This is a genomic window from Taylorella equigenitalis ATCC 35865 (assembly GCF_000276685.1).
In the GTDB taxonomy this organism is placed as follows: domain Bacteria; phylum Pseudomonadota; class Gammaproteobacteria; order Burkholderiales; family Burkholderiaceae_B; genus Taylorella; species Taylorella equigenitalis.
On sequence record NC_018108.1, the window covers coordinates 1,499,458 to 1,614,800 of the forward strand.

Below are 115,343 nucleotides of genomic sequence, written 5' to 3' on the forward strand. Positions count from 1 at the left end.
CTGCCATGCTGTTATATTTAATTTCTCTCTCAGCAGTACAAATTAAGTATTTTAGGTAATCTAGTATTTTAGCTTAAATATTTGAATCTTAATAATTATTTTTTTAAATTGATATAAATATGTGGTTTAATCGCCCGCCACAGACATATTTTCTATAAGAATAGAACCACAAGTTTTTGAACCTTTTGTATAGATATCGGATCCTACAGCGACTATTGATTTAAACATATCCTTGAGATTGCCAGCTATCGTAATTTCAGCTATGGGGTATTGAATAACCCCATTTTCAACCCAGTAACCGAAAGCTCCCCTTGAATACTGACCTGTCACATAGTTGATACCCTGTCCCATCAACTCCGTTACTAAAAGACCGGTACCCATTTTACGTAACATACCCTCAAAATCTGGGGTTTCTAATGAAGAGTGGAGCGACATATTATGCGATCCCCCCGCATTGCCCGTAGTGGTCATACCCAATTTTCTAGCCGTATAAGTAGAAAGAAGGTAGCCCTTTAAAATCCCATCTACAACAAGATCACGTTTTTGAGTGCGAACACCCTCATCATCAAATGAACCGCTACCAAAAGCCCCTTTAATGAAAGGGTCATCCACAATTGTGAGATGGTCAGACATAACTTTTTCGTTTAAGGCACCTTTTAAGAAACTCATCTCTCTATATAGAGATCCGCCACTTATAGCCTGAGAAAAAGACCCAAGCAATGTTATTGCAATTGGTGCTTCAAATAATACTGGATAATCTCCTGACTTAATTCGACGAGCACCTAATCTAGAAAGCGTGCGTTTAGCTGCATACTCACCAATATCTACAGGGCTTGATAATCGTTGAGGATTACGGTGACTAGAGTACCAGTATCCTCTTTGCATTTTTTTTCCTTTACCCGCAATGACAGACAATCCCAGAGAATGGCTAGTATGATCAAACCCAGCTAAAAACCCATTAGACGTGCCTAGCAGAAATGATGCCGTACCAGTTTGTACAGAGGCCCCGTCAGAGTTTGTAATCTCCGAACTATAATCAAGAGCAGCTTTTTCTAACTCTATGGCAATATCAGCCGCATCTTCAGCCTTTAAATTCCAATCGTGATACAAATCTAAATCTAGAATTTCAGTGGCATAAAGCTCAGGCTCTGGTAGCCCTGCAAAAGGATCTTCTGCTGTATATTTTGCAATGTCCCAAGCATGACTTACCGTACTTTTTATAGATTCTTCAGTGAATAATGAGGTTGCAGCAGATGCTCTAGCCTTACCCTTAAAAACGGTAATTGATAAACCTCTATCGTGCATCTCCTCAACAGTTTCAATACTTTTATTTCTTGCAGAAACAGTTAACCCATGAGATTCAGAAACTTCTGCAATAGCCTCAGTAGCTCCTTTTTCTTTGGCAATGTCTAAGGCATATTTCACAAAGTATTCAAATTCTGATTTGTTATTCATAACTAGAGAGTAGCGAATTAATATAATAGATAGGAATTTTAAACAATTTAAGATATGAATGAAAATAATCAGGACTTAGAGGATGCCTTATATGATGGTCCAAGTAAGTCTCAAATCAAAAGAGAACTTCTAGCTATACAAGAGTTGGGACGCAAAATCATTGCCCTCCCTTTAGAGAAGATAAAAAAACTTAATCTCGATGAAAAAATTTTAGAAGAAATTAAGATTGCCCAAAAAATCAAAGCTAATGGTGAGGGAAAGCGCAGACAGACTGCATATGTAGGCAAACTTCTGCGTACGGCAGATATTGAGTCCATTAAAACGAAGTTATACGAATGGGAAAATGGCAGTAAATCCATAACTGCACAGATGCATATGTATGAGAATCTTAGAGATAGATTAATTGAAAGCGACGATAGTCTTACTAAGCTTTTGGAAACTGTACCAGGCGTAGACATTCAGCAAATTCGCAACTTGATTCGTGTGGCCAGAAAAGAACAAACTCAAAACTCTAAACTTAATGAAGGTCAAGAGCCACAAAAAAAGGCTTACAGAGCTCTTTTTCAATTTATTAAAACATTGCCACTAAATGGTGAAAACGATGAATGACATAATTGAGATTAATCCTAAGGGATTAGTGGAATATAGTGTGATTTGGATGCACGGTCTAGGTGCAGATGCAACTGATTTCGTTCCAATAATCCCTCAGTTAAATATTCCTGAAGAGCATGGTGTGAAATTTATATTTCCAAATGCACCGATTATGCCAGTAACCATTAATGGTGGATATGAGATGCCAGCTTGGTATGATATAACTAGCATGGATCGGATGGGGGCGGGAGCCGATCGCGAAGGAATTGAAAAATCACAAGGCATCATAAATTCATTGATAGAAAAAGAAATCGAAGCTGGTGTACCTTCAGAAAACATATTTTTGGCAGGCTTTTCTCAAGGTTGTGTTATAGCAATTCATACTGCATTGCGTTATCCAACTAAATTAGCTGGCGTGATTGGTCTATCAGGATATATTGCACTGAGCGACTCACTAAAAGTTGAAGCTAATAAAGCTAACAAAAATATACCTATATTTTTAGCCCATGGATCAATAGATCAGGTAGTCAATATTGAATTCGCAAAAGATAGCCTAGAGCTTTTGAAGTCTTTAGGTTATTCGGTGGATTGGAACGTTTATCCAATGGGACACGAAGTTTGCCTCGAAGAAATACAGGATATAAGAGAATTTTTACTAAATAATATAAATTAGTTTGGAATTGAAATGTCAGATATACATAAAGTTAAGACTAGATTTGCCCCCTCACCTACAGGATTTCTTCACTTAGGTGGAGCAAGAACCGCAATATTCAGCTGGGCATTTGCTAAGCACAACAATGGTACTTTTGTTTTACGTATCGAGGATACGGATTTAGAAAGATCAACTCCAGAAGCTGTTCAAGCTATTTTAGACGGCATGGAATGGTTAGGAATTGATTATGATGAAGGACCTTATTACCAGACAAAAAGATTTGATCGATATAAAGAAGTTATAGAGGAACTTATAAAAAAAGGTCTGGCATATTATTGCTATAGCACACCAGAAGAAGTTGAAAAAATGCGAGAGGAAGCTAGGGCTAAGGGTCTCAAACCTAAATATGATGGGACATGGAGACCAGAGGAAGGAAAAGCATTGCCACCTGTACCCGAAGGAATCGAGCCCGTCGTAAGATTTAAAAACCCTCTTACTGGAAGCGTTTCTTGGAGTGACATGTTCAAAGGCGAGATTTCAATATCTAATGATGAATTAGATGATTTAATCATTGCCCGAAAGGACGGCACACCTACTTATAACTTCTGTGTAGTTGTAGACGACTATGATATGGGCATTACGCATGTTATAAGAGGCGATGATCATGTGAATAATACTCCGCGACAAATTAACATTTTGAAAGCCATGGGTGCACAGGTTCCTGAATATGGTCATGTCCCTATGATTTTGGATCAGGATGGCAAAAAACTTTCCAAACGATATAACGCAGTGAGTGTTATGGAATATAAAAAACTAGGATATTTGCCTGAAGCACTCTTTAATTATTTAGTAAGGCTAGGATGGAGTCATGGAGATGATGAAATTTTCAGCAAGCAAAATGTGATAGATTGGTTTGATATAAATCATTTAAGTAAGTCCGCCTCTCAGTGGGACGTAGCTAAACTTAATTGGGTTAATGGTCAATACATCAAAAACACCCCAACTTCTGAATTAGTAGATTTAGTGAAGCCATTCATTGAAGAAATGGGTGGCAATATAAATCAGTCTAATATAGACGCTGTGATTGAATTAAACAAAGATAGGGCTCAGACTTTAGTTGAACTCGCACAAGCTTGTCTTTTGTTTTGCAAATCTGAATATTCAATTCCTGATGACTTGAGACAAAAACATCTTGATGAAAAATCGATTTCAAATGTTAGGTCATTTTTAAATTCTGCCTCTGAGTTATCCGATGAGGAATGGACAGCAGAATTTTTAGGTCAACTAATTAAATCAAAACTTGAAGAGCTACAAATTAAAATGCCAGCTCTCGGCATACCAATTCGGGTTATGCTTTTTGGACAAAAACAAACTCCAGCACTTGAACAAGTGCTGGCTATTTTAGGAAAAAATGAAGTCTTAAAAAGACTTAATAACTATCTATAGCCTAATTTTTGTTGGATTTATACAAAATTTTTAAAATTTTTTTTCTTTTAAATTCAGTGGGTTTTTTTGATTTTTCAAGATCTTAAAAGCCCATTTTTTTTAGGTAAAAATTAAAATTACTTTAAGCTTAAACTATATTCAAAATAAGTAAATTTATTTAAAAACCTTACAATAAAGATATATGCATTCAATTTAACATTTAAAAATTAGGGTTTCCCATTTGTTTTATTAGTAAATTTTATTAACAAAGAAAAACAAAAAATTAACAATAGTTTAAGCTTAAACTAAATCATGTACATTTATCTACCCTCTGAATAACGCCTTATTTCATTAACTTAGAGAAAATTATTGATAATTTACTAATAAAAATTTAGTGTGTTTTTTTATTATTTGCTTTAATCTATTACACGTAACAGAAGCGACTGTTATGAATATTTGAGATACTTCTCATTCGATTTGGGGGTTATTTCAAATATTCAATCATTTTGCATGAAGTAATTAACCCAAAAGGAGTTGGATATGGCATCAGAAATTAAAGAACCTGTTGCAAAGAAACCCGCGGCAAAACGTGCGACTACAGCTAAAAAAGCTGTTAAACCAATCGCTACTGTTACCGCAAAAAAAACTGTAACTAAAAAAGTTGCAACCAAAACAACAGCTAAAACTGCAGCACCTAAAAAACCTGCAACTAAAGTAGCAACTAAAACTGCTTCTAAAACTGCAGTTAAAAAACCTGTAGCTAAAAAAACTGTAGCTAGTAAAGCTACATCTACTAAGTCCACAGCTACAAAATCTGCAACTACAAAAAAACCAGTAGTTAAGAAAACTACTGCAAAAACTACAATAGCTAAAAAACCTGTTGCATCTAAAGCTACAGCTTCAGTATCTAAAAAACCAACTACAAAAACTGCTACTAAATCAACAGCATCAAAAACTGCGGTAAAAAAACCTGTAGCTTCTAAAACAGCAACTAAAACTGTTGCAAAATCGGCTACCTCTAAAAAACCTGCAACTAAAAAAGTTGCAACCAAAACAACAGCTAAAACTGCAGTTAAAAAACCAGAATCTAAAAAAACTGTTGTCTCTAAGGCTTCAGCTTCAGTAGCTAAAAAACCAGCTACAAAAACTGCGGTTAAAAAAACTACAGCTAAGAAAACTGTAGCTACTAAAGCTCCAGCTAAAGTTGCTAAAGCTCCTGCGAAAAAACCTGCTTCTAAAAAGGCTACTTCAATAGCTGAAGTTCAGAAGGATTTAGAGAAGAAAGTTGAAGAATATAAAGCTAGTGTAGCTAACTCTAATTCTTCTGAAAAAGATGAAAAAAAAACTGATTCTAAAAAAGACTCAGGTAAAAAAAAACAGCAAAAGAAGCAAAAAAAGTAACTAATACTCTTAAATCACCAGATGTGTGGCCATTCCCTACTGGATCAAGCCGTCCATAAAGTGAGTTAAAAAAGTCCAGGCTGAATTTCGATTCAGCCTTTTTTTATACTAAAATTTTTTTATTTAACTATACGAAATGACAAACGCTCTCATATTTTTAATAAAAGTAGCAACAAGTGTTTTTTGTGCCCTTCTCTTTATAAGAGCTTGGTTGCACTATTTAAGAGTACCTAGCTTTAACACATACTCTAAATTTATTTTTAATATGACTGACTTTATTGTGAAGCCTACTCAAAAAATATTGCCACCAGGGGATAAGGTGGATTGGGCTAGCATGATACTGGCTTTGATATTGTGCGTACTCATGGCATTTATAGTCACATCATTATACTTATCTGGACTGGATGAGCATTTTAGAGGTCAGTTTAGTGCTATGTATATCGACCCAGGTCATACTATTTTATATGGCTTGAGTTATTGCATACAGAATTTTTTGTCTGTTATTTTGTGGGTAGGAGTAATCTATGCCATCTTAACTTGGATTAAGCCAGAACCCCCAATTCTTCCTTTTATACGAACTATGATGGAACCTCTACTCGATCCAATTAGAAGAAATCTACCCGAATCTTTGAAATCAAGTCCTATAGATCTCTCTATGTTTGTTCTTTTAGTTGGTGTTTTGCTTATTCAAATACTAATAGGACAATTTATTTAAACTCTTTAGCGATACCAAATTCAGACTCAAGGAGACCGCATATGGTCTCTTTTTTATGCCAATAATTCTGCGGTCCCTCAACTGAAATCTTAAGAGCTCCCATCAAATTTGCAAGGCTTGCACTATCAGACCAACTCCAACCTTCTGAAAGACCATAAAGCAGACCCCCACGATGGGCATCACCACAACCTGTTGGATCCTTGATATCCTTAGCTTGAATAGTTGGTATATCTACAATATCACCTTGGTGATAGAGTTTACTGCCACGCCCACCAAGAGTTACTATTACAGCCTCAAGTCGGGTGGCAATGTTCTCCATATCTAATCCAAGCCTTTGCTCTACAACTGAGGCCTCATATTCATTTAGAGTTAAAGCATCTGCAAGCTCAATCATGGTTTCTAATTCAACCGCATTAAACAGTGGCATAGCCTGACCGAGATCAAATATAAATTTAACTCCCAGTTTATGAAGCGTACGTGCATGTTCAAACATACCCTCTTTTGAATCAGGTGCAACTATTGCCCAATCACAAAATGCTTCATCGATACTATTGGTATGAGAAAACTGCATAGCTCCGGGATGGAATGCACTTATTTGATTTCCATCTAGATCGGTTGTTATATGACACTGAGCTGTAAATGCTTCGTGAATTTGTTTTACATATTTGGTGGAGATTCCCAGCTGTTCCATTCTGTTGATGTAGTCATCTGAATCCTTTCCGACAGTGGCTACGGGAGCAGCATTGCCACCTAGCATATTTAAAGCGTAAGCAATATTTCCTGCACATCCTCCATACTCCTTACGCATGGTAGGCACGAAAAAGGACACGCTTAGAGATTTGATGTTTTCAGGTAATAGGTGATCTTTAAAATGACCTTCGAATTTTGTAATCGTATCGAACGCAACCGATCCGCAAATAAGAACTGGTTTGTGTTTTCCCATATTAATTAGCAATGGATAATTTAAATTTTGATATTACTGGTAGAGGAGCTCTAAAATGAAACGAGATATGTTTTTCAGATTTTGATGCAAAAGCCTTTGCCTCATCAGGCTTCAAATAATCCGACGGAGCTAAAACCTTACTATACGAAACCACATCTGGTTTATGCTCAATTTCCAAAAAAAGATACGGCCAGCTTTGCTCATAATCGCTCTCATTAACTAAAATGGCCTGCAGTTCGTATGTACCAAGATTATTTGCAGTATCCTCAGAAACTAACTGCATAAATTTATTGTTTATGCTTAATTTTGAAGCATCATGAAAGAGGTCGATTTTGCACCCTATTACATCACACATTTTCTGAACAACTGGTCTACTTGCTGGCAATGCAGTAACTATCGCATTTCTAAGAAAGAAAAGGATTTGAAATATCAACAACAAAAATAATGCAAGACCTATCAGAGTTTTTACTAAAGATCTGCCAGATTTAGATTCGAAGTAATCGTTTGAATAATTCTCTTTGTCCTCGTCGTACACTTCCTCTATATCTTCATCGAGTTCAAGTACGATTGGTCTTTCAATAGCAGGTCTATCAGCTCTGGTTTCACGGATAAAGTGATCATCAGCATAACGGTGCGAATCCTCTGGCACCACTCTATGCGGTCTAATAATAAAGTCATCTAGACCCCTAGTTTCATGATCCTCATGCACACGTGGCTGTGATTGCGGGTGGAGCTGTGGTTGCGGTTGCGGTTGCGGTTGAGGATGTGGATGTGGTTGTGGTTGTGGTTGTGGTTGTGGTTGTGGGTGGAGCTGAGATTGAGGCTGTGCATAAGTTGCACCCCCCTGTTTTTGGCTTTCGACAATTGATGCATGTTGCAAAATCTGAAGAACATTTTGAGGCACACTAGTTGCATTAGAAACAGGCACAGTAGATATATCTTTATCAGAAGTTGGCGTATTAACGTCAGATGTACCACTTTCCTCTGTTAGCACTGGAATATCATCTTCGATCAAATTATCAATCGCATTAAAAACTTCCCTACAATTTCCACAACGCACTCGACCCTGTTTTTGGTCAATCTGCTCTTGTGTGACTTTTAATATCGAATGACAATTAGTGCATTGAGTTAGCATCTTTAACTCCACTTAAACAAACCCATCCATCCTTAGACTTCCATACTTTCATAGGTAAAAATTCTGAATAAATATCGATTAATTCCTCGGATTGTCTTTCTAAAATACCTGAAAGCACAAGATTACCCCCGTCTTTCACTCTAGCTGAAAGCATAGGAGCTAGTAATTTCAATGGATTGGATAAAATATTAGCGATAACAATATCATACTGCCCATCTGGAAATTCATTTGGTTCATAAAATTCAATTTCAGTTTGATTTTGTTTCGAATTTAATTTTGCTGTTTCAACTGCTTGCTCATCGATGTCCACGCCCACTACAGGATTAGCCTTGTATTTTTTGGCAATAATAGCGAGGATTCCACTTCCGCATCCATAATCTAAAAGAGATTTGTCCTCTACATTATTTGAGTAGATCCATTCAGCACAAAGACTAGTAGTTGCGTGGCTACCCGTTCCAAAAGCCAGCCCTGGATCAAGATTTATAACCACAGAATCATGTGCCTGATTTATATTATCTACGTGCCAACTAGGTACTATCCATAGCTTTTCTGCTAATTGAATAGGAGGAAATTGCGACTGCGTTAGAGGCACCCAATCAAGGTCGGGAACTGATTGAACTTTGTAATTAAAATCCACATCATATTTTTCTTTAAGTTTTTTAATTAAGCCATCAACATCGGCTCCATCTTCCAGTAATGCCACTAAATTATTTTTATTCCAAGTTTTGATACTTATATCAGTCTCATCATCTGAAAATGAACCTGGCTCACCGAATACTGGCACTTCTGCTGGAGTGTCAACATCCGCATCTAAAAGGGACACTGATAATGCTCCCAACTCTAGAAGTAAATCTGAGATTTCGTCAGCAAAATGTTCAGGAGCAACAATAACAACTTCAATCATACTTACACCAAAAAAAGTAAAAATATTATAAAAAACCCCGAATCAAATTCGGGGCATTTACTACTTAAGATCTGACAAACGTTTCTCTAAGTAATGGATTGTTGTTCCACCCTCTTTGAATTTCGGGTCTTTTACTAACTGTCTATGCAGTGGAATGTTTGTTTTAATACCTTCAACAACCATCTCTGACAAAGCAATATCCATACGTTTAAGTGCTTGGTCGCGCGTAGCTCCAAAAGTAATTAATTTACCAATCATTGAATCGTAATTAGGAGGAACTTTATATCCTGCAAATGCGTGTGAATCAAGACGAACCCCAGGACCTCCAGGAACATGCCATGTACTAATTAAACCAGGTGAAGGTATGAAGTTGTAAGGATCTTCAGCGTTAATGCGACATTCAATAGCATGACCGATTAATCTTATATCTTTTTGTTTATATGGAAAAGACTCTCCTGCTGCAATTAGAATCTGTGCTTGTACAAGATCAATTCCTGTAATGCATTCGGTTACCGTATGCTCTACTTGAATACGAGTATTCATCTCAATAAAGTAAAACTGACCATTTTCATATAAGAATTCGAACGTACCAGCTCCGCGATACTTCATGTTTTTGCAAGCCTTAACGCATCGCTCACCAATTTTTTCTATCAAATCCCTATCAATGCCTGGAGCTGGAGCTTCTTCGATAACTTTTTGATGTCTACGCTGCATAGAGCAATCACGCTCCCATAGCCAAACAGCCTGCCCTAACCCATCACCCAGTACTTGAATCTCGATATGACGAGGGTTTTCTAGAAACTTCTCCATATAAACTTCGGGATTACCGAAAGCTGCAAGAGCCTCTGTTTTAGTAGTTTGAACAGCATTAAGCAATGCCGCTTCAGTGTGAACAACACGCATACCGCGTCCACCACCGCCACCAGCAGCCTTAATAATTACAGGATAGCCTACACGATTTGCTAAATTAACTATCTCTTGTGGATCATTTGGCAATGCCCCCTCAGACCCAGGTACTACAGGCACACCAGCTTTAATCATAGCTTGCTTAGCTGAAACTTTATCGCCCATAGTTCTAATAGAATCTGGGGTTGGACCAATGAACACAAAACCACTATGTTCTACTCGTTCAGCAAAATCTGGGTTTTCGGATAAGAATCCATATCCTGGATGGATCGCTTCAGCATCGGTAACTTCAGCTGCAGCAATAATAGAAGGCATCTGTAGATAACTTTGTTGCGGTGCTGCTGGACCAATGCAAACCGATTCGTCAGCAAGTTTTACATACATAGCTTCACGATCAGCTTCAGAGTGCACAACAACAGTTTTAATACCTAACTCGCGACAAGCTCTTTGTATTCTAAGTGCAATTTCTCCGCGGTTGGCAATAAGGATTTTTTGAAACATATATGCCCTAAAAAAAGAGAAAAAGAACTAACCAATTACAAATAATGGTTGACCGTACTCGATAGGTTCTGCATTTTGGACTAGAATTTCCTTAATAACACCTGATTTATCAGCCTCTATTTCATTAAGAAGTTTCATAGCTTCAATAATGCATAAAGTATCGCCTTCTTTAACTGACATACCAACTTCAACAAATGGAGGAGCACTAGGATTTGGTGCTCTATAAAAAGTACCAACCATAGGTGCCTTAACGACATGTCCAGACAAATCTGGCTTAACTTCAGATTGTGCTACTGGCTCTGGACTAGTAGGTGAAGAAACAGGAGCTTGAGCAACCATAGGATTAACTTGGGCATAAGTCTGAATTGGAGGTAAAGATGTATAGGCAACAGGGGTCTGTTTAACTATACGCACTTTACTATCTGTACCCTCCGTAACTTCAAGTTCAGATATGTCTGACTCTGCTACCAAGTCAATTAATGTTTTTAACTTTCTTAAGTCCATAATATCGCCTTAAAAAAACTGTAATAAATTATTTAAAATTAGGGTAATTTTAAAGACAATTTACAATAAATGTCTACATTTTTAAAACATTATGTCAGAAGTTTTAATTTTAAGTGCATGATCTCTTTATATATAAGATAATAGAGGGTTAAATTTTTCCCTCAAATATAAAAATAATGCATATACATATTCTTGGTATAGGCGGCACCTTCATGGGTGGATTAGCTTTAATAGCTAGAGCCGCAGGTCATAAAGTAACTGGCTGTGATATGGGAGTATATCCTCCTATGAGCGATCAGCTAAAAGAACAAAATATAGAATTTATTGAGGGATTTTCTGAAAATCAAATAAATTTAAATCCAGATCTCTACATAATTGGAAATGTAGTTACACGTGGAAACCCACTTATGGAAGTTATATTAGAAAAAGGGCTTCCATATACTTCTGGACCTCAATGGCTAGGTGAGCATGTTCTAAGAAGCCAGCACGTAATTGCAGTGTTGGGCACTCACGGTAAAACCACATGCACATCCATGCTTACGCATATACTGCAATCTGCTGGATTAAATCCAAATTTTTTAATAGGTGGCATTGCTAAAGATTTCAATATATCAGCTAGATTTAATTCACAGTCTAAATTTTTTGTAATTGAAGCTGATGAATATGACACAGCATTTTTTGATAAAAGATCAAAATTTGTTCACTACCATGCAAATACGGCGATTATTAATAATATTGAATATGATCATGCCGATATTTTTCCAGATTTAAAAGCGATTGAAAATCAATTTCATAATTTTGTGCGCATATTACCGCGAAATGGAACACTAATTGTTCCTAAAAACGATAAAACTATCGATAGAATATTGAGCAGGGGTTTGTATTGCCAAAGAATTGAAATTGGGGATGGGGGTACATGGTCATATGTAAATATTTCTGACTCAACGCAAAACTTTGATATTTTGAAAGATGGGCAAAATGTTGGTCACATAAATTGGGAAATGACTGGCCTTCACAATATAAAAAACGCACTTTCATGTATTGCAGCCGCTGATGTAATTGGAGTTAAGCCTGCTTTAGCTATTGAAGCTTTAAATAATTTTTCTGGCATAAAACGCAGAATGGAAGTTGTTGGTAATCCCAATAACATCACTATATACGATGATTTCGCTCACCATCCAAGTGCAATTGCGACTACTATTGATGGATTAAGAAAAAAAGTTGGAGACCCTAGAATAATCGCCGTGTTCGAGCCTAGATCAAATACCATGAAACTAGGCACTATGGCTAAATTTTTACCTGAAGCTCTTAAAAATGCTGACCAGATATATATTTATGGAGAACTTCACGGTAAGCATGCATTAGGATGGACTCCTGAAGAAATCTTTGGATCTCAAACCAATGTTCATATCTACCATGAAGTTGATAAATTGAAAGATGCAATTCTTGAGGAAGTAAAATCAGGAGACCATGTGGTCATTATGAGTAATGGTAGTTTTCAAGGGCTTCATAAAAAATTAATTAAGGATTTATCTACTAACTAATTATGCATATACTTTACGAAGAAGCAGGAAAAATAAAAGCTGGTACCGTTGCAAAGGATGCTCCTGCAACATTTCAAGTCACTACTTCTTCTGGCAAAGTAGTTAAAGTAAAAAAACAAAACGTATTATTAGAGTTTACAGATATCGATCCAACCGAACTTATGAATGGAGCTATTCCCGAGATACCATTAAAAGCAAATGATTTATGGGAGCTTATTCCTGCCGAGGGTATGGAATTTGAAAGCATAATCGAACTTTGTTCGGACCTACCAAATCCTCCAACTTCGTATAAGCTAGGGGTATTAGAGTTTTTGCGATCCAACCCAATCTACTTTCAGAAGAAAAATAAAACTCATTTTATCCCAGCCCCTAAGGAGCAAATTGAGGCAGCTTTACTTGCAAATGAAAAAAAGAAACAGCAAGAAGCTTTACAAAAGTCATATCTTGATTCCCTAAGGAAAAAAGAGGTGCCCGAGGGCATTGCCAAAGACCCACAGGTATTTTTGAATAAAAATAAATCCCCTTTTTTTTATAAGGCTCTAGAGGATTATTTAACAGAGAGCGGGAAAAGTTTGAATAATATCCTAATGGAGTTAGGATTATTTCAAAACGAGCTTGAACTTCATAAGTACTTGTTGTCGTATAGTTACCCAGAATTAATGCGTCCACATACTTTCGGGCTAGATATAAAAATGCCTGACACTAATACATTATCTCAATCTAAATTAGATAAAGCTACAGTAGAAGCGTATTCTGTCGATGATGATCAAACTACGGAAATTGATGATGCATTTAGTGTAATGCAAGTAGATGGAGACATTTACAAAATAAGTATCCATATAGCAGCACCAGCACTAGTTTACGAAAGGGATAATTGGTTGCACAAAATTTCCACCAAAAGGATGTCTACTTTTTATGCACCCACTGAAAAATACACAATGCTTCCAGATGATATTGTTCAGAGCTTTTCATTGAATCAGGGAGAAGAAAAACCAACTGTATCTCTGTATTTAAAAGCAAATGTAAAGACTGGAGAAATACTGGAACACGAAAACAAGATTGAATTAATTGAAGTAAAGGAAAATCTAGCACTTAACAAACTCGATAACATCATTACAAAAGAATATCTGGAATCCTCTGAGGAAGGTAAATATAAAGATTTATTTAATCCTCTACTTAAATTTGCAAAAGCTAGAAGAAAAATTCGTGAGGATTACCGAGGCTACCCTGAGACCCAAAGAGATGAGTACACATTTAAGATAAATGATGAATTAAACAAAATTGAAATAGAGCCTAGATGTAGGACATCACCATTAAATTTCATTGTGGCTGAGTTGATGATTTTATGTAATCACATATGGGCGGATGATATAAGCAAGTCTAAAATACCAGCAATTTTTAGAGGTTATAACTTTGGGCGGACATCTCAAGGTACTAAACCTACGGCACATGCATTAATTGGTGTGGATAAATACGCTTGGTTCTCATCGCCTCTTAGAAGATTTGTAGATCTAGTTAATCAAGCTCAATTGATAGCATTAATAAAAGGTGGGATGGCAGCTCAACTTATATCTCCGTTTAAGCCAAAAGATGCTGAATTACAAAAGTTGATAGCTAAATTTGATGATGTATATAGTGACTTCAGCTTGCATCAGAATAATTTAGAAAAATATTGGTGCCTAAGATATATTCTTCAAGAAAATATAACAGAAGTTAAAGCTACGGCTATAAGAAATAATATCGTAAGATTTAATGATTTACCTTTTGTAGCTGAATTATCTAAAACATATACCTTCGAAAAAGGTCAAGAATTAAATTTGAAAATTAATTCTGTAGACTTAGCTTCCCTTTCATTGGATGCGAATTTAATATGAAAACCGCAAGAAAACTCTTGTCGCATGAGATTTATAGAACCTGCTCTTTAGTGTTAGTGGTATTACTCGGGCTATTTACATTTTTTGAAACCATTGAAGAATTCGATAAGATAAATGAAATCTATACAGTATGGGTGATGCTGGCACTTCAGGCATTTCAACTGCCGACACGCCTATACGACATTCTACCTATAGGGTTATTGATTGGATCTGTGGTTGCCCTTGCAAATCTAGCTCAAAGAAACGAACTTGTTATTCTTAGAGTTTCAGGGTTAAGTAGCAGAAAATTATTATTTATGTTGTGGTGGATTGCACTTCCTATCATAGTATTAGCTACTTTGCTTTCCGAAGTTATTACTCCATGGGCAGATCAAAAAGTCAGTGCTATTAATATGGCAGTACTTGGAAAAAAAAGTAATCAGCTAAATTCTGGATATTGGTTTCGCGAACCAGTCTCATCAAATACTTATCGCGTAATTAATCTAACAAACCTTAAAAATGACGGGGAAATCGAAAACATAAAAGTTTTTGAGTATTCGAGTATAGATAATCAATTTAAACGTTTGCTTTCCGCCGAAACAGGGACTTTAGAAAATAATGAGTTGGAACTAACAAACGTAGTTCAAACTGTAAGTTTAGTAGATATCAACAAAATCCTAAACGATGAACATGATCCAGTTTTAAAAGTTTCAAATTCAAATAAACTTGAAAAAATTAAACTTAAAACTTCATTAACACAAGATCGATTATTAGCGACTGAATTAAAGCCAGACAGAATGTCAACTTTAAAACTTTTGGATTACATTGACTACCTAAAGGAAAATCAATTAGAGCACAATAAGCACGTAGTAGCATTGTGGAGAAAGCTCAGTTATCCTTTTGCTTTGATTGTTATGATCACCCTAGCTACACCATTAGGATTTATACAAACTCGCAAGGGAGGCGTAGGGGCTAAAATATTTATAGGCATACTTTTAGGTATAGTATTTTTTATGGTAAATCAATTGTCACTTAATATGGGTATGCTCAGTAAGTTACCTGCTTGGATTACAGCTACATTGCCAAACATAATTGCAATGATACTAGCTATCTATGCTCTATATATGATTGAAAGAAAACCTAAACCTAAACCTCCTCAAATTACGACATGACAGATACTAAAAAAAGTAAAACCGTTTGGGCTATCGGGGATGTACAAGGATGCTTTGACCCCCTAAAGGAATTGCTTAATTCCAAAGAAATTAGGCACGATTCTGATGCTGAAATTTGGTTTGCGGGGGACATAATAAATAGAGGTCCAAAATCGCTCAAAACGATTCGTCATATCATGTCTATGGAGGATAAGGCAGTTACTGTCCTAGGAAATCACGACTTGCATTTGCTTGCTTGTTATGCGGGGTTTAGAAGGGAAAACAAAACCGATACCATTAATGAAATTCTATGTGCTCCAGACGTTAAGGATATTATTAATTGGCTACGCCATCGTCCACTTGCACATTATGCTCATGGGCACCTGATGGTGCATGCTGGAGTATTGCCAAAGTGGGATCTAGATAAAACTTTATCTTTAGCTCGAGAGGTAGAGGAAGCATTACAATCTAAAGACTGGAAAAAGTATTTAGAGAAAATGTACGGAAATGAACCTAACAGATGGACGGATTCCCTTAAGGGTTCACGCAGACGCAGGGTTATCATTAATTCCTTTACTAGGATGCGTATGTGCTATCCAGATGGCTCTATGGAATTTGGATCTAAAGATGCTCCTTCAAACTCAAAACAGGTTAACTTAGTACCTTGGTTTGAAGTGGCTGACAGAAAATGTAAGGACTTAACCATAATTTTTGGTCACTGGTCTACATTGGGGCTTATGGTCAAGAAGCACTTAATAGCACTTGATACAGGCTGTGTCTGGGGCGGAAAGCTTACGGCTATCAGGCTTTCCGATCGCATGCTAGTTCAAGTGGATGGGGAAAACCGTAAGCCTAAAAGAAGAATATGATTACCGTGAGGATATTTGGGGGGTGGCCACTTCATTTAGAAGCTGTTTATAGACAAAGTCCGTCAACTCCTGCCTTGAAAGTTCACCCTTGTCGGGCATCTGCATCATAGGAAGATATTTAACAGTAACACCAACTTTTCTGCTACTTAAAAGTATCCATAAATTTTTCATCAAACTTTGGTCGCCTACAAATGCAACCCTACCACTTCTCTCTCCTTTATAAGTGAAAAGCAAAGCCACTGGTTGCACAGGTATCTCCATTTTGATGGCAACGTCAAATAGACCACTAAAAAGTGGTAGTACGGTGAACCCCTCAGTCGTAGTTCCTTCAGGAAATAAGCCAACACTATCTCCTTTGGAAAAAGATTCGGCCATCTTTTCATTGATTTCTTTCAAACCCTGGCGAGAACTGCGATCAATATATATCGTTCCAACGGCTGACACCATCCAGCCCACAATTGGCCAACTTTTAATTTCAACTTTTGCAATAAAACGATTTATTCTTTTGCAATTTAAAAGAAAAATATCAAGCCAAGAGACGTGATTAGCAACTATCAGCACGGGTCCCTCTAAAACTGGTGTTCCTTTGTACTGAATTTTTATACCAGTGGATCTAACTAAAGCTTTAGATAATCTTCTTATTACCTCATCTCTACGTTTTTGATTAAAAACCTTGTAACACAACACCAAAAACATCATCCCCGTAAGGATGATGAGAACTAGAAATAAAAATCTATAAAAAAATCTAAGAAGTGGCAAAAATCTACTCCCTATTAAAAACTAACTTTCCTCCAACAAAAGTCATGTTAACTTTTGCAGGAAGAGGATAATTTAGAAAGGGTGTATGATAATTTAAGCTACTCAATGTGTCACTACTTGGGACCCACTCTGTCTCTAAATCCACGCAAATTAAATCTGCTGGCATACCTTCATGAATTGAACCAAGGTTTAACTGCTTAGAAAGAATTTGACCTGGCTTATTACTAATAAAGGATATGGCATCTAATAAGGCAACATTATTTTGTAGGGACCATTTAATAACTGAGCTCAATAGCAATTCAAACCCCACAGCCCCAGCTTGAGCCTCTGCAAAGGGCACCTGCTTATGATCACTGCTAACTGACATATGGTTAGAACTAATCGCATCAATAGTACCGTCTAATAAGCCCTCAGTTATGGCACTTCTATCTTTTTGCGAACGAAGTGGTGGACTTAATCTAAAGTGAGAGTCGAAAAAACCAACATCTTGATCAATAAAAGTCAGATTATTTATAGAAACATCACATGTGACTGGCAAACCTTGTTTCTTAGCCTCCCTGACGATACTAATACCCTCGGCACTAGTTAGATTTGAAATATGCAGAGTGGTCATGGTGCTTTTTTGCAATGCAAACAAGGTATTTAAGGCAATAGTTTCAGCCTGAACGGGTATTCCTTTTAAACCTAATCTAGAGGCATATGCTCCACTAGCCATAACTCCATCAGCCGTTAAATTCGGTTCAGATGCCTGAAGCCACAAAGCAAGATGATGTGTACGTGCATAACGCATAGCTCTATTGAGTGTTGAGAGATTTATAAGCGGATTATTCGATTGAGAAAAACCAATGCATCCCGCATTTTTTAAAGTAGCCATGGGTGCAAGAACTTCCCCTTCTAAACCCATGGTTAAAGCACCCAATGGGTAAACATTAGATAAGCCCATATCCTGAGCGTTTCGAAGAATGGTGTCAACCAAACCAGGTTCATCTAGAATTGGCTGAGTATCTGGAGACAACACAAGACTTGTAATACCTCCAGCCACAGCAGCGTTAAGTTCTCGATTTAGATTGTGATAGGGATCATTGCCCCCCTTAAGGTGAGAGCAAAGGTCCACAAGACCTGGCATAATCACTTTGCCAGAAAGGTCAAATTTCTGGGCCTCTGCATAGTTATCTATGCTTTTATCTTTAATAATTTTAGATACCTTACCCTCTTCAATTATTAGGGTGGCAATACCATCGTTTCCACTTGCAGGGTCTAACAAACGAGCATTATCTAAAACGTATTTCATTTAGTACCCCCAAGAATTTTCATAACAGCCATCCGAACAGCAATCCCAAACGTAACTTGATCCAGAATTACCGCCTGCGGTCCATCTGCAATGCGAGAATCAATTTCAACACCACGATTCATAGGGCCTGGATGCATCACAATTGCATCATCCTTAGCGAGTTTAAGTTTTTTCTCCGTTAAGCCATATGTCTGATAATACTCATGTGCTGAAGGCAATAAAGCTCCACTCATGCGCTCGTTTTGAAGACGAAGCATAATAATAACGTCAACATCCCGTAGCCCCTCTTCCATGCTTGTGAACACTTTTACGCCCATTTTATCGATGGCAGTAGGCAATAATGTAAGGGGTCCAATCACACGAATTTCAGCAGCACCCAACGTAGTAAGTGCATGTATATCAGAGCGAGCTACTCGAGAATGCATAATATCACCCACAATAGCCACGGTTAGATTAGAAAAATCCTTTTTATAGTGGCGAATAGTGTACATATCAAGCAAGCCCTGTGTCGGATGGGCATGCCAGCCGTCACCTGCATTAACAACATGTACATGATCTTTTGTATGGTTGGCAATGAGATATGGAGCCCCACTAGCATTATGTCTAACTACAAATATATCGGCTTGCATGGCTGATAAGTTATCAATCGTATCAAGTAAGGATTCGCCTTTAGAAGTCGATGATGATGAAATATTAAGATTAAAAACATCAGCAGAGAGCCTTTTGGCTGCTATTTCAAATGTAGTACGAGTGCGGGTTGAGTTTTCGAAAAAAAGATTAAAAACGTTTTTGCCATGGAGATAGGGATATTTTTTGCTCTCTTCAGATGAAGCTTCTGCAAATTCCTTCGCCGTATCAAGAATTTGATAAATAATATCTTTCGGTAAACCCTCGGTAGACAAAAGATGAACCAGTTCACCGTTTTTATTTAATTGTGGGTTATACATGGATTAATCCTCTTTTTTAGTATCGGTTACTAGTTTAGAGTTGTATTCAGGTTTAAAAAATCTCTCAAGAATTACTGCAGCTGCGTAATGGTCCTCGTCAGGACCGCAATGACATATCTCTTGAGCTTCTACGCTACTATACCTTTCATCTATAAGTTCAACAGGCAGATTAAATCTTCCGTGAAGCTGATTTGCGAATTTTCTAGATAAACGGCTTGCTTCTTGTTCCTGACCACCTAACGTAATAGGAAGACCTACTACCAATAAATCTGGATTCCACTCGTTTATATAGTTAGCCACTCCTTCAAAACGAGCATCAACAGTATCATTGTGAATAATACCTAATGGACGTGCACTTTTAGTGATGCTATTTCCCAGTGCAACTCCTATTTTCTTTTTTCCGTAGTCAAAAGCTAGTATGGTTAAGGGTTTAGATGAATTGTTTGAATTATTATGCATTACCACTACCACCATGTAAATCGTGAGGTTCAATACCAATAAACTCAAAAGCTTTACGATATCTATCTTCAATAGGAACCTCAAAGATTAGGGACAAATCACCCTTTAGAGTTATCCAATAATTAGACACAATCTCTTCCTCAAGTTGATTTGGGGCCCAACTGCTATACCCATTAAATACAACTAATCTTTTGGATCCTGTTCCCTTTGCATAGTCTTGTAATATCTCAGTGCTATCAAGCATCTCAGGCATGGTATCCCCTTCTGTGACCACCAAAATATGATCTAACCCAAGGGGACCGCCCGTAAGAATCTTTGATTCGGGAAACTTCTCCTGAATTTTACCCCAGCTATCTTTAGGTATTTCGTGTATGTTTGCATCATCTAAGTCGGGATTCATAGGTTCCACGAAATCAGTTAAATCATGGGGACTAGGTTTATTAATAACAACACCTAAAGCACCGTCTTCATCGTGTTTTAAAATATAAACAACAGAATTATCGAAGATAGATTCTCCAGAAGACGGCATAGCTACTAAGAAGTAGCCTGAGAGAGCAAGTTTATTAAGAGCCATTACAAATTACATAGGGATTTCTTGGAAATCGTCCTTTGTGCCACCGCAGTCAGGACAGGTCCAGTCAGCAGGAACATCCTCCCACTTAGTACCAGGCGGAATTCCAGATTCTGGATCGCCGAGTTCTTCGTCATAAATATGACCGCAAATGATACACATATATGTCTTCATGAACTATCCTTGAGTGTAAAATCTAATTTTACAAAATTTTTTAATCAATCTGATACGTTATGTTTATACCAAGAGGACTTTACGGAATCACCCCAGATTGGATTGAATTTAGTAAAGTATTACAGGCAGTTGAGATTGCTTGCGATGCTGGTTTGCCCATGTTGCAGTTTCGCAGAAAAATTAAGGAACCAAGCTTTGAGCGCCTTAAGCAGTGCCAGGCTATAAAAAATATTTGTGATAAAAATAACTGTGTCTTAATTGTTAACGATAATTTAGAACTGGCTAGAAGTTGTGAGGCAAATGGTGTGCATTTAGGCCGTGAGGACATGGACTTACTGGATGCAAAACTGGGTGAAGCTTTAAATAGTAATAATTTTATTGTTGGCATGAGCTGTTATAACGAATTGGAATTAGCTTCAAAAGCTGTTGAATTAGGTGCATCTTATATAGCTTTTGGGTCCATGTTCCCCTCTCCAACTAAACCTAATGCCGTAAAAGCAAACTTAGATTTAATTCGTAGGGCTAGAAAATTGTTTCCCGTTACACCTATTGTGTGTATCGGGGGCATTACATTAGACAATGCACCTTATGTAATTGAGGCTGGAGCAGATATGTTGGCGGTTATATCTGGTTTATTTGAAAAAGAGGACATTGCCACCACTATAAAGGAATTTAATAAATTATTTTGAATGGAAAGATTATGACTACTAACCAAGCTATATTTGAGCGAGCTCTTAAAACTATACCTGGAGGCGTAAATTCTCCAGTTCGTGCTTTTCAGTCTGTAGGCGGTGTTCCGAAATTTATAAAAAAAGCTGAAGGTGGCTATATGTGGGACATTGAAGGTAAGAAGTATGTTGACTACATTGGATCATGGGGACCAGCTATCGCAGGACACGCTAATCCAGAGGTTATCGAGGCTGTGCAGAAAGCTGCCGTCGACGGGTTATCATTTGGAGCTCCCACAGAAGCTGAGGTTCTGATAGCTGAAAAAATCTGCGAACTTCTGCCTAGTATAGAGCAGGTACGCCTTGTAAGCTCAGGCACTGAAGCTACTATGAGTGCAATAAGACTTGCTCGAGGCTTTACTGGTCGCAATAAAATCTTGAAATTTGAAGGTTGTTATCATGGGCATTCTGACAGTTTGCTTGTGAAGTCGGGTTCTGGACTTTTGACTTTTGGAAATCCTTCTTCTGCAGGAGTTCCAGAGGAATTTGTTTCCCACACAATCGTAATTGAGTACAACAATATAGAGGCTGTTCATGAATGCTTCTCGCAATATGGCAATGATATTGCATGCGTTATCGTTGAACCTGTTGCGGGAAATATGAACCTTGTTAAACCTACAAAAGAATTTTTGCAATCCTTGCGTGAAAGTTGCGATAAACATGGTTCAGTTCTAATTTTTGATGAAGTTATGACTGGATTTCGTGTGGGTTTAAATTGTGCTCAAGGACACTTTGGAATAAAACCTGATATGACTACTTTAGCGAAAGTGATTGGTGGTGGTATGCCTATCGGAGCTTTTGGTGGGCGTCGTGACATTATGAGCAAGATTTCTCCCCTTGGACCTGTATACCAAGCTGGCACACTATCAGGAAATCCAGTAGCAGTAGCTGCGGGGCTTAAAACTCTTGAAATTATCTCTAGACCTGGTTTTTACGATGGTATAACTTCATATAATGAAAAATTTACTAGTGGATTGAAAGATATTGCCAACAAAAAAGGTGTTAAGTTTACTACTGACTTTATTGGTGGCATGTTTGGGTTATACTTCTTGAACTCTGTACCACAAAGTTTTGCAGATGTACAGAAATCAGACATTGAAGCTTTTAAAGTATTCTTCCACACACTACTTGAAAATGGTGTCCATTTAGCACCGTCAGCATTTGAAGCTGGCTTTATTTCTGCCTCACACGATGAGGAAAGTTTACAAATAACATTTAAAGCGGCTGAGTCGGCGTTTGATGCTGTGGCTGCACATAAAGGGTCTTAATGAACGACAGTAAATTTGCCGATCTTGGCATTGAGCAGACATTATTAAAATCGCTGGAAAGGATTGATTTTAGAAATCCTACAGAGGTTCAAGTTAAGTCTATTCCACTTGCACTAAAGGGTAAAGATTTAATTGTTTCTGCACAAACAGGAAGCGGCAAAACTGCAGCCTTTATGCTTCCATCTATTCAACAACTTTTACATGAATTGGAAACTAGACCTGCTCCGGAGCAGATTGCAAGTAAATCTTCTAAGCAACGTAAAAGAAGGTCAGAAGCAAATCCTCCTAAGTATGGCGTGCAGATTTTAGTACTCACACCTACTCGAGAACTTGCAATGCAGGTGTCGGATGCTACTAAAGAATTTATTTATGGCTTTAAGGGCGTACACATTGCCACCCTGGTAGGTGGGATGGCTTATGGACCGCAAATTAACTCACTCTCCAGAGAGGTTGAAATTGTTGTAGCTACTCCTGGGCGTTTGCTTGATCATATTAAAGCTGGTCGTGTGAATCTGCGTAATTTGAAAATTTTAATTTTGGATGAAGCCGATCGCATGCTTGATATGGGGTTTATACACGATATTAATAATGTGGTCGCAGAGACTCCAGATGATCGACAAACACTTTTATTTTCAGCTACTTTTGAGGGCAATGTAGTTAAGCTTGCGAGAGATATGCTTACTGACCCTGAACGCATTATTGTATCTGACCATACTGATAAGCATCAAAACATCGAGCAATACTTGTTTTATGCGGATACGGTTGGTCATAAGTTCAAATTACTCGAGGCTTTACTGAAAGATCCAGAAGCCGAGCAAGTTATCGTGTTTACTAAAACTAAACGTGGAGCGACTGATTTAGCAGGACGATTGAAAGATATCGATATTAAAGCGAGTGAGCTTCACGGTGATATGAATCAAGGTCAGAGAAACCGCACAATTCAAGGTTTACACAAGGGTAAGATTAAAGTTCTTGTTGCTACTGACGTGGCTGCTCGTGGAATTGATATACAAGGCATAAGCCATGTAATTAATTATGATTTACCGATGCAAGCTGAAGACTATGTTCATCGTATTGGACGTACTGGTCGTGCAGGACGTGATGGTCGTGCATACACGTTAGCATTGTTGTCTGAACGGCGTGGAGTAAGGTTTATTGAGAACTACATAAAGCGAGAATTTGATATTGCGGTGATTCCAGGGCTTGAGCCTGTAGGTCGTGGGGCGACGAAGAAAAAAGCTTCAGTTGGTTCTGGGTCACGTGTTTCTGGGTTGCGTGGTTCGGGGACAAGAGTGGGCAGTTCACGAGGTGCGGGCGGTCTGCGTGCTGGTGCGGGGACACGTTTAAGTTCGAGTTCGGGTTCACGCAGTGCGGACAAGACAGCTCACAAAGATGTCGATGCTCGCAAAGGTAAGAGACTTAAAAAAGGTAACGATAACAAAGATATTCTTGCTCGCTATGAGAGGACTGAGGACAAAAAAAGGGATTTAAATTCACGTGAGCGTACTCGCAAATCATCCAAAGCGAAATCTGAAGTAGCTTCAAAATCCGAATCCACAAAATCTTACAAAAAATCAAAAACTGATAAACGTTCTAGCAGTAAAAGCTTCACAGAAAGCCGTTCTAAATCAACTGCTCGTGCAGGTCGCAAAATCTCATCAGACGCTCCTAAATTTTCAGAATGGGAACGTGGAGCACGTAGCAACAAACCTAAGCACGTTAAGAGAAGACAAACTAAAAAGTAGATGAAAAATTTGCCATCTCCTTCCAAAGAAGCCATAGAAATAAGCCAAAAACTTGACAAATATATTCGTCAAAAATTTGCTAATCGCAATGTAATTGAATTCGACAAGTGGCTAAATGAAGTTTTATACGCACCCTCGCTTGGTTACTATAACAATGCATTGCCAATTTTTGGGTCTAAAGGAGATTTTGTTACAGCTCCCGAAATAAGCCATTTTTTTGGAAAATGCCTAGGGAATCAGATTCGTCAAATTCTAGAACAATGTGATTCCAAACATATTTTGGAGTTTGGGGCTGGCTCTGGTGCGATGGCTAAGCAAATACTCAAGGCTTCCACGGATGCTCATATTAAATACTTCATCTTAGAATTATCAGCTGATTTAAGGGCATTACAACAAAATACACTTTCAGAATACGCAGACCGCATTGTTTGGCTCGATTCATTACCTGAAAAATTTCAAGGGTGTATTCTTGCAAATGAAGTCCTGGACTCAATTCCTCCTAAAATTTTTGAATTTTCTGATTCAGAAGGCCACATAGAGATAGGAGTACGTGCTGCTGAAGTTGGGTATGAGTTTGCAAAAGTAGGCATTGCCACACACAAGGAAGTTTTAGAGCGGATACCAAATATCAACGGCTATAGAAGTGAAATAAATTTCCGGGCAGAGGCTTGGATACGCTCATTGGCTGGTCTTCTTACAAATGGTGGCATTTTACTCATCGACTATGGTTTTGCTAGGAGCGAGTATTATCATCCGCAACGAAATGAGGGCACGATTATGTGTCATTTCAAACATCATACCCACTCCAATCCATTGATAAATATTGGCATTCAGGACATTACATCGCATGTGGATTTTACCGCTGTGGCTGATTCAGCAATTGATGCTGGGCTTGAGCTTTGGGGGTATACAACTCAGGCTAGTTTCTTGATTTCATGCGGTTTGGAGCATGAGCTTCTTAAAACTAATGATTTAAGTTTGTCTCAGAAAACGGGCATTAACACACTTATTTCTGAAGCTGAAATGGGGGAACTTTTTAAGGTTATGCTTTTCTCTAAAAATTTGGATTGGCCTGAAGACCCGCTAGGATTCAGGGTTTCTGACCGTCGATATAGTCTTTGATTATTTCTATGCGAATAGATTCTGCTTTGGATTTTATTTCTATAGGTGATAACCCGCTCAAGTCACCTAAATCAATTTTTTTGACTTGCTCTGCTAATTCATTCCAATGTTCTAAAAAAGCCACTCTCGGGTAATCGTAGTAACTATATTTATTTAAGTGATGTGCAACCTCTAAAATTACTAATAACTTTTCTGGCTTACGAATCCCATCACTTGCGGTGATTATATTTAAAATTGAAACGGCATCTATTTTAAAGTAACGTAGTTTTTCTATTATCTTTGGCAATGTATTTGCGTATTCTCTAAATTCCCTTGGAACAGCAAAATTTTGCGATTGAAAATCATTAAAATAACTAGAAAAAACTAAGTACTGATGAATTAAATCAAAACCTAATCGGGCTCCAATATCTAATTCATCTCCCTTTTGTACAAGCCTCATATTTGGAAATAATTTTTCAAATGCTCCGACTTCATGCAAAAGCGTAAAAAATCGACTTGGTGCTTTTTCTACCAATGACCTTGATAGTTCCTTCCACACACGTTCTGAAACTAATGAATCAACCTCTCCATCTTTGACCATTGCTCGACATAGCTCTAATGTATCGAAGTGAACAGAAAAATCAGGAAATCTTGATAAAAATCTACCAAGCCTTAATATTCGAACTGGGTCTTCTGAAAAGGATTCGCTAATATGACGAAATGTTCTGTCCCTAATGTCAGTCAACCCCCCGTATGGGTCGTATACTAAGCCTCTAGAATCAACGGCCATGGCATTTATAGTAAAGTCTCGTCGTTTTAAATCTTCTGTTAGAGTCACGTCCCCGGTAAAGAAATCAAATCCGTGATAGCCTTTTGATGTTTTGCGTTCCGTCCTTGCAAGTGCGTATTCCTCTCCTGTATTCGGATGTATAAAAACTGGGAAATCGGCTCCAACTGGCTTAAACCCTCGACTAAACATATCTTCAGGAGTTGAACCTACAACAACCCAATCTTTATCCTTAATAGGCAATTCAAGAAGACAATCTCTAACTGCACCGCCTACACAATACAAGTCTAGACCTCGAGTAAGATCATCAGGTTCAAATCTTAAATCTTTTAATTGCATAAGTCGTTGAAATATTTCTGTAGCTATTAATATAATAATAGTGTAATAAATTATATAGGCGCTACATTTGAAGGATATTACCCGTAAGGATTTACTGTTTATCAGAGATTCAAAAAGCCTCGAAGAATTAGCTTCATCTAGTGAAAGTGTATGCGAGACACTTTATCATTTTATTAAATCAAAATCTCCAACACCATGCATTATTGCTGCATATTGGGCAATCAACTCTGAATTAAATTTAAAGTGCCTAATTAAAAAGTTGCACTCAGAAAATTATCAAATTATGCTACCAGTAGTTATCAAATCACAACAACCACTAGCGTTTGCAGTTTGGACACCTGATACTTTTTTTGAAATAAATAAATTTGGTATAAGCGAACCGATTAGCCCACTTGTTGAGCTTATCCCAGACATTGTTTTGGTTCCTATGGTGGGTTACACAAACGATAAACATAGAATCGGTTATGGCGGTGGATTTTACGATCGTACACTTGGCAGATGGAATAGTAAAAATATAAATCCCATAAAAATTGGAATTTCCTGGGCAGATTGCGTTGTACCAAAAGATATTGATTTACAAGTAGAACCCCACGATGTTCCTATGGATTTTATAGCCACCGAAAAAGAAATTTTCTAAATAGCACCGCTGTTATATTGATTATTTCAAGAATTATCAGCAGTAGGGAATTGCTTTAACTCTATTTTTTTTCAAATTCAGGCAAAATTTTGTATAGTTTGATAGCCATAAAGCTATTGTTTAGATAAATTATGTTCAATGTTACTTTATCAGTGAGAATATTTATAAACTCTATGGAAGAACCATAAAGATTACTAAATACAAAAGAATAAAAACGTAGCATATCTTCATGTTTCTTTTTCCAGTCTTCGTCGTTGGGACACCCTAAAAATATTTAGAACAAATTTCGAATAATTCCTTTTGTTCTTTATCCATTTCTAATAATACTTTTTGCTCTAGTTTTTGGTCAGGTAGCATTATTGTGATCTGATACATATTCTGAGCGAGTTCAGAAGCACGAGTTGTGGAAATCTTTGATTTTTCTTTGTCTAAGGCATATTCTAAGGTTTTTAAAATTGAATATGCAGCAAATACTATGCTTATATGAGCTCTAATCCTGCTCTCGTTCCTATGATATGTTGGGCGAATTTTTAAATCAGTCTTTGACATTCTGAACGCACGCTTAATTTGCCAAAGTTGACCATAATGCTCCAGTAACTCACTGTCGGTAAGTTTAGTGTTGCTTCTATAGCCTTTCATCTGTTTCGTTAAAGCTCTTTACATCACCATCAGCCCATCTTTGGCTCAGTATCTTATTTTGAATCGATTTGATCTCGTTCATAGTCTACGATTCGCTCTTTATCAAGCAACATCCCATGAAGATGACCTGATCCATATATTAAATAATCAACCTCTTTTCCATCTAGCCTTACTGTTTTGATAAGATTAGATAGCCTACCGAGCACATCATATCTATAGCCAACTTCATGATTAAGGGCATCAACACGTGATTCAATTCGACCTGCAGGGTTATATTTATAACGTGTCTCACGATCAAGCCCGTCAATGAACTTAAGTAGACGACCTTCAGCATCGTGATCTAGGTATACAGGATTGGTTTAGGTTTTATTTAGTTTGGCAATGTTAAAGAATAAAGTCCAAAACCCTTAGTTTGAAATTAGAGGGCGTTGAGTTTAAATATTAATGATTACTTAGGCAATGGTTAAGGTAATTTTAGTATCTGATAGAACTTTTCGTTTTTTCAAAAATCCAACGCCTTATCATAAAGAAGTTACACTTCAAAAATTATTTACAATCTCCTTCATTAAAAATTGAAAATTTACTCTAAATTATCTACAGTCTCTAAGCCTCAAATGGTGGGAATATTTTATCGATCAATACTTTATTTCTAGCATCTATCTTCACTCCCTATTCTTTGTTAATCAATAATTTTGGAGTAATTATGTATGCACACTTTTCTATGCATGACAAACATAAATCTAGTGTAAGGTAGTTTTAAAATACTAATTATCGTTAGTTTCATAACCGATTGTCGATAATGGAAATCATAATGAATTGTCAAAACTCCATTAAATAATATCCAACAGAGAATTAAAATAATTCTTCATATAATGCATAGAAGGTAAATCACACTATATAAGTTTTTTTAGTTAAAAAGAGCCACATCAGCTATACCATAATCAATAATAAATAAATCACTATGTCTTATCTTCATACCTCTACCATGCTCCCTGTCTTCTGAAACCCAAAACTGAATTCCAAACACCAAATCTTCTTCATCAAGTTCTGACAAAATATTTATACGCAACAATTGAACTTCAGCACTAGGGAGTTCAACTTTGATTCTTGCTTTAGCAAGGGCTAGCCAATTATCTGATCTCTCTATAAAATTCCATATTCTAAGTTGATTTTCCTTACTAATTTCCTGGTAAGCCGATTCTAAATCATCGGAAATACTTAAAAATATTTCATTTTCTTCTTGAGGAATATCAATTGACATTTCAAATTCATTGCTCTCATTCAAAATTATTGGCATCATAACTACCCTTTTAAATAATTAATTTGTACACTTACCTTTATTAAGTTCATCTGCTTTCTGTTTTGCTTCTCTTGTATCGTATTTGACACCATGATGTTTTTCATACTCACTTACTGAACCACTGTGAGGATAAGTAGCCTCATGATCTGCAGTAGTAACTAATTGCATTTTGGCTTCATTTGTTACTGGGTTATAGTCTACATGGTGCCAAGTTACATCACCATATTTTAGTCTGTGAGCATTTCTAGTAGCGTTACCACTCTTTCCAAATAACTCTGCCAATTTATTTGCTTCTGCAAAATCACGGCCCCTACTCCCTTGTAACTTAATAACTACTTCCTTAATCACTTTATTTGGCGGAAAGGTTACTGGCTGATATGATAACCCCCATGGATCCACCCATTCCACAGGGTTAGGAGCATATTGATATAGGTTTATGCCACCCAACAATCCTATCGGGTCTAAGGATATATATCTACCAATCTCTGAGTCATAGTACCGGAAGGTATTGTAGTGAAGCTCACTTTCTGCATCAAAGTACTGACCTTGGAATCTATGATTGTTTATTACACCATCATCAGACACAGGAGCTGAGATTATCGTATCTCCCCATGCCTTAGATTGTGCCTCCCACACCACCTCTTGATCTGCGTTCATCAGGATCTGTGGAGTGCCTATTTGATCATTCACATAGTGATATACGGCTGGACTACTACTGCCTGCCCCTCCAGAACCACCGCCTAAGCTGCCATAGCCAAGACCTACAGCAGCAGAATTCGTATACTGCACAAGTGGTACAAACTCTCCATCCTCATACAAGTACTGAACTTCTGATCTTAGCTTTCTTATCTCTGAGTGTGCATCCTTTCTTATCTGAGCCTGAACTGCTAACTGCTCCCCAATCCTATCCTCAGAGGCAATGGTCAGACCATACCAGTCATAAAGCGTCTGCTCTAATACCTCTTTAGTCCTTACATCTACTACTCTCTTGCCTATCCTTCTGCCAAACACATCATAGCGGTACTGGGTATCAAGCCTACTTCCTGCTCTAGCTCCTCTAAATGTAGAAGACTTCATCTGATTGAATCCATCCCAATCAAATGTCTGTATTCCCTTAGCACTCTCTTTTTTGATTAAATTGCCTCTTTGGTCATAATCAAAGTGTGAGCCTGCAATGTGCCTTAGCAAATTGCCCATCACTTTAGATATGCCACTAGGAAGTGTATTCTCTACTTGATGATGATATGTGCTTAAAGCACTATGCTCTTTACTTAAGATATTGTGTGCTGGGTCAAAGCTAAAGGTCTCCTCTCCCAATGGTCCCTTAGCATTGATTAGTCTTCCTATCGGGTCATAACGATAGCTAAGCTCTCCTTTGCGACTATCTTTAATGTTGATTAACTGATTGGCTCCATCGTACTGATAGTCTCGATTTAGTATGCATTTCTTAACGTATTTGCCACTTTGTGTGTGTTGATTAGCTAGACGACCTGCTGCATCATATGCTGTGGTCTGAAGCATATCCTGAGCCCAATGGCGTTTTACTTCACGGTGATTGTCATCTCGTTCATAGTCAACGATTCGCTCTTTATCAAGCAACATCCCATGAAGATGACCTGATCCATATCTTAAATAATCAACCTCTTTTCCATCTGGCCTTACTGTTTTGATTAGGTTAGATAGCTCATCGTATTCAAATCTCCATAGCTTGGTGACATGATGATCAAAGATGTCGTATGAGTGAATCTCTCTTAACACATTACCTAATGCATCAAGCTCAAACTGATTCTCTGATGTTGGGTTTTTCGCTAACGTGAGTCGCCCATTTAAGTCATAGTCATATTCACGGACCTCATCTGCACTAGTGGTCTTAGTCATACGACCCATAATGTCGTACTGGAAGCTTAGGGTCTGATCTACAAACGTAACACTATCTAAACGCCCTGTTAACTTGTTGACCTGATAACGCTTCTCTTTACCGTCAAACCCTCTTTCATAAACAAGCCTACTAAGCGGATCATACTCAAAGAGGTATTTGTCATTGTTTTCATTGATAAGCTTAGATAACCTACCAAGCACATCGTATCTATAGCCTACTTCATTATTAAGGGCATCGAAGCGTGTTTCAATTCGACCTGCAGGGTTATATTCATATCGTGTCTCACGATCAAGCCCGTCTATGAACTTAAGTAGACGCCCTTCAGCATCATGCTCTAGGTATACAGGGTTGGTTTATGTTTTATTTACTTTGGCAATGTTAAGGAATAAAGTCCAAAACCCTTAGTTTGAAATTAGAGGGGGTTGAGTTTAAATATTAATGATTACTTTGGCAATGGTTAAAAGATTAATGGTTATTGAAAAAAATTCGCTTTTCTCAAAATCAACAACCAATCAAAAGTAATCTTAGCTTTAAATATTATTTACAATATCCATATTTAACATTTGTGCTTTCACACAAAATAATTTACAGTCTGAAATTTAATATTATTCACCATACTCTTTCAAAAATTTAACTAGAACTTTTTCTACAAATTCTTTCATATTTTTAGCTTGTTTTTTAACCTGAGGGGGGTTAAACTCATGAGCAAAAATTGAAACTCTATTGTTGTCACTATCGTACAATATCTTATCTCCATCAGCATATAGCCCAAACTCACCTAGTACAATATACTCTCTATTTTCATATGTGAAAGTATCTAAATTATCAAAGTCAATATTTACACTTTCAAATTCAAGAAGCGAAATATTTTTAAAAAACTCCTTGAGATCTTCGGGAAAATTTGTAGACAATTCCTTTTCTTTGGATAAAATATCACGAAGTGATTTGCCGACTTCAATTCTAGAATCCTCATCAAAAGAACCTGATATTTGGTTAAATAACTTGGGATAGGTTTGATTTAGATAAGAAAAATTATTCGTTATATTTTGAATAAACTTATTACGTTTTGCACTAAGTTTATTTCGAAAACTATCAGATTCCTTTTCATAATTTAATTTGTACCTGTCTGACCAAGAAAATTCAACATTTTTTGACTTTAACCAATTAGAAACAGCAATTTGTCCGTAATAAATATTTCTAGCATCGCAAAAGCTTTTGGATGGTTTTAACTTTAAATAACTTGTTCTTCCACAAATATCCTCAATACATCCCGCATTTTCTGATACCCATATTTTCCATTGTTCTGTTGACAACTTACCTTCAACAAGTTTTGTAAACGTATCAATAACTTCTTGTTCATTCATATTATTCATTTCCTATAATTTTCATATATACATTAATATCTAAGACAACATTAGGGTACATGTAAAAGTTAAAACCCTACTCAATTTTTAAATGATTAAACTTAATTAAGTCACTTTTGATTAATTAAGTTTAATCACCATGATTTCACACTTTTTAAAATTTTTAGTAATTTTGAACCAGTGTGCCTAAAGGAATCCATGGATTCATGAGCCCACGGGTTTGATATAGTTAAGTTCCAACCTTCATGGGCTTTATCTGTTCCCAATCGTTGAGGCAGATAAGTATGGTGTAATTCGAGAGAAACGTCCTTTTCCTTTATTCCATTTTTAGTTTCTATTCGAACCCTACATTTAGGGGCTTTTCCTTTATTCATCCTATTTATATTCCTTTCAGAATACTTATGAGAATTAATTTTAGCTTCATTTTTCCACAACCTTGATCTGGCCGATTTCCAGCGTATCCATCCCCATGGATCCACCCATTCCACAGGGTTAGGTGCATATTGATAGTTATTCAACCCACCCAATAATCCTATCAGATCCAGTGAAATGAACCTACCAATCTCAGGGTCATAGTAGCGGAAGGTATTATAGTGAAGCTCACTTTCTGCATCAAAGTACTGACCTTGGAATCTATGATTGTTTATTACACCATCATCAGACACAGGAGCTGAGATTATCGTATCTCCCCATGCCTTAGCTTGTGCCTCCCACACCACCTCTTGTTCTGCATTCATCAGAATTTGTGGAGTGCCTATTTGATCATTCACATAGTGATATACGGCTGGACTACTACTGCCTGCCCCTCCAGAACCACCACCGAAGCTGCCATAGCCAAGACCCACGGTAGCAGAGTTCGTATACTGCACAAGTGGTACAAACTCTCCATCCTCATACAAGTACTGAACTTCTGAGCTTAACTTTCTTTTCTCTGAGCCTGATTCTTTTCTTATCTGAGCCTGAACTGCTAACTGCTCCCCAATCCTATCCTCAGATGCAATAGTTAAACCATCCCAGTCATAAAGCGTCTGCTCTAATACCTCTTTAGTCCTTACATCTACTACTCGCTTACCTATCCTTCTACCAAACACATCATAGCGGTACTGGGTATCAAGCCTACTTCCTGCTCTAGCTCCTCTAAATGTAGAAGACTTCATCTGATTGAATCCATCCCAATCAAATGTCTGTATTCCCTTAGCACTCTCTTTTTTGATTAAATTGCCTCTTTGGTCATAATCAAAGTGTGAGCCTGCAATGTGCCTTAGCAAATTGCCCATCACTTTAGATATGCCACTAGGAAGTGTATTCTCTACTTGATGATGATATGTGCTTAAAGCACTATGCTCTTTACTTAAGATATTGTGTGCTGGGTCAAAGCTAAAGGTCTCCTCTCCCAATGGTCCCTTAGCATTGATTAGTCTTCCTATCGGGTCATAACGATAGCTAAGCTCTCCTTTGCGACTATCTTTAATGTTGATTAACTGATTGGCTCCATCGTACTGATAGTCTCGATTTAGTATGCTTTTCTTAACGTATTTACCACTTTGAGTGTGTTGATTGGCTAGACGACCTGCTGCATCATATGCTGTGGTCTGAAGCATATCCTGAGCCCAATGGCGTTTTACTTCACGGTGATTGTCATCTCGTTCATAGTCAACGATTCGCTCTTTATCAAGCAACATCCCATGAAGATGACCTGATCCATATCTTAAATAATCAACCTCTTTTCCATCTGGCCTTACTGTTTTGATTAGGTTAGATAGCTCATCGTATTCAAATCTCCATAGCTTGGTGACATGATGATCAAAGATGTCGTATGAGTGAATCTCTCTTAACACATTACCTAATGCATCAAGCTCAAACTGATTCTCTGATGTTGGGTTTTTCGCTAACGTGAGTCGCCCATTTAAGTCATAGTCATATTCACGGACCTCATCTGCACTAGTGGTCTTAGTCATACGACCCATAATGTCGTACTGGAAGCTTAGGGTCTGATCTACAAACGTAACACTATCTAAACGCCCTGTTAACTTGTTGACCTGATAACGCTTCTCTTTACCGTCAAACCCTCTTTCATAAACAAGCCTACTAAGCGGATCATACTCAAAGAGGTATTTGTCATTGTTTTCATTGATAAGCTTAGATAACCTACCAAGCACATCGTATCTATAGCCTACTTCATTATTAAGGGCATCAATGCGTGTTTCAATTCGACCTGCAGGGTTATATTCATATCGTGTCTCACGATCAAGCCCGTCTATGAACTTAAGTAGACGACCTTCAGCATCGTGATCTAGGTATACTGGGTTTGTTTATGTTTTATTTACTTTGGCAATGTTAAGGAATAAAGTTCAACACCCTCGTTGAGGTTAGAGAGTGATGGATATAAATATTAATGATTACTTTGGCTATGGTTAAGTAAATGATAGTACTTATAGCTTTTTTTATCAAATCTAGTAACTAATATAAATGAAATTTCACCTCAAATGTTATTAACCTATCTATATTATTAAAATTTGAACATACACAAAAAAATTTTTAAACTTGAAAATTTGTTTAGGTTTTAAATTACCCTACTATAAGTCTCATTTAAATTTGATTGCAACTCTAATATTCGCTATTCAAACTAATAAAGAGACGATATTAATTGCCAATTTTGTTAAAATGAGCAATTTTAAATTACCTTTAAAAAGACAAACAGATAAAATTTTCAAAAATTTAACAAAAAATTGATAGATGTTACAATTTAATTAGTAATTTCTATTAATTATCAAATAGGAATTTTAAGTGATTTTCAACCTCTAAAATATCTATCTTTTCAATAAGCCTCAGTCTAACATAATTATTGGGCTCTATAAGTAAATCAACACAATTTGGCTCAGACAATAAATAACCACTTAATCCGTATGGATTAAAATCTAAAAATAAGTTAGATTCTAGATAAATATCTCCTTCAGGAATTCCGCCGCTCCTCTCAGTTGTGGATCTAGTAATAATAAAGTATTGCTCAGGGACTTCATATGAATCACTAGCAAAAGACAAAATTGCACAATAGTCTTCAATTGCAAATTTCACTTCTTGTATAACTATATTTGATAACATTTTACTTTTTGTCACAAGGAGTTCCTTCCCATTCTCTTTTTTTCAAGTCTCCATCTTCTGGCCATGTGTAGATAACTTTTGCACCAGATTCTTCAGCTTTAACTCTCATGGCCCCTTTACATCTTGGACAAGGGCGATATTGTCCCTCAATCAACATCGTATCTCCTTGATTAAGATCTATAAGTCTAGTGGCTCTGTTTTCTGTATGTGTAGCCAATGAATTATTAGGAAAACCTAATTTTTTTTCAGCCTCCGTCATATTACCACTTACAAGATTAGATTTATGTTTGACAACACCATTTTTATCAGTCACAGTTACAGTTGCTTTATGTGGGGGTCTACGTTTACCATTACTGAACTTCCACCCTAATGGATCCACCCACTCCACAGGGTTAGGAGCATATTGATAGTTATTCAACCCACCCAACAATCCTATCGGGTCTAAGGATATATATCTACCAATCTCAGGGTCATAGTAGCGGAAGGTATTGTAGTGAAGCTCACTTTCTGCATCAAAGTACTGACCTTGGAATCTATGATTGTTTATTACACCATCATCAGACACAGGAGCTGAGATTATCGTATCTCCCCATGCCTTTGCTTGTGCCTCCCACACCACCTCTTGTTCTGCATTCATCAGGATCTGTGGAGTGCCTATTTGATCATTCACATAGTGATAGATGGCTGGAGCAACACCCTTCGAACCGCCTCCTGCAACACCATAACCAAACCCTACAGCAGCAGTATTCGTATACTGCACAAGTGGTACAAACTCTCCATCCTCATACAAGTACTGAACTTCTGATCTTAGCTTTCTTATCTCTGAGTGTGCTTCTTTTCTTATCTGAGCCTGAACTGCTAACTGCTCCCCAATCCTATCCTCAGAGGCAATTGTTAAACCATCCCAATCATAAAGCGTCTGCTCTAATACCTCTTTAGTCCTTACATCTACTACTCTCTTACCTATCCTCCTGCCAAACACATCATAGCGGTACTGGGTATCAAGCCTACTTCCTGCTGACAGACCAATACCTCTAAATGTAGAAGACTTCATCTGATTGAATCCATCCCAATCAAATGTCTGTATTCCCTTAGCACTCTCTTTTTTGATTAAATTGCCTCTTTGGTCATAATCAAAGTGTGAGCCTGAGATGTGCCTTAGCAAATTGCCCATCACTTTAGATAAACCACTAGGTAGTGTGTTCTCTACTTGATGTTGATATGTGCTTAAAGCACTATGCTCTTTACTTAAGATATTGTGTGCTGGGTCAAAGCTAAAGGTCTCCTCTCCCAATGGTCCCTTAGCATTGATTAGTCTTCCTATCGGGTCATAACGATAGCTAAGCTCACCTTTGCGACTATCTTTAATGTTGATTAACTGATTGGCTCCATCATACTGATAGTCTCGATTGAGTATGCTTTTCTTAACGTATTTGCCACTTTGTGTGTGTTGATTAGCTAGACGACCTGCTGCATCATAGGCTGTGGTCTGAAGCATGTCCTGAGCCCAATGGCGTTTTACTTCACGGTGATTGTCATCTCGTTCATAGTCAACGATTCGCTCTTTATCAAGCAACATCCCATGAAGATGACCTGAACCATATCTTAAGTAGTCAACCTCTTTTCCATCTGGCCTTACTGTTTTGATTAGGTTAGATAGCTCATCGTATTCAAATCTCCATAGCTTGGTGACATGATGATCAAAGATGTCGTATGAGTGAATCTCTCTTAACACATTACCTAATGCATCAAGCTCAAACTGATTCTCTGATGTTGGGTTTTTCGCTAAGGTGAGTCGCCCATTTAAGTCATAGTCATACTCACGAACTTCATCTGCACTAGATGTCTTAGTCATACGACCCATAATGTCGTACTGGAAGCTTAAGGTCTGATCTACAAACGTAACACTATCTAAACGTCCTGTTAACTTGTTGACCTGATAACGCTTCTCTTTACCGTCAAACCCTCTTTCATAAACCAGCCTACTAAGCGGATCATACTCAAAGAGGTATTTGTCATTGTTTTCATTGATAAGCTTAGATAACCTACCAAGCACATCGTATCTATACCCTACTTCATTATTAAGTGCATCGATGCGTGTTTCAATTCGACCTGCAGGGTTATATTCATATCGTGTCTCACGATCAAGCCCGTCTATGAACTTAAGTAGACGCCCTTCAGCATCATGCTCTAGGTATACTGGGTTGGTTCCACTTCTTTCTACTTTGCAAATATTGCTGTAGTAATCATAAGTGTAGACTTCCGTGGTACCGCAAGGTTCCGTCATCTTGACCACACGACCTAATAGGTCATAATCCCATTTAGTCGTTTTACCTGAGCAGTCTCTAAATGATGCTACCTCTCCAGTTGGATGGTATAGGATGTGTTTATTACCTCCTTTAGCATCCTGAATTCTAATCACTTGACCTTTTGTGTTGTACTGATATTTAGTGACATGGACCCAAAGGATCTATCTCAGACTCAACCAATTTCAGATTGTTATATGTCCTATGCCACTCATATCCCATTGGATCAGTAAGTGTTATTAGATTATTATCTAAGTCATAGTCATATCTAATGCTAGTATTATCTGGCTGTAATACTTCCACTAAATTATCAAATGCATCGTATACAAATTTACTAGTAGTCCCATCTTGATATCTAACCTGAGTGATATTGTTATATTTATCACGTTCATTGATTCGCTTAGTTCCATCGCAGTAGTGAATCTGCATTAAATAATTGTCTTCATTAAAGACATATTTTGTAGTTTGACCTAATGCATCCGTCACATAAGTGGATAATTCTTTACGCTCATATCTTATATACAATGCTTCCGAACCATCATCTAAACTTTCATGGACACAACGACCGTGACTACCATCAATCTCCCAAGATAAGTTAACACCACGTGCTGTCTTATCTTCATACCTGGTAATTAAGTGATTAGATTGATATTTGTATTTATTTGAAAGTGCATACCTATCTGTTGCCGTTATTAAGTTACCATCGGCATCATAGGAATATTTAGCAAGTACAACTTCAACCTTGTTGCCTGTCTCTAAATCAGTTTCGTAGTAGTAAACCTCATCAAACCTATTCTGATCGTCATATCTAAAATATAAGTTATATAAATCGTTTTCTAAATTAGATAAACGAGACTCATCATCATAGTCTAGTTTCAGTATGTTGTTCTGTGCATCAGTACATAGGTGCAATCTAAATACTGAGCCTATTTTCTTAAATATTAATTTATTGTCATTTTTATACCTGATCTGCAAAGTATCAGGATCAACTTGAGACCAGAATAATTCTTCATTCCTGTCATAGATTTCTTTATTTATAGGTAATTGTTGTGGACAACGCACCAACCTACCTTCAAAATTAACAAATACAGGAGTCTCTTCATGCAAATATATAAATTGCATGTAAGGTGTCATCCATCTTGGACCTAATGGACTTAATACTGACTGCTGATCAAAAGCATAGTTATTTGATCTATACATCCTAGTCCAAGATATTTTCTTTATCCCTGGTAGTGCAAAGTCTGTATGATAAAAACGCTCTTCACCTAGTGAAAAGTCAATTGAATGCGGTGATGTGGCTTGAGACACTGCACCAGAAGCCAAATCCATACCAATATCAACTATGCCATCTACAGCCATCCCTACAACTGGTGCTAATAGAATCTTACTTGATGATAAACCCTTACATTCCTTACAATCTGCACTTGGTTCATCGGATTTTTTATTCTTATCTTTTCCTCCCTTATCATCTCCACCACCTTCTTTTTTATCGGATTTTCCTTTACCTGAACCTCCCTTGCCAGATCCACCACCACTATCAGGCCCAGAGAACCAAACTTTAAGACCTCGATTAAACCTCAATCCCACTAAATCAGTTGCCAAACTTCCATCTTTATTTTCTTTACCTATGAGTTGACCACTAATACCAGAAGCTCCAACACTAAAATATTGTTTACTATTATTTTGAACAACTCCACTAAGGTATATAACATTAAGACCTAAAGTCTGTGCTCCAACAGAACCTTTTACACCCGTTAAACTAATACTAGTTGAAACATCATTGACATGGGTAATCTTATTTTTAGACGATAAAAGTTCAAATTCAAATTTTAAAGGTGCCTTATTCGTTATGGATGCTTCTGTCTGCATGGTATAACCAAAAATTGCACTAACATCTACATTTGATGCAGAGTCTATTTTCGTAGATGAACTTTTAGATTCAATACCTAATTTAGGTGTCTTCCAAGATAACGAGCCAGTGTTTAACTTTGACTTAGTATTTATATTAAAAATTTCATCTACACCAACACTTTGAACCACATCTCCAGTTACTTCTTCCTCATCAGAGGTCTCAGAATTTAGGTGATAACCAAGCATAGTATGAGTAGCCACACCACTAACTGTACTTGTAAACGTACCCTTAATGGTTTCATCAACTCCATCCAAATAGTCCTCTTTTAAATTACCGCCAATCTTCTCTGTTAATTGAGTTTTAATCAGTCTCTCATGATCGCTCTCATACTTTGCCTCTCTACCACTTTTTAAAGTTACATCTGAAGTACTATGTGTAGTATGAGATCGGAAACTTGAAATTGATGAAGTTACATTGCCATCAATTGTTTGAGTTTGCTTATCCTTAACGTGAGTGTTCATATCACGCTCTGCTACAAACGATAGCAACTCATTGCCTGGACTATCCTCAAACATCATGCGGTTTGCATTGCTAGCATCACCGTTTTTACTACGAGTAAAGAAGCCACTTTGAGTCGCATCATCTGGAAGGTTTACAGGAGGCATGTTTTCATTGTTATATACACGTCCTATCACCACTGGACGATCAGGCTGACCATCTACAAAGTCAACCACAACCTCTTCACCTACACGTGGAATTTGAACACCACCAAATCCAGATCCAGCCCAAGGACTTGATACACGTACCCAGCAAGAACTATTTTCATCTCTCTTACCGTCCCTATCCCAGTGAAACTGTACTTTAATTCGACCATATTTATCTGTCCAAATCTCTTCACCTGCTGGACCTGTAACTACTGCCGTTTGTGGACCACCCATCTTAGGTTCTTTATGAATCCTAGGTGCTCTATACTGAACATCAGCTGGAATAAGGAGAGCTGATGTCTGAAGGTTGTAGTTAACATCATCTCCTGATACATAGGATTGAACCGATATGTCATACTCAGTTTTGACTACAAGATATTCGCCATCATCTGCTGCGTATGGTGCTTGTTTTAGTTCTATCTTATATCCTGATGCTAGGTCTCTTAGACGTGTGCGAGCCTCAGCATAATCCTGAAGAGCTTGCAAGGATTCTAGATGCACTTTTGCATAATGTTCAGACTCATCAGCTGAGATATACCCACCAAACGGCTCGTAAATATCAAGCTCTCTTCCTGCAGAGTATTTACTACCTACGTTGCTCTCTCCAGATAAATCTCCACGAGGATTCTCAAAGTTATAGTCTTGGGTCGAATATGAACTTGATGTAATCTGACCTCCAGATTGCCAATCAAACACATGTTGATCGTGAGCATAAGCCACTTTATCTTCATGATAAAAATATGCTGTTCCGTTTACTGGAAGCTTCGGATGCGTGTCTTTTGAGTCTGTAAGAACCAAATAATGTTTTTTATCATCATGTCGGAACCAGTAGTAAATACCTTCATGCTCTAATAGGCGACTTACAAAAGAAAAATCTGTCTCGTTATACTGAACGCAGTAATTCCACTTTCTATAACTTTCAAATAACTTATTCTCAATATATACATCGTAATCTTCAAGAACCTTTTTGACCACTTCTACAGCAGTCATCTCTTGAAATATACGACTATTGTTAGTCTGTGTGCTATACCATAAGTGCGGAACCACTGTGAACTCATATATAAAATACTTACGAGCATCCTCTATCTTCTCACTAACCTTACGCACTGAGCTGATCATACCGTTTATGTATCTGAGGGATTTCTCGGTATCAATCTCAATGCTTACATCCGTACCTAGAAGTTGAGTTTGATCTATAGGCTTATCTTCAGCAACTGCCTGTACACGGTACTCAAACAAATTTGATAGCTCATCTTTACCCTTAAGAGATAGAAATCTTAGACTATCACCAAAAATGGTTTTAAGATTAACGATACGATTCATGATAGTGGCCCTTTAGTATCGGATACTTGTGTTGTATTTGGAGAATTGGTTCTAAATTGTTCTGACCATAGCTCAGCTTCAAATAAAGCTACATCCTTTTCTATAGCTCCAGGAGCTGTCTTAAGATCAGACTGTTCTGTTAATGCTCGATGAAATCGTGTCTCTCTTAGATTTGATTCATCTTATAGTTAACATGTAATTGAACATGGTCAAACACAAATCCTAAACCTAATCAAATAATGTCATTAAAGTCTTTTATCATTAACAACACTGGATGCGACAATTTGAACAACTCAACAGAATAGAGATCAAACTGAAACACATAAAGAACTACAATAATCTAACTTAAATCTATAAAGGGAATATTACAGAACGCATTTGTAAAATTTGGTAACATAAACTCTTATCAATGCCAATCCAAGAAGTGTGGGTAAAACTCATATAACTATGTCATTGGCTTATAGGGCAATTATGCATAAGATGAAAGTGAGGTTCATAACAGCTTCAGAACTAATGCTACAACTCTCAAATGCATATAGAAAAGGAGAGCTTAAAAAATACATACACAAATCTGTAATGCTTCCTAGATTATTAATCATTAATGAGATAGGCTATTTGCCATTTGGGAAAGGAAGAGGAAAATCTGTTTTTTGAAGTTATATCCAGAAGATATGAGAAGGGAAGCATTATGATGACAAGCAACCTACCATTTAGACAATGGACAAATGTACTAGTCTCAGATCATGTACTAACGTCAGCGGTACTGGTCAGAGTACTGCCAGATGGTACAAATGATGGGTCAAAGTTTTAAGCTTAAGGATAAAAATAAAATTGGTATAGTGCCAAAAGTAGTTAGTTAAATTATGGAAAGTGGGGTCTGCTTTGAATCAATTTATCATCATGTTTGAGGATAGAATTACAAAGTACCTATAAACCATTTACACAAAAAACGTTACAGGCTCACTGATTAAGGAATCACAATTAATTCCTTTACTATTTTTATTATTAAAAAGTTTTAATGACTTTTCATTAATCAAACCAACCAATCTAATGGTATCCTCTTTTATTTTTTTGTATTCATTTTAAAACAATATCCTTCCACTAATTCATTGCAAAAAAAGACCCAACTCTAATACCTAGAGTCGGGACTTAATCAGTGCTTACCGCTAATTCATACTAGCAGCATTTGAAGTTACCATTGCCCCCATAACGAGCATCCTGTCTTTCTCGGAAAAATTCCTTATATGTCATGGGTTGCTTATCTGGATGATTGCGCTCCATATGTTTTAAGTAAGTATCATAGTCAGGCACACCCACCATAAGGCGGGCTGTCTGACCTAAATACTTTGCTGTGTTTTTTATAGAGAACAACATAACTATCTCCTATGGACGGGTAGCTTCAATAGGAAGTGGCTCATAAGGTATCTCAGCTGAATGTGGCTCCTTGCGTTTTAGAGCAGCTAAACTAGATTTAACAGCAAAGACTGCAATAGAAACAACCACAAGCATAAAGAACGCAGTCAAGAATCCGTCTAATCGATTATTGAAAATCACTCGCTCAACTTGCTCAGCAGTTTTGAAAGTACCTGATGCTACAAATGGTACATCAAGGAATTTCTCTTTTAGTGAGTTAGCAAGAGCAAAGAAACCGACCTTAGGATTATCAGAAAATACTTTTATCCATCCTGCATATAACGTAAAGATCATAAGAGCCACACTTGGAAATATAGCAATCCAAGCGTATTTCTCTTTCTTCATCTTGAACAAAACTACAGTACATAATAAAAGTGCAATGGCAGCCAGCATCTGGTTAGCGATACCAAATAGTGGCCATAAAGTATTAATACCTCCTAGAGGATCTACCACACCTTGGTATAAAAAGTATCCCCAAGCAATTACAACTAAAGCTGTAGCAATCAAATTCGCTGGCAATGAGTCCGTACGCTTCATACTTGGGCTAACTAATCCAAGTAAGTCTTGAAGCATGAATCGTGCAGAACGTGTACCAGCATCCACTGCTGTTAGGATAAACAATGCTTCGAATAGAATCGCAAAGTGATACCAGAAAGACATAGAACCTAGGAAGGATAAAGCCTTATGAAGGATAATAGCCATACCCACAGCAAGTGTCGGAGCACCTCCAGCACGAGAGATGATAGAACTCTCACCCACATCAACTGCATATTGATGAATAGTCTCAGGTGTAATTAAAAACCCTATATTTGACACTGTTTGAGCAGCTGCTACAGCTACATCTGCAGCACCGTCAGGATTTAAAAATGCTGTAGGGCTATTCATTACAAAATACACACCTGGATCGATGATCGATGCTGAAATCAAAGCCATTATCGCTACGAAAGATTCCATCAACATACCGCCATATCCAATTAAACGAGCGTGTGACTCATTTTGAAGCATCTTAGGAGTGGTACCTGAAGATATCAAAGCATGGAAACCTGATACAGCACCGCATGCAATAGTAATAAATAAGAACGGGAACAAATCACCCTTCCAAACTGGTCCTGTACCATCAACAAATTGTGTTAATGCTGGCATCTGCATCTCAGGTCGTACAAGTACAATACCTACCGCTAAAGCCATAATGGCCCCAATTTTAAGGAATGTTGATAAGTAATCACGTGGTGCTAAAAGCAACCACACTGGCAATACTGCTGCTACAAACCCATATACCACAAGGATGTAAGTTAAAGTTTTACCGTCAAAATCGAAATACTTAGCTAAATCTGGATTAGCAGCTACATCTCCGCCCCATACAATACCTAAAATTAATAAAACCATACCAATTAAAGATATTTCAAGAACTCTACCTGGGCGTATATAACGCAAATATACCCCCATGAATAAAGCTAGCGGAATCGTGTAGATAACTGTAAACGTACCCCAAGGACTATGAGTTAGTGCTTTGACTACAATCATAGCTAACACAGCTAAAATGATGACCATAATCATAAAGCATGCGACGAGAGCGATAATTCCAGGAATACGACCCATCTCAGCTCTACAAAGCTCACCCAAAGAACGACCATCACGACGAGTCGAAATAAACAGAACCATAAAGTCCTGAACGGCACCTGCAAACACAACACCTGCAAGAATCCAAAGCATACCTGGCAAGTATCCCATTTGAGCAGCAAGCACTGGTCCAACTAATGGTCCTGCACCTGCGATTGCAGCAAAGTGGTGACCAAATAAAACCGCCTTATTTGTAGGTACATAATCTAGACCATCGTTATGTCTCCATGCAGGAGTGTTACGTGTAGGATCCACCCCCAAAGCATTTCTAGCGATGTACAAACTGTAATATCGATATCCAATTAAATAAACGCAAATTGATGCGATCAAAACCCAAATAGCATTAATAGATTCACCTCTTTGAGAAACAGCGATATAACCAAGTAGGAATGCACCTAACACGGCTACGCCAAACCAAAGAATATGATTTATTATGCTGCTAGAACTTGATTTGGTATGCATAAAAAATCCTCTCAAAAAAATAACAACTTAATTATAGGATTTCCGAAATCCTTGTAAACAAAAGAAGATAAAGAAATACCCTAATTATTTACTAAGGTTTAACTCTTCCGTTGCGTTTTTGCTTAACGCAATAAACCTATAAAATCCATGAATAAATTTACTAAAAGGCATAGTTATAAAAAGTGTCAAAATAACACTTAAATGCACTGATAGCAAGGTTGGCAATGCATCTGTCATCCTAAAAAACATTAGAATCAAACCTGTCACGGCCGCTAAAAAAAGTAAAGCTATAAATGCATAATCCATTCCTAGATGCCTAGCATCACGTATTTCAGGGTTAGCCTTAAGCTTAAGAACAAAAAGTCCTGCAGTGCCTATTGTTAAGGATATACCTCCAAAAGTTCCAAGCAATTTTGGAAGACTTATAAAATCATAGGGTGCGTGTAGCCCAAAAAAGTAATGCATAATAGTGCCTGATGCAGTAGCGGCAAAACAAAGTATAAAGCCGTAAAACGTAGCATGATGAAAATATCTCCTCCACGGAGAAATATCATCACCTGGATACGTACAGCCTGTTTTAACATTGCCATGCAAATACTTAAGGCTAAAGGCTTCATGCATCGCTATTTTTAAGGAAGACCATGTAAAAATCCTCTCCCCTTTTTCGCATATATAATTTCTAAAGTTAATACAGCTCATAAATACAGACACCAACATCCATACAAATGCCAAGCCAAATAATAAAACTAGCATGGTATGCGATATATAACTGTAGAAATTATGAGTGTCTGTATATACATCTTCAAAAGTGGTGAACAGCAAAAACATTGCCAATAATAATACGAGCACTAAAGAACTTATCAAGCCGTGCTTTACAAAAAGAGAAGATAGGAAAGTAGGCATTGCAAATTCTTCATAAGACCTAGTACGCACCATGGAAAGTTGCTTAGGTATATTTACCCCGTACTCATGAGGAGGTGCAAACTGACAGGCATACAAACACTCACTACAGTTATGGCATAAATTGGCCAAGTAACTAATATCACTATCAGCAAAACTTAATCTTTTTTCCATAGCGGGAAAAACTGCACAAAAGCCTTCGCAGTATCTGCATGAATTACAGATACCAATCGATTTTTTAGTAAGATCCATAAGTTCGTTATGAGATAAGATTTTTTGCTCTTTAATTATTGACTGCATGCAATGCCGCTCCTTTGCCGGCAATTCTTCCAAACACTGTACCAATAGCCATTCCAAAGCCAGCCACATATCCTTGCGAGAGAATATTGCCAGCCATAATTTCACCAGCTGCAAATAGATTTTTCGCTAGGGTGCCATCCGACATGTGGACTTGAGCTTCCTTATTTACCTTAACGCCCATGTAGGTAAAAGTAATTCCTGTTGCGAGCGGATATGCATAATAGGGACCTGTTTCAATCTTCTGAGCCCAATGGGTTTTATTTATAGCCAATCCCTCTGTGTGACAATTATCTAAAATAGTATTGTCGAAAGTTCCCTGCACTACTGCATCGTTATACGCATTCACTGTATCGATAGATTTTTGTACTGGAAGCCCCAAAGCTTCAAATAATTGTGGCAATGAGTCCGCCTTTATTGACGGAAACACTGATGGCATAAATCGACCTATAATCTTCTGATCGATAATACTGTAGGCAATTTGATCGGGTTGTTTAGCAACTAAGCGACCCCAAATTGCATAACGTTTTGGCCAAAAATCCTCACCTTCATCGTAAAATCGCTCTCCGTTTTTATTTAGAACAATTCCTAATGAAACACAATCGACACGAGTTACGATTCCGCCGTCATATAGAGGGGATCTAGCATCGATGGCAACAGCATGACCTTGTGTTGGGTCACCTATTATTTGAGCTCCATTTCTTTGGAGCTCTTTAATCATCCTTCCATGATTAAATCGTGTGCCTCTGATTAAAAAAATTCTAGCAGCTGGACCCCAAGCTTCCTCAAGCCATTCACGATTGGATTCAAAACCTCCACTTGCTATTACATATGCCTTAGCCTTAAGTTTGCGTTCGCTATCATTGGTTTTTACTGTCACAGATAGACATTCGCCATTTTGTACATCCAGAAGAATGGCTTCTGTCTCATAAAAAATATCTACACCTAATTTTTCAATCTCCTTGAAATATGCATTTACAAGGGCTTTCCCGCCTCCCAAAAAGAAGGCATTTGTCCTACCCAATTGAAGCGTACCACCAAGTGAAGGTTGAAATCTAACACCATGCTCTCTCATCCATTTGGTACAGGTCACTGTAGATTTAATAACGAAACGAGCCATGTCTTCATTTGTTTGACCCTTTGTAACTCTAAAAACATCATCAAAAAATTCGTCTTCTGTATAGCTGTCAGTCAAAACATCCGTTGGGGCATCATGCATACTCCTAATATTTCTAGTGTGACTGCTATTTCCACCTCTCCACTCTTTTGGGGCCGATTCTAAGATGGCAATACTTCTGGCACCATGCTCATAGGCAGATATGGCGGAGCAAAGGGCAGCATTGCCAGCACCGATAACTATCACATCATAGAATTTATTGTTTTGATCCATAATCTAATTTTGAAGATAATTGTTTTGATAAAAGTTTATAAATTGGTCTTGCAAGTAACAGTACAGCAATTAGCCTGACTATCTGAAAGGCGACTACTACAGGTGCTCCAAGATTAAGATCTTTTGCGGTAACCGCCATCTCAGCCAAACCGCCAGGACTCATACCTAGGATTAAAGTTTCTAATGCGTAATGCGATGGAATACTGATGACGTATGCAAGCATTGCCATAATAGAGACATATATAACAATTACGGCAGCCATCACAGCAACAAATTTGGGAGCTTGCTTAAAAAAATGAGGTTTAAAGTTGCTCCCCAATGCCCATCCAAGCAGAACCTGCCCCAGTCTTTGAGCCTCAATGGGTACGTAGCTCAAATGAATATCAAAACTAGTTAAAAGAGCAGAAAAAAACATAGTTCCCACAAACCAACTGTTAGGAAAATTGAACTTTTGCAATATAAAACCAGATACTACAGCACCCGCTATTAAAAGGAAAAATTTATAACTTATATCAGTAATATATGTTTTATGAGGCAGATTTACCCCAAAATCTTGTAAATCGCCATGAATACCAAGATATTGATAAATAAAAGGTATGAGTACAACTACTGTGAGGATTCTAAAACTATGAGCCGATGCAATAAGTGGCAGATTTCCGTCAGTATTTCTTTCAGCAATGACCACCATTTCACTCGCTCCTCCTATAGTCGAAGCATAATATGAAGTAGCATAATTTTGATTGGTAAATTTATAAAGTATCCATGCACCTAAGAGACCTAGTAGTACTGAAAAAAAACTTGCCAATATAATGAAAAATGATTGGTTTAAAAGTACGCTATTTACTTGAGGTGTAAAGTAAAGACCAACTGAAACACCTACCAGAAGCTGGCCTGCTTTTCTGAATGCTGGATGAAAAGCATTGTTTAATCCGTTTATACGACATGCGGCAGTTATAAACAATGCACCTAACATCCAAGGAATTGGCAATCCTAATTCATAAGCTAAAAATGAACCTAATAACGCTATGAAAAAACTTAGGATATATCTAAGAAACATATTAATTTGCAGGAGCGTTTTGACCACCTAGTACTTTTTTGAGAATCGGAGGAACAATAATAACACCAGCAGCCAATACCCAAAGTCCAATTGTAATAGGGCTAGAGAACAAGATTGATATGTCACCTTGTGATATAGACATTGCTCTCCTAAGATTTTGCTCCATTAGAGTTCCTAGCACTACACCAAGCACCATCGGGGCTAATGGCACATCAAGTTTTCGTAATAAATATCCAATCAAACCGATGACTACAACCGCAACCAAATCAAATGTAGTGGAATTAAGTGCATAGACACCAACGAAACTTATTGCCAAAATACTTGGAACTAACAACCAAGATGGTGTTCTAAGCATAGCAGCAAACACTCTCACAAGTGGAATGTTCATTATCAGAAGAATTAAGTTAGCTAAGAACAGGGAGGCGATAAGACCCCACACTAGTTCAGGTGAGGTTTCAAAAAGAACTGGTCCTGGAGTTATGTTATATAAGGTCAATGCTCCCATCATGACTGCAGTTGTGCCTGAGCCAGGAACGCCTAGTGTGAGCATAGGGATAAAGGAACCTGTAGCGGCAGCATTATTAGCTGCTTCTGGAGCACACAACCCTCTGAGATCGCCCTCACCAAAACATGCATTCGGATCTCTTCCTGAAATTAATTTTTTTTCGTTTGCATAGGCTACTGCTGATGCGACACTAGCCCCAGCACCAGGAAGCACACCAATAAAAAATCCAGTAATGGAACTTCTTAATGTGGTCCATGTTGTTCTAGCTAGCTCAGATAAATTAAATATTTTTCTATCTGATTTTGGAACATCTACTGATTTACCTTTAAGCAGATTTTCAAGCATCTGAAGCATTTCGGATACAGCAAATAATCCAATAACAACAACAACGAAATCCATACCATCATCTAGATTTGGAATTTCAAATGTATAGCGATAAACACCAGAAGTTGGATCCACACCAATAGTTGAAATTGACAATCCTATAAGGGCAGAAATCATACCTTTAATAGGTCTATCCCCCAATAAACTAGTGAGAGCAGAAAATGCAAATACCATAAGTACAAAATACTCTGCTGGTCCAAATGCAGCGGCCCAGTTCGCTAATAGCGGAGCTAGTAATACTATTCCGAAGATAGCAACTATAGATCCGACAAACGATGCCCATGCTGAAAGAGATAAAGCCACGCTTGCAAGTCCTTTGCGAGCTAGAGGGTACCCATCAAGTGTAGTCATAACAGCTGCAGCTTCGCCTGGAACATTAATTAAAATAGACGAAATCCTGCCACCATATTCAGCACCAACATAAACTGCGGCTAACAGAATAAGTGATGTTTCAGGAGGAAGGTTCATGGTGTAGGCAATAGGTATAAGCATCGCTACACCATTAATAGGTCCCAATCCAGGCAAAAGTCCAACTACTGTACCTATAAATGCACCAATAGCTGCTACAACAATATTTGTAAATGACAGAGCAACTGCCATGCCCAAGCCAAGATAATGAAGAACATCATTCATAGAAAGCCCTCCAAAACTCCAGCAGGGAGCACAACATCTAATGCTAGGTCAAACAATAAAAATAAGATAATAGATAAACCCACACCACCAAAAAAAGAATATAGCCAACTGCCCCCAAAGAGCCTACCAACTAATGTGACCATAATTAAAGTGGATAATAAAAAACCTAAAGGTTGGAAGACAAAAGCATACAAAAATAGAACTGCAATCATAGAAAATATGCGTGCAGAACTCCCTTTGGGATTAGGAGGAACAGGATTACCTCCTTTGATTATGAGTACAAGACCACAAATCGCTAAAAAACCAGATAATAAAAGTGGAAATACTTTAGGTCCTATGGGTTCATAAGAAAATTCAGAATTCATACCATAGCCATGGTAGGCCATAAATGCTGCTAATGCGATAGCAAAAATACCCAGTATCCTATCGTTTAAAGCCATATCTATCTCTAAAAATAAGAGGCAACCACAACATGTGATTGCCTCAGGTTACATCAAAGTAATTAATTATTTTTTAATAAGTCCGAAAGAGTCTGCTAATTCTTTATAGTAAGCAGATCTTTCTTTTACGAATTTATCTAATTCAGCACCAGTTTTTTCGAATGGGAATAAACCTTGAGATTCTTGAATTTTCTTGAACTCAGGTGTTTTATATAAAGCTTGGAATTTATCCTCCCAATATTTGAACTGTTCATCAGTAACTTTTGGAGGTAAATAGAATCCACGAATAACAGGCCATTGAATATCATAACCTTGCTCTTTTGCGGTAGGGATATTATTTAGGCGACCATCCATGCGTTTATCTGAGAAAACAGCAAGTATACGAAGAGGAGCTCCACCATCGATTAATGTAGATGCCTCTGCAAGACCTGAGAGCAATACGTCAACGTGATTACCTTGGAGGGCTGTAGCAGCTTCACCACCACCTTCAAAAGCAACGAAACGCATATTTTGATAATCTACACCAGCCTGTTTAGCAGTAAGAGCTGCTGTCATCCAATCCTGTCCACCGATAGTGGCACCAGCTGCGAACACTACTGCCTTCGGATCAGCTTTAAGTGCATTAATCAAGTCACCTAAGTTTTGGAATTTAGAATCTTTGTTAACGATAATCGCACCATAATCAGTACCTACTGTAGCCAACCAACGCACATCATCGACTGTATAACGACCAAATTTGCCTTGGGCAATATTTAATAATGAACCACCTGAGAAAGCAACAATCGCATTATTATCGTCTGCTTTTTTAGAAATAATATTGTTATAAGCAACTGCACCTACACCGCCTGGCATATAAACTGTACGAATTTGCTTATCGATAATTTTAGTTTGAGCAAAGCCATTTACCGCAACACGACAAGTTAAATCAAAACCACCGCCTGGTTTAGCTGGTGCAACACACTCAGGACGTTTAGGTTCTGCATTATCTGCTGCTTGCACTGAAACTAAAGAAGTGATAGCTAAAGCACCAACAAACAATGAATTTAGAAGTTTTACAGATAGGTTCATAAAATCTCCAAAAAGATATATATACAAATTTATGTAAATTGTAAGACTATACTCACAACTATCTCTTAGGGAAAACCTTATAAAAATTTATAAAAAAATCTGTAAAAAAAGGCATGATGTACAAAAAAGCGATTAGAAATTTCTAATCGCCCAAATAACTCTATTAGAACATCAATATTTAAAATCAGTATCGGTAGTGATCAGGCTTATAAGGTCCATCCACCTCTACTCCAATATATTTTGCTTGTTTTTCAGATAACTTAGTAAGATTTGCATTTAACTTTTTAAGATGTAATCTAGCAACCTTTTCGTCTAAATGTTTTGGCAATACACTAACTGACCCTTTTTTATAATTTTCACCTTTAGTAAATAACTCGATTTGAGCAATAGTTTGGTTAGTAAAAGAAGCTGACATAACAAATGATGGATGACCAGTAGCACAACCAAGATTAACAAGACGCCCTTTAGCTAAAAGAATAATTCGCTTACCATCAGGGAATATCACATGATCAACCTGAGGCTTGATTTCCTCCCACTGTAGATCTGAAAGAGACTCCACATCGATTTCATTATCAAAGTGACCGATATTACATACAATCGCCTCGTTTTTCATGGACTCCAAATGCTTGCGTTCAATTACGTGATAATTACCGGTGGCAGTAACGAAAATATCCGCTTTCTCCGCAACTTCGTCGATAGTTACGACACGGTACCCTTCCATGGCAGCCTGAAGTGCACATATGGGATCAATTTCGCATACCCAGACCTGAGCCTTTAGTGCAGATAAAGCTTGAGCACAACCTTTTCCAACATCTCCAAAACCAACGACTACTGCGGTTTTGCCAGCTATCATGACATCAGTTGCACGCTTAATGCCATCTACCAATGATTCACGGCAACCATACAAATTATCAAACTTAGATTTAGTAACCGAATCATTCACATTAATAGCTGGAAATTGCAATTCGCCCCTAGCACTCATTTGATATAGTCTATGAACTCCTGTAGTGGTCTCCTCGGTCACGCCCTTAATGTGTTTGATTCTCTTAGAATACCAATTCGGATCCTCTTGAAGTTTAGCTTTAATAGTAGCATATAAGACTCGCTCCTCTTCACTTGTAGGGTTGGCAATGCACTCTGGCTCACCCTCAGCACGAGTTCCTAAATGCAATAAAAGAGTAGCATCTCCCCCATCATCAAGAATCATATTTGCAAATCCCTGATCCTCAGGCCAGTTAAAAATTTCGTGCGTATAACTCCAATACTCTTCTAATGATTCACCTTTTACAGCAAATACAGGTATTCCACTTTCTGCTATAGCAGCCGCAGCATGATCCTGCGTAGAAAATATATTGCAAGATGCCCAACGAACCTCAGCACCTAATTCGACTAAAGTCTCAATCAAGACGGCAGTTTGAATTGTCATGTGTAAACTTCCAGCAATTCGTGCCCCCTTAAGTGGTTTTGAAGAGGAAAATTCTTCTCTTGTAGCCATAAGTCCAGGCATCTCATGCTCGGCAATAGAGATTTCCTTACGACCCCAATCTGCCAATCCGATATCTGCGATTTTGTAATTTGCGTTCATATAAACTCTTTTTTAAATAGCTGATTTAAGTAGTTGCACTTTATCTGTAGCCTCCCATGAAAATTCAGGTTCAGCACGACCGAAATGTCCGTACGCAGCAGATTTGCTATATATCGGACGTAGCAGATTTAACATCTGCACAATGCCACGCGGTCTTAAATCAAAATGTTCACGAACTAACTTAGCAATTTCTGAATCAGGAATAACACCCGTCCCTTCAGTGTATACGGTAATATTAATAGGTTCGGCCACTCCAATTGCATAACTAACCTGAATTTGACACTGACGTGCAAGCCCAGCCGCCACAATATTTTTAGCTACATAGCGAGCAGCGTAAGCAGCGGACCTGTCAACCTTAGAGGGATCCTTTCCTGAAAATGCCCCTCCACCATGTGGGCATGCTCCACCATACGTATCAACTATAATTTTTCGCCCAGTTAGACCACAATCCCCTTGAGGTCCACCTATTACAAATTTTCCTGTAGGATTTACGAAAAATTTTGTTTTTGGCGTAATCAAACCATCGTCAAATGAAGGCTTGATAATCTCTTCAATTACAGCTTCCTTAATGGTGTCTTGGGAAATTTCTGGGTGATGCTGGGTTGATAAAACTACAGCATCAACCTCTACTGGTTTACCATCTACGTATCTAAAAGTAACCTGCGATTTAGCATCGGGTCTAAGCCAGTTAATAACACCACTTTTGCGTAATTCGCTTTGCCGCTGAACAAGCCTGTGAGCATACCAAATCGGAGCTGGCATAAGATCAATGGTTTCATCGCATGCGTAGCCAAACATAAGCCCCTGGTCACCTGCTCCCTGATTTAAAATCTCCTCCTCGGAGCGATCAACTCCTTGAGCGATATCAGGTGATTGCTTATCGTATGCAACTAATACTGAGCAACCCTTATAGTCAAGACCGTAGTCTATATTATCGTAGCCAATTCGTTTAATAGTATCTCTGGCAATATCAATGTAACTCACATTTGCGTTACTTGTAATTTCACCTGCAAGTACGACTAAACCAGTATTGCATAAAGTTTCCGCAGCAACGCGGGCATTTGGGTCCTGCTCCAGAAGAGCATCCAAAATGGCATCAGAGATTTGGTCGGCGATTTTGTCGGGATGACCTTCAGAAACAGATTCAGAAGTAAAAAGAAATTCAGAAGTCATAATGCGTCCTTAAAAATAGACGCCAAGTAGCAATAAAATATGCTGTGACGCTTTAGCGGATTAGAAAGCCCCGCAATTTGTCATTAACTCGGCATTAAAATGGAAATGAAATTATAACCCCATTGTCATAAAAACGAAAACTATCTATGACTAAACAAGTTGAAAATTCTTTTAAATACCGACTATACGAAAAAATATTCAAATTAATTGCTGGACTTAGTGATAGTCAGAGACTTAAATTAGGTGGTTTTTTGACAGGCATTGCCAAACCATTAGCAAAAAAAAGACTACATGTGGCTCGTCGAAATTTAGAGATATCCAATCCAAACTCAACCACTGACCAAATTAACGATCTCACAGACAGGCACTTTAGGCTTGTAGTTCAGTCGTATATTGACAGAGCTGTGCTTTGGTATGGTAGCGAAGTGCAAATTAATGAAATGGTGACTCTTAAAGGCGATAAACATTTAAAGGCGTATTTTAAAGAAGAAAATCCTGTGCTCGTGCTAGGACCACATTTTGTTGGTCTTGATGCAGCGGCTACTATTATGACTTCAAAATTTCCCAAGGGAGCGACGATGTATGGTAAACAGTCAGATCTTGTTATGGATGCAATCGTTAAAAAAGGACGTGCTCGATTTAATGATGTTCAATTACTTAGTCGGCAGGATGGAGTTAAAAAACTAATAAGGCTTATTAAAGGCGGATATCCTCTTTATTACCTACCCGATATGGATTTTGGTCTGAAAGATTCAATATTTGTCCCGTTTTTTGACGTTCCGACAGCGACCTTAACTAGTACAGTTCAACTAGTTCGAAACTTTGATATGAACGTTTTATTCGTTTACTCTTCGTTGGATATTAACTCTGGAAAATATGAAGTGGAGATATTGCCACTTAACAAAAATTTATTTTTAGAAGGGACGATTGAGGAGGCTACTTCAAGATTTAATCTTATGCTTGAAGACTGGATACGCAAAGACCCAGCTCAATATTACTGGGTCCATAAAAGATTTAAAACTAGACCAGAGGGTCATAAGAGCATCTATTAAGAAATACCGTACTGCTTGCGATAAGCTTCTACATCATCTTGATGTGATTTAAACTCAGGTGACTCTTTGATTACATCCATAATATCGTTTAAATTTGCAATGCTCACGACTGGTATGCCGTAAATTTGCTGAACTCTTTGGACTGAAGAACTTGCTGACAGCTCACTATCATATCCTGAACGTTCCATGCGATCGAGGGCAATAAGCACACCTGCGGGCTTAGCATGTGCACTTTGAATAATATTTACGGATTCTCTAACCGACGTGCCTGCAGTAATTACGTCATCGATTATGATTACGTTTCCACTTAGAGGAGCACCTACAAGAGTCCCACCCTCTCCATGGTCCTTAGCTTCTTTACGATTAAAGCAGAAAGGAATAGGTTTTGAAATTTTTTGACTGATGGCAATGGCGGTCGCCGCAGCCAACGGAATACCTTTATATGCAGGTCCAAAAATCATATCGAATTTTATTTCGGAATCGAGCAAAGCTTGGGCATAGAAATTAGCTAATTTAAACAATGATTCACCGTTATTGAACAGGCCAGCATTGAAAAAGTAAGGGCTTAGGCGACCAGATTTAGTCTGAAACTCGCCAAATTTAAGTACACCCTCATTAAGTGCAAACTTCACGAATTCCTTACTTTGCGACATAATAGCTCCATTCAAAAATTTTAGTAAACTAAATTTTAACCATATTTTATTGGATTAATTTGTGCTCAGAATAACTAGCTTAAATGTTAATGGGCTGAGATCAGCTTTTAATAAAGGTATTGTGCAATGGCTTTCAATTTGTAAGCCAGACATAGTGTGTTTGCAAGAAATAAAAATTAGTGCAGAAGATTTAACGGACTCATTGCGTAGTCCTTTAATTTACAAAAGCGAATTCAATCATGCTGAACGCAAAGGATATAGTGGGGTCGGGATTTATCTTAGAGAGGAATTGGATTCTGCTTATTTTAAGCACGGCATTGAAAATAAAGAGTTTGATCCCGAAGGTCGTGTTTTAAGTGTTTACTTTAAAAATTTGACCGTCGTAAGTGCATATCTTCCATCAGGCTCTAGCGGTGATGAGAGGCAACGAGCAAAATTCAGGTTTTTAGATTCCTTTGGTCCTTGGATTGATGCGATGATGCGTGATCATGTTGAGACTGGGCATGAGTACGTTATTTGTGGCGATTGGAATATGGCTCATAAGGAGATAGATTTAAAAAATTGGAAGTCTAATCTAAAAAACTCTGGCTTTACTCCTGAAGAACGCGAATGGATGAATGATTTGTTGGAGAGGCGAGGTTTTGTAGATGTTTTTCGAAGATTGTGTATGGAAGCGGACCAATACACGTGGTGGAGCAATCGTGGTCAAGCGTGGGCTAAAAATGTAGGATGGAGAATTGACTACCAGATTGCAACGCCAGGCATTGCCACCCTAGCTAAGCATGCAGAGATTTATAAGGGGCAACGCTTTTCAGACCATGCCCCTCTTACGATCGATTATGACTTTGAGATTTCTAGATGATTTTTGTGTGACCGCCTAGATAATATCAACTCAAGTTCAAACTACTTCTTCATCGTACCTTTTTTCTCGTAGTTATCGTGCCAGCTCAATGCTTCGGACAAGATATGAGGTGTGTGACGTGGTCTATCCTGTGCCTTCGCACGATTAAAGTAGTCCCAAAGTTGCTCTTTATAGTCAGGGTGTGCACATTTTTCGATAATTAGTGCAGCCCTTTGCGACGGGTTTAATCCTCTAAGATCTGCAAGTCCCTGCTCCGTAACTATAATCTGCGTATCGTGCTCGGTGTGATCGTGGTGTGAGACCATAGGTACGATGGCCGAAATCGCACCGTCTTTGGCGATTGAAGGGCGAACAAAGATTGATACAAAGCTATTACGAGTAAAGTCGCCTGATCCTCCGATACCGTTCATCATACCGCTACCCATAATATGAGTGGAGTTCACATTTCCGTAGATATCCGCTTCAATCATACCGTTTATGGCAATAACTCCGAGACGTCTAATCAATTCAGGGTGATTACTAATCTCTTGAGTACGTAAAATAATACGTTCACGATAAAAGTCGATATTGTCATTGAATTCTTTTAAACCAGAAGGGCTTAAGGATAAAGCAGTAGCAGAAACTGATGTCATTTTTCCAGACTTAATCAACTCCAACATACCATCTTGAATTACTTCAGTATATGAAGTCAGATTTTCGAAATGCCCATGTTGCAAACCCGCAATTACTGCGTTCGATACATCACCTACTCCTGATTGAAGTGGCAATAAATTTTTAGGAAATCTACCTTTAGCTACTTCTTCATCGAAGAATTTCAGGATATGGCCAGCAATAGCTTTCGCAACGTCGTTAGGCTCACTGAAATTATTCACCCTATCAAAATCGTTGGTTTCTACTATACCTATGATTTTTTCTGGAGGACAGATATAGTGTGGCACACCGATACGTTGATCTGGTTTTGTAAGCATAATCGGCTTACGATTTGGAGGAATTGCAGTACCATAGTAGATATCGTGCATACCATCAAGCTTTTCATTCAAAGCGTAATTCACTTCCAAAATCACATGGTCAGCTTGGTCAATCCATGTTTTGTTATTACCTACTGAACCAGCTGGAACTAAAGTACCATCTTCATTAATTGCAGTAACTTCAATTACTGCGATATTAAGTTTGCCTAAGAACCCAAATCATGCTTGCTGTGCCACATGAGAAAGGTGAATATCCATATAAGACATCTCACCCGAATTAATTTTCTTTCTACAAATTGGGTCGGATTGATATGGCAGGCGCATATTAATGCCATCAACTTCAGCCAATACTCCATCTAATTCGGGAGCTGTAGAAGCACCAGTCCAAACATTGATTTTGAATTTTGTGCCTGAATCGTTTAGAGCACGAATTCTTTTTGCCAATGCTGCAGGTATTCTTTTTGGATAACCAGAGCCTGTAAATCCACTCATACCGACTGTCGAGCCTGCTGGTATGAGCTCAGCCGCTTCTTCTGCAGACATTACTTTTGATTGAAGCGACTTATTACGAATACGTGAAAGTGATTCAAATGGTTCATTACTTGATGTCATGATAGTTCCTCAAATTACTGATAGGCTTAATCTAAACTGATAGCCTTGATACGATTTCTTTGAAAATATAATAGCACTAATCCAGGAAGGGCAATTATGGCAGTTATAACGAAAAACTGTGCCCATCCAAAATACTCAACCAATGGTGGCGTTAAGGGTCCTGCAAGAAATACTCGGCCCACCGACGACAAAGCTGTAAGCAGTGCAAACTGTGTTGCTGTAAATTTAATATTACATAGCCCCATAATCAGTACAACAAATGCAGCAGTCCCCATACCGCCTGTGAAATTTTCCAAACCGACAGCCAAAGCCATTATAGGAAGACTTTTTCCAGTAATAGCAACCAAGGCATACATCAAATTTGATACAGATTGTAGGATTCCAAAGCTCATTAAGGATTTGTACAAACCAAGTTTGTTTAACAGGGCTCCACCTAGCAGTGCTCCAAAAATCGAGCTTAGAACAGCAAGGATTTTATTAACCCAGCCCACTGTTTCGGCTGCAAAACCTGCACCTCGAATCAAAAAGGTAGTCGAAAGTGCCCCTGCGAATGAATCACCAAGCTTATATAAAACTATAAGCAATAATATGGCAATAGCTTCTTTTCGTGAAAAGAAATCTACTAATGGATTAATAAATGCCTCAGCCAAAGACCTTGGGGGAGAAATATCTTTAACTTCAGGAGAAACTGCTGTGATAACTGCAAATACAAACATCAAGACACCCATCAATTGATATGTCGCCTGCCAACCCAACCATCTTTCGGCTATTACGATGGCAAAGCCACCTGACACAATCATACCAATTCGGTACCCTAATGTCCTGATAGCAGCTCCATGAGCCTTTTCATCCGATTCGAGGACTTCAGTGCTGTATGCATCAAACGCAATATCCTGAGTTGCGGACAAGAAAGCTATTACAGTTGCAATTATGGCAATATACTTAAGCTCCTGCCCAGGATTAAAAAATCCCATACATATAAGACATATACCCAGCAAAACCTGAGTCAATGCCATCCACCCTCGTCTTCGACCAAAAAGTGGCGGAGCGTATCTGTCAATAAAAGGTGCCCACAAGAATTTAAAAGTATAAGCGGTTCCAACTAATGTAAGAAAACCTATAGATTTAAGGCTTACACCTGAGACAGTAGCCCATGCTTGCAAAGTCCCACCTGTCAAAGCAAGAGGTAAACCGCTCGCAATGCCTAAGAACAAAAGTGGCAATACCCTTGGGTTTAAATAGTTTTTAAAATTTGCTTGTTTGCTACTTGGTTTATCCATAAGTTTAATGTTTTACGTTTCGAAGTAGTATAGAGCTAAACTGCTCCTCCAGCCTGGTAAAAAACTAATTTCAGCGTTATCCCTATATGTGACTCTTTGAAGGATTTTAAGTCCGAGCTTTTCAGAGAGTCTCTCAAAATCATATAGTGTACAAAGGTGTATATTTGGCGTGTTATACCATTCATATGGCATTTGACCAGTAACGGGCATACGTCCATTCATAATTGACCACCAATGAGACCAATGACCAAAGTTTGGAAAAGACACAACTCCCCGCCTAGCTACTCGTGCCATTTCCAAAAGAATGGTCTCGGTGTTTTTCATTGATTGCAATGTCTGCGAGAGAACAACTACATCAAACTGCTTATCATAGAAAAACTCCAATCCACTTTCAAGGTTTTGTTGAACAACTCGAACCCCCTTAGATACAGCAGAAGCAAACTTCTCATCGTCAAATTCAACACCTAAACCATTTACACCTTTTACTTCCTGTAAATACTGCAATAACAAACCGTCACCACATCCTAGGTCAAGAACTTTCTCCATTGGGTTTATCCAACTTGCAATTTGTTTAAGGTCTTGCCTTTCTAATACTGGAATTTTTTTGTGAGGACTTTGCTTTTGAATTATTTCCTCATGGATTTCTTCAAAATAATTTCTTACTACTCTATGATATTTTTCATCTGAAAGTAGAAAAGCATCATGCCCGTGAGGAGCATCAATTTCCGCATATGTGACAGATTTGCCAGCCTTTAGAAGAGCTTTCACTAATTTACGTTTATTTTCAGGGGGAAATCTCCAGTCCGTTGTAAATGATATGGCTAGGAATTTCGCTTTAACTGGCTCTAGTGCACTTTCTAGACTGCCATTGCCATGAGTTTTAGCTGGATCGAAATAGTCAAGGGCCTTTGTGGTCAAGAGGTATGAATTAGCATCGAAATATTTGCTGAATTTTTCTCCCTGATATCGGAGATAAGACTCAACTTGAAATTCCACATCGTAGTCATAGTTATAGTTACTATTTGTACGACGTTCACGCCCAAACTTTTCGGTCATATCATCGTTAGACAGATAAGTTATGTGACCAATCATCCGTGCAACTGATAAACCATTTTTAGGCCTTGATTCATGTTCAATGTAGTGACCGTCATGAAAATCAGGATCCGTGATTATTGATCTCCTAGCAACTTCATTGAAGGCAATGTTTTGTGCGGAAAGCCCTGTAGTACTTGCTATTACGATGCAATGTTCGACTCTTTCTGGCAATTGTATTGCCCAAGTAAGAGCTTGCATGCCCCCAAGTGAACCTCCCATAACAGCAGCAAATTTCTTTATGCCAAGTCTATCTGCAACACGAGATTGTGCATTGACCCAATCCTCTACTGTTAATATTGGAAATGTAGACCCCCACGGTTTCCCAGTTTTGGGATTTATGCTCTTAGGACCTGTAGAACCAAAGCATGAACCGAGATTGTTAACACCTATTACAAAGAATTTATCAGTATCAACAGGTTTACCAGGTCCAACCATATTGTCCCACCAACCGACATCTTTTGGATTGTCTTCATAGACACCTGCAACGTGATGTGATGCATTAAGTGCGTGACATATTAATACAGCATTAGTGGCAGAGGGATTTAACTTGCCATATGTTTCAATGGCAAGTGTAAATGAGTTTAGGGATTGCCCACTCGATAACTCTAATGTATCTTCAAATTGAAGGTATTCTGGCTTAGAAACCAGAATAGAGTTATTAGACATTATTGAGAGATAGTTTCAACCTTTTCGGATGTTGACTCTTTGATAGCATCAATTTTGTCACCAGCAGCATCCTTCATAGCATCGTATTTTTCTTTTGCTGAATCAACCGCTTCTTCAGTCTTTTCAACTGCTTTATCTTTGGCTTCTTCTACTTTTTGTTCAGAAGATTTAGGTTGTTCTGGAGCTGGAGCCGATGCATCTGCTGGGGCTGGAGCCTCTGATGGTTTTTCTTCAGCTGATGGAGACGTACCATCTGCAGGCGCTACACTTTCAGCTGGTGCAGGAGGGGTTGTACCATCTGCAGGTGCCGTTCCTTCTGAAGGAGTTGCACCCTCAGCAGGTTTTTCTTCAGTTGCTGGAGCTGCTGGCTCTTCCCAGCCCGCGCCAGCTTGATTAGCCATATAGACCACACCTCGTTGCACTTCTAAATCTGACAACTTAGCATCACCTCCTTTAGCAGGCATAAGATTAAATCCACCTAAAGCGTGCTGAAATAGCGTATCTTTACCTTTGGCAATGCGAGGCCCCCAAGCACCAGCATCCTTAAATAAGGGTGCACCTGAAAGACCTGCGTCATGACAGGAGAAACAGATTCTTTTATAAACACCTTCACCAGTTAATGGCTCCCTAGGACCATCATCTGCAGGTGCAGATTCTACTAAGTTATATCTTGCGATAGGGGCAATTCTATCTTCAATAGCCTCAGCAGTCATAAGTGCAGGGTCTGTACCTCCACCATTCAATGCACGGATAAGAATAATGATTAAAAGTACTGGTATCGCTAAAACAAATACCAATAATTTAAATGTTTGACTTGATTTGTTGGAGTGACTAGTACTCATACAATATCCTAGTGAACCTAAAAAATAAAATTATAATAGATATTGCTCAAATAATAATTTTTCACACCGTAGTTCAATGGATAGAATTAGAGTTTCCGAAGCTCTCGATGCAGGTTCGATTCCCGCCGGTGTGGCCACTTTGTTAGTAACTCTCTGGAGGAGTTCATTGCCACCTAGTGGTATCAAGTAGTTTTTCACTTTTTGATACTGCTACTACTCCAGACAAATCTCCCACTACATTCATCGAGGTGCGTCCCATATCAAGTAGTGCATCAATACCTAAAATCATACCGTAAGCTACAGAAGCGGGCGTACCTGCATCCACCTTAATTCCAACCGACTCAAGAACCATAAGAAGCATGATAGCTCCAGCCCCTGGAACTCCCGCCGTCCCAACAGAAGCTAAAACTGCAGTCATAACAATAGTGAGCTGTTGTGATAAATCAAGATCAAATCCTATAGAGTTGGCAATGAACATAGCACATACGCCTAAGTAAATCGTAGTACCATCCATATTTATGGTAGCCCCAACTGGTAAACCAAACCCATAAATACTTTTAGGCACACCCATATTTTCTGCAGCTTCAATAGAAACAGGAAGTGTCGCTCCTGAAGAACGTGTCACAAACGCAGTAATCATCGGATTTCGGACTTTGTTCAAAAACTTAACAGGACTAATTCCCATTAGTAAACACACACCAAAATATACGACTAAAACCTGCAAAATCAGACCTATGTAAACGCTTGCTGTCACACTTAATAGAGGCCCAAAACCTGCAGCACCATGTTTAGAAAACACAATAAATATCAAAGCAAATACACCGAATGGTGCGTACTGCATAATCCATGAAACTATGCGGAACATAATGTGACTTACACCATCTATGAACTCATATACGGTTTGAGATGATTTGCTTAAAAGTTCATCTTTACTATCTTTACCGTATGCAAGTGCAATCCCGAAAAGCAAGCAAAAGAAAATAATTGAGAGTACATTTCCTTTTGCAAAAGCTTCCATAGGATTTGTTGGAATGATATTAAGGAAAATAGAGCTTAATGAAGGAGTTTTAGCTTCTATAGTTTTGCCTTCAGCTCCTGCAAAATCAAGACCCACACCAGGCTCAAGAATATGACCAGATAGCAGACCTATAACGATTGCAAATAGTGAAGTTACAAGATAGAAAATAACGATTTTTCCACCGACACGACTAAGGTGCGAGGGTGAAATCGTACTCGCCCCTACAATAAGCGTGCATGCAATGACTGGAACCATAATCATCTTAAGCAAGCGGACAAATATATCCCCGAATGGCTTTAAAAACGCAACCATGTCTGCATTATTTTGAAAGATAATGCCTGCAACAGACCCTAGTAACAAACCGATGAGAATTTTATATAGTAAATTGAACCTAAAATAAGCAGTAAAAACACCCTTGATAGCTGACATAAATTAGACTCCTTACAATTTCAATTTGGCTATTATGACATACAAATCAATCAATTAAACAGTCTACGTAGTAGTGGATTTCCCCATTTGGCAATGTTTCCGTACCCAATCCATGAACCATAGTCTCAAACCCTGGGAATTCCACGTTAAATTCGCAAACGAATTTCAAATACTGAACAATTGTTTTATTAAATTTTTCGCCAGGAATTAAAAGTGGAATACCTGGAGGATATGGTGTTAGCAAAACCGCAGTAACTCGTCCTTCTAGCTCATTGATATCAACTCTCTCAATTTGTCTTCGAGTCATTTTGTTATAAGCATCTTTAGGTCTCATTGCTGATTCAATTTCACTTACATAAACTTCAGTGGTAATACGAGCCAGGTCCCGATGATGATATGCTTCGTGCAGTTTTTGGCATAAATCCCTTAACCCGAAAGATTCATACATTGGATACTGCTTAATAAAATCAGGCATACTCCTCCAGAGAGGCTGATTTTTATCGTAGTCATCTTTGAACTGTTGAAGTGATGTAAGCAATGTATTCCATCGCCCTTTGGTTATGCCTATCGTAAACATAATGAAAAAGCTGTAAAGACCAGTTTTTTCAACCACAATTCCATGTTCAGTTAAATACTTGCTAACAAGTGAAGCAGGTATACCTGACTCTTCAAAAGTACCATCGATTTCCAGTCCTGGAGTTACGATTGTTGTCTTAATCGGGTCTAACATCGTAAACCCTTCAGTTATGTTGGCAAAGCCGTGCCAGTCAGCATCAGGCTCAAGTAGCCAGTCCCCTTGCCAACCGATATCTTCTTGTACTAAACGAGGTGGCCCCCAAACTTTGAACCACCAATCGTCCTTACCGAATTCAGATGCAACCTTACGCATTGCCCTACGGAAATCCATGGATTCACGAATGCTTTCTTCCACAAGTGCTGTTCCACCAGGTGGCTCCATCATCGCAGCAGCCACATCGCATGAGGCAATGATTGCGTATTGAGGCGATGTTGACGTGTGCATAAGGAAAGATTCATTAAAAATATTTCTATCTAATTTACGTGATTCAGAATCCTGAACAATAATTTGAGATGCCTGAGAAATTCCAGCAAGCATTTTATGTGTGGAATGGGTAGCATAAATTATCGCCTCTTTGCTCCTAGGTCTATTTGCCCCAATGGCATGCATGTTAGTGTAAAACTCATGAAAGGCTGCATGAGGAAGCCATGCTTCATCGAAGTGAAGATTTTCCATTGTGTCGCCAAGCTTTTCCTTAATCATCTCGACGTTGTAAAGAATGCCATCATACGTACCTTGAGTGAGAGTTAGGATACGTGGTTTTTTCTTAAGTTCATCAGAAATAAACGGGTTATCTTCTATTTTCTTTTTTATATTTTCAGGCTCAAATTCTGACAAAGGAATTGGACCAATAATACCAAGATGATTTCTAGTTGGTCTAAGAAAAACAGGAATGGCACCAGTCATAGTTATGGCATGGAGTATAGACTTATGACAGTTTCTATCGACCACGACAATGTCGTCCTCGGCTACATTGCCATGCCAAACGATTTTGTTAGAAGTTGAAGTGCCGTTAGTCACGAAATAGCAATGGTCTGCATGAAAAATACGAGCTGCATTTATCTCAGATTTAGCAACTGGTCCAGTGTGATCTAGTAGCTGTCCTAGCTCTTCAACCGCATTGCATACGTCCGCACGGAGCATATTTTCGCCAAAAAATTGATGGAACATCTGACCAACAGGACTTTTAAGAAACGCAACACCACCTGAATGCCCAGGGCAATGCCATGAATAAGAACCATCATGTGCGTATGAAACTAACTCCCTGAAAAATGGAGGAGCGAGCGTGTCCAAATAACTTTTCGCCTCATGAATAATATGTCGGGCAACAAATTCTGGAGTGTCCTCGAACATATGAATAAATCCATGTAGCTCTTTTAGTATATCGTTCGGAATATGCTCTGAAGTACGGGTCTCGCCGTGCAAATAAATTGGTATATCCTCATTTCTAAATCGTAATTCATTTATAAACGAACGAAGGTTACGAATCGCCTCTGCAACATCCTGAGGAGAGTCAGATTCAAATTCCTCATCATCAATCGAAAGAATAAAAGCAGAAGCCCTACTTTGCTGCTGAACGAAGGAGGTCAAATCTCCGTAACTAGTAGCTGGCAATACCTCCCAACCCTCTTCTTCAATCGCATCAGCCAATGCCCGTATACCAAATCCAGAAGCACTATCAGATCTAAAGTCCTCATCGATAATTACAATTGGAAAACGAAATTTCATAGCATCTCCGAAATAAAAAAAAGGACTGACACGAAATCAGTCCCTTAATTTTAAAGAATTTACAGATATTTTAAAGTATCCTTTTTACTTATTATGTAAGCAGGAATTATGCTTACTATAAGCCCTAAAATAACTGTTCCTATGGCAATATAAATAGGTAACTCATAGAAATCAACTGGCATAAATACTGCTGTTTTATCCCTAGTTAGACTACTAACCGTAGCAAATGCAAGCATACCTAATGCATACCCAATTATGCCGCCAAGTATTATGATGAAACCGTTTTGTATTAGGCTAATTCTAAGAAGCTGACCTCTAGATGCACCTAAAGTTTGTAAAACCGCACGTTCTCTCATTCGTGTTAGGCTTGATAAGTACATAGTTAGAAGAACCAATGCCAATGCAGTCAGAATTAAGAACCCACCTACGTAGTACCAAAATTTCTCACCTTGCCCCATTAAAGAGAACAATTGAATGATATTTTGTGCAGGGAATATTAACTGTGCTTCTTTGTTAGATTGAAACTCTTGAGCAAGTTTCATAGCTTCACCATAACCAGCTGGCTGAACAAGAATTGCAGTTACTTCTCCAGTCGTAGCTGCATTATTGCCATCATTAACGTAGATAGGATTCACGTCATTTTTAGCAGCTTTGTCTAAGGTCATTCCGCCATCATGGTCATGATCGTGTTCATGATCGTGCCCTTCATGGTCATGATCGCGGTCGTCATGTGCATCATGGTCATGATCGTGTTCATGATCGTGCCCTTCATGGTCGTGCTCATCGTGGTCGTCGTGTGCATCATGGTCATAATCGTGTTCATGATCGTGCCCTTCATGATCGTGCTCATCGTGGTCGTGAGCTACATCACCTTCATGGTCATGATCGCGGTCGTCATGTGCATCATGGTCATGATCGTGTTCATGATCGTGTTCATGATCGTGCTCATCGTGGTCGTGAGCTACATCACCTTCATGGTTATGATCGTGGTCGTCATGTGCATCATGGTCATGATCGTGTTCATGATCGTGCCCTTCATGGTCGTGAGCTACATCACCTTCATGGTTATGATCGTGGTCGTCATGTGCATCATGGTCATGATCGTGTTCATGATCGTGCCCTTCATGATCGTGCTCATCGTGGTCGTGAGCTACATCACCTTCATGGTCATGATCGTGGTCGTCATGTGCATCATGGTCATGATCGTGTTCATGATCGTGTTCATGATCGTGCCCTTCATGATCGTGCTCATCGTGGTCGTGATGATGATGGTGATGTGCGTGAGCCTCCCAAATAGATCTCATGTCAGTAAGAATAGCTTGGTCATATGGACCATCAACTTTATTCAAAATACCAACTACAGTATATAAATTGTCATGCTGATGTGATGAATGCTCAGAAAATCCGTGAATAGTTTTGAAAGTATCTCCAATTTTAATATCAGTTAATTCAACTACGCCACTTCCAACAACAGCTTCAAATGGTTTATCCCAAATTCTACCTTCTTTTAAGGTCATCCATTTTTCACCACCTTTTTTTGGTGAGTAATTAAAAATATCCGTAGAAGTACCAACTAACCTAAACCCTCGGTAGTTATCCCCATATCCAAGGGGTATAGCCATATTTACTAATTTATTTGCCTTAAGATCAGTTAAAACTTTTTGAGGAATATTACCTATAGGTCGATCTTGCAAAAACACAGTATTCAAAAGTAGCTGATTGATACCACCCTTAGCTCCTACAACTTGTGGGAATGGCTCCGTCGCCTTAACCAATCCGCCATGAATTCCCTGATTTAACGATACAAAGAAAACCGAAGCTGCAATCGATAAAGCAATAAGAATAATAAGAAGTATCGTTTGAAATGGCTTATGAAAAAGCTCTTTAAGACTTATTTTACTCAGCATGTTGCACCCCGTGAGTCAAACTAATTTCTTTGTTAAAGCGTGATCTAATTTCAGGATCGTGTGTAGAAATTAATAAAGTTGCACCGTTTGCATTAGCATAATTAATAAGCATATCCATGATATTGCTTGAAGTTTCCCTATCCAAACTTGCACTCGGTTCATCAGCCAAAATAAGTTTTGGTTTTTTTATTAGAGATCTAGCAATGGCAACCCTTTGCTGCTGACCTTGTGATAATTGTGCAGGTTTTTTGTGACCCATATTTGCAAGGCCCATATTAGAAAGCATATCCTTCACTTCATTTTTGACCTTATCAGTCAGTTTTATACCAGCAAAATATGCACCAGTCAGAATATTATCAAAAGCAGATAACGACGGAAGTAGGCTTAAAGTTTGTAAAACATATCCTATGTTTTTGCCACGCCAATTTGATAAAAACTCTGGTGATTGATCGTTTAACTTAACTCCATCAATACTAACTGATCCAGTTGTAGGTTTAGTTAATCCAGATAAAATGTGAAGAAGAGTTGATTTACCAGATCCGCTTGGGCCAACAAGAGCCCACTGCTCAGCATCTGCGATTTCTAATTTAGGGAGCGTCAATGCTCGCACAATCCCCTGTCCATCGGGGTAGTCTTTGGTAAGGTCACTAATTGAGATCATGATACTTTATATCAAAAAAAAGATGACCTAATATAACAAAAACTTATGAACTTTAAGTTAAATATTTATTCCTTAATATTTTTTGCCCTAATTCGGACTTGACTTACAAAACCAGTTTCAGCGTCGACTTCACTACCAATTTCAAGCGTTCCCTCTACGATAATTGGTCTATCAAATGGCAATGCAACAACAGGTTTTTCAAGTTTTACGACAATAATATTATCTGGCCAATCGGCATCTGTAGAGCAGAATGGACAAATAGCCATAGGCTCTTCAGCTAGAACAAAAAAGTTGATAGTCGGAGTTAGGGGCGGAGCCATAAACCCGACCATCTTAATTTGCTGTCCCTTTAATGATGTCAACCGTTTTGAAAATTGTAATCCCCTACTCGTCACGTTATACATCTCTTTATATGAAAGAGGGATAGCCTCTGCCAAAACCTGAGATGCAAGTAAAGTAAAAAAAGAGAATATCAAAGTGGCAATACGTAATTTCATTAGAGGAAAAAGCTAATCAACATTGATTCATTTTAAACGAGCCGTATTACAAAATATAAATGACCAAGGAACCAAAGCTCCTTGGTCATAAAAATTCAAAAGTAACAGTTAATTACTATGAATTATTGTGCTGGTTTTTGTTCAGGTTTAGCTTCAGTTGCTTTTGATTCTGAAGCTTGAGCTTTTTCAGCAACAGCATCTATACCAAGAGCACGCATAATACCGAAGAATACTTCAACATTTTCAATGTGACCTTTGAAGTAGTCAGAGCCTGGACCGCCAGCCATAACAACGATATCGTCAGCTGAGTGAACTTCTTGAGTTTCTTTATCAGTAGGTAAATTACCTTCGATTAAACGAGCACCTTCTGGAGCACGAGCTGGATTAGCTTTGATAGTTTCTTTACCATCAGCATCTTTTGCAGCTAGAGCTGGAGCAGTAGGTTTAGTTTGGAATCGATAGTTCTCGTAGTGATCAGGGAAGTTAGCATATTGAACTGCTAAAGTGTGTTCTGGATTTGGATCTTCTGGGAAACCGTCACCGTCTTCATCTACAAAGTTAGGGTATTTAGCCTCAGCGTAAGTACGTACTGCATCACGACCTTTTCTACCGTCAGCTTCAGTATAAGTACCTGTGATTGAAATACCATGAGCATGGTCGGCAATAACAACGATTAGAGTATCGTCACCATTTTGTTTAGACCAGTTTTTAGCATATTCAACTGCTTTATCCATTTCAATTGCATCGTATACTGCACGTTGCCAATCCATAGTGTGAATTTGTTTATCGATAGATGCACCTTCAACCATTAGGTAGAAACCGTTTGGATTTTTAGAAACGATATCAAGAGCTTTTTTAGTCATTTCAACTAAGTTAGGTTGATCGTCAAATCCTTTAGTTACTTCTTTATTAGGGATGTGTTCACGATCCATATAAACGTCCATATGGTTTGAAGCGAACAGACCTAAAAGTGGCTTATCGTCAGGAGCTGCATTCATCTCTTTACGGTTACCAACGTATGTGAAGCCTTTTGCTTCGAAGTCTTTGATTACATCAGTTTCATCTTTACGTTTAGAACCAGCTTGAGCTTTAGGAACGAAGTAACGGATACCGCCACCAAGAAGTACGTCAGGACGGTGATATTCAGCTAGGAAGTCTGCAGCGATATAATCTTGGTCACCGCGACGACGAGTGTGAGCAGTTACAGCAGCTGGAGTAGCATCAGTTACTGAGGCTGTAGTTACGATACCAACGGCCATACCACGAGTACGTTTAACAATTTCAGAAATAGTTTCAACTTTAGGATCGTCCAAAGTGTCTTCTGTATGGTTTTCATAAACACCCATAGCATTAACTACTGATTTATGACCAGTGTTGTAAGCTGATGCAGAGTTAGCAGAGTCAGTCACGATAGAATCATAACCAGAAGTAGAAACGATTGCTACGTTTGGAAGAGTTTCCATTGCTAAAAGGTTGTTATAACGTCCTTCATAAATACCTTTTGAAAGGATGCGAGCAAGCTGTTTAGCTTGAAGGCTCATACCATCACCAACAAATAGGATCACGTTTTTAGCTTTTTTATCAGAAGCATCGCTAACAACTGACCACATAACTTTACGAGTTTTTTTGCCAGAATCAGTCTCAGCATTAACTACTAATTCGATATCACCAACGCTAGCGATTGATACGTTTTCTGCACGGAAAGAAACATATTTTTTACCGTCTTTAGTTTGGTTTTCAATGCGTTTTAAATCAGCACCGAAAATATCTTTGAATGATTTACCGTTGAAAGTAACTTCAACAGATTTAGTTGTCTCGTCAGCAACTTCAACTTCGAAGTCAAAACGTTGACCTTTAAGGAATTTCGCTTGATCGATAGGTAGGATAGTAATGCCTGTTTTTTCAGCACTGTTTTCCATACGGTTTTTGATGATATCAAAAGCTTTTTGATCTACTGGTACAAGGTCAGTGATTTTTGCAGAAGCTACTGCACCCATGCATAAACCAGCAAATACACTAGTTGCAAGCACAGATTTGATCCATTTTTTTTGCATGTCTTTACTTCCTCTAGGAAAAAAATATTTAAATCCCATATGGTATGGGAAACTTGATGAAATAATAAATATGGAAAGTTAAAAAACTGTTAAAAATAAAAAAAATAATGTAACAATTTGCAACCGTACAACAGTCAATTTACGGTAAATCAAGGACTTACAAATTTGATGACAAAAATTAAACACGAAATAATTAAAATTTCATATGACAAAACTGTAATAAAGTGACTTTAAATTTTGTATCTATCTTTTAATTGCTCAATTATTCTTACTAATTGAGTTAAGTGTTTACAGGCAAACTTATCTAGTAAATTTGCTCTATAAACTTCAATACTTCTAACAGATAAATGCATGCTACTAGCCGCTTCTTTATTTGAATAGCCACTAACAATAAGATTTAAGATGTTTTTTTCTTTTGAGTTTAGTGAATCGTAGATTTTAAAGTTATTCCAATCTCTAAATGCATTTAAGGAATATTGCCACGCAGTAGATATACTTTCAGCCAAATTCTTTGCTTCCACTGGCTTTTGTAGGAAATCGACTATTCCATTTTTCAATAACTTAACCGCAGTATCCACATCTCCATGTCCAGTTAAAACGATTACACCTAATGTTGATTTAGAATTATTTAGGTGTTGAACAAGATGCTCGCCATCGATATTTGGCATCCTAAGATCCGTGATAACAACTGCCGTGCTATGTAGATCTGTTAAACGCAAAAATTCAAGTGAATCACTCCACGTTTTATACTGATAACCCATAGAATTGAGCAGGAATGCACAGGCTTTCAGTACACTCTCTTCATCATCTATGACATGGACATACAACTCAGGCAACTGCATCCCTCCAAATTAATTGTATTAAAGCACCTGAAATCACACCTTTTTCATTTGTTTTATTGGCAATATTTAAGTACATCCCCATACTTTTAGCCAACCTTTCGCAAATAACAAGACCAATACCCAGCCCTTCCTTACGTGTAGTCCTAAAGGGTACAAATGGAAAATCCAACTGTTCCTTGCTAAAGCCTGGCCCGTTATCCAGAATTTTAAGAGACTCTTGATCACATACTATTGAAATTTCTGTAGCCCCAGCTTGAAAACTGTTTAAAACTGCATTCAGTATGATTTGAGTTAATTTGAGTGGGTCTGCTCTAACTGCAATACTAGTAGGGCATACGATACTTATGTTTATATTTCGCCTTATAAAAATTAGCTTTTTAACTTCATCTAAAAACGTGGATAAATCGACTTCTTGTACTGCATCCTCCAATGGTCTCTTGCCCCACAGCCTTACATTATCAATAATTTTCTTAGAACTCTTAACTTCACAAACAATTGAATCCAAAGCCGACAAAATTTCATCATTTTTTAATTTATCGCTTGAAACACCCAGTTTTAGCCCTTCTGCAAAATATAAAATAGCACTTAGTGGTTGATTGAGCTCATGGCCAATACCTGAAACCATTTCCCCCAACATGCTCACTCTGTCAGCCTGATAAACGAGTCGCTCAGTCTCATTTAAATCCTGATTTATAGCTTTAATTCGCTTATTTCGTCTCTGAGCAAGCCATATAGCAAAAAAATGGTTGGCAATAATCACAAATACAGCCATTAAACCAAGCTCCCAAAGATGCCTATTTTTATTAAAACTACTCTGTATATTTTCCCAAAGAGATAATTGATTTGGGTGTTTTCCTAGTCGATTAAGTAGCATTTCGGCTTCAGTATTAGATTTTGGAGGAATCCAAATTGGCTCTGTCAAATCCTTCCTATCTGACAGTGCTATCACAGCTAATTGCTTTGATAAACTTTCTGGAACATGTGCAAGAGAAGCCAGCACCCAATTTGACTTTAATGAGATATTGCCCTGACATGAGTTATACATATGTTTGGGACTTAAAAGTCTTACTGAATCAGATTGTATTAAGCCATCATCAACTAATTTTTCATACAAGCATAACGGTGTAATTGCTGCCTCAGCCTTGTTTTTTAGAAGATGCTCAAAGGTTTTATTAACAGGGTAATCCGTAAAATTTATTTTTAAATCAGACTCGCGTATACCGTAATTAACTAGAACTGCCAAGCCCCCTATATATCCGCCAAATGCACTTTCTGCAACGGCCGCAACTTTCTTACCTTTTAATTCGGATAGTGCGTGAATAGGACTATCAGCACGAACCCATATGGCTGAACCTACATTATCACCAATGGAAGGCACAACCGAAGATAGGCTTTGTAGACTGGCAATCCACGATACGTTAGCCCCTTCTGTAGTAAGTAAGATTTGAATAGGTTGTGCAATGATAAAGTCTATAGACTTATTCCTAAATTCAAGTGGGAAATCAGAAACACTAATTCTTTTTATTATTAAGCGATCATTAGACAGTCTAGAGTTTACTGAATCAACCCATTTTTGCCATATATCTTCAGCCCTTTCTGATCCAAATGGAGATTGAATTCCAATAGTCCAATCTTTAGCTTGGACTGCCGAGCTTAAAAAAAGAAAAATAAGCAAAGCTCTAAGAAGCAATAACATTAATCTAGATCAAAAATCTAAGCATTTTGTGGAAAGTCACATATGAAAAAAATTGTATCACGCACATAATAAATTAAATAAACTCCCTAGAGAGGTATATATGAAGAAATTCGTGGGTTTCTTATTTACATTAGTAGTTATTGGCTTATTGTTATATGCATCTTCTTTTCTAATTACATACTTAAGAGAAGATTCTGTACCTGAGCAGGTGCAAATTAATGATGAACTCATAAAAAAAGGTGAATATATAGCAAAAGCTGCCGACTGTTACGCCTGTCATACCGTCCCAGGGAGTAAGGATTTCTCTGGTGGTTTAGCAATGCAGACTCCCGTTGGAGCAATCTATTCTACAAACATCACTCCAGATAAAGAAACTGGTATTGGACACTACACTTACAGTGACTTTTATAACGCTGTAAAAAATGGTGTAAGTAAAAAAGGACACGCTTTATATCCTGCAATGCCATACACTTCGTATACCATACTTAAAAATGAAGATGTTGAAGCTCTATATGCCTATTTCATGAAAGGTGTTCAGCCTGTATCTAAGCATAATCAAAGTAACACACTCCCATTTTGGATGTCTATGCGATGGCCCGTAGCTTACTGGCAAATGTTATTTGCTCCTAAAAGAGAGTTTACGCCTCCATCTAATGCAGATGAGGCTATAAGCCGTGGTGAATACTTAGTTGAAGGTACTGGGCATTGTGGTGCCTGTCACACACCTAGAGGTTTTGCCTACCAAGAAAAATCCTACTCTTTGTCAGATGGTGATGATTATTTGACGGGTGCTATTGTTGATGGATGGAGGGCGAAAAGTCTGAGAGGCGAAGGAAATGGGCTTGGCGATTGGACTGTAGAGCAAATTCAATCATTTTTCAAAACTGGCCGAACTGATAACAATTTCGCATTTGGTGCTATGAGCGATGTTGTACAACACAGCTTGCAATATTTGACTGATAAAGACTTAAATGCCATGGCGACGTACTTAAAATCATTGCCACCTACTAAAGGTAGAACTACAGAAAGGCCTAAAAAAATAGACAAGACTACAGAAAATTTGCTCGCAGGAACTGACAGATCTCGTGGTGGCTTGCTGTATATGGAGTTCTGTATGACATGCCATAGACCTGATGGCAACGGGGTCAAACGGATCTTCCCTGCATTAAACAATAATACTGCGGTAGTAGCCCATAATCCAGAATCAGTTGTTCAGCTTATGCTTGAGGGAAGCCACAGTGCTCATACACCGCATGACATTATGAGTTTTGCTATGCCTAAGTTTGACTATCTGAGCGATGCGGACATTGCCATACTTGTAAATTACATACGTAATTCTTGGACCAATTCTGCACCTCAAACTTCTAGAGAAAAAGTATCTGAAATGAGGGCTTTTTTGAAAAATAAAGCATCTCATTACGTGGGAGAATAATATGAAGTTCAATAGTTTAACTAAACTTTCAATAGCTACAGTTATGGCTTTAGGTCTATATGCTTGTGATAGTAAAAATGTAGTCGATACGCCTGCAAAACGCGACATGATAGTAGTTAAAAAAGGTGATGAAATCGTAAAAGAGGATTATCAGATTCCACGACTTGCTGATGTTGTAAATCACCCAGATGCAGATCTTATTATTTACGGGTCTAAGCTACTGAATGAGACGAAAAGGCTATTGCCTGATAATGTTGGGGCGAATATGAATTGCAATAGCTGTCACATCGGAAGCGGTAAAGAACCTCTAGGCGCTCACTATTTTAATAGCTTTTATAAGTACCCAAAAATTATGCCCAGAGCTGGCAAAGAGGTAGATATTAAAGCTCGCATCAACGGATGCTTCCAAAGATCCATGAATGGCAAACCAATTGATCCAGAATCTAAAGAGATGAAAGCAATAATTGCTTACTACAAATGGCTTGCTGAAAGCATTCCTGAGAAAGCTGTTATACAGGTAGATATTGGTGGCAAAATAAATAATAAACTTATACCGAACGTCGAAAACGGCAAGAAAATCTATGCAGCTCAGTGTGCAACCTGTCACGGTTCTGATGGTGCTGGTTTAAATGATGATCGAGGTAATTTAGTATTCCCTCCTTTGTGGGGGGGGAGGGATCATTTAATATCGGTGCAGGTATGGCTAGAACTTACAAGGCAGCAGCATTCATACGCGATAATATGCCTATGTCTGTCCAAAAAACAGGCATGTGGGGACAAGGACACGTTCTTAACGATCAAGAAGCTGTAGACGTGGCCGAGTATTTCACTCACATGCCAAGACCAGATTTCGAGAAAAAAGTAAATGACTGGCCTAACGGTAAAAAGCCTAAGGATGCACGTTACTAGCAGTTTGGGGTTCACTATTTGTGGACCCTTTGTTTTCTTTGCCGTCTTTGTTTTCTTTTTTCGTTTTATCTTCTAGAAGATATTCATATTTCTCGTCAGTGAGTGTCTTCATAAAGGCAACAAGTGCATCTACTTTTCTGTCGGTTAAGGCATTAGCCTTCAAGTCCTCATGATTCACAGTTTCCTCAAAATCTGTAGGACCCCACTCTTTTCCCGTTTCTGGGTTAATTTTTCTGTCGGGATTATTAAATTTATCGTAAAAAAGGACAACAGTCCGCAGATCTTTGAACACTCCGTTATGCATATACGGACCTGTAACCGCAACGTTCCTAAGAGTAGGTGTTTTAAATTTGCCTGCCTGTTTTGGATCACCTTTTACTAACGGATTTTTTTGTAAACCAGCATCTTTGTAGTCATCCTTAAACTTCAAGAATTTGATTAATTCTGGATTTGAAGGCACTCCGATATTGTGATACTCAAATGATGTGAAGGGCTCTACTGGACTATCTTCACGTTCTATAGAATGACAGGTTTTACAGTTCACATTATTGTTAGAAAAAAACAAGGTACGGCCTAAATCCTCAAGAGGAGTTAGCTCATATTCACCCCTAAGATACTTATCATATTTTGAATTAAACGGTTGAAACTCATCCGTATGTTCGTATGCTTCGATAGCATTACCCATAGCTGCATATGCTTTTTCAACATCCTCCCAGACATCTGACCCGTAAATCTTAACGAAATTTTCCTTATAAAATGGATTTTCTTTTAAGCGATCTACTATGGTTTTACGATCGGGCATCTGCATCTCGACTGGATTTAAAGGAGGATCGCCCGCTTGCTTTGCCATGTCTTTAGCACGACCATCCCAAAATACGCCACCTTTAAAAGTTTTACGCTCTTTATCATAGCTAAATGGCAGATGAAAACGCCCATACATCGCTGTGGGTGCATTCCTATCTCCAAAATGAGAGCCGTCTGCACCTGTAGATACCATCATTGAAATAGGGCTATCTCGCCCATCCGTAAAAGCTCTACCAGGTTCGTGGCAGGATGCACAGTTCATCGTTTTGTTCAGAGAAAGTGACGTATCGAAAAACAGTGCTTGACCCGTCTGCTCCTTAAGAGCCTGTAAATCTGAATTTTGTTTCTCTTGTGCGTTGGCAATACCTCCGCAAACAAGCACACATAGAAAATTTAAAAGAAATTTATGTTTTTCGACTAATTTTGACATGATAGTTCCCGAGCTTTAATGCATCTAAAAATGGGGTCAGCAACATATTCTTCACTGAATAGTTGTAAAGAGTTTTTTGAAAAGGAAATCCAAATTTTTTTGGTCTAATTGCATCTTTGGAAGCCACAAATGAGCCGAACATCCAATCCCATAATGCAATGTAACTACCATAATTTTTTTCTGCATACTTGCTGTAGTGATGCACTTGATGCATTGCTGGTGAAATAAAAAAACGCTCAAGCCATTTTGGGTAGGATAGATAAATATGAGAGTGTCTTAGATGTGTGCCTAGAATTGAAAAGATGAACACAAAGGCATTGCCACCCAAAATAGACCACATGTTAAGACGTGGTCCGTAAAAAGCCAAAAAAACTCCCGTCACTAATCCAGCCACAATGGAATATCTCAAACCAAAAAGCAAATTTTCTATCGGGTGTACCCTGTAAAAGGTAAGTGGATTCATTATCTCGGCACTATGATGCACTTTATGAAAATGCCATAAGAATTTATTTTTGTGCATAAGGCGATGCAACCAGTAGCGAGAAAAATCACTGACCAGAAAAAGTACTGCTGCGTATATTATGCTTAAGGTAGCATATGAAATAGAACTAGAAGGTCTACCCACATACGGGAAAAGAAGCTCGAAGACAAAAAGAGCAACCTCTTTTGCAGAGAGAATAAGCGGAGCGATCAGCAATATTTTAATAAAGCTAATCACAAAAAAATACTTGATATCCAGCACTGTGCTTGGATGTTTAATATAAGATTTTGACTGAGCCAAAATCAGTTTTAAACTCCAACCGTTTTTGTAGGCATTTATGGCTGTAATTACGGCAGCTATAATCGCTGAACTAGCAAGATATAGCCAAAATAACCGCTGAGTGGAATCAAGTAGAAAGTTAGTCTCCATCAGCATCCATAACCTTAGCCACAACTGGCAATTCCGAGATTAAACTCACGTAATAAAGCTTATAAAGTTTATTTGAAAGTTCGTATATAGGTTTAATGGTTTCAGGTTTAAATAAATCGAAGTCAGAGCTAATCGGGTCAAGCTTAGCTATCACTTGATTTAGTGTTTCGTTTATTTCTTCTCCTACTTTTTTTACTTTAAATTTATCTAAGATATGAAATAAATTTTTGTGTTCTGAATTCGGATCTAATAGCTCTTTTTGAGCCTTGTAAACCGCCTTCAAAGATCGAAAATTAATGCTACTATATGGCATCTCAGAACGATTGTGATCTGGTTTGTCTAAGTATTTTCTCGTTAACCCTGCAGGATCTCCAATCCTCCACTCCTTAGTAGTAAAAATACTTGTGGACAATGCATTAACTAATGAGGCTAAAGATTTATTCGGGTTTTCTAAGTACGTGCTTTTGGCTTCCTTATAACCTTGCTCAATATCATCTACTCGCTTACAAATCGAAGCCACCATAACTTGAGCAAATTCAAGATCCCTTGTTGATATAACAGAATCACCATATAACACGTACTCCAGGCTATTTAAACTTTTTGTAGAGTTTTTAAACAATGCCTTATCCGCAGCCGTATCTCCTTCAAGCGCTCTTTTTAAAACTGCTACGAAATCTTCCTTACCGTTATGAAAAGTATCAATAAGATTTGGATGGTCTAAATAATCCTCAGAAAGATCCCCCAAAATATAATCGGTCTGTACTGCCCTCCAACTATCCACAAACGCCAAAAACTTATCTGCATAATCTGTGTTTGTTGGATCTTGAACCTTTAATTTAATTTTCTCTTCAAGCTGCCTGCAATTTTGGCTGGCAATGCTTGCATTTTTCAAAATAATATTATCGTAAATACTCTCTAACTCAGGCTTAAATTCGGGGTTATCCTGAGCTGATGCAATTCCAGAAAGAAGCAGAGAACTTACAAAAACAGATACAAACTTATTAAGAACTTTCATAATCAACCTACAAAGAATTCAAAAAGATCAGCAAGGCCTCGCGATCTTCCTTAGACAATTTCAAAAACGCATCTCTAGATGCCGATGCCTGACCACCATGCCACCCAATAGCCTCCTCAAGAGTCTGTGCCCTACCATCGTGAAGATATCCTAAACCCAATTCGGCTTTAAGATAGTTTCTCCATAAAGGTGCAGTTCTCCATTCGGAAATCGTAGCCTCAAATTCTGGTCTCCTATCGTTTAGTCCATCACCCATATCATGAAGCAGATAATCAGAGAATGGCTTAAACACTTCACCCTGAGCCGTCTTAAGCTCAGGTTTATGGCAAAAAGAACATTGCAACCCATCAAAAATTTCTCGACCTCTGATAGGCTCTTCTTTTAAATCCTTCTTAGGTGGCAATGGTAATTTTTTTACATAAAATGCAATGGATTCTAGTCGGTGCGTAGGCAAATCATAGTCAGGCAAATGCATCTCATACTTAAGTCTCCTACCACGGGGTGCATTTAAACACTCAACTTGAAACTTAGTACAGGATTCTTGATTACTCACAGCATTTGTCAGCCCCATATCGTTTAGAGCCGCATCTCCAGTTTGGGTTACGACTGAAGCTTGCGATGCCTTCCAACCGAATTTTCCAACTTCCATATTTTTAGTTAAAGGATTGAAAACACGGTTTACCCTACCCGCCATGGAAGGGTTATTAGCTTTTTGCTCCTTAGCTATTTGTTCTATATATTCACCATCTAAAGATTCTACATAACCTATACCTATAAGCGTTGGTGTTATTCTTATTGATACACCAGTATCTTCAGAAATGGGGCCATAACCTAGATGATGTGTGACTATTTCCCAGTTGTATAAAGATATTGAGCTTGAACCACTTTCTAGAGTTTTATAAATTCTTTTTGCAAGTGAAACCCTACCTTCTAATGGTACTGAGGAAATACTTTTTGATGAAAGTTGATGTCCATATACAGGATCAGGAATAGTAATTTGTTCAGCTCTTCTTTTTAAATGCTCTTTAAATTGAGACAATTTCACTGCATACAAGCTGTTAACAAATTTATCTGTAATCAATGGATCGTTAGGCTTTGAAGAAATATGACATGAAGCACAGGTATTGGAACTGAATAACGGTCCTAAGCCATCACGTGCAGTAGTTGAACTAGGAGCCGCCACCCATGGAATATGAAAAAACGAGCGTCCCTCAGTGAATGAGTCAATCTGCTCGTCATTTAAACCTTCAGTGCCTGCCGCCATCGAAGACGGCAAGGCTTTAAAAAATACAACTAAGCCAAAAAGAAACTTAGTTAACTTTTGTTTCTTCAGCATCTGTTACATCGTCTTCTGTCAAATCAATATGAAGAGACTTAGCCACAACGATCATTTGATCGCCAAGACGACGCATTTGATTTTTCATACTAACAATGTTTTTGTTATAAGCTTCATTGCTAGGAAGAATTTGATAATCAAAATGCATTTCTTTTTGAGCTACTGCATTCATATCGGCAATGCGTTTTTCAACGTCAGCAATTAATTTATCGATATTAGCTTTGTTTTCTTTTCCTAAAGAATCATAGAAAGATACACCAGTAGATTTACCGTTAGTTTGACCTTTAAGAAAATCTAACCATCCTTTGAAGTTTTGATCGATATCTCTGTGAGTGTTATCTGAGAAGCAAGAGTGCTCGTCTTCTTCTGAAGGAGTTAGAACCGCAACTGCAATCCTTTCGTTTGCTAATTCAGACTTTATAAATACACCCAGACCAGAAAGAATTTGCTTGATAGCTACGTCTGTTTCAATATTTTTAGAAGCTTCTTCACCTTTAAGCTCGCCTAAAAGTGCTTGACGATAAAGCCCTTTAGCTCCATCTCTTTCAGTAGACCATGCATTAACTAAAACTTGAAGGTCATTAACTAATTTATCAGTTACTGCGTTCAAGTAATCTTTACGACGGTCTTTGAATTTATCCTCTGTGTAATCAGTTAGTGGTCTTTGTCCAGCAGTCATTGGTCCAGACGCAATTTTGTCTTCTACGATGCTGTTGTAGTCTTGATCCTGACCCCATAACAAAAATTCAATAGCGTGATATCCAGTAGCAACATTCGCTTCACCGCCATTTTCGTTAAGCTCTGTAAGAACTTCTGGAGTGATGGTAGTAATGTCAACTTCTTTAGAGTCATCGCCAGTTGGCTTGAATTTACCTGTAGAATCGATAATATTTCCGCTTGTGCGATTGCCTTTTGCATCGATTGTGTAGTCAATCATAAATTCATCTAAAGGCCAAGCATTGATTTGAGATTCAAGATTGCCATAAGTTTCTGCTACCCAACCTTCCTCGGCATCGATAGGACCATTAGACAAACGTAAAGCCTCAGTTAAACCATATGTTTCACGTGACATAAGCCAAGCATCTTTTGCAGCTTTTAGAGTCTCTTCTGTTGGATTAGCTGTGAAATCTTTGATTGCTTTTTGAAGCGTTTGTGCATCTTTTAGAGCATCTGAGTAATATTTGATGGCAATGTTTGCGTAGTTTTCTAATGCAGCATGTTCATCAATATGAACGTGATCAAATTTCATATGACCATCTTTGTGTTTATGGTCATGATCATGTTTATGCTCATGTTTGTGTTCGTGTTCATGTTTATGTTCTTGTGCAGAAACAAGACTAGATGCTGCGGTCATACTGAGCCCAACAACAAGACCGACAAAAATTTTATTGAATTTAAAGGACATATTAACCCCAACCTAAGAATGAAAATGTAAATAAGAATCATTATTATATAACATTTACAAAATATTGCCGACATGGGGTTTTATTGCCACAAGCTAAAGCAAAATATTACTTTTAGTAGCAGTATGAGAAAAATATAAAGATTTAGGCTAGTATTAAAGTGTGCGTTTTTACATGGATTAAATATGAAAAAGTTCCTCTACTGCCCTTTGATAGCGTTAGTTCTGGCTGGATGTGAAACTACATCTACTAATAATGTGCTTAGTCCTGACGGTGTTCCTTATGAAGTGATAAACGTGGAGAAAAAACCAGATGTCCATATTGTGCATCAATCAGATATAGACAAAATTCCAAAAGGATACACTGAACGTCAGATTCGCATCTCTATTGGTAATCCTGGAGAGAAGTATATAAAACGAGACGGGAAAACTGTAGTACTAGGGTACAAAATATACGAAATTGAGGGGCTACCTCATACAATTAATCAATGTCTGATTCTTAAGGACGGATACTATAGAGAAAGTACTATCACTAGATTTAACTGTTCTGGAATTCGTTGATTTTATTTTTGGTTAGAAGTTTCAGGTCTTATTTCTAGCCTTTTGTATCACTTGTAATTTTTAACACTTGTGAAACTTTAACTATCTAAACTGTGTTATTTGTTTGGAGGTATTTATGAAGTTTCACAAGTTTACATTTTCAATTACTGCATTACTTTTGTCGGCTAGCCTAAATTTTTCTTATGCAGGCGATGCTGATATTAATTCTCTTAAATTAATCGGCTCTTACGAAATTGAGACTGGTACTCAAGCCTTTAATACTGAATTTGGAGGCATATCTGGTTTAGATATGGCTGAAGATGGCTTATTTTGGGCTATTTCAGACGAAAGAGGCGGAGAAAAAGGTACACCCCGGTTTTATAAAATCAAACTTGAATACGATGAAAATGGCATTCAAAACTTTGCCGTAGATTCAGTTCATAATATGCAGACACCACAAGGCGAAAATTTTTCTTCAGATTCAAGAACTGTAGATCCAGAAGCTATAAGACATACTTCTAACGGAACACTATACTGGTCTTCAGAAGGTAATTGGAATGATGATTCAACTAAAAGATACCAACCCTTTATACGTGAAATGAAAGAAGACGGATCTTATTTTAGAGAATTTAAAATTCCAGAACAATTTTTATATAAAGATAACAAAACTTCAGGAGTTAGAAATAATAACTCTTTCGAAGGATTAGCCGTTACTCCAAATGGCTCGATGTTCTTTGCAACCGAGATCGCCCTATATCAAGACGGTGAAGCTGCTAGTGTGGATAACGGTAGCAAAATACGCATAACTAAATTTGACCCATCAGCTAATACTACATTAGCTCAGTACGTATATGAACTTCCAAAAATTCCTACCCCCTCTCCTAAACAAGGCTACGTAGATAATGGCCTAACAGAGCTTCTTGCAATTTCTGATAACGAGTTTCTAACATTAGAACGTTCATTTGCTGATGGTATTGGCAATACTATCCGCATCGTCAAAATTACAATTACTGACGAAACTACAAATGTGAAGGATATGGATTCACTCAAAGAGGCTAAGTACACTCCTGTTGAGAGAAAAGTTGTTCTTGAACTTACTCCTGAATTTGAAGGCATTAAGATGGATAATATGGAGGCAATGAGCTGGGGTAAAACTCTTACAAACGGTCATAAAACCTTAGTTATTGCCTCTGACAATAACTTCAACAAAAAACAAAGAACTTTGTTTATGGTCTTTGAAGTTAACTAGAAATTTGAGCTAGTTATTTAAACTTCCCAGAACTTTCAAAAATTATGATTTTTTATTATTCAGAGGTTCTGGGTACATGTATACTTCAATTTTCCCAGATCTTCTTTTTGTATTAGGCTCATCAGCACCATTATGACCTGTAGGTATATTTTGGTTCTCTGGTGACATGAAGCCATTTTCAATAAACCACTTATTTAACTCAATAATCCTTTTATGTAGCATTGGGATTTCCGAGTCTGAATCTGTCTATGAAGGGTTTTGGGGCTCTGGTGGGGTTTTTAAATCTTTCTTTGTCATAAGGTTCACCACTAACTTTTAATAAATAACTCCAAAATAGGTTCACAGCTAATTTTTAGGATAACCTAAGCCTATAGTAACATTAAGTTTCTAAATGCCTAGTTAAAATCAGGTTATGGGCCAAAAACCAAAATTATGACTTCTGAATCATACGATCAAAAATATATAGATATTGGAATAGGCTTAAATCAAGTTGATAACTTAAAGCCTTCTGATTTCTTCTATAAAGTTATTGAACGTTCAACTTCCTATAATGAAGCTGAAAGAAAATTAATTGAGGAAGAAGCTTTTAAGTTTTCTGTAGCAATGCTTAAGGCAATTGCGAATCCATACCAAGACAATCTTAAAATAAGCGAAATTTATATTAATTAGCGTTTTTTCACCCAAAAAATAGAATAAATGTGCGTATATTTTGGTTACAACAAGTGGTGTGAAAAATTTGAAACTTTGCAAAAACCGCTCAAACACTAGCTTTCAGAGGGGCTTACAGGGGGGGGGGAAATGGTGCCGGCTACAAGAATCGAACTCGTGACCTTCTGATTACAAATCAGCTGCTCTACCTGCTGAGCTAAGCCGGCTTCAAAAGAAAATTATTATAATCAAATCAACTTTTTGTTGTCAATTATTCGCATCCATTATTTAATAATATGTAGCTTATTACGCTAATTCATATAGAACATAATCCTCGTAAATATAATTGACCATCAAACTTGAAGGGCGTGAAATGAAATTCTATTCAATGGCTTTTAATAAATATTTACAATTTACTGGAAGATCCAGAAGGGCTGAATACTTTTGGTTTAATTTTATTAACGTTTTAATTGTTATAGCACTTGCATTAATTGCCACTTATCTTGGTCCTTCACTTGGTGTTGAATTTGTTTCAGTTATGGCAGGAATCACGGGGATTTTTGGGTTATTTATATTTATACCAACAATTTCTATTCTTGCACGTAGACTTCATGATTTAAACTTATCAGCATGGCTTATATTGATCTACATTATTATTGCTTCTGTATTTCAAACTATACTAACAAACCATCCAGATGACCGCCTACAATCAGGTCTAGTTCTTATTGGATTACTATTTAATTTAATACTATGCTTTATTCCAGGAACCAAAGGACCTAACAAATACGGTCCTGATCCAAAAGAATTTACTGCTACCATGCCACAAGATATCGTAACTCAACAACCCCTTCCGAAGTCTAGCTTAAAGCAACAACCAGAGGCTACATTACCCAAAGAGAAGGAAAAAATACCTGATAAGATTCCAGAAGACCCATTTAAGGGCTTTGACGGGTAGGTTAATCAACTAATTTAAATCCACCGAATTCCTCAGCTGACTCATCATCTGGAGAATTTTTATTTTGAGGATTTGAATTGCTCTTTTCTGATTGGACGATGGATGAGCCGTCAAACTTTTCAACTTCGAACATCATCCCCTCCTGTGTTTGCTTAGAGTAGAAAGCTGCAACTCGAGCAAGTGGAAAGGAAACGTCGAAAGGGACACCACCAAATCGAGCCACGAATGATATCCATTCATTTCCAATTTGGAGATCTTTGACGGACTCATATCCTACATTAAATGTAATAAGTCCATCCTGAACATATTTGCTTGGGACTGTGCAACTTTTGTCAGTATGTACTAGGATGTAAGGGTCAAAACCAGAGTCTAAACACCATTCGTGTAGTGCTCTAATTACGTACCCTTTAGCCGTACTAGGAAACATTAGCGACGCATAACCTTTTCTGAAGGGGTTAAAGCTTCAATGAAAGCAGGACGAGAAAAAATACGTTCTGCATATTTTTGAATTGGTGCTGCTGTTTTTGGAAGTTCTATACCGTAATGGTCAAGTCTCCAAAGCAAGGGAGCAATAGCCACATCAAGCATCGAAAACTCATCTCCAAGCATATACTTATTTTTAGACATAACTTGAGAGATTTGAGTTAAACGGTCTCGAATAGTACTACGTGCTACTTCCAGTTCCTCATCGCTATTACTTTTAGTACGATCCTCCAAAACAGAAACAAACGAGAATAGTTCACGCTCAAAATTAAATAAGAAAAGACGAGTCCTAGCCCTCATGATAGGTTCGCCTGGCATCAATTGCGGATGAGGAAAGCGCTCGTCTATGTACTCATTGATGATATTTGATTCATATAGAACTAAATCCCTTTCTACTAGAATTGGAAGTGTTCCATAGGGGTTCATAGAGCCGATTTCTTCTGGTTTATTAAAAAGGTCGATGTCTCTAATCTCAAAATCCATACCCTTTTCGAACAAAACGAAACGGCATCGTTGAGAGAAAGGGCATGTATTTCCAGAATATAAAAGGATCATAAGTTACCTCAAAATTATTGTTATTTTACGTGCTTCCAATAAGCTTTGTTTAACTGCCAAGCAAACACGAAAAAGATAGCCAAGAATAACATAACCCATAGACCTAAAGTCTTACGGAATTCTTGTTTTGGTTCCGACATCCAACCCAAAAATGCAGTTAGATCAGCTACATTTTTATCGAATTCAGCTTGTTTTTCAGGGTTTAAATATTTTATAGATTGATGGCTTGAAGCCTCACCTTTGTAATCAGTAAGTACTTTATCACTAATTTTTTTGCGATAACCATGTTCATCAATCTGAGAGACAATTTCATGCCACTCAGTGCCACCACCCTCTTTATCTACTTCAACCACATCAGTTATAGTAACCTCAACTGGACTCATCTCCTGCCAAAACGGATTAGGCATAGCAGAATTCGGGAATGCTATATTATTCCATCCAGTAGCACGAGATTTATCTCTGTAAAATGTGCGAAGATAAGTATAAATATAATCAGTTCCAGGCTGACCTAAGTTTGCGGATTTAGCACGTGCCATAACTGATAAATCAGGAGGCGTAACACCAAACCAAACTTTTGCATCCTTGCGATTCATAGCAATAGTCATCTTATCGCCCACTTTTTGCCCAGTAAAAAGCAGATTTTCTTCAATTTGTTTTTCTGTCAAACCAAGTTGAGTCAAGTGGTTATAGCGCACTAAATTAGCACTATGACAGTTCATACAGTAGTTTATAAACAGCTTCGCACCATTTTGAAGTTGTGCTTTATCGCGAATATTAATAGGAGCCTCATCCCAGTGCACACCACCCTCAGAGGCATAACTAACACCACTTACAGAAGCTACTAATAAAAGCAATGAAGTTAGAAATTTCTTAAACATCTTGATTATCCTCTCTTATTAGTGCGGTTTGTAAGTAATTCTTTCTGGTACTTGCTTAAATGGACCGATACGACTCCAAATAGGCATAAAGAAGAAGAATGCTAGATAAATCACAGTGCCAACTTGGCTAATAATATTAATCAAATCATTTGGAGATTTGGTACCACATACACCAAGAACAATAAAGTTAATGCAGAAAATTGCATATAGCAGTTTATGCCAACCTGGACGATAACGAATTGAACGTGCAGGCGACTGGTCAAGCCAAGGAAGGAACCCTAGCATAATCACAGTGCCACCCATAACTATGACACCCCAGAATTTAGCATCGAAAACACGAAGCAAGATGGCAACGCCAACGAGTACAACAAACCAAATTATTTTCCAAATACCCTTAACGTTTTTGCTAAGTAGAATACCCAAGGCAAAAATAACCGCAAAGCCAGCTAAAACCCACGTGAAGTCATCGGTAGTAGCACGAAGCATAGAATAGAAAGGCGTAAAATACCAAACTGGAGCGATGTGTGGCGGAGTTTGAAGCGGATCGGCAGGTAAGAAGTTGTTAGATTCAAGGAAGTACCCACCCATAGTTGGAGCGAAGAACATAATCGCTGCAAAAACTAATAAAAACCCTGCAACTCCAAGAATATCGTGTACAGTGTAGTAAGGGTGGAATGGTATACCATCTAAAGGTATACCGTTTTTATCTTTGTATTTTTTGATTTCAACACCATCTGGGTTGTTTGAGCCTACTTCATGCAAAGCAATAAGGTGAGCTGCTACAAGACAAATCAAGACTAAAGGAATAGCTACAACGTGGAATGCAAAGAATCTGTTTAAAGTTGCATCAGATACGACAAAGTCACCACGTATCCATACTGAAAGAGTTTCACCTACAAATGGTATAGCTGAGAATAAGTTAACGATTACCTGAGCACCCCAGAAAGACATCTGACCCCAAGGAAGAAGGTATCCAAAGAACGCTTCGGCCATCAAACATAGAAATATCATAACTCCGAAAATCCAAACCAATTCTCGAGGTTTACGATAGGAACCGTAGAACATACCTCTAAGCATATGTAGATATACCACAATAAAGAACATAGAGGCACCAGTTGAGTGCATATACCTAATGATCCATCCATATGGAACTTCACGCATAATATATTCAACTGAGGCAAATGCTTCGTTAGCGTCTGGTTTATAGTGCATAACCATAAAAATACCAGTCACAATTTGGATAACTAAAACTAGAATCGCAAGGGAACCGAAGAAGTACCAAAAATTAAAGTTTTTAGGTGCATAGTACTTAGCCAAATGGTCATTCCACATACTAGTAAGTGGAAAACGACGGTCTACCCAACCTAAAAATCCTGTAGTCTCAACAACTTTTTCTTTAGCCATAATTTAAACTCCGAATTTATAGGTTAAGCCGCCGCTTCAAGGCCGACCATAATATGAGTGTCGTCCATAAAGTAGTATGGCGGAATTAATAGATTATCTGGAGCAGGCTGATTTTTAAATACACGTCCAGCTAAATCAAACTGAGAACCATGGCATGGACATAAGTACCCACCATTCCAGCTAGATGGCATGCCCTCGGCATTACCCTCTTTTAATCTAGAAGATGGAGAACAACCTAAGTGAGTACAGATTCCTACACAGACAAACCACTCATCCTTACGCGATCTGTGCTGATTTTTAGCATAATCTGGCGTAAAACCAGGTCTTTCTGAATTCGGATCTGCTACCAACTCATCAGTAACTTTAAGTGAAGCTATCATCTCAGGCGTACGATGAAGAATCCATACAGGCTTACCCTGCCACTCTACCGCAATCATGGTACCGGGTGCGATTTGGCTAATATCAACTTCAACGGGAGCACCAGCTGCTCTTGCTCTATCAGAAGGAGTCATAGAGGCTACAAAAGGAACAAGCGTAGCCAATGTAGCTACGCCTCCGATGGCACAGGCCGTCCCTAAGAGCATACGACGCGATGGATCATCAGGCAACTGCTCTGGAAATGACAAGCTCTCGCTTTGAACTATATTGTTTGAATCTTGACTCATTGAATATCCTTATTGGTACTGCCAAGGTTTAAAAATTTACTCCGCCACAATTATAACCTTTTGCCATTGCATATTACAAAATAATTCGTTTATCATTAAACCATTTAAAGGGTGTTGTTAGGGAGAGTTTTATGTCATTTTTTAAAGAATTTAGAGAATTTGCAATAAAAGGGAATATGATAGATTTAGCTGTTGGTGTAATCATAGGTGCAGCATTCAGTAAGATTATAGATTCCTTAGTTAAAGATATCATCATGCCTTTAATTAGCTTCATATTAGGCGGTGATGTCGACTTTTCTCAAAAATTTCTCATATTGTCACGACCAGATAACTATTCAGGACCAGAAACCCTAGTGGCACTTCAAGAAGCAGGGGCAAATGTTTTGAGTTGGGGTAACTTTTTAACTGTAGTAATCAATTTCCTATTGATGGCATTCGTCGTATTTATGTTGGTTAGAACTATAAATAAAATCAAATCTAGTGTTATAGAGCAAGAAGCAGTAGCTCCAGTCGCAGATCCCGCTGAAGTAGTGCTTTTAAGAGAAATTCGCGACGAATTAAAAACTAAAAAAATTAATTAAATAGGATTATTAAGTTCTATATATTCAACTTCAAGCTGAGGGTATTTTGCTTTTAAAGCAGCACCCAAAGCTTGAACACCGTATCTCTCTGTAGCATGATGACCAGCTGCTATAAAGCCTACGCTCGATTCAATGGCTTGATGATAGCACTGCTCCGAAGCCTCTCCTGTCAGATATACATCTGCCCCTTTATCAATTGCTTCCATAAAATAGCCCTGTGCTCCGCCAGTACACCATGCGATTCTAGATACGGGCATATCTGGATTCCCTACTACCAGTGGCTTCCTATTAAGCCTTTGAGCAACATGACCCTCGAGTTGTCCGAGCATTTTAATGTGTGGAGGGACATTGCCAAACCAAATAAGACCATATTTTCCATGAGTTTCAGGTTTACGAACTTCGTCTTTTAAAATTAAATTGACTTCAATATCCAAAACTTTTGCAAGTTGGGCGTTATTGCCATATTCAGGGTGGGCATCGAGCGGTAGATGATATGCGAACACATTAAGGTTATTTTTTATCGCGGTGGCAATGCGGTTGTATTTAATCCCTATTATTTCTGAGTCTTCGTTTTTCCAAAACCAGCCATGATGTACAATTATGGCATCAGCATTGTTTTTAATTGCTTGATTTATAAGAGCTTCGGAGGCCGTTACGCCAACCACGATTTTACGTATCTCTGATTTGCCCTGAAGTTGTAGTCCGTTGGGAGCATAATCGTTATACAACGTTGGCTTTAATGTGTCATCTAACCATGCTTGGAGTTCATCTACTCTAATACTACTCATTTTTATACCTATGAGATCAATTTGGACTATTTTTGCAAATCTTTCGGCTATATGTCTACTGGTATTGTGCTTACTTGGAGTATTTAGGCCTGGTCTATTAGATGATTTACTTTCCCATCGTAAACCTGCCCCTATAGAGCCTCAAAGACCTACGGCCACAGTTAAGATTATCCAGACCGACACACCTAAAGCTAATCTTGGGCTCCAGTATAAACCTAGTGGCGAAATTAAACACACGCTTACTACCACTATTATTACTTCATATGCGGATGCAGTAAATCTTGCTTCGCCATCAGTTGTTAGTATTTATACGACCAAAATCATTGCCTCCCCATTTAAGGGTTTGCGTGATGTGCCTTCGCTCAGACCGTTTATTATTGAGCAGTACAATAAAAAACTTAATGAACCTACAGACTTAGGCTCTGGAGTTATTGCAAATGCTGAAGGCTATATTCTAACTAATTATCACGTTGTAGAGGCGGCCGATTCGATTGAGGTTGCCCTTTATGATGGAAGAAAATTTAAAGCTAAGTTTATTGGGGCTGATCCTGATACGGACCTGGCTGTAATCAAAATAGAAGTTCCAGATTTAGTACCCATTACCTATGAAACTTCACAGAACCTTAGTGTTGGAGATGTAGTACTCGCTATAGGTAATCCTTTCGGTGTAGGTCAGACCACAACTATGGGAATTGTGTCGGCTATAGGTCGATCAGGTCTAGGCATTAATACTTACGAGAATTTTATACAAACAGATGCCTCGATTAATCCAGGTAATTCTGGAGGTGCACTTATTAACGTTAATGGCAAATTAGTCGGTATTAATACTGCGATCTATGCTGATGATGAGTATGGCGGATCGCTTGGTATTGGGTTTGCTACTCCTGCAGATACTGCCCTTAATATTCTTAATCAGATAATTACAAATGGCCATGTCACGAGAGGTTGGCTTGGAATTGAAGCTCAACTTGTGACCAGTGAAGTAGCAAAAACATTGAAGCTTAATGACACGACTGGTGTGGTTATTATACGGATTGAGCCAGGTAGTCCAGCCGACAAAGCCAAACTTAAAAATGGGGATGTGATTACCGCATTTAACGGGTCAAAAGTTATAAGTGTGGATCACTTGATGATTGATATTGCCTCGCAAAAACCAGGGGACACCATTAAGCTTACGGTATTTAGAGATGGTCACTCCGATGAATTAGAAATTGTTTTGGAGTCGCGAGAGTAAAACATTGCCACCCATAAACCTATTTCAAAAAGAAGTATTAATGGGACGGCCATAAGAAATTGACTTATTACATCAGGGGGCGTCAAAACCGCAGCCAAGACGAATGCTCCCACGATAACGTAGCTTCGAACTCTTTTTAATTTCTGAACCGAAGTAATGCCCGTATAAACAAGCAATACAACAAGCACAGGCACTTCAAACGTCACGCCAAAAGCAAGAAACATGGTGGTCACGAAATCTACATAGGCCTCAATATCTGGGGCAAACTGTATGCTTTCAGGGGCGATTGAAATAATAAAACTAAAAACTAGGCGAAATACGAAAAAATAACAAAAACAAATGCCAATAACAAATAGCACAAAACTGCCTATCATTAGTGGCAATACTAAAGCCTTCTCCTTTTTGTATAGCCCTGGAGCTACGAAAGCCCAGACCTGATAGAGTATGTAAGGCATTGCAAGAAAAATGGCAGCAAAAAGTGTAACCTTTAGAGGAACGATAAATGGTGTTACGACACCAAGAGAAATCATGCGGTCGCCAGCAGGCAAACTAGACAAAAGTGGAGATGCAAGCAGGTCATATAGATTGTTTGACCCTGGATAAATACAAAGTATTAAAAACACCACTCCTAAACCGAGTACAGATTTAAGTAAGCGTGATCTTAATTCAATTAAATGCGGTAGTATCCCGCCCTCATCATTATGACTCATTATTTTTATTTTGGGAGATCTCTACATCAGGCAGATCGGGGATTTCCTCTTTATTTAGAGGTTCATGGATACTTGAAGTTATGTCTTCTTTTAGTTGTGTGGCTTGATATTTAAAACTACTAGCAGCATCTGATAGAGATGATTTTATAGAACGAAGTTCCTCAACTTCAAGTTCGTGTTCCATGTCTTTTTTAAAATCACTAACATACCTATTTACACGGCCAGTAATATGACCAATGCTTCTAGCGACTTTAGGAAGTTTTTCGGGACCGAACACAATAAGTGCAACAATCCCAATAACGAAAAACTCACTAAAACTTAACCCAAACATTAAGGATTTTTAGGTTGATTATTAGACACATGATCCTCTACCGCTGGTTTTGGTATAGAAACATTAGGATCCATTCCACCAGATGGAACGCCTGGAGGAGAAGGAATAACAGCTGGAGTTGGCTTTTCATCGTTAGCGTAGTCAGATTCTGACTCCCTCATACCTTTTTTGAACCCCTTAACTGCACCACCAAGGTCTTCGCCAGCATTTCTGAGTCTTTTTGTTCCAAAAACTAAAACAACAATAAGTAAAACAATTAACCAATGCCAAATGCTAAATCCACCCATAAATACTCCTAATCATCTAAAGAATCTACTATATCGATGGCTTCTTGTAGAGAATAAACTCCTAAATCTAAACTTTTACCCAAAATAATTCCATCGACACCATGGTCAACTAAAGTTTTAATCTCATGAAACCTACTTAATTGACCTACATCACCACATGCGAGAACGGGAACATCCACGGCTTTAGCGAAATTCAATGTGGCCTCAAGGTTTACTTCAGTCATATTCCCGTCTGGTCCCATATCAGTATAAATTATAGAATCAATACCTTCATCGGTTAATCTTTGGGCAATAGTTACCGCATCGAACTTAGTCACCTTAGACCAACTATCTGTCACAACCTTACCGTCTCTCGCATCCAGTCCCAATATAACCTGTCCATTAAATGCAGAACACGCATCGTTCATAAAATGTGGATCCTTAACTCCAGCAGAACCTACAACTACAAAATCAAAGCCCATATCCAAATATGATTCGATTGAGGCCATAGTCTTTATACCGCCTGCAATTTGAAGTGGCAAATAATGGCTTACTTCCTCAATTAATTTACTCAATACTTCATTATTTTTTGACAATGAAGTTGCATTTTGTGTGGATGCATTTAGTCCTAATTGAACAATATGAAGCCTGTCCGCCCCTAGGTCAGCCCATTTTTTAGCTAAATCTAAAGGGTCTATTTCAAATGGTGATGAACTAGTCTTATCGCCGTAGCTCACATGAACACATTTGCCATCTTGAATATATATTGAAGGTATTATCCACATATGAAATTAACTTTTTTAGGAGATTCTTTCGATTTCAGCTCCAACTTTTTTAAGCTTCTCTTCGATTTTAAAATAACCTCGATCCAGATGATAAATTCTATCTATTACAGACTCACCTTGAGCGGCAAGTGCAGCTATTATAAGACTTGCAGAAGCTCTAAGGTCAGTAGCCATAACTTTTGCACCTTGAAGTTTATCAACTCCCTTAATATGTGCTTTGCTTTCATGAACAGTTATATCAGCACCCAATCGATTAAGCTCAGGTACATGCATAAATCTATTTTCGAAAATTCTCTCATCTATAGTACTTTCCCCATCCGCAATAGAATTAAGTGCCATTAATTGAGCTTGCATATCCGTAGGGAAACCTGGATACTCTTTCGTGATTATAGAAACCGCTTTAGGTCTACAACTCATAGAAGCTTTAATCCAGTCCTCTCCAGTTGAAATTTCTAAACCAGCTTCTGTTAGCTTCTCGATTATGCTGACCATTGTATGTGGCAATACATCAGTCAATTCTAAATATCCGCCAGTAGCACCTACACAGCATAAAAATGTACCAGCCTCAATTCTGTCAGGCATAATTTTATACTCTGTGCCGTGAAGTTTTTCAACGCCTTCAATTGTTATACGAGATGTGCCATGTCCAGAAATTTTAGCCCCCATAGAGTTAAGCATCTGAGCAAGGTCATATACTTCAGGTTCCTGTGCAGCATTTTCCAAAATAGTAGTGCCAGAAGCTAATACTGATGCCATTAGAAACTGCTCTGTACCCCCTACTGTAACCATATCTGTTTTAATTGAAGCTCCTTTAAGGCGATCGGCTTTAGCTACTACAAAACCATGCTCGACATCAATATCAGCAGAAAGCAATTTAAGCCCTTTTATATGTTGATCTACTGGTCTCTGACCTATAGCACAACCACCTGGGAGACTGACTTTTGCATGACCAAATCGAGCTAATAACGGACCAAGAACTAATATGGAAGCCCGCATAGTTTTAACTAATTCATATGGAGCTTCAAATGATTTAATCTCGTCGGCTTGTAATTCTAGGACTTCAGGTTCAATCCATCTGACCTTAACTCCTAACTGCTGAAGTACTCGAATAGATGTTTTAATGTCATTAAGTTCAGGAACATTTCGAAGGATGACAGGTTCACTAGTTAATAAACTGGCACACAAAATTGGCAATGCTGCATTTTTTGCACCTGAAACTTTAATAGTCCCTTCTAGCTTTTTTCCGCCAGTGACTTTTAATTTATCCATTATTATTTTTAGCCTTATATTCTTCAGGTGTAAGTGTGGTCATAGAAAGTGCATGAATTTCATCTTTCATACGATCACCTAAAGCAGCGTAAACCATCTGATGTCTTTGTATTAGACGCTTTCCATTAAAAGACTCGCTAACAATAGTTGCAAAAAAATGAGCCCCATCACCCTCTACTTCCAAATAATCACAAGGAATTTGATTAGAAATGTATTCTTTTATTTGATCTTGATGCGGTAAATTCATACTAATTAGGAGCGAAGTTTATACCCAGTTTGTAGGATTCTCATTGTAATCAAAGAGATTACTAAAAAGCTAACTAACGACACAATAAAACTATGCCAAGGTGACACGTCAGAAACCCTAAAAAAGGCATACCTAAAACCATCTATCATATAAAAAACTGGATTGTAATACGATACCGATTGCCAAAAAGATGGCAAACTGTGGATTGAATAAAACACTCCAGATAAAAAGGTCATAGGCATTATTAAAAAAGTTTGGAAATTTGCTAATTGGTCCCACTTATCTGCTAGAACACCATTTAACAAACCCAAAGTCCCCATAGTGGCACTCGCAAGAAAACTAAAAACTAAAAGCCAAATAAAATTCACTGGTATGGAAACCGAGTAAAAGAGACTGCAAAGCCATATTACAAAACCTACTACAAAAGCCCTCACTACGGATGCCAGGGTATAAGCTGAGAAAATCTCAAGAGGTGATATGGGTGGCAATAATATAAAAACTAGATTACCACTCATTTTGGACTGAACAAAAGATGAAGATGAATTACTAAATGCATTTTGCATCATACTCATCATCATAAGCCCAGGAATTAAAAACTTCACATATGGAATTGACCCATATGCAACCCTACCGCTTAGAACTTGAGCAAAAACCACTAAATATAAAATTGTTGTTATAGCAGGAGCAGCAACAGTTTGAATAAAAACTTTTTTGAAACGTGCTATTTCTTTATTAAAAAGTGCTGGAAAACCTGAACCGAAAGTTAAATTTGATTGAAGAATATGGTTTTGCATCAAACACCTTGAATGCTAGAAACGTCGAAAAAGCCTTCATACTGACTAAACTTCAAAAAGGCATCCTCAAGACTACTTACCCCTAAACCTTTGAGCAACTTAGAAGTTTCATCGCAGGCAACCAAATTTCCCTGTCTTAGAAATGCTATTCGATCGCACATTTCTTGTGCTTCTTCTAGATAATGAGTAGTCAATAAAATTGTGTGCCCCTTTTGATTAAGCTCTTTTATAAACTTCCATAGATTTTGACGAAGTTCAATATCAACTCCAGCTGTAGGCTCATCAAGAATAATAACTGGAGGTTTATGTACCAACGCCTGAGCAACTAGAACTCTTCGCTTCATACCGCCTGAAAGAGATCTCATATTAGCATCAGCCTTATCGGTAAGATTAAGTTTATAAAGAAGCTCTTCAATCCATGCTTCATTTTTGTTCAGACCGAAAAAGCCCGATTGATTTCGCAAAGTTTGTACAACGGAAAAAAATGGATCATAAACAAGCTCTTGTGGCACGACACCTAAACACCTTCTTGCTTGTTTGTAATCTGTCTGAACATCGTAGTTGAAAATTTTAACACTGCCCGAACTTGGTTTTGTAAGACCAGCAAGAATGGAAATTATAGTAGTTTTGCCAGCACCATTAGGACCAAGTAAACCAAAAAATTCTCCCTCTTTTATATCAAAAGTTACATCTCCAAGTGCTTGAAAACCAGCCCCTGCGGTTCGTCCCAAAAGACAATTGCGGAGGCTGGTTTTTTTTGGATAGATTTTATGAAGATTTTTTATTTCTACTGCAAGGGACATACATTAGTTATTTTTTTCGAGCGCTTGAATCAAACCATCGATTCCGCCCTTATTTATTTCTCCAGCAAACTGATTACGGTAATTTTGAATTAACCAAATATTTTCTACGTTGAAATCATAAAACTTCCAAGAGTCGCCTGATTTTTCTAGTCGGTAGTCAACATCCACAATGCCAGAATTATTCTTAATTTTAGTTCTTACAACAGCATCGTTTGCGTTAGGATCACCACGGAAAGGCTCCATAATAATTTCAGTAGAATCATCCACTTTTGCGAATGCTCCACTGTAAGTGCGAATCAATGTCTTTTTAAATGCCTCGGTTAATGCTTGTTTTTGCTCATCTGTAGCCTTTCTCCAAGGTTGACCTGTAGCTAAACGAGTAGTTTTTTGAATGTTTGATACTGGAATAAGTTTATCGTTAACGATTCTTTGTACTGCAGCAGTGTCACCACTTTTTGCAGCAGAATCATTTTGAATTACTTTAATAGTATCTTCTGCTACTTTTTTAACGAAATCGTTAGGATTTTCAGCCGCTTGAACACTGAAAGTAAAAGCCAATAAAGAACTTGCTAGTAAAGTTTTAGAAATTCTAGTCATATCTCCTCCTTAGATTATTTTTGTGTGTACTTATATTAATTTATTACCAAGGAAAATGAATCGTGTTTGATGCTTAATAATATTTCAATATATTTACTGACCTGGATCCTCATAATGAGGGACTGATGGATCAATTGGCTGAGCAACTGGTTGAGATCCTCCCGTATCTGACTCAGGATCCTCGTATTGTGGGACTGATGGGTCAGAACTAGATTGCTTATCAGATTGACTTGATGACTGAGATGGAGATTCTGGGTCTTCGTACTGTGGCAAGTTAGAATCTGGATCCTCATACTGAGGAAGATTTGAATCAGGGTCTTCGTATTGAGGTAGGGATTCAGATTTAGGATTTTTAGCTTTTTTTGCTGCCGCCAATTCTTCTTGGTAAAGACCATTGGGTTCCAGTTTACTTCTGACTAAAGCTCTTCTGTTTTGAAGATAGGCATCACGCAAAAACGCATACTCGTCAAGTGCTAACCCCTTAGTCATATCTTCGACTTGCAATAAACGATAACGAACATCCATATACTTTAAGCCAGTTAAGGAATTTCTAAGTTTGACATTATCAATCGCTGATGGAGATGCAAATACAAGAGACGAACCAACAGTATCACCAATTAGTCCTGCCCCATCCCTAAAATTAGACGGACCTAGAATTGGTAACATTAAATATGGACCCTCTTTGAAACCCCAAACTGCCAAAGTGGTACCAAAGTCATTAGGAATTTTAGGGGTTCCAGATTTAGTAGCTACATCAAAACAACCCCCAACACCCATAGTAGAATTTTGAATAACGCGTCCCATGGTGTTGAAAAAATCTACTCCTCGACCCTGAAGTAAGCTATTCACACCTGACCAAATATCACCCAAATTAGAAAAAATATTAGATATACATCTTTTAGCCCCACCTGGCAGAACTGTATCATATAGTTGGGCAACAGGCTTTACGATTCCCTCATCAACTTTTTTATTAACTTTATAAATAGTGCGATTCATACTTTCGTAAGGATCGCCATCTGTGGGATGCTCTACAGTGACACATGCTGATAAAGCACTGACTAATAGACTTACTTCAATTGCTCGAATTAGGTGTGGTTTCATTATTTTTATTTCCTTCTTTTTCAGCAGTTGAGAATAGGAACTTACTAATCAACTCCTCTAACACAAGAGCACTTTGAGTAAACATAATCTCATCCCCATCTTTTAGATTTGATTCTTCAGCACCTGGAGTTAGCCCGATATACTGCTCTCCTAGAATCCCTGAAGTCATAATCGTAGCTGAAGTATCCATAGGAAATTTAAACTTTTCATTCAGATCCAAGTAGACTACGCCCTTAAAATCTGCATTATCAAATTCAACAGAATTCACACGACCAACTACAACCCCATTGCTACGAATAGCGGCCCTACTTTTAAGTGAGCCCACATTATCAAATTTAGCTACTACTCGATAGGTTTTTTCAAATGAGTAGGTATTTAAATTACCTGCTTTTAGAGCAAGGAAAGCCAATGCTATCAAGCCCAAAAGAAAAAATAACCCAACTAAAAAATTTGTTTTATTGCTGTGCATAATCCGAACACCTATGTAAACATAACAGCAGTTAATAAAAAATCGAGCCCTAAAACGCATAGAGAAGATTTCACTACAGTATGTGTCGTAGCCTTAGCGACACCCTCGGGTGTAGGCACGGAATACCAACCCTCAAAAAGGGCAATAAGCATAACTGCCACACCAAAGACTACACTTTTTATAAACCCATTTAAAATATCTTCTACGATATCAGTTCCAGACTGCATCTGAGACCAAAATGATCCCGAATCCACATCTATAAGAACGACTCCGACAACCCAGCCACCTACAACACCAATCGCAGAAAATATAGTAGCTAATATAGGCATAGCAATGGTACCACCCCAAAACCTAGGTACTAGAATCCTACGAATTGGGTTAATGCCCATAACATCCATAGCAGCTAACTGTTCGCCTGATTTCATAAGACCAATTTCAGCAGTCGTAGCAGTCCCAGCTCTACCAGCAAATAACAAAGCGGTAACAACAGGACCTAGCTCTCTTGTTAAAGCTAAAGAAACTACTAATCCAAGAGACTCCTCAGACCCATACATAGACAAGGTGTGATAACCCTGCAATCCCAAAACGAATCCAACAAAAAGCCCAGAAACTGCAATGATAATTAACGAATGATTACCGATAAAATGTAGTTGCTCAATCACTAATGAAGGTCTTTTGAATATAAAAGCAACATTAAGAAAAACAGACCACATCAATCTAGCAAAAGCCCCAACTGCACAAATTGCAGAGATGATGAGTTCACCGATACGTGATATGAATTTATACACCAAGTTTCTCACTCTTTAATTTATACCAGTCACTAAAACTGTTAGATTCAGGGTACTCAAATACAACAGGACCATCAGGTTTTCCATATAAAAATTGATTAACGTAATCATTTTTAGATTCACGTAATTCGTCAGGCGTACCCTCGGCAATAATCTTTCCCTGTCCAATCATATAAACATAATCAACAATATCAAAAGATTCATCGATATCATGTGTAATCAAGATTGAACCACAATTAAGCCTATCCGCAGTATCACGAATAAGCTTAGCCGTCATACCTAATGAAATAGGATCCAGTCCTGCAAATGGCTCATCGTAAAGAATAATTTGAGGCTCAAGAATAATTGCACGTGCTAAAGCAACCCTGCGAGCCATACCGCCTGAAATCTCTGATAGCTTAAGATGTGCAGCCGTTCTAAGCCCTACCGAATCTAACGTCTTTAAAACCTTGTTAAAAATTTCTCTTTCAGAATAATTCGTAAGCTCTCGCAACGGAAAGGCAACGTTATCGTAAACGCCTAAATCTGTAAACAACGCACCATGCTGAAACAACACACCCATCTGCTGACGCAAAGAATCCAATTTTTTTTTGGATATTTTGCTTATATCATGGCCAAGCAATTCAACACGCCCAGCTTGTGGCTTAAGCTGACCAGTAGTGGCTCTTAAAATTGTTGTTTTACCAGAGCCAGACCCACCTATAAGAGCAATAATCTGACCCTTATGAAGTCTCACATGCAAGTCAGAGATGATGACATGTGCACCATAACCCAAGGTCACATGATCAAATTTAATTAAAGCCTCTGAATCGGACACAGTGATGATACTCAAATAAAAACTAAGATTTTAACAAATATAAGATTTCTGGTAATTGCCTGTGGAAAGTCTTGTAATTCTACCCTCAGTTTCCCATAGGACTAATTGCTCGATAGCAGAATCCAAAGGCATATCCAAAGCCTTCCTCAAATCGTTTATTGTAAATTCCTGCTCCCCAATTGAGTCAAGGGGGTGTGGGCTCAATGTTATTTCAGAATATCCCAAAGTATTATGTATCTCTATATTTTCTGCACCCCACGCAATATTATTCATAACAAATTCTGCACTATCCGCTAGCATAGCACCTTGCTGAATCAAATTATGACAACCTTTATGAGCATTAGTAAGAACAGAACCTGGAACGGCAAAAACATCTCTACCATTTGCCATAGCTAACTCCGCCGTATATAAAGACCCACTTTTCTGTGCCGCTTCGACCACGACAACACCAAGGGACAAGCCAGCAATAATCCTATTCCTAGCAGGAAAATGAAAAGGCTTAGGGTCAGAACCCAAGCCAAACTCAGAGATAAGCAACCCATTTGATTTAACTTGCTCTGCCAATTCAACATTCTCCTTTGGATAAATAATATCCAATCCCGACCCCAAAACAGCTATCGTACTTAAATCCTTTTGACTACTTAATGCTCCAATGTGTGCATTTGAATCTATCCCTCTAGCAAGCCCACTAACAACACAATAATTATTGTTGGCAATGCCCTTTGCGAAACTTCTTGAAGTGAAATTCGACTGATAAGAAGATTTTCTAGAACCTACAATCGCAATACATGGTTTTTTTAGTGTCTGCTTTTTTCCACTAAGATAAAGTAATACTGGAGGATCAGGAAGTTTCTTTAACAATTCTGGATAATCATCTTCAAAGATAGTTAAGACAGCATTGCCATCAATATCTAACCAATCCAATGTTCTATTTAACTGACTTTGTGCAATATTGTTGTTCTTATGAAGAAGTCCGTATATATCTCCCTTGTAATTTCCACCAGTAGATTTAAAAAGACTAAGTGCAAAATTAAAATCTCGCTCTGTAGTCTGGTATACATATTTTGCCTCTTTAAAATGAGTTACTAAAAAATAAAATAACTTGGGAGGAATTTCCTCTATAAAAGATAATTTCAATAATGATTTTAAATTGTCCATGTGCATCTTAAAAAGTTCAGTATAGATTTGTGATTCATTATTTATAAGAGGGTGGACAATTTGGTCCATACGAGTTTTTACTATAATTACGTGATTAACATTTTTAAAAAAATATATGGCTGTTCTACCTATACTTAAGTATCCAGACCCAAGGTTAAAAAAAATTGCTAAAGACGTTGATGTTGTCGACGAGTCTATAAAAAAAATTGTCGAAGATATGGCTGAAACTATGTACGCTGCAAATGGTGTCGGATTGGCTGCCACTCAGGTAGATATTCATAAAAGGATAGTTGTAATAGACGTATCTGAAGAAAGAAATGATCTTTTAGTTCTCATTAATCCCGAAATTATCGGCATAAGCGAAGAAAAAGTGATTCACGAAGAAGGCTGCCTGTCGGTTCCTATGATATATGATAATGTAGAGCGATTTTCAGAGGTTCGAGTTAAAGCCTTAGACCAAAATGGCAATGCATTCGAATTCAAAGCAGACGGACTACTAGCTATTTGCGTACAACATGAGCTTGATCATCTAATGGGCAAAGTATTTGTAGAAAAACTCTCTGCCCTTAAACAAAATAGAATTAAAACTAAGCTTAAAAAAGCTCAAAAAGAAGAGAAGAACTAAGTTTTATTTCTCTCTCCAAATAATGCATGACCAATACGGATTTCGGTTGCACCTTCTTGTATTGCAATTTCAAAATCCCCACTCATACCCATAGATAATTGTGGCAATGCCAAACCAGTAATGTCACGACATCTTTCTGCTAATTCTCGTAGACTTGAAAAACACTTTCTTATATCGTCTTGGTTTTCCGTATTTTCTGCAATGGTCATAAAACCTTGCAAGTCTAGTGTTTGTATTCCAGATTCTTTTAAATCATTTAAAAATGCAGGAACTTCACTAATTTCTAAGCCAGTTTTAGACACCTCGGGACTAGTTTTTACTTGCACTAATGCTTTAATAGATTTACCTGCTGCTTGAAGGCGATTATCAAGAGCTTTAGCTAGTTCAATTCTGTCTAATGATTGAATCTCTGAAGCATATGTGGCTACTTCCTTGGATTTATTGGTCTGCAAGTATCCAATAATAACCCACTGCAACTGGTCGTAATCTTGAAGTTCTATGGCTTTTTCCTTCAATTCCTGAGCTTTATTTTCGGCAAATCTGTGATAGCCTAAATCAATAGCCATACGTATGGTATCTGGAGAAAATGTCTTAGTAACAGGAAGTATGTTCACTGAACCTGGTTCTCTTCCTGCCTGCTTACAAGCTTCATTTACTCTTTGTTCAAGTGCTCTAAAATTTTCAGCTAATGTAATCATCGTTTTCCTCCTTAAATTAAAGTCTGTATCCTGTAATAATTTAAAAAAGTAAAATCAATAAAATTAAAAATCTTTTTTGCTAAATGGTGGTGGCACCAACTTTATGATAGACATATTAATAATATTATTCCTAACCTTTTTAAATGGCTTATTTGCCATGTCTGAAATTGCAGTAGTCTCATCCAAAAAAACTCGCCTCCAAAAACAAGCAGAACAAGGTAAAACATCAGCCAAAGTAGCCTTGGCCCTACAACATGACCCAGCAAGATTTCTATCTACAGTCCAAATTGGTATCACCCTAATTGGAATATTTTCTGGTGCCTTTGGTCAAGCTTCATTGGTATCGAAATTGACCCCCATTTTAACCCCATTATTTGGAAATTACTCTAACGAAATATCATTAGCAATTGTTGTGATATCAATAACTTTTTTATCGATAGTTTTTGGAGAACTTGTCCCAAAAAGATTGGCCATCCACTACCCTGAAAAAATAGCAAATGTAATATCAAGACCCATGACCATTCTATCTAAGGCAGTGGCACCTTTTGTTTGGATACTATCATTTAGTACTAATTTAGTACTTAAATTAATTGGTATTTCCAAAAAAGAAGAAAATAGTTTAACGGAAGAAGATATAAGTGGCATTTTGCATGAAGGGGCTACTGCGGGCCTATTCGAAAAGACTGAACACAATATAGTTGAACGAGCTTTAAGCCTTGACGACAGGCATATTGCCACCATAATGACTCCACGGAGCGAAATCCACTACATTGATATAAATGCTCCGATTAAAGACACCCTTACTATTATTGCCGACAGCCCATATTCAAGATTTCCAGTGGTTGATGGGCAGTTAGATAATGTAATCGGTATTGTGGATGCGGGCTCATTGTTTGAGCAGCAAATTAGGGGTGAACCAACTGATATACGTAAGACCATGAAGCCTGTTAAATTCGTTCCAGAAAATATCAGTGCCATGGATCTTCTGGAATCATTGCAAGAACACAAATCTGAAATAGCAGTTGTTATTAATGAATACGGAGAAGTTGAAGGTGTAGTCACGCTTAGGGATATTTTGACTGTTTTAGTTGGCCATGCAATTCCTATGAATGAAAATGAAATGCTAGATGCTGTTCAGCGCAAAGATGGAACCTGGCTAATAGAAGGGACTATGACTTTAGAAAGATTTAAAGAAATCTTTAACGAAGACATAGATGCGTCTTCCGATGAGGAGGCACATTATCACACAATTGCAGGTTTAATTATGCATAAACTAGGACATATTCCTAGGGAAACTGAGTCATTTGAGTGGAATAGCTATAACTTTGAAGTAGTCGATATGGACAAACACAGGATCGATAGAGTTCTTGTGAAAGTTCTGAAATAGATTGATTACAATTACGTAATATTTCAAAGGGTAGGCGTGGTGTCTACCCTTTTGCTTATAATTTATTACCGTTTTATTAAACGTGGTGGGAGGGCAATATGTGCGGTATCGTTGGCGGAATTTCAAATAAATCAGATGTAACACCTATTCTTATACAAGGGCTTAAAAGGCTTGAGTACAGGGGGTATGACTCATGTGGTGTTGCCGTTTTGCAAAATGGAGAACTTCGTAGAACAAGAAGTACACAAAGAGTTCATGAGTTAGAAAATCAGGTTAAGACTGAAAAACTTGAGGGGTGCATAGGCATTGCCCACACAAGATGGGCTACTCATGGAGCACCCGAAACTTATAATGCACACCCGCATTTTTCATCTAAAGATGACTCCCCTTTTATAGGACTTGTACACAATGGCATAATAGAAAATTACGAGTCTCTAAAAGAAGAACTCTCTCAAAAAGGTGTAGAGTTTGAAAGCCAAACTGACACTGAAGTTATCGCACACTTAATTAAATCCCTTTATAAAGGCAATTTATTTGATGCCGTAAAAGAAGCAACAAAACTTCTGAAAGGTGCATATGCACTTGCTATCATTGCCAAATCTGAGCCAGAAGTTTTAGTTGTTGCTAGAAAAGGGTCACCTCTAGTGATTGGATTAGGTGGAGCAAATGAATCAAACTATGTTGCCTCTGATGCCCTTGCATTAGCTGGTGTCACCTCCGATATCATCTATCTTGAGGAAGGTGATGTAGCTTTCGTGTCGACTGATTCTGTACAAATTGTTGATGAAAATCATAATCCAGTAGAACGAAAGGTAAGTCACGTAAATTCGTACACAGCTTCTGCTGAGCTTGGTCCTTACAGCCACTATATGCAAAAGGAAATTTTCGAGCAACCTCGTGCAGTATCAGATACATTACAAAACTTGGAAGTTATTAATCCTGAATTATTTGGTGAAGGTGCAGCAGAGATATTTAATAAAACCCAAAAATTATTAATCCTGGGTTGTGGAACTTCATATCATGCGGGTATGGTTGCAAAATATTGGATTGAATCCATAGTTAAGATACCTGTCGAGGTAGAGATAGCCTCTGAATATCGTTATAGAGAAAGTGTTCCAAATCCAAATAATCTTGTAGTAGCTATTTCACAATCTGGAGAAACGGCCGATACCTTGGCAGCTTTAAATCATGCTCGTTCTATGGGTATGGAGAACACTTTAACTATTTGTAATGTTTCCACATCTGCCATGGTCAGAGAATGTAAGCTTAATTTCATTACTAGGGCTGGTGTTGAAATAGGAGTAGCCTCTACAAAAGCATTCACTACTCAATTAGTTGGATTATTTATTCTTACAATTTGTTTGGCTCAATCAAAAAATAAAATTTCTGAAGAGCAGACTCATTCCTTTATAAAGCAATTGCGTCATTTGCCTGTTGCCATATCTTCGATTCTTGCACTTGAGCCTCAAATCATTGCTTGGTCTGAAAAATTCGCACCGAGGGAGCATGCACTATTTTTAGGACGTGGGGTTCATTATCCTATTGCTAAAGAAGGTGCATTGAAATTAAAAGAGATTAGTTACATACACGCAGAAGCTTATCCTGCAGGAGAGTTAAAGCACGGACCTTTGGCATTAGTAACAAAAGAGATGCCTGTCGTAGTCATAGCACCTAATGATAATCTTCTAGAAAAACTTAAATCAAATATGCAGGAAGTTAAAGCTCGAGGAGGACAACTATATGTGTTAGCCGATGCAGACACACATATCACACCTGTTGACGGAATGCATGTTATTAGAATGCCCGAACATTATGGGCATTTATCTCCAATTCTTCATACTGTACCCTTGCAGTTGTTGGCTTATCACACTGCCCTTGCTCGTGGTACAGATGTTGATAAACCTAGAAACTTAGCTAAAAGTGTGACTGTTGAATAGGAGTATTGCCTATGATTAAATTTTTGAAAGTTTTATTTTCCATATTCTTAATTGCTTCAACACAGATTGCATGCTCGCAATCTATATCAAATAATTCTTTGGCGATGCTAAAGGATGTGGATGAGAAAAGTTTCAATATAGATACATCTAAACCTACTTTAATTAAATTTTGGGCTAGCTGGTGTCCATTGTGTTTAGGTGAAATACCAGACTTAGAAAAATGGATTAAAGATGAGGCTTTTAAAGATGTAAATCTCATTACCATTGCCTCCCCTTCATATCTTTCAGAAAAATCTGAAGAGGCATTTAAAAAATGGGCTAAGCAATCTGGTCTATATAAACCAGATAGTTTCCCTATATACGTAGATCCTAAAGGGACGCACGCAAAAAAATGGGGTATAAAGGTTTATCCATCATGGGTGTTATTAGACAAAAACCTAAATCCACAAAGAATTATTAAAGGTAGCATAAGCAAAAAACAGGCTATAGCTTTAATAAATAATAAAGATGCTGATCTTAAGGAAACCGAAAAAACTTATTTTAAAGAGTCCAAAACAGGAGAAAGTAAAATTCCAATTCGTACAGAAACTATATATTTAGCAGGTGGTTGCTTCTGGGGTGTTGAAGCATATTTCCAAAAAATACCTGGCATTGTCGATGCAGTTTCAGGTTACGCAAACGGCAACGTGGATAATCCACACTATAAACTCGTAACCACGGGAACCACTGGATTCACAGAGACTGTAAAAATAACTTACGATATCGATAAGATAGGTATCCAAGAAATACTTGCTCATTATTTTAGAATCATCGATCCTACTAGCCTTAACAAACAGGGTAATGATCGTGGTACTCAATACCGTACTGGTATTTACTATGAAAAACCTGAATATAAAGAAATAGTTGCTAAAGCTTTAGAAGAACTTCAGAAAAAATATTCTGAGCCAGTAGTAGTAGAAAATCAGCAACTTAAAAACTTCTATATGGCTGAAGAGTATCATCAAGACTACTTAATCAAAAATCCTAATGGATATTGCCATATTGATTTGAGTTTGGCCGATAAACCTCTTGAAGGAGTAAAAAAAATGAAAAAAGGCTTTGATGAAACTACTTATGTAAAACCGTCGGATGAGGAACTTAAGAAAATACTAACTCCTGAGCAATATAGGGTTACTCAAGAAGAAGGTACTGAATTTGCTTTCAGTCACGCCTACGATAATCTTTTTGAGCCTGGTATTTATGTAGATGTCGTTAGTGGAGAACCGTTATTTAGCTCTGATGATAAATACAATTCTGGTTGCGGATGGCCAAGCTTCTCTAAACCAATAGAAGACGATAACGTACATGAGAAAAAAGACTTTAAAATCGGCTATCCTCGCACTGAAGTTCGCAGTAGTGCAGCTGACTCGCATCTAGGTCATGTGTTTAACGACGGTCCAAAAGAGTTTGGTGGTTTGCGTTATTGCATTAATGGTGCAAGCCTTAAATTCATTCCATATAGCGAGATGAAAGAAGCAGGTTATGAAGATTGGATGGACAAAGTAAAACCAATTTCTGGTGGTGCAAAAGAAGTAAACAAAAAATAAAGTTAAATAAATTCTATCAAAACCCCCAAAAGTTTTAACTTACTGGGGGTTTGTTATTTGGTATGTTATTAAGATGCGTGGCTTTAAATTATTTTCTTATGCATCCATTCGAAAAACTATTATATTTTGTTATGCATTCACTCAAAAAAGTATCATAACTACTGCCGTCTGAATCAATAATATCTAAAACTTTACATGTATCATCATTGCAGTCCATATAAAAGTTAACATAACGTCTTGTTCTTTCATCTGATTTATTGGCGAGAAATTCAACTTCGAAAAATGAATCGCCCCATTTTATGGTTGGAGTTGAAGGGTCGACCACTTCTTGTTTACCATACAATGACCACTGAGAAGTTCTTAAATAACAAAGTTCTTTATCAGGAAGTGGCAATGATGGGTCAGACTTCTCAATTATGACCTCATCATGAGCTATTGCTTCTTCTAATTTTTTTTGAAGACTCTCACTGGCATTAGCCATTAAGTCACCCCAAATAAAAACTGTTGGATTCAAAACGGCATCATCTCCCTTAGATTTGGAAGAAAATGCACTAATGCTTGGCTCATATATAGAATTGATAACTTCCTTACCCTTAATAAATTTATTAATTCCTTTTAATTCTTTGTTATTGGGATTAGTTTTTTCCTTAGATTTTCTCAACTGTTCTCCACACTCACTTTTTTTAAGTGCCTCTTTTAAGCTTTGGCCATGTTCATTAATAAAGTCTTTAACCAGACAATATTTCTTTCCACCGCATCCAGAATTGCTTTTAAGAGGACAAATAAGTTTGAATTCAACCGTTTTTCTAGATGATGGATCGTTTTTAAATTGAAGAAAAGTTGCAGTTGCAGATCCATGTTTACTTGCATAAGCAACTTCAGATGGTTCAAGATCCTGCCACTCTCCATATATACCCCACATAGGATTTAGGCAATATTTAGGTGAACTTAAGTCGGTTTCTTTGATACCTGCATCGTGCAATTTAGCAGCATCAAAAAGTTCCCTAAGTTCTTCATTCATAAATTTTCTTAGATCACCCCAACGTGGATCTATTTTTTCACTTGCAAAATCCTTATTTTTTTCTTCTATTACACGTGTGTAATTTGAATAAATATCCACAACTGTAAACATTATTGCATCATCTTCAGAGGCATATGCTCCCGAGCACGCCACAAACAAGCTAAATAAAAGAAGTAATTTTTTCATATCTTACTCACAAAAAAACCCGCATAAATGCGGGCCATAAAAAGAAATCAGAATGGAATATCATCAGTTAAGGTACCACCGTTTGAACTACTACCGTAGTTAGGTGCGGTTCCTCTTGAATCATCTTTTGACTGGCTTTGAGCATAAGATAAACCAGAACTACTATTGGAATTACCCCTTGGATTATATGGCTCACGAGAATAGCCTCCGTCAGTGCGGGAACCCCTCTGACCATCTGAGTCACCCTTACTTCCAAGCATCTGCAAATTATCGGCGATAACTTCAGTGGTATATCTATCTACCCCTTGGTTATCCTGATACTTGCGGGTTTTTAGACGGCCCTCCACGTATACCTGAGTACCCTTGCGTAAATAATCTCGGGCAATTTCTGCAAGTCGGTTAAAAAATACAACTCTATGCCATTCTGTCTCTTCGCGACGCTCTCCTGAAGATTTATCGTTCCATACAGAGTTGGTACCTATACTCACAGTAGAAATAACTCTACCTTCAGTGCCAGAGCGAACCTCAGGATCATTTCCCAATCTACCAACGAGAATTACTTTATTAACCGACATGTAATATCCCAATTAAAATTTAACTTAAGTAATTTTACTCTAATTAAAAAATTAAACCCCTTTTACACCTCCTCCAAAATTTCTAGTTCCTCAGATTCTAAAGAGCCATTATCTTGACTAGGTGGTCGATTTAACATAAGCATGGAACTAGCATATATCTCGGTGATGTACTGATCGTTTCCGTCATCATCCTCCCATTTTCTGTTGCGAAGCCTGCCCTCGATATAAACATGGCTTCCCGTCTTTAAAAACTTTTCTGCCAGTTCTGCTAGATTTCCAAACAAAATCACGCGATGCCAATCAGTTCTTTCATGGCGTTCAGAATTTGCTTTGTCCACCCAAACTACTGATGTGGCAATGCTTAAGGTGGCAACTTTTGCGTTGTTTTTATTGACCTTAATTTCTGGATTACGACCTAAATGACCGATTAGAGTTACTTTATTTAAATTTGCCATTTTTTCTCCTTTTAAATGATAGCTTTTTTAGCTTATGGAGAAATGGAGCAGATTTTAAGGAGGTGGATAAAAATGTCTACGTTGGTTTTGAGGATGTGAATTTACTTGAATTAGCGACTAATAGCCACGCTCCATAAAGTAGCACTAGTGCTAAAAATAATAATCTTTCGCTGTTGTATTGAAGAATAAACCCGCCTAGAAAACTACCAAATGCTACGCCTATGGCCTGAGCCATGTTGTAAAGACCCATTGCCAACCCTTTATGTTCAACCGGTGTAACCCTTGAAACCATTGAAGGTATGAGAGCTTCAACAAGATTAAAAACTGTAAAAAAACCAATAAGAAGTACTACAGACCACCACATAGTGTGCGTATCAATAAGCCACAGACCAGCTACTATCATGAGTGTTAATACGCTAAAAATCAGACCTTCGCGGTGCTTATACCCCCTTTCGATTTTTATAATAGCTGGAATCATACCCATGATAGCGACTAAAATTACGGGCAGATAAACCATCCACAACTTACCTACTTGAATCCCCATTCGCCCAAACATATCGGGCAATAAGACAAACAGTGCCATGAGTGATGCATGTAGAACAAACATTCCGAAATTTAGACGCAAAAGCTCAGGAGAAAAAAACACGCTTTTAATTGAGGCGTCGGACATAGACTTAGTACTAATTTTGACTACTGGAGTAACAAAGGTGGCAATGCCAAGGCAAACAACCCCCATAGCTGATATGACCCAAAATAGCCCGCTTAATCCAAGCCAGTCAACAAGTAAAGGACCTAATACTAAAGACATAGCAAATGACAGACCAATTGAAGAGCCAACCATAGCCATAGCTCTGGTTCGAACTTCCTCACGAGTAGCATCGGCAACCCACGCTGTGATTGCAGCAGATACTGCACCTGCACCTTGTATGGCCCGACCAATCATAACCAAGTGTACGGATTCAGCCAGAGCACAAACTATTCCCCCTAATATAAACAAAATAGTGCCGATAATTATTACTGGTTTTCTACCAAATCTATCGGATAAAAATCCAAATGGAAGTTGCATGATGGCTTGGGTGATACCGTACATACCTATAGCAAGTCCGACTAGTGATTTTTGATCTCCACCATGAAGTTCTACTGCTGCTGCTGAAAATACAGGTGTTAGTAAAAACAATCCTAACATGCGGATTGCAAATAAAAACGCCAATGATGAAGAAGCTTTTTTCTCCAAGCTCGTAAAGGAAACTTTACTATCTTTAGCCATACTTGCTAGGTTAAAATAATCGATTAGTCGTAAATTTTAGCAAAGCTTTAGGATTATGAATAATTTCATTAGGATACGTGGGGCTAGGACTCATAATCTAAAGAATATTTCTATAGACATACCTAGAGAAAAGTTCGTAGTTATTACGGGCGTTTCAGGTTCAGGTAAGTCGTCTTTAGCTTTTGATACATTATTTGCGGAAGGGCAAAGAAGATATGTAGAAAGTTTATCTCCTTATGCTAGACAGTTTTTACAACAAATGGGCAAACCAGATGTAGACTTGATTGAGGGATTGTCTCCAGCTATTGCCATAGAACAACGGTCCGCAAGCCATAATCCTAGATCTACCGTAGCCACAACCACTGAAATACACGACTATTTGCGCTTACTATATGCACGAGTAGGTACGCCCTACTGTCCAAAGCACAGAGTGCCTCTTATTGCCACTAGCGTTACTGAGATTGTGGACTCCATTCTTGAAGAAGCCAATGAAGACAAGTTGGTTATATACGCACCTATTGCCACCCAAGTTTGTGGATTGGATGCGATAAACGATTTGAAATCTAAGATTACACAATTAATTTCACAAGGTTTTATCAGAGCAAGAGTTAATGGAGAAATTTATCAACTCGAAAGCCTACCACATTTTAGCGAGGGTGAGATTTATGACTTTGAACTTGTTGTTGATAGGCTTCGTGCAAAACCTGAAAATAAGCAACGTTTAGCAGAAAGTCTAGAAATGGCGTATGAACTATCAGGTGGGCGTTTGATTTTAGAAAGGGACGATGGAGGGGCATCAGTTAAATCAGATATCTACTCTAGCAACTATGCCTGCCCTCATTGCGACCATGCAATTCCAGAACTTGAACCTCGGCTTTTTAGTTTTAACAACCCCATTGGTGCTTGCCCGCATTGCAAGGGTCTTGGGCATCTAGATGTATTCGATGAGCAGAAGGTGGTTGCACTGCCATCACTTAGTATTAATGGAGGTGCAATTTCTGGATGGGATATGCGTAACAGCTTTACTAGAAGCATTATGGGTAGCCTATCTCAACACTATGGGTTTAGTTTGGATAAGCCGTTTGAGCAACTGTCAGATGAAATAAAAAATATTATCTTACATGGGTCGGGTACAGAAGAAATTGGCTTTCCTTATTTAAAAGAAAATGGGGGCACAATTATTGAACGCCATCCTTTTGAAGGGATTATCCCAAATTTGCAAAGGCGTTGGGAAACTACAGAGTCGACAAATGTTCGTGATGCATTGAGCAAGCTTAGAACTAATGTTATATGCCCTTCTTGTTTGGGATCTCGATTACGTGAGGAAGCTCGATTTGTAATGATAGGTGACGATATTCGCACTGAGAGCGGTCCTGAGGTTGGCTTTGACTGCGCGAGTTGTCCTGAATGTGTGGACATACATGAGAGCGAACATGGTGTTGGCTCTTATGACCTCCCTGTTGACGTCTTAGATAAGGCATCAGGATCTATGACTGGACTTGGCATTTTTGAAGTTGAGGGGCTCTCCTTAAGTGACTGCTTAAATTGGTTTTCCAATCTCAAACTCGAGGGAGAACGTTTTGAAATTGCAGCTCCTATGCTTCGAGAAATCATAAATCGTCTTAAATTTTTAAACGATGTAGGACTATCCTATCTATCCCTAGATAGACGTGCAGACACCATTTCTGGTGGCGAGGCTCAGAGAATAAAACTTGCATCTCAAATCGGATCAGGTCTATCTGGTGTGATGTACGTTTTGGACGAACCCTCAATTGGTTTACATCAGCGCGATAACGAAAAGCTAATTGGCACACTGCAAAATCTTCGTGATATTGGAAATACCGTTATCGTTGTTGAACACGATGAGGACATGATACGAGAAGCTGACTGGATTGTGGACATGGGACCAGCAGCTGGAGAGCATGGCGGAGAGGTCATCTCGCAAGGTGCCATCGATAAAATATTAAGAGACGAGAACTCTATTACTGGCAAGTATTTGAGCGGTAAATTAAGTATGCCAAGTGGCAATGCTCGTACTTTAGATGATAATCAGAAATGGCTTCAATTTACTGGTTGCCGCGGGAACAATCTAAAAAATGTGGATGTAAAAATTCCACTTGGTCGTTTTGTATGCGTAACTGGCGTATCAGGGTCTGGAAAATCAACACTTGTGAACGAGACTATTGCCAACACATTAATGCGAACTTTAAATCGTTCACTCGCAGAATCCCAACCTTTTGATGAAGTGCATGGATTGGAGTTCTTGGACAATGCTATCGTCGTTGACCAAAGTCCTATCGGGCGAACTCCACGCAGTAATCCTGCAACTTATGTTGGAGTTTTTCTAGCCATCCGTGAACTTTTTGCATCCACCAAAGATGCAAGGCAAAGAGGTTATGACGCTGGTCGCTTCTCGTTTAATATAAAAGGGGGGCGTTGTGACGTGTGTGATGGTGACGGCATTAAAAAAGTTCAGATGCATTTTCTGCCTGATATGTATGTCAAATGCGAAGCTTGTGACGGAACGCGATATAACCGTGAAACACGTGAAATTTATTATCGTGGCAAAAATATAAGCGACGTACTTGAAATGACGGTAGAGCAAGCATGCGATTTCTTTTCAAACATTCCTAAGATTCACGGTAAATTATCTACATTGATAGAGGTCGGACTAGGATATATTAAGCTTGGTCAAAGTGCGACGACATTGTCTGGAGGTGAGGCACAGCGCGTGAAATTGGCTCTGGAGCTAGCTAAGCGAAACACAGGGCGATCTGTATATATATTGGATGAGCCTACTACGGGTCTTCATTTCTCAGACATCAACCAATTATTGCTAGTTTTACAAAAATTTGTGGACGGCGGAAATACTGTTATTGTGATTGAACACAACCTAGATGTTATCCGTAATTCCGATTGGATTATTGACCTCGGACCAGAAGGTGGCAATGGTGGAGGGGAAATCATTGCCACAGGGACTCCTTCGGATATCGCTTCTTTTGAAGGAAGTGAAACAGGTCGTTATTTAGCTAGAGTTCTATAGCTCATTATGGTCATATAAAC

At 38.0% G+C, this 115,343-nt stretch carries 104 protein-coding genes, 2 tRNA genes and 4 pseudogenes; 32 read left to right on the plus strand and 78 right to left on the minus strand.

Annotation, left to right across the window (positions count from 1 at the left end; genetic code table 11):
* Positions 1 to 126: 126 nt before the first annotated feature.
* Positions 127 to 1,455: a metalloprotease PmbA gene (gene pmbA, locus KUI_RS06905; protein ID WP_013521578.1), complete on the minus strand. Its 1,329-nt coding sequence runs from the start codon at positions 1,453 to 1,455 to the stop codon at positions 127 to 129.
* 54 nt (positions 1,456 to 1,509) lie between these two features.
* Between pmbA and yjgA the strand changes: the two genes are divergently transcribed.
* The 5 genes from yjgA to KUI_RS06930 all read left to right on the plus strand — a co-directional run bounded on the left by yjgA (position 1,510) and on the right by KUI_RS06930 (position 6,239).
* Positions 1,510 to 2,064 (plus strand): ribosome biogenesis factor YjgA, encoded by a 555-nt coding sequence (gene yjgA / locus KUI_RS06910; protein ID WP_013521579.1) that lies wholly within the window; start codon positions 1,510 to 1,512, stop codon positions 2,062 to 2,064.
* On the plus strand, positions 2,057 to 2,719 hold the full coding sequence (locus tag KUI_RS06915; RefSeq protein ID WP_013521580.1) for an alpha/beta hydrolase: 663 nt from the start codon (positions 2,057 to 2,059) through the stop codon (positions 2,717 to 2,719). The genes yjgA and KUI_RS06915 overlap by 8 nt, the downstream gene beginning before the upstream one ends.
* Positions 2,720 to 2,731: 12 nt before the next feature.
* Positions 2,732 to 4,144, plus strand: coding sequence for a glutamate--tRNA ligase (gltX, locus tag KUI_RS06920; RefSeq protein ID WP_013521581.1), 1,413 nt, complete (start codon positions 2,732 to 2,734; stop codon positions 4,142 to 4,144).
* 519 nt (positions 4,145 to 4,663) lie between these two features.
* The gene (locus tag KUI_RS06925; RefSeq protein WP_014840601.1) at positions 4,664 to 5,524 is read left to right on the plus strand and encodes a histone; all 861 of its coding nucleotides are present in this window, start codon (positions 4,664 to 4,666) and stop codon (positions 5,522 to 5,524) included.
* 136 nt (positions 5,525 to 5,660) lie between these two features.
* Positions 5,661 to 6,239, plus strand: a complete 579-nt coding sequence (locus tag KUI_RS06930) for a YggT family protein (protein WP_013521583.1) — start codon at positions 5,661 to 5,663, stop codon at positions 6,237 to 6,239.
* Here KUI_RS06930 and KUI_RS06935 read toward each other — a convergent pair.
* Genes KUI_RS06935 through accB form a run of 5 tightly spaced genes read right to left on the minus strand, consistent with a single transcriptional unit; the run spans position 6,232 to position 11,132 of the window.
* Complete coding sequence (locus KUI_RS06935; RefSeq protein ID WP_013521584.1) at positions 6,232 to 7,182, minus strand: carbohydrate kinase family protein; 951 nt, start codon at positions 7,180 to 7,182, stop codon at positions 6,232 to 6,234. The genes KUI_RS06930 and KUI_RS06935 overlap by 8 nt on opposite strands.
* A gap of 1 nt (position 7,183) precedes the next feature.
* Positions 7,184 to 8,317 (minus strand): zinc-ribbon and DUF3426 domain-containing protein, encoded by a 1,134-nt coding sequence (locus KUI_RS06940; protein ID WP_014840602.1) that lies wholly within the window; start codon positions 8,315 to 8,317, stop codon positions 7,184 to 7,186.
* Positions 8,298 to 9,221, minus strand: a complete 924-nt coding sequence (prmA, locus tag KUI_RS06945) for a 50S ribosomal protein L11 methyltransferase (protein WP_013521587.1) — start codon at positions 9,219 to 9,221, stop codon at positions 8,298 to 8,300. Before prmA ends, KUI_RS06940 begins: the two co-directional genes overlap by 20 nt.
* 60 nt (positions 9,222 to 9,281) lie before the next feature.
* Positions 9,282 to 10,628: an acetyl-CoA carboxylase biotin carboxylase subunit gene (gene accC / locus KUI_RS06950; protein WP_013521588.1), complete on the minus strand. Its 1,347-nt coding sequence runs from the start codon at positions 10,626 to 10,628 to the stop codon at positions 9,282 to 9,284.
* 27 nt (positions 10,629 to 10,655) lie between these two features.
* A complete protein-coding gene (gene accB, locus KUI_RS06955; RefSeq protein WP_013521589.1) occupies positions 10,656 to 11,132 on the minus strand; it encodes an acetyl-CoA carboxylase biotin carboxyl carrier protein in 477 nt (158 codons plus the stop codon).
* Positions 11,133 to 11,308: 176 nt separating this feature from the next.
* Between accB and mpl the strand changes: the two genes are divergently transcribed.
* The 4 genes from mpl to KUI_RS06975 are packed head-to-tail and all read left to right on the plus strand — an operon-like array spanning position 11,309 to position 16,549.
* Positions 11,309 to 12,676 (plus strand): UDP-N-acetylmuramate:L-alanyl-gamma-D-glutamyl-meso-diaminopimelate ligase, encoded by a 1,368-nt coding sequence (gene mpl, locus KUI_RS06960; RefSeq protein WP_014840603.1) that lies wholly within the window; start codon positions 11,309 to 11,311, stop codon positions 12,674 to 12,676.
* A 2-nt stretch (positions 12,677 to 12,678) separates the two neighbouring features.
* Complete coding sequence (locus KUI_RS06965) at positions 12,679 to 14,550, plus strand: ribonuclease catalytic domain-containing protein (protein ID WP_014840604.1); 1,872 nt, start codon at positions 12,679 to 12,681, stop codon at positions 14,548 to 14,550.
* Positions 14,547 to 15,701 (plus strand): LPS export ABC transporter permease LptG, encoded by a 1,155-nt coding sequence (gene lptG, locus KUI_RS06970; RefSeq protein ID WP_013521592.1) that lies wholly within the window; start codon positions 14,547 to 14,549, stop codon positions 15,699 to 15,701. Before KUI_RS06965 ends, lptG begins: the two co-directional genes overlap by 4 nt.
* The gene (locus KUI_RS06975; RefSeq protein ID WP_013521593.1) at positions 15,698 to 16,549 is read left to right on the plus strand and encodes a symmetrical bis(5'-nucleosyl)-tetraphosphatase; all 852 of its coding nucleotides are present in this window, start codon (positions 15,698 to 15,700) and stop codon (positions 16,547 to 16,549) included. Before lptG ends, KUI_RS06975 begins: the two co-directional genes overlap by 4 nt.
* On the opposite strand, the gene KUI_RS06980 is transcribed toward KUI_RS06975, so the two are convergent.
* From KUI_RS06980 to KUI_RS07005, 6 genes are read right to left on the minus strand one after another with little or no spacing between them, the layout of a single operon-like run.
* A complete protein-coding gene (locus tag KUI_RS06980) occupies positions 16,550 to 17,308 on the minus strand; it encodes a lysophospholipid acyltransferase family protein (protein ID WP_013521594.1) in 759 nt (252 codons plus the stop codon).
* A gap of 4 nt (positions 17,309 to 17,312) precedes the next feature.
* A complete protein-coding gene (locus KUI_RS06985) occupies positions 17,313 to 18,599 on the minus strand; it encodes a dihydroorotase (RefSeq protein WP_014840605.1) in 1,287 nt (428 codons plus the stop codon).
* On the minus strand, positions 18,596 to 19,546 hold the full coding sequence (locus KUI_RS06990; protein WP_013521596.1) for an aspartate carbamoyltransferase catalytic subunit: 951 nt from the start codon (positions 19,544 to 19,546) through the stop codon (positions 18,596 to 18,598). The genes KUI_RS06985 and KUI_RS06990 overlap by 4 nt, the downstream gene beginning before the upstream one ends.
* Positions 19,547 to 19,549: 3 nt before the next feature.
* Positions 19,550 to 20,005 carry a Holliday junction resolvase RuvX gene (gene ruvX / locus KUI_RS06995; RefSeq protein WP_013521597.1) on the minus strand — a complete coding sequence of 152 codons (456 nt, stop codon included), beginning with the start codon at positions 20,003 to 20,005 and terminating at the stop codon, positions 19,550 to 19,552.
* On the minus strand, positions 19,998 to 20,579 hold the full coding sequence (locus KUI_RS07000) for a YqgE/AlgH family protein (protein ID WP_013521598.1): 582 nt from the start codon (positions 20,577 to 20,579) through the stop codon (positions 19,998 to 20,000). The genes ruvX and KUI_RS07000 overlap by 8 nt, the downstream gene beginning before the upstream one ends.
* A 6-nt stretch (positions 20,580 to 20,585) precedes the next feature.
* On the minus strand, positions 20,586 to 20,750 hold the full coding sequence (locus KUI_RS07005) for a rubredoxin (RefSeq protein ID WP_013521599.1): 165 nt from the start codon (positions 20,748 to 20,750) through the stop codon (positions 20,586 to 20,588).
* A 59-nt stretch (positions 20,751 to 20,809) separates the two neighbouring features.
* On the opposite strand from KUI_RS07005, the gene thiE reads away from it, so the two are divergent.
* The 4 genes from thiE to KUI_RS07025 are packed head-to-tail and all read left to right on the plus strand — an operon-like array spanning position 20,810 to position 25,613.
* The gene (thiE, locus tag KUI_RS07010) at positions 20,810 to 21,439 is read left to right on the plus strand and encodes a thiamine phosphate synthase (RefSeq protein WP_013521600.1); all 630 of its coding nucleotides are present in this window, start codon (positions 20,810 to 20,812) and stop codon (positions 21,437 to 21,439) included.
* Between the two features lie 11 nt (positions 21,440 to 21,450).
* On the plus strand, positions 21,451 to 22,746 hold the full coding sequence (gene hemL, locus KUI_RS07015) for a glutamate-1-semialdehyde 2,1-aminomutase (RefSeq protein WP_013521601.1): 1,296 nt from the start codon (positions 21,451 to 21,453) through the stop codon (positions 22,744 to 22,746).
* Entirely contained in the window at positions 22,746 to 24,491 is a 1,746-nt protein-coding gene (locus KUI_RS07020) for a DEAD/DEAH box helicase (protein ID WP_014840606.1), read from the plus strand. Before hemL ends, KUI_RS07020 begins: the two co-directional genes overlap by 1 nt.
* The gene (locus tag KUI_RS07025; RefSeq protein WP_014840607.1) at positions 24,492 to 25,613 is read left to right on the plus strand and encodes a class I SAM-dependent methyltransferase; all 1,122 of its coding nucleotides are present in this window, start codon (positions 24,492 to 24,494) and stop codon (positions 25,611 to 25,613) included. It begins immediately after the preceding gene.
* On the opposite strand, the gene KUI_RS07030 is transcribed toward KUI_RS07025, so the two are convergent.
* On the minus strand, positions 25,582 to 26,718 hold the full coding sequence (locus KUI_RS07030; protein ID WP_014840608.1) for a tRNA nucleotidyltransferase: 1,137 nt from the start codon (positions 26,716 to 26,718) through the stop codon (positions 25,582 to 25,584). The two genes, KUI_RS07025 and KUI_RS07030, sit on opposite strands and share 32 nt — an antisense overlap.
* 67 nt (positions 26,719 to 26,785) lie before the next feature.
* Between KUI_RS07030 and KUI_RS07035 the strand changes: the two genes are divergently transcribed.
* Positions 26,786 to 27,355, plus strand: a complete 570-nt coding sequence (locus KUI_RS07035) for a 5-formyltetrahydrofolate cyclo-ligase (RefSeq protein WP_014840609.1) — start codon at positions 26,786 to 26,788, stop codon at positions 27,353 to 27,355.
* 264 nt (positions 27,356 to 27,619) lie between these two features.
* Here the strand turns inward: KUI_RS07035 and KUI_RS07040 are convergent.
* From KUI_RS07040 to tssI, 9 genes and pseudogenes are all read right to left on the minus strand, one after another.
* A pseudogene (locus KUI_RS07040) lies at positions 27,620 to 27,994 on the minus strand (IS1634 family transposase); the annotation flags it as partial.
* A gap of 53 nt (positions 27,995 to 28,047) precedes the next feature.
* Positions 28,048 to 28,200 (minus strand): hypothetical protein, encoded by a 153-nt coding sequence (locus KUI_RS08660; protein WP_232008445.1) that lies wholly within the window; start codon positions 28,198 to 28,200, stop codon positions 28,048 to 28,050.
* A 701-nt stretch (positions 28,201 to 28,901) separates the two neighbouring features.
* Positions 28,902 to 29,294 carry a hypothetical protein gene (locus KUI_RS07050; protein ID WP_044954010.1) on the minus strand — a complete coding sequence of 131 codons (393 nt, stop codon included), beginning with the start codon at positions 29,292 to 29,294 and terminating at the stop codon, positions 28,902 to 28,904.
* A gap of 18 nt (positions 29,295 to 29,312) precedes the next feature.
* Positions 29,313 to 31,373 carry an RHS repeat-associated core domain-containing protein gene (locus tag KUI_RS08630; protein ID WP_014840611.1) on the minus strand — a complete coding sequence of 687 codons (2,061 nt, stop codon included), beginning with the start codon at positions 31,371 to 31,373 and terminating at the stop codon, positions 29,313 to 29,315.
* A 405-nt stretch (positions 31,374 to 31,778) separates the two neighbouring features.
* Positions 31,779 to 32,537, minus strand: a complete 759-nt coding sequence (locus KUI_RS07060; protein WP_013521611.1) for an SMI1/KNR4 family protein — start codon at positions 32,535 to 32,537, stop codon at positions 31,779 to 31,781.
* Between the two features lie 134 nt (positions 32,538 to 32,671).
* Positions 32,672 to 34,696, minus strand: coding sequence for an RHS repeat-associated core domain-containing protein (locus tag KUI_RS08635; RefSeq protein WP_013521612.1), 2,025 nt, complete (start codon positions 34,694 to 34,696; stop codon positions 32,672 to 32,674).
* A gap of 604 nt (positions 34,697 to 35,300) precedes the next feature.
* A complete protein-coding gene (locus tag KUI_RS07070; protein WP_225972091.1) occupies positions 35,301 to 35,654 on the minus strand; it encodes a hypothetical protein in 354 nt (117 codons plus the stop codon).
* Positions 35,641 to 37,695 (minus strand): RHS repeat-associated core domain-containing protein, encoded by a 2,055-nt coding sequence (locus tag KUI_RS08520; RefSeq protein ID WP_409359712.1) that lies wholly within the window; start codon positions 37,693 to 37,695, stop codon positions 35,641 to 35,643. Before KUI_RS08520 ends, KUI_RS07070 begins: the two co-directional genes overlap by 14 nt.
* A gap of 391 nt (positions 37,696 to 38,086) precedes the next feature.
* Positions 38,087 to 41,824: a type VI secretion system tip protein TssI/VgrG gene (gene tssI, locus KUI_RS08525; protein WP_081482436.1), complete on the minus strand. Its 3,738-nt coding sequence runs from the start codon at positions 41,822 to 41,824 to the stop codon at positions 38,087 to 38,089.
* Between the two features lie 426 nt (positions 41,825 to 42,250).
* On the opposite strand from tssI, the gene KUI_RS08380 reads away from it, so the two are divergent.
* Entirely contained in the window at positions 42,251 to 42,478 is a 228-nt protein-coding gene (locus KUI_RS08380; protein WP_264080329.1) for an ATP-binding protein, read from the plus strand.
* Positions 42,447 to 42,635, plus strand: coding sequence for an ATP-binding protein (locus KUI_RS08665; RefSeq protein WP_013521616.1), 189 nt, complete (start codon positions 42,447 to 42,449; stop codon positions 42,633 to 42,635). The genes KUI_RS08380 and KUI_RS08665 overlap by 32 nt, the downstream gene beginning before the upstream one ends.
* A gap of 365 nt (positions 42,636 to 43,000) precedes the next feature.
* On the opposite strand, the gene KUI_RS07090 is transcribed toward KUI_RS08665, so the two are convergent.
* From KUI_RS07090 to metK, 10 genes are all read right to left on the minus strand, one after another.
* A complete protein-coding gene (locus KUI_RS07090) occupies positions 43,001 to 43,198 on the minus strand; it encodes a YbdD/YjiX family protein (RefSeq protein WP_013521617.1) in 198 nt (65 codons plus the stop codon).
* A 9-nt stretch (positions 43,199 to 43,207) separates the two neighbouring features.
* Positions 43,208 to 45,319 (minus strand): pyruvate/proton symporter CstA, encoded by a 2,112-nt coding sequence (gene cstA / locus KUI_RS07095; protein ID WP_013521618.1) that lies wholly within the window; start codon positions 45,317 to 45,319, stop codon positions 43,208 to 43,210.
* Between the two features lie 84 nt (positions 45,320 to 45,403).
* Positions 45,404 to 46,519, minus strand: coding sequence for a tricarballylate utilization 4Fe-4S protein TcuB (gene tcuB, locus KUI_RS07100; protein WP_014840613.1), 1,116 nt, complete (start codon positions 46,517 to 46,519; stop codon positions 45,404 to 45,406).
* Positions 46,503 to 47,906, minus strand: a complete 1,404-nt coding sequence (tcuA, locus tag KUI_RS07105) for an FAD-dependent tricarballylate dehydrogenase TcuA (protein WP_014840614.1) — start codon at positions 47,904 to 47,906, stop codon at positions 46,503 to 46,505. The genes tcuB and tcuA overlap by 17 nt, the downstream gene beginning before the upstream one ends.
* The gene (locus KUI_RS07110) at positions 47,890 to 48,963 is read right to left on the minus strand and encodes an AbrB family transcriptional regulator (RefSeq protein ID WP_013521621.1); all 1,074 of its coding nucleotides are present in this window, start codon (positions 48,961 to 48,963) and stop codon (positions 47,890 to 47,892) included. Before KUI_RS07110 ends, tcuA begins: the two co-directional genes overlap by 17 nt.
* Before the next feature lies 1 nt (position 48,964).
* The gene (locus KUI_RS07115) at positions 48,965 to 50,485 is read right to left on the minus strand and encodes a tripartite tricarboxylate transporter permease (RefSeq protein ID WP_013521622.1); all 1,521 of its coding nucleotides are present in this window, start codon (positions 50,483 to 50,485) and stop codon (positions 48,965 to 48,967) included.
* Positions 50,482 to 50,925, minus strand: a complete 444-nt coding sequence (locus KUI_RS07120) for a tripartite tricarboxylate transporter TctB family protein (protein ID WP_013521623.1) — start codon at positions 50,923 to 50,925, stop codon at positions 50,482 to 50,484. The genes KUI_RS07115 and KUI_RS07120 overlap by 4 nt, the downstream gene beginning before the upstream one ends.
* A gap of 66 nt (positions 50,926 to 50,991) precedes the next feature.
* The gene (locus tag KUI_RS07125) at positions 50,992 to 51,993 is read right to left on the minus strand and encodes a Bug family tripartite tricarboxylate transporter substrate binding protein (protein WP_013521624.1); all 1,002 of its coding nucleotides are present in this window, start codon (positions 51,991 to 51,993) and stop codon (positions 50,992 to 50,994) included.
* Between the two features lie 184 nt (positions 51,994 to 52,177).
* Complete coding sequence (gene ahcY / locus KUI_RS07130) at positions 52,178 to 53,578, minus strand: adenosylhomocysteinase (protein WP_014840615.1); 1,401 nt, start codon at positions 53,576 to 53,578, stop codon at positions 52,178 to 52,180.
* A 12-nt stretch (positions 53,579 to 53,590) separates the two neighbouring features.
* Complete coding sequence (gene metK / locus KUI_RS07135) at positions 53,591 to 54,751, minus strand: methionine adenosyltransferase (protein WP_013521626.1); 1,161 nt, start codon at positions 54,749 to 54,751, stop codon at positions 53,591 to 53,593.
* Positions 54,752 to 54,897: 146 nt separating this feature from the next.
* On the opposite strand from metK, the gene KUI_RS07140 reads away from it, so the two are divergent.
* Positions 54,898 to 55,803 (plus strand): lysophospholipid acyltransferase family protein, encoded by a 906-nt coding sequence (locus KUI_RS07140; RefSeq protein ID WP_013521627.1) that lies wholly within the window; start codon positions 54,898 to 54,900, stop codon positions 55,801 to 55,803.
* Here the strand turns inward: KUI_RS07140 and pyrE are convergent.
* Complete coding sequence (gene pyrE / locus KUI_RS07145; RefSeq protein ID WP_013521628.1) at positions 55,800 to 56,456, minus strand: orotate phosphoribosyltransferase; 657 nt, start codon at positions 56,454 to 56,456, stop codon at positions 55,800 to 55,802. The two genes, KUI_RS07140 and pyrE, sit on opposite strands and share 4 nt — an antisense overlap.
* Before the next feature lie 61 nt (positions 56,457 to 56,517).
* Here pyrE and KUI_RS07150 point away from each other — a divergent pair, with 61 nt between their 5' ends.
* Positions 56,518 to 57,318 (plus strand): exodeoxyribonuclease III, encoded by an 801-nt coding sequence (locus KUI_RS07150; RefSeq protein ID WP_014840616.1) that lies wholly within the window; start codon positions 56,518 to 56,520, stop codon positions 57,316 to 57,318.
* Positions 57,319 to 57,359: 41 nt separating this feature from the next.
* Here KUI_RS07150 and KUI_RS07155 read toward each other — a convergent pair.
* The 5 genes and pseudogenes from KUI_RS07155 to KUI_RS07170 form a co-directional block, all read right to left on the minus strand.
* Positions 57,360 to 58,898: pseudogene (locus tag KUI_RS07155) on the minus strand (acetyl-CoA hydrolase/transferase family protein).
* 26 nt (positions 58,899 to 58,924) lie between these two features.
* Positions 58,925 to 60,178, minus strand: a complete 1,254-nt coding sequence (locus KUI_RS07160; protein ID WP_013521631.1) for an AmpG family muropeptide MFS transporter — start codon at positions 60,176 to 60,178, stop codon at positions 58,925 to 58,927.
* 12 nt (positions 60,179 to 60,190) lie between these two features.
* A complete protein-coding gene (gene metW, locus KUI_RS08530) occupies positions 60,191 to 60,820 on the minus strand; it encodes a methionine biosynthesis protein MetW (protein WP_225972025.1) in 630 nt (209 codons plus the stop codon).
* Positions 60,806 to 61,939, minus strand: a pseudogene (gene metX / locus KUI_RS08535) (homoserine O-succinyltransferase MetX); the annotation flags it as partial. The pseudogene metX and the gene metW, both read right to left, overlap by 15 nt.
* A complete protein-coding gene (locus KUI_RS07170; protein ID WP_014840617.1) occupies positions 61,939 to 62,781 on the minus strand; it encodes a c-type cytochrome in 843 nt (280 codons plus the stop codon). The pseudogene metX and the gene KUI_RS07170, both read right to left, overlap by 1 nt.
* 62 nt (positions 62,782 to 62,843) lie before the next feature.
* On the opposite strand from KUI_RS07170, the gene KUI_RS07175 reads away from it, so the two are divergent.
* Positions 62,844 to 62,918 (plus strand) — tRNA-Arg (locus KUI_RS07175).
* A 26-nt stretch (positions 62,919 to 62,944) separates the two neighbouring features.
* On the opposite strand, the gene KUI_RS07180 is transcribed toward KUI_RS07175, so the two are convergent.
* The 8 genes from KUI_RS07180 to KUI_RS07215 form a co-directional block, all read right to left on the minus strand.
* Positions 62,945 to 64,228, minus strand: coding sequence for a dicarboxylate/amino acid:cation symporter (locus tag KUI_RS07180; protein ID WP_013521634.1), 1,284 nt, complete (start codon positions 64,226 to 64,228; stop codon positions 62,945 to 62,947).
* 46 nt (positions 64,229 to 64,274) lie between these two features.
* The gene (locus KUI_RS07185) at positions 64,275 to 66,533 is read right to left on the minus strand and encodes an arginine/lysine/ornithine decarboxylase (protein WP_013521635.1); all 2,259 of its coding nucleotides are present in this window, start codon (positions 66,531 to 66,533) and stop codon (positions 64,275 to 64,277) included.
* Positions 66,534 to 66,592: 59 nt separating this feature from the next.
* Positions 66,593 to 68,440: an FtsX-like permease family protein gene (locus tag KUI_RS07190; protein ID WP_014840618.1), complete on the minus strand. Its 1,848-nt coding sequence runs from the start codon at positions 68,438 to 68,440 to the stop codon at positions 66,593 to 66,595.
* On the minus strand, positions 68,430 to 69,101 hold the full coding sequence (locus KUI_RS07195) for an ABC transporter ATP-binding protein (protein WP_014840619.1): 672 nt from the start codon (positions 69,099 to 69,101) through the stop codon (positions 68,430 to 68,432). Before KUI_RS07195 ends, KUI_RS07190 begins: the two co-directional genes overlap by 11 nt.
* Before the next feature lie 65 nt (positions 69,102 to 69,166).
* On the minus strand, positions 69,167 to 69,598 hold the full coding sequence (locus tag KUI_RS07200) for a hypothetical protein (protein WP_013521638.1): 432 nt from the start codon (positions 69,596 to 69,598) through the stop codon (positions 69,167 to 69,169).
* Positions 69,599 to 69,720: 122 nt separating this feature from the next.
* Positions 69,721 to 71,652 (minus strand): alkaline phosphatase, encoded by a 1,932-nt coding sequence (locus tag KUI_RS07205; protein ID WP_013521639.1) that lies wholly within the window; start codon positions 71,650 to 71,652, stop codon positions 69,721 to 69,723.
* 230 nt (positions 71,653 to 71,882) lie between these two features.
* Positions 71,883 to 72,494 (minus strand): response regulator, encoded by a 612-nt coding sequence (locus KUI_RS07210; protein WP_235231357.1) that lies wholly within the window; start codon positions 72,492 to 72,494, stop codon positions 71,883 to 71,885.
* The gene (locus KUI_RS07215; protein ID WP_013521641.1) at positions 72,481 to 74,190 is read right to left on the minus strand and encodes a sensor histidine kinase; all 1,710 of its coding nucleotides are present in this window, start codon (positions 74,188 to 74,190) and stop codon (positions 72,481 to 72,483) included. The genes KUI_RS07210 and KUI_RS07215 overlap by 14 nt, the downstream gene beginning before the upstream one ends.
* A gap of 100 nt (positions 74,191 to 74,290) precedes the next feature.
* Here KUI_RS07215 and KUI_RS07220 point away from each other — a divergent pair, with 100 nt between their 5' ends.
* Together KUI_RS07220 and KUI_RS07225 are read left to right on the plus strand one after the other, a co-directional pair.
* Positions 74,291 to 75,622, plus strand: coding sequence for a cytochrome c (locus KUI_RS07220; RefSeq protein WP_013521642.1), 1,332 nt, complete (start codon positions 74,291 to 74,293; stop codon positions 75,620 to 75,622).
* A 1-nt stretch (position 75,623) separates the two neighbouring features.
* A pseudogene (locus tag KUI_RS07225) lies at positions 75,624 to 76,531 on the plus strand (c-type cytochrome).
* On the opposite strand, the gene KUI_RS07230 reads toward KUI_RS07225, so the two are convergent.
* The 5 genes from KUI_RS07230 to KUI_RS07250 are packed head-to-tail and all read right to left on the minus strand — an operon-like array spanning position 76,512 to position 82,431.
* Positions 76,512 to 77,765, minus strand: coding sequence for a cytochrome-c peroxidase (locus KUI_RS07230; protein WP_013521644.1), 1,254 nt, complete (start codon positions 77,763 to 77,765; stop codon positions 76,512 to 76,514). The pseudogene KUI_RS07225 and the gene KUI_RS07230 sit on opposite strands and share 20 nt — an antisense overlap.
* Positions 77,740 to 78,675, minus strand: a complete 936-nt coding sequence (locus KUI_RS07235) for a sterol desaturase family protein (protein ID WP_013521645.1) — start codon at positions 78,673 to 78,675, stop codon at positions 77,740 to 77,742. The genes KUI_RS07230 and KUI_RS07235 overlap by 26 nt, the downstream gene beginning before the upstream one ends.
* Positions 78,665 to 79,690 (minus strand): imelysin family protein, encoded by a 1,026-nt coding sequence (locus KUI_RS07240; RefSeq protein WP_014840623.1) that lies wholly within the window; start codon positions 79,688 to 79,690, stop codon positions 78,665 to 78,667. Before KUI_RS07240 ends, KUI_RS07235 begins: the two co-directional genes overlap by 11 nt.
* 7 nt (positions 79,691 to 79,697) lie before the next feature.
* Positions 79,698 to 81,026, minus strand: a complete 1,329-nt coding sequence (locus KUI_RS07245; RefSeq protein WP_014840624.1) for a di-heme oxidoredictase family protein — start codon at positions 81,024 to 81,026, stop codon at positions 79,698 to 79,700.
* Positions 81,001 to 82,431, minus strand: a complete 1,431-nt coding sequence (locus tag KUI_RS07250) for an imelysin family protein (protein ID WP_013521648.1) — start codon at positions 82,429 to 82,431, stop codon at positions 81,001 to 81,003. The genes KUI_RS07245 and KUI_RS07250 overlap by 26 nt, the downstream gene beginning before the upstream one ends.
* A 183-nt stretch (positions 82,432 to 82,614) precedes the next feature.
* Here KUI_RS07250 and KUI_RS07255 point away from each other — a divergent pair, with 183 nt between their 5' ends.
* The gene (locus KUI_RS07255; protein WP_013521649.1) at positions 82,615 to 82,989 is read left to right on the plus strand and encodes a hypothetical protein; all 375 of its coding nucleotides are present in this window, start codon (positions 82,615 to 82,617) and stop codon (positions 82,987 to 82,989) included.
* Positions 82,990 to 83,104: 115 nt separating this feature from the next.
* Complete coding sequence (locus KUI_RS07260) at positions 83,105 to 84,217, plus strand: esterase-like activity of phytase family protein (protein ID WP_014840625.1); 1,113 nt, start codon at positions 83,105 to 83,107, stop codon at positions 84,215 to 84,217.
* A 42-nt stretch (positions 84,218 to 84,259) separates the two neighbouring features.
* On the opposite strand, the gene KUI_RS07265 is transcribed toward KUI_RS07260, so the two are convergent.
* Positions 84,260 to 84,439 carry a hypothetical protein gene (locus tag KUI_RS07265; protein WP_013521651.1) on the minus strand — a complete coding sequence of 60 codons (180 nt, stop codon included), beginning with the start codon at positions 84,437 to 84,439 and terminating at the stop codon, positions 84,260 to 84,262.
* Between the two features lie 210 nt (positions 84,440 to 84,649).
* On the opposite strand from KUI_RS07265, the gene KUI_RS07270 reads away from it, so the two are divergent.
* The gene (locus KUI_RS07270; protein ID WP_013521652.1) at positions 84,650 to 84,886 is read left to right on the plus strand and encodes a hypothetical protein; all 237 of its coding nucleotides are present in this window, start codon (positions 84,650 to 84,652) and stop codon (positions 84,884 to 84,886) included.
* A 130-nt stretch (positions 84,887 to 85,016) separates the two neighbouring features.
* Here the strand turns inward: KUI_RS07270 and KUI_RS07275 are convergent.
* Positions 85,017 to 85,092: transfer RNA gene (locus KUI_RS07275), tRNA-Thr, on the minus strand.
* Between the two features lie 146 nt (positions 85,093 to 85,238).
* On the opposite strand from KUI_RS07275, the gene KUI_RS07280 reads away from it, so the two are divergent.
* A complete protein-coding gene (locus KUI_RS07280; RefSeq protein WP_013521653.1) occupies positions 85,239 to 85,820 on the plus strand; it encodes a DUF805 domain-containing protein in 582 nt (193 codons plus the stop codon).
* A 1-nt stretch (position 85,821) separates the two neighbouring features.
* On the opposite strand, the gene KUI_RS07285 is transcribed toward KUI_RS07280, so the two are convergent.
* Genes KUI_RS07285 through petA form a run of 5 tightly spaced genes read right to left on the minus strand, consistent with a single transcriptional unit; the run spans position 85,822 to position 89,805 of the window.
* Positions 85,822 to 86,247: a stringent starvation protein B gene (locus KUI_RS07285; protein WP_014840626.1), complete on the minus strand. Its 426-nt coding sequence runs from the start codon at positions 86,245 to 86,247 to the stop codon at positions 85,822 to 85,824.
* Positions 86,247 to 86,858 carry a glutathione S-transferase N-terminal domain-containing protein gene (locus KUI_RS07290; RefSeq protein WP_013521655.1) on the minus strand — a complete coding sequence of 204 codons (612 nt, stop codon included), beginning with the start codon at positions 86,856 to 86,858 and terminating at the stop codon, positions 86,247 to 86,249. Before KUI_RS07290 ends, KUI_RS07285 begins: the two co-directional genes overlap by 1 nt.
* A gap of 20 nt (positions 86,859 to 86,878) precedes the next feature.
* The gene (locus KUI_RS07295; RefSeq protein ID WP_013521656.1) at positions 86,879 to 87,736 is read right to left on the minus strand and encodes a cytochrome c1; all 858 of its coding nucleotides are present in this window, start codon (positions 87,734 to 87,736) and stop codon (positions 86,879 to 86,881) included.
* A gap of 18 nt (positions 87,737 to 87,754) precedes the next feature.
* Positions 87,755 to 89,140, minus strand: coding sequence for a cytochrome b (locus KUI_RS07300; RefSeq protein ID WP_013521657.1), 1,386 nt, complete (start codon positions 89,138 to 89,140; stop codon positions 87,755 to 87,757).
* A 23-nt stretch (positions 89,141 to 89,163) separates the two neighbouring features.
* Complete coding sequence (gene petA / locus KUI_RS07305; RefSeq protein ID WP_013521658.1) at positions 89,164 to 89,805, minus strand: ubiquinol-cytochrome c reductase iron-sulfur subunit; 642 nt, start codon at positions 89,803 to 89,805, stop codon at positions 89,164 to 89,166.
* Positions 89,806 to 89,936: 131 nt separating this feature from the next.
* Between petA and mscL the strand changes: the two genes are divergently transcribed.
* Positions 89,937 to 90,386 (plus strand): large conductance mechanosensitive channel protein MscL, encoded by a 450-nt coding sequence (gene mscL, locus KUI_RS07310; protein WP_013521659.1) that lies wholly within the window; start codon positions 89,937 to 89,939, stop codon positions 90,384 to 90,386.
* Here the strand turns inward: mscL and KUI_RS07315 are convergent.
* Positions 90,383 to 91,174: a Nif3-like dinuclear metal center hexameric protein gene (locus KUI_RS07315; RefSeq protein WP_013521660.1), complete on the minus strand. Its 792-nt coding sequence runs from the start codon at positions 91,172 to 91,174 to the stop codon at positions 90,383 to 90,385. The two genes, mscL and KUI_RS07315, sit on opposite strands and share 4 nt — an antisense overlap.
* A 10-nt stretch (positions 91,175 to 91,184) precedes the next feature.
* On the opposite strand from KUI_RS07315, the gene KUI_RS07320 reads away from it, so the two are divergent.
* The gene (locus tag KUI_RS07320) at positions 91,185 to 92,408 is read left to right on the plus strand and encodes a S1C family serine protease (protein ID WP_013521661.1); all 1,224 of its coding nucleotides are present in this window, start codon (positions 91,185 to 91,187) and stop codon (positions 92,406 to 92,408) included.
* Here the strand turns inward: KUI_RS07320 and tatC are convergent.
* The 14 genes from tatC to dprA form a co-directional block, all read right to left on the minus strand.
* A complete protein-coding gene (gene tatC, locus KUI_RS07325; protein WP_013521662.1) occupies positions 92,366 to 93,118 on the minus strand; it encodes a twin-arginine translocase subunit TatC in 753 nt (250 codons plus the stop codon). The two genes, KUI_RS07320 and tatC, sit on opposite strands and share 43 nt — an antisense overlap.
* Complete coding sequence (tatB, locus tag KUI_RS07330; RefSeq protein WP_013521663.1) at positions 93,108 to 93,449, minus strand: Sec-independent protein translocase protein TatB; 342 nt, start codon at positions 93,447 to 93,449, stop codon at positions 93,108 to 93,110. Before tatB ends, tatC begins: the two co-directional genes overlap by 11 nt.
* Complete coding sequence (tatA, locus tag KUI_RS07335) at positions 93,449 to 93,736, minus strand: Sec-independent protein translocase subunit TatA (RefSeq protein ID WP_013521664.1); 288 nt, start codon at positions 93,734 to 93,736, stop codon at positions 93,449 to 93,451. The genes tatB and tatA overlap by 1 nt, the downstream gene beginning before the upstream one ends.
* Before the next feature lie 8 nt (positions 93,737 to 93,744).
* Entirely contained in the window at positions 93,745 to 94,500 is a 756-nt protein-coding gene (locus KUI_RS07340; RefSeq protein ID WP_013521665.1) for a 1-(5-phosphoribosyl)-5-[(5-phosphoribosylamino)methylideneamino]imidazole-4-carboxamide isomerase, read from the minus strand.
* Between the two features lie 15 nt (positions 94,501 to 94,515).
* Entirely contained in the window at positions 94,516 to 95,769 is a 1,254-nt protein-coding gene (gene murA / locus KUI_RS07345) for a UDP-N-acetylglucosamine 1-carboxyvinyltransferase (protein ID WP_014840627.1), read from the minus strand.
* Positions 95,762 to 96,016 carry a BolA family protein gene (locus KUI_RS07350; RefSeq protein WP_013521667.1) on the minus strand — a complete coding sequence of 85 codons (255 nt, stop codon included), beginning with the start codon at positions 96,014 to 96,016 and terminating at the stop codon, positions 95,762 to 95,764. The genes murA and KUI_RS07350 overlap by 8 nt, the downstream gene beginning before the upstream one ends.
* A gap of 5 nt (positions 96,017 to 96,021) precedes the next feature.
* On the minus strand, positions 96,022 to 96,810 hold the full coding sequence (locus KUI_RS07355; protein WP_013521668.1) for an ABC transporter permease: 789 nt from the start codon (positions 96,808 to 96,810) through the stop codon (positions 96,022 to 96,024).
* The gene (locus KUI_RS07360; protein ID WP_013521669.1) at positions 96,810 to 97,613 is read right to left on the minus strand and encodes an ABC transporter ATP-binding protein; all 804 of its coding nucleotides are present in this window, start codon (positions 97,611 to 97,613) and stop codon (positions 96,810 to 96,812) included. Before KUI_RS07360 ends, KUI_RS07355 begins: the two co-directional genes overlap by 1 nt.
* 3 nt (positions 97,614 to 97,616) lie before the next feature.
* Positions 97,617 to 98,210 carry an MlaC/ttg2D family ABC transporter substrate-binding protein gene (locus tag KUI_RS07365; RefSeq protein ID WP_013521670.1) on the minus strand — a complete coding sequence of 198 codons (594 nt, stop codon included), beginning with the start codon at positions 98,208 to 98,210 and terminating at the stop codon, positions 97,617 to 97,619.
* 93 nt (positions 98,211 to 98,303) lie between these two features.
* On the minus strand, positions 98,304 to 99,311 hold the full coding sequence (locus tag KUI_RS07370) for an MlaA family lipoprotein (RefSeq protein ID WP_013521671.1): 1,008 nt from the start codon (positions 99,309 to 99,311) through the stop codon (positions 98,304 to 98,306).
* The gene (gene mlaD / locus KUI_RS07375) at positions 99,283 to 99,780 is read right to left on the minus strand and encodes an outer membrane lipid asymmetry maintenance protein MlaD (RefSeq protein ID WP_013521672.1); all 498 of its coding nucleotides are present in this window, start codon (positions 99,778 to 99,780) and stop codon (positions 99,283 to 99,285) included. The genes KUI_RS07370 and mlaD overlap by 29 nt, the downstream gene beginning before the upstream one ends.
* An 11-nt stretch (positions 99,781 to 99,791) precedes the next feature.
* Positions 99,792 to 100,568, minus strand: coding sequence for a lipid asymmetry maintenance ABC transporter permease subunit MlaE (gene mlaE / locus KUI_RS07380; protein ID WP_013521673.1), 777 nt, complete (start codon positions 100,566 to 100,568; stop codon positions 99,792 to 99,794).
* Positions 100,561 to 101,385, minus strand: a complete 825-nt coding sequence (locus tag KUI_RS07385; protein ID WP_013521674.1) for an ABC transporter ATP-binding protein — start codon at positions 101,383 to 101,385, stop codon at positions 100,561 to 100,563. Before KUI_RS07385 ends, mlaE begins: the two co-directional genes overlap by 8 nt.
* A 30-nt stretch (positions 101,386 to 101,415) precedes the next feature.
* Positions 101,416 to 102,612, minus strand: a complete 1,197-nt coding sequence (gene dprA / locus KUI_RS07390) for a DNA-processing protein DprA (RefSeq protein WP_225972092.1) — start codon at positions 102,610 to 102,612, stop codon at positions 101,416 to 101,418.
* 46 nt (positions 102,613 to 102,658) lie between these two features.
* Here dprA and def point away from each other — a divergent pair, with 46 nt between their 5' ends.
* A complete protein-coding gene (gene def / locus KUI_RS07395; protein WP_014840629.1) occupies positions 102,659 to 103,168 on the plus strand; it encodes a peptide deformylase in 510 nt (169 codons plus the stop codon).
* On the opposite strand, the gene KUI_RS07400 is transcribed toward def, so the two are convergent.
* Entirely contained in the window at positions 103,165 to 103,866 is a 702-nt protein-coding gene (locus KUI_RS07400; protein ID WP_013521677.1) for a YggS family pyridoxal phosphate-dependent enzyme, read from the minus strand. The genes def and KUI_RS07400 overlap by 4 nt on opposite strands.
* 103 nt (positions 103,867 to 103,969) lie before the next feature.
* Here KUI_RS07400 and KUI_RS07405 point away from each other — a divergent pair, with 103 nt between their 5' ends.
* From KUI_RS07405 to msrAB, 3 genes are all read left to right on the plus strand, one after another.
* Positions 103,970 to 105,253, plus strand: a complete 1,284-nt coding sequence (locus KUI_RS07405; protein ID WP_014840630.1) for a hemolysin family protein — start codon at positions 103,970 to 103,972, stop codon at positions 105,251 to 105,253.
* 98 nt (positions 105,254 to 105,351) lie between these two features.
* Positions 105,352 to 107,190 carry a glutamine--fructose-6-phosphate transaminase (isomerizing) gene (gene glmS / locus KUI_RS07410; RefSeq protein ID WP_014840631.1) on the plus strand — a complete coding sequence of 613 codons (1,839 nt, stop codon included), beginning with the start codon at positions 105,352 to 105,354 and terminating at the stop codon, positions 107,188 to 107,190.
* Positions 107,191 to 107,201: 11 nt separating this feature from the next.
* Complete coding sequence (msrAB, locus tag KUI_RS07415; RefSeq protein ID WP_013521680.1) at positions 107,202 to 108,776, plus strand: bifunctional peptide-methionine (S)-S-oxide reductase MsrA/peptide-methionine (R)-S-oxide reductase MsrB; 1,575 nt, start codon at positions 107,202 to 107,204, stop codon at positions 108,774 to 108,776.
* Positions 108,777 to 108,864: 88 nt separating this feature from the next.
* Here msrAB and KUI_RS07420 read toward each other — a convergent pair whose 3' ends face one another.
* The 4 genes from KUI_RS07420 to KUI_RS07435 all read right to left on the minus strand — a co-directional run bounded on the left by KUI_RS07420 (position 108,865) and on the right by KUI_RS07435 (position 112,280).
* Positions 108,865 to 109,983, minus strand: a complete 1,119-nt coding sequence (locus tag KUI_RS07420) for a hypothetical protein (protein ID WP_013521681.1) — start codon at positions 109,981 to 109,983, stop codon at positions 108,865 to 108,867.
* 47 nt (positions 109,984 to 110,030) lie between these two features.
* Complete coding sequence (gene ssb / locus KUI_RS07425) at positions 110,031 to 110,558, minus strand: single-stranded DNA-binding protein (RefSeq protein ID WP_014840632.1); 528 nt, start codon at positions 110,556 to 110,558, stop codon at positions 110,031 to 110,033.
* A 62-nt stretch (positions 110,559 to 110,620) separates the two neighbouring features.
* Positions 110,621 to 111,013, minus strand: coding sequence for a single-stranded DNA-binding protein (locus tag KUI_RS07430; RefSeq protein WP_013521683.1), 393 nt, complete (start codon positions 111,011 to 111,013; stop codon positions 110,621 to 110,623).
* A gap of 76 nt (positions 111,014 to 111,089) precedes the next feature.
* On the minus strand, positions 111,090 to 112,280 hold the full coding sequence (locus KUI_RS07435; RefSeq protein WP_013521684.1) for an MFS transporter: 1,191 nt from the start codon (positions 112,278 to 112,280) through the stop codon (positions 111,090 to 111,092).
* A 55-nt stretch (positions 112,281 to 112,335) separates the two neighbouring features.
* On the opposite strand from KUI_RS07435, the gene uvrA reads away from it, so the two are divergent.
* The gene (gene uvrA, locus KUI_RS07440; protein WP_013521685.1) at positions 112,336 to 115,323 is read left to right on the plus strand and encodes an excinuclease ABC subunit UvrA; all 2,988 of its coding nucleotides are present in this window, start codon (positions 112,336 to 112,338) and stop codon (positions 115,321 to 115,323) included.
* Positions 115,324 to 115,343: the final 20 nt, after the last annotated feature.

What these genes read in the sequence shown, in the direction of transcription:
- KUI_RS07195 (WP_014840619.1), bottom strand. Translation starts at nt 69,101, where the DNA reads ATGATCTCAATTAGTGACCTTACCAAAGACTACCCCGATGGACAGGGG.
- KUI_RS07180 (WP_013521634.1), bottom strand. Translation starts at nt 64,228, where the DNA reads ATGTCAGCTATCAAGGGTGTTTTTACTGCTTATTTTAGGTTCAATTTA.
- mpl (WP_014840603.1), top strand. Translation starts at nt 11,309, where the DNA reads ATGCATATACATATTCTTGGTATAGGCGGCACCTTCATGGGTGGATTA.
- KUI_RS07295 (WP_013521656.1), bottom strand. Translation starts at nt 87,736, where the DNA reads ATGTTTAAGAAATTTCTAACTTCATTGCTTTTATTAGTAGCTTCTGTA.
- KUI_RS07125 (WP_013521624.1), bottom strand. Translation starts at nt 51,993, where the DNA reads ATGAACCTATCTGTAAAACTTCTAAATTCATTGTTTGTTGGTGCTTTA.
- KUI_RS06925 (WP_014840601.1), top strand. Translation starts at nt 4,664, where the DNA reads ATGGCATCAGAAATTAAAGAACCTGTTGCAAAGAAACCCGCGGCAAAA.
- KUI_RS07260 (WP_014840625.1), top strand. Translation starts at nt 83,105, where the DNA reads ATGAAGTTTCACAAGTTTACATTTTCAATTACTGCATTACTTTTGTCG.
- KUI_RS07290 (WP_013521655.1), bottom strand. Translation starts at nt 86,858, where the DNA reads ATGATCCTTTTATATTCTGGAAATACATGCCCTTTCTCTCAACGATGC.
- ahcY (WP_014840615.1), bottom strand. Translation starts at nt 53,578, where the DNA reads ATGAACGCAAATTACAAAATCGCAGATATCGGATTGGCAGATTGGGGT.
- KUI_RS07140 (WP_013521627.1), top strand. Translation starts at nt 54,898, where the DNA reads ATGACTAAACAAGTTGAAAATTCTTTTAAATACCGACTATACGAAAAA.
- KUI_RS06940 (WP_014840602.1), bottom strand. Translation starts at nt 8,317, where the DNA reads ATGCTAACTCAATGCACTAATTGTCATTCGATATTAAAAGTCACACAA.
- KUI_RS07355 (WP_013521668.1), bottom strand. Translation starts at nt 96,810, where the DNA reads ATGCAAAACCATATTCTTCAATCAAATTTAACTTTCGGTTCAGGTTTT.
- ssb (WP_014840632.1), bottom strand. Translation starts at nt 110,558, where the DNA reads ATGTCGGTTAATAAAGTAATTCTCGTTGGTAGATTGGGAAATGATCCT.
- dprA (WP_225972092.1), bottom strand. Translation starts at nt 102,612, where the DNA reads ATGGACCAAATTGTCCACCCTCTTATAAATAATGAATCACAAATCTAT.
- KUI_RS07020 (WP_014840606.1), top strand. Translation starts at nt 22,746, where the DNA reads ATGAACGACAGTAAATTTGCCGATCTTGGCATTGAGCAGACATTATTA.
- KUI_RS07025 (WP_014840607.1), top strand. Translation starts at nt 24,492, where the DNA reads ATGAAAAATTTGCCATCTCCTTCCAAAGAAGCCATAGAAATAAGCCAA.
- mscL (WP_013521659.1), top strand. Translation starts at nt 89,937, where the DNA reads ATGTCATTTTTTAAAGAATTTAGAGAATTTGCAATAAAAGGGAATATG.
- KUI_RS07405 (WP_014840630.1), top strand. Translation starts at nt 103,970, where the DNA reads ATGATAGACATATTAATAATATTATTCCTAACCTTTTTAAATGGCTTA.
- KUI_RS06965 (WP_014840604.1), top strand. Translation starts at nt 12,679, where the DNA reads ATGCATATACTTTACGAAGAAGCAGGAAAAATAAAAGCTGGTACCGTT.
- KUI_RS06935 (WP_013521584.1), bottom strand. Translation starts at nt 7,182, where the DNA reads ATGGGAAAACACAAACCAGTTCTTATTTGCGGATCGGTTGCGTTCGAT.
- KUI_RS07115 (WP_013521622.1), bottom strand. Translation starts at nt 50,485, where the DNA reads ATGAATGATGTTCTTCATTATCTTGGCTTGGGCATGGCAGTTGCTCTG.
- KUI_RS07200 (WP_013521638.1), bottom strand. Translation starts at nt 69,598, where the DNA reads ATGAAATTACGTATTGCCACTTTGATATTCTCTTTTTTTACTTTACTT.
- metK (WP_013521626.1), bottom strand. Translation starts at nt 54,751, where the DNA reads ATGACTTCTGAATTTCTTTTTACTTCTGAATCTGTTTCTGAAGGTCAT.
- ruvX (WP_013521597.1), bottom strand. Translation starts at nt 20,005, where the DNA reads ATGCATAATAATTCAAACAATTCATCTAAACCCTTAACCATACTAGCT.
- mlaD (WP_013521672.1), bottom strand. Translation starts at nt 99,780, where the DNA reads ATGCACAGCAATAAAACAAATTTTTTAGTTGGGTTATTTTTTCTTTTG.
- KUI_RS07350 (WP_013521667.1), bottom strand. Translation starts at nt 96,016, where the DNA reads ATGAATTTACCGCATCAAGATCAAATAAAAGAATACATTTCTAATCAA.
- murA (WP_014840627.1), bottom strand. Translation starts at nt 95,769, where the DNA reads ATGGATAAATTAAAAGTCACTGGCGGAAAAAAGCTAGAAGGGACTATT.
- tatA (WP_013521664.1), bottom strand. Translation starts at nt 93,736, where the DNA reads ATGGGTGGATTTAGCATTTGGCATTGGTTAATTGTTTTACTTATTGTT.
- thiE (WP_013521600.1), top strand. Translation starts at nt 20,810, where the DNA reads ATGTTTATACCAAGAGGACTTTACGGAATCACCCCAGATTGGATTGAA.
- KUI_RS07315 (WP_013521660.1), bottom strand. Translation starts at nt 91,174, where the DNA reads ATGAGTAGTATTAGAGTAGATGAACTCCAAGCATGGTTAGATGACACA.
- petA (WP_013521658.1), bottom strand. Translation starts at nt 89,805, where the DNA reads ATGAGTCAAGATTCAAACAATATAGTTCAAAGCGAGAGCTTGTCATTT.
- tatC (WP_013521662.1), bottom strand. Translation starts at nt 93,118, where the DNA reads ATGAGTCATAATGATGAGGGCGGGATACTACCGCATTTAATTGAATTA.
- KUI_RS07050 (WP_044954010.1), bottom strand. Translation starts at nt 29,294, where the DNA reads ATGATGCCAATAATTTTGAATGAGAGCAATGAATTTGAAATGTCAATT.
- KUI_RS06915 (WP_013521580.1), top strand. Translation starts at nt 2,057, where the DNA reads ATGAATGACATAATTGAGATTAATCCTAAGGGATTAGTGGAATATAGT.
- hemL (WP_013521601.1), top strand. Translation starts at nt 21,451, where the DNA reads ATGACTACTAACCAAGCTATATTTGAGCGAGCTCTTAAAACTATACCT.
- KUI_RS07005 (WP_013521599.1), bottom strand. Translation starts at nt 20,750, where the DNA reads ATGAAGACATATATGTGTATCATTTGCGGTCATATTTATGACGAAGAA.
- lptG (WP_013521592.1), top strand. Translation starts at nt 14,547, where the DNA reads ATGAAAACCGCAAGAAAACTCTTGTCGCATGAGATTTATAGAACCTGC.
- tssI (WP_081482436.1), bottom strand. Translation starts at nt 41,824, where the DNA reads ATGAATCGTATCGTTAATCTTAAAACCATTTTTGGTGATAGTCTAAGA.
- KUI_RS07205 (WP_013521639.1), bottom strand. Translation starts at nt 71,652, where the DNA reads ATGCAAAAAAAATGGATCAAATCTGTGCTTGCAACTAGTGTATTTGCT.
- KUI_RS07420 (WP_013521681.1), bottom strand. Translation starts at nt 109,983, where the DNA reads ATGAAAAAATTACTTCTTTTATTTAGCTTGTTTGTGGCGTGCTCGGGA.
- KUI_RS07340 (WP_013521665.1), bottom strand. Translation starts at nt 94,500, where the DNA reads ATGTGGATAATACCTTCAATATATATTCAAGATGGCAAATGTGTTCAT.
- KUI_RS07400 (WP_013521677.1), bottom strand. Translation starts at nt 103,866, where the DNA reads ATGATTACATTAGCTGAAAATTTTAGAGCACTTGAACAAAGAGTAAAT.
- tcuA (WP_014840614.1), bottom strand. Translation starts at nt 47,906, where the DNA reads ATGGATCAAAACAATAAATTCTATGATGTGATAGTTATCGGTGCTGGC.
- KUI_RS07240 (WP_014840623.1), bottom strand. Translation starts at nt 79,690, where the DNA reads ATGAAAGTTCTTAATAAGTTTGTATCTGTTTTTGTAAGTTCTCTGCTT.
- cstA (WP_013521618.1), bottom strand. Translation starts at nt 45,319, where the DNA reads ATGCATACCAAATCAAGTTCTAGCAGCATAATAAATCATATTCTTTGG.
- KUI_RS07435 (WP_013521684.1), bottom strand. Translation starts at nt 112,280, where the DNA reads ATGGCTAAAGATAGTAAAGTTTCCTTTACGAGCTTGGAGAAAAAAGCT.
- KUI_RS07360 (WP_013521669.1), bottom strand. Translation starts at nt 97,613, where the DNA reads ATGTCCCTTGCAGTAGAAATAAAAAATCTTCATAAAATCTATCCAAAA.
- tatB (WP_013521663.1), bottom strand. Translation starts at nt 93,449, where the DNA reads ATGTTTGGGTTAAGTTTTAGTGAGTTTTTCGTTATTGGGATTGTTGCA.
- tcuB (WP_014840613.1), bottom strand. Translation starts at nt 46,519, where the DNA reads ATGCAGTCAATAATTAAAGAGCAAAAAATCTTATCTCATAACGAACTT.
- KUI_RS06930 (WP_013521583.1), top strand. Translation starts at nt 5,661, where the DNA reads ATGACAAACGCTCTCATATTTTTAATAAAAGTAGCAACAAGTGTTTTT.
- KUI_RS07255 (WP_013521649.1), top strand. Translation starts at nt 82,615, where the DNA reads ATGAAAAAGTTCCTCTACTGCCCTTTGATAGCGTTAGTTCTGGCTGGA.
- KUI_RS07250 (WP_013521648.1), bottom strand. Translation starts at nt 82,431, where the DNA reads ATGTCCTTTAAATTCAATAAAATTTTTGTCGGTCTTGTTGTTGGGCTC.
- prmA (WP_013521587.1), bottom strand. Translation starts at nt 9,221, where the DNA reads ATGATTGAAGTTGTTATTGTTGCTCCTGAACATTTTGCTGACGAAATC.
- gltX (WP_013521581.1), top strand. Translation starts at nt 2,732, where the DNA reads ATGTCAGATATACATAAAGTTAAGACTAGATTTGCCCCCTCACCTACA.
- KUI_RS07120 (WP_013521623.1), bottom strand. Translation starts at nt 50,925, where the DNA reads ATGGCTTTAAACGATAGGATACTGGGTATTTTTGCTATCGCATTAGCA.
- KUI_RS07215 (WP_013521641.1), bottom strand. Translation starts at nt 74,190, where the DNA reads ATGTTATTGCTTCTTAGAGCTTTGCTTATTTTTCTTTTTTTAAGCTCG.
- KUI_RS07265 (WP_013521651.1), bottom strand. Translation starts at nt 84,439, where the DNA reads ATGCTACATAAAAGGATTATTGAGTTAAATAAGTGGTTTATTGAAAAT.
- KUI_RS07235 (WP_013521645.1), bottom strand. Translation starts at nt 78,675, where the DNA reads ATGGAGACTAACTTTCTACTTGATTCCACTCAGCGGTTATTTTGGCTA.
- KUI_RS06985 (WP_014840605.1), bottom strand. Translation starts at nt 18,599, where the DNA reads ATGAAATACGTTTTAGATAATGCTCGTTTGTTAGACCCTGCAAGTGGA.
- msrAB (WP_013521680.1), top strand. Translation starts at nt 107,202, where the DNA reads ATGATTAAATTTTTGAAAGTTTTATTTTCCATATTCTTAATTGCTTCA.
- KUI_RS06975 (WP_013521593.1), top strand. Translation starts at nt 15,698, where the DNA reads ATGACAGATACTAAAAAAAGTAAAACCGTTTGGGCTATCGGGGATGTA.
- pyrE (WP_013521628.1), bottom strand. Translation starts at nt 56,456, where the DNA reads ATGTCGCAAAGTAAGGAATTCGTGAAGTTTGCACTTAATGAGGGTGTA.
- KUI_RS07160 (WP_013521631.1), bottom strand. Translation starts at nt 60,178, where the DNA reads ATGGATAAACCAAGTAGCAAACAAGCAAATTTTAAAAACTATTTAAAC.
- KUI_RS07280 (WP_013521653.1), top strand. Translation starts at nt 85,239, where the DNA reads ATGAAATTCTATTCAATGGCTTTTAATAAATATTTACAATTTACTGGA.
- KUI_RS07245 (WP_014840624.1), bottom strand. Translation starts at nt 81,026, where the DNA reads ATGCTGAAGAAACAAAAGTTAACTAAGTTTCTTTTTGGCTTAGTTGTA.
- glmS (WP_014840631.1), top strand. Translation starts at nt 105,352, where the DNA reads ATGTGCGGTATCGTTGGCGGAATTTCAAATAAATCAGATGTAACACCT.
- uvrA (WP_013521685.1), top strand. Translation starts at nt 112,336, where the DNA reads ATGAATAATTTCATTAGGATACGTGGGGCTAGGACTCATAATCTAAAG.
- pmbA (WP_013521578.1), bottom strand. Translation starts at nt 1,455, where the DNA reads ATGAATAACAAATCAGAATTTGAATACTTTGTGAAATATGCCTTAGAC.
- KUI_RS07370 (WP_013521671.1), bottom strand. Translation starts at nt 99,311, where the DNA reads ATGAAACCACACCTAATTCGAGCAATTGAAGTAAGTCTATTAGTCAGT.
- KUI_RS07110 (WP_013521621.1), bottom strand. Translation starts at nt 48,963, where the DNA reads ATGTTTCTTAGATATATCCTAAGTTTTTTCATAGCGTTATTAGGTTCA.
- KUI_RS07430 (WP_013521683.1), bottom strand. Translation starts at nt 111,013, where the DNA reads ATGGCAAATTTAAATAAAGTAACTCTAATCGGTCATTTAGGTCGTAAT.
- accC (WP_013521588.1), bottom strand. Translation starts at nt 10,628, where the DNA reads ATGTTTCAAAAAATCCTTATTGCCAACCGCGGAGAAATTGCACTTAGA.
- KUI_RS07210 (WP_235231357.1), bottom strand. Translation starts at nt 72,494, where the DNA reads ATGCAGTTGCCTGAGTTGTATGTCCATGTCATAGATGATGAAGAGAGT.
- def (WP_014840629.1), top strand. Translation starts at nt 102,659, where the DNA reads ATGGCTGTTCTACCTATACTTAAGTATCCAGACCCAAGGTTAAAAAAA.
- KUI_RS07000 (WP_013521598.1), bottom strand. Translation starts at nt 20,579, where the DNA reads ATGGCTCTTAATAAACTTGCTCTCTCAGGCTACTTCTTAGTAGCTATG.
- KUI_RS07090 (WP_013521617.1), bottom strand. Translation starts at nt 43,198, where the DNA reads ATGTTGTTCTCTATAAAAAACACAGCAAAGTATTTAGGTCAGACAGCC.
- KUI_RS07300 (WP_013521657.1), bottom strand. Translation starts at nt 89,140, where the DNA reads ATGGCTAAAGAAAAAGTTGTTGAGACTACAGGATTTTTAGGTTGGGTA.
- KUI_RS06990 (WP_013521596.1), bottom strand. Translation starts at nt 19,546, where the DNA reads ATGTATAACCCACAATTAAATAAAAACGGTGAACTGGTTCATCTTTTG.
- accB (WP_013521589.1), bottom strand. Translation starts at nt 11,132, where the DNA reads ATGGACTTAAGAAAGTTAAAAACATTAATTGACTTGGTAGCAGAGTCA.
- KUI_RS07185 (WP_013521635.1), bottom strand. Translation starts at nt 66,533, where the DNA reads ATGAAATTTCGTTTTCCAATTGTAATTATCGATGAGGACTTTAGATCT.
- yjgA (WP_013521579.1), top strand. Translation starts at nt 1,510, where the DNA reads ATGAATGAAAATAATCAGGACTTAGAGGATGCCTTATATGATGGTCCA.
- KUI_RS07060 (WP_013521611.1), bottom strand. Translation starts at nt 32,537, where the DNA reads ATGAATGAACAAGAAGTTATTGATACGTTTACAAAACTTGTTGAAGGT.
- KUI_RS07320 (WP_013521661.1), top strand. Translation starts at nt 91,185, where the DNA reads ATGAGATCAATTTGGACTATTTTTGCAAATCTTTCGGCTATATGTCTA.
- KUI_RS07285 (WP_014840626.1), bottom strand. Translation starts at nt 86,247, where the DNA reads ATGTTTCCTAGTACGGCTAAAGGGTACGTAATTAGAGCACTACACGAA.
- KUI_RS07270 (WP_013521652.1), top strand. Translation starts at nt 84,650, where the DNA reads ATGACTTCTGAATCATACGATCAAAAATATATAGATATTGGAATAGGC.
- KUI_RS07365 (WP_013521670.1), bottom strand. Translation starts at nt 98,210, where the DNA reads ATGACTAGAATTTCTAAAACTTTACTAGCAAGTTCTTTATTGGCTTTT.
- KUI_RS07230 (WP_013521644.1), bottom strand. Translation starts at nt 77,765, where the DNA reads ATGTCAAAATTAGTCGAAAAACATAAATTTCTTTTAAATTTTCTATGT.
- KUI_RS07030 (WP_014840608.1), bottom strand. Translation starts at nt 26,718, where the DNA reads ATGCAATTAAAAGATTTAAGATTTGAACCTGATGATCTTACTCGAGGT.
- KUI_RS07220 (WP_013521642.1), top strand. Translation starts at nt 74,291, where the DNA reads ATGAAGAAATTCGTGGGTTTCTTATTTACATTAGTAGTTATTGGCTTA.
- KUI_RS07170 (WP_014840617.1), bottom strand. Translation starts at nt 62,781, where the DNA reads ATGAGTACTAGTCACTCCAACAAATCAAGTCAAACATTTAAATTATTG.
- KUI_RS07190 (WP_014840618.1), bottom strand. Translation starts at nt 68,440, where the DNA reads ATGCTGAGTAAAATAAGTCTTAAAGAGCTTTTTCATAAGCCATTTCAA.